The organism is Hephaestia caeni (assembly GCF_003550065.1).
Classification (GTDB): domain Bacteria; phylum Pseudomonadota; class Alphaproteobacteria; order Sphingomonadales; family Sphingomonadaceae; genus Sphingomonas; species Sphingomonas caeni_A.
This window is the reverse complement of the sequence record NZ_QXDC01000002.1, coordinates 1,387,421-1,502,763: the sequence shown is the minus strand read 5'-3', so window position 1 is coordinate 1,502,763 and position 115,343 is coordinate 1,387,421. Positions and strand designations below refer to the sequence as shown.

The 115,343-nt window shown below is 66.2% G+C and carries 98 protein-coding genes and 2 tRNA genes (2 of these 100 running past the window's edge); 53 read left to right on the top strand and 47 right to left on the bottom strand.

Translation table 11 applies throughout. The features are described from left to right. The 3 genes from DFR49_RS07020 to DFR49_RS07010 form a co-directional block, all read left to right on the top strand. Positions 1–26, top strand: partial view of a TonB-dependent receptor gene (locus DFR49_RS07020; protein WP_119034912.1) — the 3' end only. Its footprint begins 2,971 nt before the window's first position; only the last 26 of its 2,997 coding nucleotides appear in the window; its start codon lies beyond the left edge, outside the window; the stop codon is at positions 24–26. A gap of 125 nt (positions 27–151) precedes the next feature. Further along, positions 152–1,225: a glycoside hydrolase family 43 protein gene (locus tag DFR49_RS07015; RefSeq protein ID WP_119034911.1), complete on the top strand. Its 1,074-nt coding sequence runs from the start codon at positions 152–154 to the stop codon at positions 1,223–1,225. A gap of 41 nt (positions 1,226–1,266) precedes the next feature. Then, positions 1,267–3,564, top strand: a complete 2,298-nt coding sequence (locus tag DFR49_RS07010) for a GH92 family glycosyl hydrolase (protein WP_119035333.1) — start codon at positions 1,267–1,269, stop codon at positions 3,562–3,564. A gap of 117 nt (positions 3,565–3,681) precedes the next feature. On the opposite strand, the gene DFR49_RS07005 is transcribed toward DFR49_RS07010, so the two are convergent. Then, the gene (locus DFR49_RS07005) at positions 3,682–4,404 is read right to left on the bottom strand and encodes a copper homeostasis protein CutC (protein ID WP_119034910.1); all 723 of its coding nucleotides are present in this window, start codon (positions 4,402–4,404) and stop codon (positions 3,682–3,684) included. 223 nt (positions 4,405–4,627) lie between these two features. On the opposite strand from DFR49_RS07005, the gene DFR49_RS07000 reads away from it, so the two are divergent. From DFR49_RS07000 to DFR49_RS06990, 3 genes are all read left to right on the top strand, one after another. Further along, the gene (locus tag DFR49_RS07000; protein ID WP_119034909.1) at positions 4,628–6,061 is read left to right on the top strand and encodes a glycoside hydrolase family 125 protein; all 1,434 of its coding nucleotides are present in this window, start codon (positions 4,628–4,630) and stop codon (positions 6,059–6,061) included. A 124-nt stretch (positions 6,062–6,185) separates the two neighbouring features. Continuing rightward, positions 6,186–8,525, top strand: a complete 2,340-nt coding sequence (locus DFR49_RS06995; RefSeq protein ID WP_119035332.1) for a GH92 family glycosyl hydrolase — start codon at positions 6,186–6,188, stop codon at positions 8,523–8,525. A gap of 155 nt (positions 8,526–8,680) precedes the next feature. Further along, positions 8,681–9,601: an ROK family protein gene (locus DFR49_RS06990; RefSeq protein ID WP_119034908.1), complete on the top strand. Its 921-nt coding sequence runs from the start codon at positions 8,681–8,683 to the stop codon at positions 9,599–9,601. A 266-nt stretch (positions 9,602–9,867) separates the two neighbouring features. Here DFR49_RS06990 and DFR49_RS06985 read toward each other — a convergent pair whose 3' ends face one another. The 5 genes from DFR49_RS06985 to DFR49_RS06965 all read right to left on the bottom strand — a co-directional run bounded on the left by DFR49_RS06985 (position 9,868) and on the right by DFR49_RS06965 (position 14,735). Beyond that, a complete protein-coding gene (locus DFR49_RS06985; protein WP_119034907.1) occupies positions 9,868–10,449 on the bottom strand; it encodes a fasciclin domain-containing protein in 582 nt (193 codons plus the stop codon). Next, positions 10,446–11,375 carry a hydrogen peroxide-inducible genes activator gene (locus DFR49_RS06980; RefSeq protein ID WP_119034906.1) on the bottom strand — a complete coding sequence of 310 codons (930 nt, stop codon included), beginning with the start codon at positions 11,373–11,375 and terminating at the stop codon, positions 10,446–10,448. Before DFR49_RS06980 ends, DFR49_RS06985 begins: the two co-directional genes overlap by 4 nt. A gap of 121 nt (positions 11,376–11,496) precedes the next feature. Continuing rightward, the gene (ahpF, locus tag DFR49_RS06975) at positions 11,497–13,080 is read right to left on the bottom strand and encodes an alkyl hydroperoxide reductase subunit F (RefSeq protein WP_119035331.1); all 1,584 of its coding nucleotides are present in this window, start codon (positions 13,078–13,080) and stop codon (positions 11,497–11,499) included. Between the two features lie 176 nt (positions 13,081–13,256). Then, the gene (ahpC, locus tag DFR49_RS06970) at positions 13,257–13,820 is read right to left on the bottom strand and encodes an alkyl hydroperoxide reductase subunit C (protein ID WP_119034905.1); all 564 of its coding nucleotides are present in this window, start codon (positions 13,818–13,820) and stop codon (positions 13,257–13,259) included. A gap of 150 nt (positions 13,821–13,970) precedes the next feature. After that, on the bottom strand, positions 13,971–14,735 hold the full coding sequence (locus DFR49_RS06965) for a sulfite exporter TauE/SafE family protein (RefSeq protein ID WP_119034904.1): 765 nt from the start codon (positions 14,733–14,735) through the stop codon (positions 13,971–13,973). A 322-nt stretch (positions 14,736–15,057) separates the two neighbouring features. Here DFR49_RS06965 and epsC point away from each other — a divergent pair, with 322 nt between their 5' ends. Continuing rightward, the gene (gene epsC, locus DFR49_RS06960) at positions 15,058–15,738 is read left to right on the top strand and encodes a serine O-acetyltransferase EpsC (RefSeq protein WP_119034903.1); all 681 of its coding nucleotides are present in this window, start codon (positions 15,058–15,060) and stop codon (positions 15,736–15,738) included. After that, entirely contained in the window at positions 15,738–16,082 is a 345-nt protein-coding gene (locus DFR49_RS06955) for a DUF2794 domain-containing protein (protein WP_119034902.1), read from the top strand. Before epsC ends, DFR49_RS06955 begins: the two co-directional genes overlap by 1 nt. A 98-nt stretch (positions 16,083–16,180) precedes the next feature. Here the strand turns inward: DFR49_RS06955 and DFR49_RS06950 are convergent, their stop codons facing one another. The 10 genes from DFR49_RS06950 to DFR49_RS06905 all read right to left on the bottom strand — a co-directional run bounded on the left by DFR49_RS06950 (position 16,181) and on the right by DFR49_RS06905 (position 26,176). Next, a complete protein-coding gene (locus tag DFR49_RS06950) occupies positions 16,181–17,212 on the bottom strand; it encodes a hypothetical protein (RefSeq protein WP_119034901.1) in 1,032 nt (343 codons plus the stop codon). A 224-nt stretch (positions 17,213–17,436) separates the two neighbouring features. Continuing rightward, complete coding sequence (locus DFR49_RS06945) at positions 17,437–18,333, bottom strand: SDR family NAD(P)-dependent oxidoreductase (protein WP_119034900.1); 897 nt, start codon at positions 18,331–18,333, stop codon at positions 17,437–17,439. 125 nt (positions 18,334–18,458) lie between these two features. After that, the gene (locus DFR49_RS06940) at positions 18,459–18,818 is read right to left on the bottom strand and encodes a hypothetical protein (RefSeq protein WP_119034899.1); all 360 of its coding nucleotides are present in this window, start codon (positions 18,816–18,818) and stop codon (positions 18,459–18,461) included. 78 nt (positions 18,819–18,896) lie between these two features. Next, the gene (gene phoB, locus DFR49_RS06935) at positions 18,897–19,589 is read right to left on the bottom strand and encodes a phosphate regulon transcriptional regulator PhoB (RefSeq protein WP_119034898.1); all 693 of its coding nucleotides are present in this window, start codon (positions 19,587–19,589) and stop codon (positions 18,897–18,899) included. Between the two features lie 13 nt (positions 19,590–19,602). After that, positions 19,603–20,295: a phosphate signaling complex protein PhoU gene (phoU, locus tag DFR49_RS06930; RefSeq protein ID WP_119034897.1), complete on the bottom strand. Its 693-nt coding sequence runs from the start codon at positions 20,293–20,295 to the stop codon at positions 19,603–19,605. A 17-nt stretch (positions 20,296–20,312) separates the two neighbouring features. Beyond that, positions 20,313–21,089 carry a phosphate ABC transporter ATP-binding protein PstB gene (gene pstB / locus DFR49_RS06925; RefSeq protein ID WP_119034896.1) on the bottom strand — a complete coding sequence of 259 codons (777 nt, stop codon included), beginning with the start codon at positions 21,087–21,089 and terminating at the stop codon, positions 20,313–20,315. Then, positions 21,089–22,363 carry a phosphate ABC transporter permease PstA gene (gene pstA / locus DFR49_RS06920; protein ID WP_245968276.1) on the bottom strand — a complete coding sequence of 425 codons (1,275 nt, stop codon included), beginning with the start codon at positions 22,361–22,363 and terminating at the stop codon, positions 21,089–21,091. Before pstA ends, pstB begins: the two co-directional genes overlap by 1 nt. Beyond that, positions 22,356–23,732 (bottom strand): phosphate ABC transporter permease subunit PstC, encoded by a 1,377-nt coding sequence (pstC, locus tag DFR49_RS06915; RefSeq protein WP_119034895.1) that lies wholly within the window; start codon positions 23,730–23,732, stop codon positions 22,356–22,358. The genes pstA and pstC overlap by 8 nt, the downstream gene beginning before the upstream one ends. Before the next feature lie 109 nt (positions 23,733–23,841). Then, complete coding sequence (locus DFR49_RS06910) at positions 23,842–24,879, bottom strand: PstS family phosphate ABC transporter substrate-binding protein (protein ID WP_119034894.1); 1,038 nt, start codon at positions 24,877–24,879, stop codon at positions 23,842–23,844. Positions 24,880–24,967: 88 nt separating this feature from the next. Beyond that, the gene (locus DFR49_RS06905; protein ID WP_119034893.1) at positions 24,968–26,176 is read right to left on the bottom strand and encodes an ATP-binding protein; all 1,209 of its coding nucleotides are present in this window, start codon (positions 26,174–26,176) and stop codon (positions 24,968–24,970) included. A 113-nt stretch (positions 26,177–26,289) separates the two neighbouring features. Here DFR49_RS06905 and DFR49_RS06900 point away from each other — a divergent pair, with 113 nt between their 5' ends. From DFR49_RS06900 to DFR49_RS06880, 5 genes are all read left to right on the top strand, one after another. Next, positions 26,290–26,691: a hypothetical protein gene (locus DFR49_RS06900; protein WP_119034892.1), complete on the top strand. Its 402-nt coding sequence runs from the start codon at positions 26,290–26,292 to the stop codon at positions 26,689–26,691. 4 nt (positions 26,692–26,695) lie between these two features. Beyond that, positions 26,696–26,959 carry an HPr-rel-A system PqqD family peptide chaperone gene (locus DFR49_RS06895; RefSeq protein ID WP_245968275.1) on the top strand — a complete coding sequence of 88 codons (264 nt, stop codon included), beginning with the start codon at positions 26,696–26,698 and terminating at the stop codon, positions 26,957–26,959. Between the two features lie 105 nt (positions 26,960–27,064). After that, positions 27,065–27,946, top strand: coding sequence for an HprK-related kinase A (locus tag DFR49_RS06890; protein WP_425454928.1), 882 nt, complete (start codon positions 27,065–27,067; stop codon positions 27,944–27,946). Further along, positions 27,931–28,953: a nucleotidyltransferase domain-containing protein gene (locus tag DFR49_RS06885; protein ID WP_119034890.1), complete on the top strand. Its 1,023-nt coding sequence runs from the start codon at positions 27,931–27,933 to the stop codon at positions 28,951–28,953. Before DFR49_RS06890 ends, DFR49_RS06885 begins: the two co-directional genes overlap by 16 nt. 86 nt (positions 28,954–29,039) lie before the next feature. Next, positions 29,040–29,639, top strand: coding sequence for an acetate uptake transporter (locus DFR49_RS06880; RefSeq protein ID WP_119035328.1), 600 nt, complete (start codon positions 29,040–29,042; stop codon positions 29,637–29,639). Here the strand turns inward: DFR49_RS06880 and DFR49_RS06875 are convergent. After that, the gene (locus DFR49_RS06875) at positions 29,636–30,304 is read right to left on the bottom strand and encodes an HAD-IA family hydrolase (protein ID WP_119034889.1); all 669 of its coding nucleotides are present in this window, start codon (positions 30,302–30,304) and stop codon (positions 29,636–29,638) included. The two genes, DFR49_RS06880 and DFR49_RS06875, sit on opposite strands and share 4 nt — an antisense overlap. Positions 30,305–30,381: 77 nt before the next feature. Here DFR49_RS06875 and glmU point away from each other — a divergent pair, with 77 nt between their 5' ends. Beyond that, a complete protein-coding gene (glmU, locus tag DFR49_RS06870) occupies positions 30,382–31,734 on the top strand; it encodes a bifunctional UDP-N-acetylglucosamine diphosphorylase/glucosamine-1-phosphate N-acetyltransferase GlmU (protein WP_119034888.1) in 1,353 nt (450 codons plus the stop codon). A 1-nt stretch (position 31,735) separates the two neighbouring features. Next, positions 31,736–33,559, top strand: a complete 1,824-nt coding sequence (gene glmS / locus DFR49_RS06865; RefSeq protein WP_119034887.1) for a glutamine--fructose-6-phosphate transaminase (isomerizing) — start codon at positions 31,736–31,738, stop codon at positions 33,557–33,559. 18 nt (positions 33,560–33,577) lie between these two features. Here the strand turns inward: glmS and DFR49_RS06860 are convergent, their stop codons facing one another. After that, positions 33,578–34,699: a mandelate racemase/muconate lactonizing enzyme family protein gene (locus tag DFR49_RS06860; RefSeq protein ID WP_119034886.1), complete on the bottom strand. Its 1,122-nt coding sequence runs from the start codon at positions 34,697–34,699 to the stop codon at positions 33,578–33,580. A gap of 160 nt (positions 34,700–34,859) precedes the next feature. Here DFR49_RS06860 and DFR49_RS06855 point away from each other — a divergent pair, with 160 nt between their 5' ends. The 11 genes from DFR49_RS06855 to DFR49_RS06805 all read left to right on the top strand — a co-directional run bounded on the left by DFR49_RS06855 (position 34,860) and on the right by DFR49_RS06805 (position 49,053). After that, a complete protein-coding gene (locus DFR49_RS06855) occupies positions 34,860–37,598 on the top strand; it encodes a TonB-dependent receptor (RefSeq protein WP_119034885.1) in 2,739 nt (912 codons plus the stop codon). 21 nt (positions 37,599–37,619) lie between these two features. Then, on the top strand, positions 37,620–39,482 hold the full coding sequence (locus DFR49_RS06850) for an alpha-L-fucosidase (protein WP_211325814.1): 1,863 nt from the start codon (positions 37,620–37,622) through the stop codon (positions 39,480–39,482). Positions 39,483–39,489: 7 nt separating this feature from the next. After that, complete coding sequence (locus DFR49_RS06845; RefSeq protein ID WP_119034884.1) at positions 39,490–40,950, top strand: sugar porter family MFS transporter; 1,461 nt, start codon at positions 39,490–39,492, stop codon at positions 40,948–40,950. After that, positions 40,950–41,735 carry an SDR family NAD(P)-dependent oxidoreductase gene (locus DFR49_RS06840; RefSeq protein ID WP_147373660.1) on the top strand — a complete coding sequence of 262 codons (786 nt, stop codon included), beginning with the start codon at positions 40,950–40,952 and terminating at the stop codon, positions 41,733–41,735. Before DFR49_RS06845 ends, DFR49_RS06840 begins: the two co-directional genes overlap by 1 nt. Before the next feature lie 14 nt (positions 41,736–41,749). Further along, on the top strand, positions 41,750–43,324 hold the full coding sequence (locus DFR49_RS06835) for an alpha-L-fucosidase (RefSeq protein ID WP_170150949.1): 1,575 nt from the start codon (positions 41,750–41,752) through the stop codon (positions 43,322–43,324). Between the two features lie 58 nt (positions 43,325–43,382). Next, positions 43,383–44,981, top strand: a complete 1,599-nt coding sequence (locus tag DFR49_RS06830; protein WP_170150948.1) for an alpha-L-fucosidase — start codon at positions 43,383–43,385, stop codon at positions 44,979–44,981. Positions 44,982–44,986: 5 nt separating this feature from the next. After that, on the top strand, positions 44,987–45,349 hold the full coding sequence (locus tag DFR49_RS06825; RefSeq protein WP_119035326.1) for a UxaA family hydrolase: 363 nt from the start codon (positions 44,987–44,989) through the stop codon (positions 45,347–45,349). 2 nt (positions 45,350–45,351) lie between these two features. Continuing rightward, entirely contained in the window at positions 45,352–46,551 is a 1,200-nt protein-coding gene (locus DFR49_RS06820) for a UxaA family hydrolase (protein WP_119035325.1), read from the top strand. After that, on the top strand, positions 46,548–47,300 hold the full coding sequence (locus tag DFR49_RS06815; RefSeq protein ID WP_211325813.1) for an SDR family oxidoreductase: 753 nt from the start codon (positions 46,548–46,550) through the stop codon (positions 47,298–47,300). Before DFR49_RS06820 ends, DFR49_RS06815 begins: the two co-directional genes overlap by 4 nt. A gap of 25 nt (positions 47,301–47,325) precedes the next feature. Next, the gene (locus DFR49_RS06810) at positions 47,326–48,165 is read left to right on the top strand and encodes an amidohydrolase family protein (RefSeq protein ID WP_119034880.1); all 840 of its coding nucleotides are present in this window, start codon (positions 47,326–47,328) and stop codon (positions 48,163–48,165) included. Between the two features lie 120 nt (positions 48,166–48,285). Next, on the top strand, positions 48,286–49,053 hold the full coding sequence (locus tag DFR49_RS06805) for an IclR family transcriptional regulator (protein ID WP_119034879.1): 768 nt from the start codon (positions 48,286–48,288) through the stop codon (positions 49,051–49,053). Between the two features lie 248 nt (positions 49,054–49,301). Here the strand turns inward: DFR49_RS06805 and DFR49_RS06800 are convergent, their stop codons facing one another. From DFR49_RS06800 to DFR49_RS06755, 10 genes are all read right to left on the bottom strand, one after another. Further along, positions 49,302–50,144 (bottom strand): fumarylacetoacetate hydrolase family protein, encoded by an 843-nt coding sequence (locus DFR49_RS06800; protein WP_119034878.1) that lies wholly within the window; start codon positions 50,142–50,144, stop codon positions 49,302–49,304. Between the two features lie 38 nt (positions 50,145–50,182). After that, on the bottom strand, positions 50,183–51,862 hold the full coding sequence (gene dld / locus DFR49_RS06795; RefSeq protein WP_119035323.1) for a D-lactate dehydrogenase: 1,680 nt from the start codon (positions 51,860–51,862) through the stop codon (positions 50,183–50,185). A 133-nt stretch (positions 51,863–51,995) separates the two neighbouring features. Continuing rightward, the gene (eda, locus tag DFR49_RS06790; RefSeq protein ID WP_245968273.1) at positions 51,996–52,601 is read right to left on the bottom strand and encodes a bifunctional 4-hydroxy-2-oxoglutarate aldolase/2-dehydro-3-deoxy-phosphogluconate aldolase; all 606 of its coding nucleotides are present in this window, start codon (positions 52,599–52,601) and stop codon (positions 51,996–51,998) included. Beyond that, entirely contained in the window at positions 52,598–53,566 is a 969-nt protein-coding gene (gene glk, locus DFR49_RS06785; protein ID WP_119034877.1) for a glucokinase, read from the bottom strand. The genes eda and glk overlap by 4 nt, the downstream gene beginning before the upstream one ends. Positions 53,567–53,600: 34 nt before the next feature. After that, positions 53,601–55,424, bottom strand: a complete 1,824-nt coding sequence (gene edd / locus DFR49_RS06780) for a phosphogluconate dehydratase (RefSeq protein ID WP_119034876.1) — start codon at positions 55,422–55,424, stop codon at positions 53,601–53,603. Between the two features lie 87 nt (positions 55,425–55,511). After that, positions 55,512–56,219 carry a 6-phosphogluconolactonase gene (gene pgl, locus DFR49_RS06775; RefSeq protein WP_119034875.1) on the bottom strand — a complete coding sequence of 236 codons (708 nt, stop codon included), beginning with the start codon at positions 56,217–56,219 and terminating at the stop codon, positions 55,512–55,514. Between the two features lie 43 nt (positions 56,220–56,262). After that, complete coding sequence (zwf, locus tag DFR49_RS06770) at positions 56,263–57,723, bottom strand: glucose-6-phosphate dehydrogenase (protein WP_119034874.1); 1,461 nt, start codon at positions 57,721–57,723, stop codon at positions 56,263–56,265. A 32-nt stretch (positions 57,724–57,755) separates the two neighbouring features. Beyond that, the gene (gene argC / locus DFR49_RS06765; protein WP_119034873.1) at positions 57,756–58,682 is read right to left on the bottom strand and encodes an N-acetyl-gamma-glutamyl-phosphate reductase; all 927 of its coding nucleotides are present in this window, start codon (positions 58,680–58,682) and stop codon (positions 57,756–57,758) included. Beyond that, positions 58,679–58,978, bottom strand: coding sequence for an SH3 domain-containing protein (locus DFR49_RS06760; RefSeq protein WP_119034872.1), 300 nt, complete (start codon positions 58,976–58,978; stop codon positions 58,679–58,681). The genes argC and DFR49_RS06760 overlap by 4 nt, the downstream gene beginning before the upstream one ends. Before the next feature lie 25 nt (positions 58,979–59,003). Then, positions 59,004–59,324: a MarR family transcriptional regulator gene (locus tag DFR49_RS06755; RefSeq protein ID WP_119034871.1), complete on the bottom strand. Its 321-nt coding sequence runs from the start codon at positions 59,322–59,324 to the stop codon at positions 59,004–59,006. Positions 59,325–59,556: 232 nt separating this feature from the next. On the opposite strand from DFR49_RS06755, the gene secG reads away from it, so the two are divergent. From secG to DFR49_RS06725, 6 genes are all read left to right on the top strand, one after another. Beyond that, positions 59,557–59,955: a preprotein translocase subunit SecG gene (gene secG / locus DFR49_RS06750; protein WP_119034870.1), complete on the top strand. Its 399-nt coding sequence runs from the start codon at positions 59,557–59,559 to the stop codon at positions 59,953–59,955. Between the two features lie 93 nt (positions 59,956–60,048). Then, complete coding sequence (locus DFR49_RS06745) at positions 60,049–61,683, top strand: CTP synthase (RefSeq protein ID WP_119034869.1); 1,635 nt, start codon at positions 60,049–60,051, stop codon at positions 61,681–61,683. 536 nt (positions 61,684–62,219) lie between these two features. After that, positions 62,220–63,470: a lipoprotein-releasing ABC transporter permease subunit gene (locus tag DFR49_RS06740; protein ID WP_119034868.1), complete on the top strand. Its 1,251-nt coding sequence runs from the start codon at positions 62,220–62,222 to the stop codon at positions 63,468–63,470. Further along, entirely contained in the window at positions 63,463–64,146 is a 684-nt protein-coding gene (locus DFR49_RS06735; RefSeq protein WP_119034867.1) for an ABC transporter ATP-binding protein, read from the top strand. Before DFR49_RS06740 ends, DFR49_RS06735 begins: the two co-directional genes overlap by 8 nt. Beyond that, positions 64,143–64,739 (top strand): GNAT family N-acetyltransferase, encoded by a 597-nt coding sequence (locus DFR49_RS06730; protein WP_119034866.1) that lies wholly within the window; start codon positions 64,143–64,145, stop codon positions 64,737–64,739. Before DFR49_RS06735 ends, DFR49_RS06730 begins: the two co-directional genes overlap by 4 nt. Continuing rightward, positions 64,739–65,218 carry a glutathione peroxidase gene (locus DFR49_RS06725; RefSeq protein WP_119034865.1) on the top strand — a complete coding sequence of 160 codons (480 nt, stop codon included), beginning with the start codon at positions 64,739–64,741 and terminating at the stop codon, positions 65,216–65,218. Before DFR49_RS06730 ends, DFR49_RS06725 begins: the two co-directional genes overlap by 1 nt. On the opposite strand, the gene DFR49_RS06720 is transcribed toward DFR49_RS06725, so the two are convergent. The 5 genes from DFR49_RS06720 to DFR49_RS06700 form a co-directional block, all read right to left on the bottom strand. Further along, on the bottom strand, positions 65,215–68,073 hold the full coding sequence (locus DFR49_RS06720) for a TIM-barrel domain-containing protein (RefSeq protein WP_119034864.1): 2,859 nt from the start codon (positions 68,071–68,073) through the stop codon (positions 65,215–65,217). The genes DFR49_RS06725 and DFR49_RS06720 overlap by 4 nt on opposite strands. Continuing rightward, positions 68,070–69,683: a DUF5597 domain-containing protein gene (locus DFR49_RS06715; protein ID WP_119034863.1), complete on the bottom strand. Its 1,614-nt coding sequence runs from the start codon at positions 69,681–69,683 to the stop codon at positions 68,070–68,072. The genes DFR49_RS06720 and DFR49_RS06715 overlap by 4 nt, the downstream gene beginning before the upstream one ends. Positions 69,684–69,864: 181 nt before the next feature. Then, a complete protein-coding gene (locus tag DFR49_RS06710; protein WP_119034862.1) occupies positions 69,865–71,289 on the bottom strand; it encodes an efflux transporter outer membrane subunit in 1,425 nt (474 codons plus the stop codon). Next, positions 71,286–74,504 (bottom strand): efflux RND transporter permease subunit, encoded by a 3,219-nt coding sequence (locus tag DFR49_RS06705; RefSeq protein WP_119034861.1) that lies wholly within the window; start codon positions 74,502–74,504, stop codon positions 71,286–71,288. Before DFR49_RS06705 ends, DFR49_RS06710 begins: the two co-directional genes overlap by 4 nt. A gap of 6 nt (positions 74,505–74,510) precedes the next feature. Beyond that, positions 74,511–75,722 (bottom strand): efflux RND transporter periplasmic adaptor subunit, encoded by a 1,212-nt coding sequence (locus DFR49_RS06700; RefSeq protein WP_119034860.1) that lies wholly within the window; start codon positions 75,720–75,722, stop codon positions 74,511–74,513. 66 nt (positions 75,723–75,788) lie between these two features. Between DFR49_RS06700 and DFR49_RS06695 the strand changes: the two genes are divergently transcribed. The 3 genes from DFR49_RS06695 to mgrA all read left to right on the top strand — a co-directional run bounded on the left by DFR49_RS06695 (position 75,789) and on the right by mgrA (position 77,986). Next, on the top strand, positions 75,789–75,998 hold the full coding sequence (locus DFR49_RS06695; protein ID WP_119034859.1) for a hypothetical protein: 210 nt from the start codon (positions 75,789–75,791) through the stop codon (positions 75,996–75,998). Positions 75,999–76,146: 148 nt separating this feature from the next. Then, on the top strand, positions 76,147–76,743 hold the full coding sequence (locus DFR49_RS06690) for a hypothetical protein (RefSeq protein ID WP_147373659.1): 597 nt from the start codon (positions 76,147–76,149) through the stop codon (positions 76,741–76,743). A 175-nt stretch (positions 76,744–76,918) separates the two neighbouring features. Continuing rightward, positions 76,919–77,986 carry an L-glyceraldehyde 3-phosphate reductase gene (gene mgrA, locus DFR49_RS06685; RefSeq protein ID WP_119035321.1) on the top strand — a complete coding sequence of 356 codons (1,068 nt, stop codon included), beginning with the start codon at positions 76,919–76,921 and terminating at the stop codon, positions 77,984–77,986. Between the two features lie 3 nt (positions 77,987–77,989). Here the strand turns inward: mgrA and DFR49_RS06680 are convergent, their stop codons facing one another. The 10 genes from DFR49_RS06680 to DFR49_RS06635 form a co-directional block, all read right to left on the bottom strand. Continuing rightward, the gene (locus tag DFR49_RS06680) at positions 77,990–79,558 is read right to left on the bottom strand and encodes a sensor histidine kinase (RefSeq protein ID WP_119034857.1); all 1,569 of its coding nucleotides are present in this window, start codon (positions 79,556–79,558) and stop codon (positions 77,990–77,992) included. Beyond that, positions 79,555–80,268 carry a response regulator transcription factor gene (locus DFR49_RS06675; protein ID WP_119034856.1) on the bottom strand — a complete coding sequence of 238 codons (714 nt, stop codon included), beginning with the start codon at positions 80,266–80,268 and terminating at the stop codon, positions 79,555–79,557. Before DFR49_RS06675 ends, DFR49_RS06680 begins: the two co-directional genes overlap by 4 nt. Then, positions 80,265–81,815 (bottom strand): DUF4153 domain-containing protein, encoded by a 1,551-nt coding sequence (locus tag DFR49_RS06670; RefSeq protein WP_119034855.1) that lies wholly within the window; start codon positions 81,813–81,815, stop codon positions 80,265–80,267. The genes DFR49_RS06675 and DFR49_RS06670 overlap by 4 nt, the downstream gene beginning before the upstream one ends. A 110-nt stretch (positions 81,816–81,925) precedes the next feature. Beyond that, a complete protein-coding gene (gene ggt / locus DFR49_RS06665; RefSeq protein WP_245968272.1) occupies positions 81,926–83,722 on the bottom strand; it encodes a gamma-glutamyltransferase in 1,797 nt (598 codons plus the stop codon). After that, positions 83,719–86,310, bottom strand: coding sequence for a TonB-dependent receptor plug domain-containing protein (locus DFR49_RS06660; protein WP_119034854.1), 2,592 nt, complete (start codon positions 86,308–86,310; stop codon positions 83,719–83,721). Before DFR49_RS06660 ends, ggt begins: the two co-directional genes overlap by 4 nt. Before the next feature lie 283 nt (positions 86,311–86,593). Next, entirely contained in the window at positions 86,594–89,788 is a 3,195-nt protein-coding gene (locus DFR49_RS06655) for an autotransporter outer membrane beta-barrel domain-containing protein (protein ID WP_119034853.1), read from the bottom strand. 70 nt (positions 89,789–89,858) lie between these two features. After that, on the bottom strand, positions 89,859–92,270 hold the full coding sequence (locus DFR49_RS06650; protein WP_245968271.1) for a TonB-dependent receptor: 2,412 nt from the start codon (positions 92,268–92,270) through the stop codon (positions 89,859–89,861). Then, positions 92,257–93,213 (bottom strand): FecR family protein, encoded by a 957-nt coding sequence (locus DFR49_RS06645; protein WP_170150947.1) that lies wholly within the window; start codon positions 93,211–93,213, stop codon positions 92,257–92,259. The genes DFR49_RS06650 and DFR49_RS06645 overlap by 14 nt, the downstream gene beginning before the upstream one ends. A gap of 33 nt (positions 93,214–93,246) precedes the next feature. Then, positions 93,247–93,759, bottom strand: coding sequence for an RNA polymerase sigma factor (locus DFR49_RS06640; protein WP_119035318.1), 513 nt, complete (start codon positions 93,757–93,759; stop codon positions 93,247–93,249). A 28-nt stretch (positions 93,760–93,787) separates the two neighbouring features. Next, a tRNA-Cys gene (locus DFR49_RS06635) sits at positions 93,788–93,861 on the bottom strand. Positions 93,862–94,019: 158 nt separating this feature from the next. Between DFR49_RS06635 and DFR49_RS06630 the strand changes: the two genes are divergently transcribed. The 4 genes from DFR49_RS06630 to DFR49_RS06615 are packed head-to-tail and all read left to right on the top strand — an operon-like array spanning position 94,020 to position 99,524. After that, positions 94,020–94,685, top strand: coding sequence for a protein-L-isoaspartate O-methyltransferase family protein (locus DFR49_RS06630; protein WP_119034851.1), 666 nt, complete (start codon positions 94,020–94,022; stop codon positions 94,683–94,685). Between the two features lie 13 nt (positions 94,686–94,698). Continuing rightward, complete coding sequence (locus DFR49_RS06625) at positions 94,699–96,213, top strand: TolC family outer membrane protein (RefSeq protein WP_245968270.1); 1,515 nt, start codon at positions 94,699–94,701, stop codon at positions 96,211–96,213. Between the two features lie 28 nt (positions 96,214–96,241). Next, positions 96,242–96,706, top strand: coding sequence for a DUF2497 domain-containing protein (locus DFR49_RS06620; RefSeq protein ID WP_119034850.1), 465 nt, complete (start codon positions 96,242–96,244; stop codon positions 96,704–96,706). Positions 96,707–96,761: 55 nt separating this feature from the next. Continuing rightward, on the top strand, positions 96,762–99,524 hold the full coding sequence (locus DFR49_RS06615) for a valine--tRNA ligase (protein ID WP_119034849.1): 2,763 nt from the start codon (positions 96,762–96,764) through the stop codon (positions 99,522–99,524). A 133-nt stretch (positions 99,525–99,657) separates the two neighbouring features. On the opposite strand, the gene DFR49_RS06610 is transcribed toward DFR49_RS06615, so the two are convergent. Then, positions 99,658–100,533 carry a diacylglycerol/lipid kinase family protein gene (locus DFR49_RS06610; RefSeq protein ID WP_119034848.1) on the bottom strand — a complete coding sequence of 292 codons (876 nt, stop codon included), beginning with the start codon at positions 100,531–100,533 and terminating at the stop codon, positions 99,658–99,660. Between the two features lie 218 nt (positions 100,534–100,751). On the opposite strand from DFR49_RS06610, the gene hemB reads away from it, so the two are divergent. Then, positions 100,752–101,741: a porphobilinogen synthase gene (gene hemB / locus DFR49_RS06605; RefSeq protein ID WP_119035316.1), complete on the top strand. Its 990-nt coding sequence runs from the start codon at positions 100,752–100,754 to the stop codon at positions 101,739–101,741. After that, the gene (locus DFR49_RS06600) at positions 101,738–102,268 is read left to right on the top strand and encodes a GNAT family N-acetyltransferase (RefSeq protein WP_119034847.1); all 531 of its coding nucleotides are present in this window, start codon (positions 101,738–101,740) and stop codon (positions 102,266–102,268) included. Before hemB ends, DFR49_RS06600 begins: the two co-directional genes overlap by 4 nt. 133 nt (positions 102,269–102,401) lie before the next feature. Here the strand turns inward: DFR49_RS06600 and DFR49_RS06595 are convergent, their stop codons facing one another. Beyond that, positions 102,402–102,905, bottom strand: a complete 504-nt coding sequence (locus DFR49_RS06595; RefSeq protein ID WP_119034846.1) for a hypothetical protein — start codon at positions 102,903–102,905, stop codon at positions 102,402–102,404. Positions 102,906–102,988: 83 nt separating this feature from the next. On the opposite strand from DFR49_RS06595, the gene DFR49_RS06590 reads away from it, so the two are divergent. After that, positions 102,989–103,065, top strand: a tRNA-Arg gene (locus tag DFR49_RS06590). A gap of 123 nt (positions 103,066–103,188) precedes the next feature. Here DFR49_RS06590 and DFR49_RS22215 read toward each other — a convergent pair. Next, on the bottom strand, positions 103,189–103,614 hold the full coding sequence (locus DFR49_RS22215) for a LysR substrate-binding domain-containing protein (RefSeq protein ID WP_170150946.1): 426 nt from the start codon (positions 103,612–103,614) through the stop codon (positions 103,189–103,191). A 225-nt stretch (positions 103,615–103,839) separates the two neighbouring features. Here DFR49_RS22215 and DFR49_RS06580 point away from each other — a divergent pair, with 225 nt between their 5' ends. The 11 genes from DFR49_RS06580 (at position 103,840) to DFR49_RS06530 (ending at position 115,259) form a co-directional block, all read left to right on the top strand. Next, complete coding sequence (locus tag DFR49_RS06580; protein ID WP_119034845.1) at positions 103,840–104,208, top strand: RNA polymerase subunit sigma-70; 369 nt, start codon at positions 103,840–103,842, stop codon at positions 104,206–104,208. A gap of 29 nt (positions 104,209–104,237) precedes the next feature. Continuing rightward, positions 104,238–104,573, top strand: a complete 336-nt coding sequence (locus DFR49_RS06575) for a hypothetical protein (protein WP_119034844.1) — start codon at positions 104,238–104,240, stop codon at positions 104,571–104,573. Between the two features lie 43 nt (positions 104,574–104,616). After that, positions 104,617–105,117, top strand: a complete 501-nt coding sequence (locus DFR49_RS06570) for a hypothetical protein (RefSeq protein ID WP_245968269.1) — start codon at positions 104,617–104,619, stop codon at positions 105,115–105,117. 78 nt (positions 105,118–105,195) lie between these two features. After that, positions 105,196–105,948, top strand: coding sequence for a helix-turn-helix transcriptional regulator (locus tag DFR49_RS06565; RefSeq protein WP_119034842.1), 753 nt, complete (start codon positions 105,196–105,198; stop codon positions 105,946–105,948). Between the two features lie 106 nt (positions 105,949–106,054). Further along, positions 106,055–106,681: an acyl-homoserine-lactone synthase gene (locus DFR49_RS06560; RefSeq protein ID WP_119034841.1), complete on the top strand. Its 627-nt coding sequence runs from the start codon at positions 106,055–106,057 to the stop codon at positions 106,679–106,681. After that, positions 106,678–107,553, top strand: coding sequence for a phytanoyl-CoA dioxygenase family protein (locus tag DFR49_RS06555; RefSeq protein WP_211325811.1), 876 nt, complete (start codon positions 106,678–106,680; stop codon positions 107,551–107,553). Before DFR49_RS06560 ends, DFR49_RS06555 begins: the two co-directional genes overlap by 4 nt. Then, positions 107,550–108,155, top strand: a complete 606-nt coding sequence (locus DFR49_RS06550) for a GntR family transcriptional regulator (RefSeq protein WP_119034840.1) — start codon at positions 107,550–107,552, stop codon at positions 108,153–108,155. Before DFR49_RS06555 ends, DFR49_RS06550 begins: the two co-directional genes overlap by 4 nt. Positions 108,156–108,818: 663 nt before the next feature. Continuing rightward, positions 108,819–109,331 carry an RNA polymerase sigma factor gene (locus tag DFR49_RS06545; RefSeq protein WP_245968268.1) on the top strand — a complete coding sequence of 171 codons (513 nt, stop codon included), beginning with the start codon at positions 108,819–108,821 and terminating at the stop codon, positions 109,329–109,331. After that, positions 109,328–110,425: a FecR family protein gene (locus DFR49_RS06540; RefSeq protein ID WP_119034839.1), complete on the top strand. Its 1,098-nt coding sequence runs from the start codon at positions 109,328–109,330 to the stop codon at positions 110,423–110,425. The genes DFR49_RS06545 and DFR49_RS06540 overlap by 4 nt, the downstream gene beginning before the upstream one ends. Before the next feature lie 95 nt (positions 110,426–110,520). Further along, a complete protein-coding gene (locus DFR49_RS06535; protein WP_245968267.1) occupies positions 110,521–113,067 on the top strand; it encodes a TonB-dependent receptor plug domain-containing protein in 2,547 nt (848 codons plus the stop codon). Then, entirely contained in the window at positions 113,061–115,259 is a 2,199-nt protein-coding gene (locus DFR49_RS06530) for a prolyl oligopeptidase family serine peptidase (protein ID WP_119034838.1), read from the top strand. The genes DFR49_RS06535 and DFR49_RS06530 overlap by 7 nt, the downstream gene beginning before the upstream one ends. Here DFR49_RS06530 and DFR49_RS06525 read toward each other — a convergent pair. Then, on the bottom strand, positions 115,229–115,343 hold the final stretch of the coding sequence (locus DFR49_RS06525) for an asparagine synthase-related protein (RefSeq protein WP_119034837.1). It continues 1,619 nt past the right edge of the window; the window shows 115 of its 1,734 coding nt (coding positions 1,620–1,734); its start codon lies off the right edge, out of view — the gene reads right to left on this strand; it ends in the stop codon at positions 115,229–115,231. The genes DFR49_RS06530 and DFR49_RS06525 overlap by 31 nt on opposite strands.

The window sequence follows — 115,343 nt, the reverse complement described above, 5'->3', positions numbered from 1 at the left end:
ACGTCGGGATGTCGTTCAAGTTCTGACATGACCTGAGCATCGACGACGGCGGGGCGGCTTCTGCGTGGGAGCCGCCCCCTCGCGTCGGACTTGCAGCCGGCGCCGATGCGTGGCGGACTGCGCTGCGACGACAGACAGGAGCCGGAGCAGCATGAAGCGCAACTTCAAGACCTTGTTGATCGGCGGGCTGTGCGCGCTGGCGGCGGTGCCGGTGCTTGCCGTCAACCCGATCGTGAAGGGCTGGTACGCGGACCCGGAAATCCGCATCTTCGATCGCCAGTACTGGATCTACCCGACCTATTCGGATCATTACGGCACGCCCGATACGTCGCCCGATTTCACCGACGCGCAGCAGGATCTGCGCAAGAACAAGATGGTCCGGCCGTCCTACGGCATCCAGACCTTCTTCAACGCCTTCTCCTCGCCCGATCTGGTCCACTGGACCAAACACGAGCATGTGCTCGACGTCGCGAACGTTTCCTGGGCGGCCTATGCGGTGTGGGCGCCGTCGGCGATCGAGAAGGACGGCAAATATTATCTCTTCTTCGGCGCCAACGATATCCAGAAGGATGGCGAGACCGGGGGGATCGGGGTCGCGGTGTCGGACAGCCCGGCCGGGCCGTTCAAGGACGCGATCGGCAAGCCGCTGATCTCGAGCTTCCACAACGGCGCGCAGCCGATCGACCAGTTCGTCTTTCGCGACGATGACGGGCAATTCTATCTCTATTATGGCGGCTGGGGGCATTGCAACGTCGTGCGCCTCGGCGACGATCTGACCTCGATCGAGCCGTTCCCGGACGGCGAGATTTACAAGGAGATCACGCCGCCCGGCTATGTCGAGGGGTCGTTCCTCGTGAAGCGCAAGGGCGTGTATTACCTGATGTGGTCGGAGGGCGGCTGGACCGGCCCCGATTACAGCGTCGCCTATGCGATGGGGCCGAGCGCCACGGGGCCGTTCAAGCCGATGGGCAAGATCCTGAGCCAAGATTTCAAGATTGCGCGCGGGGCGGGGCACCATTCGGTGGTCAACGTTCCCGGCACCGACGACTGGTACATCGTCTATCACCGCCGGCCGCTTGGCGAGACCAAGGGCGAGCATCGCGAGATGGCGATCGACAAAATGATCTTCAACGCCGACGGCACGATCGCGCCGGTGAAGATGACCAACGAGGGCGTGCAGCCGCGCCCATTGCCGCGTTCGGCGGCGACAGGAGAAGCGAATTGAACACGATCCGGCGCATCGCGCTTGGCACCGCAGCGGCGGCGATGGTCCTTACCGGAGGTATCCCGGCGACGGCATTTGCGCAGAGCGCGCCCACCGCGCAGGAATCGCTTGTCGATCTCGCCAACCCCTTGATGGGCACCGATTCGAGCTATCGGCTGTCGTACGGCAACACCTATCCGGCGGTCGCGGTGCCGTTCGGGATGAATAGCTGGACGCCGGTAACGGGCGAGCCCGGCAGCGGCTGGGGCTACACTTACGACGGCGAGAAGATCAACGGCATCAAGCAGACGCACCAGCCCAGCCCGTGGATGAACGATTACGCGGCCTTCGCGCTGTTCGCCGAGACCGGGCCGCTCAAAATCCGCGAGGACGAGCGCGCGAGCTGGTTCAGCCACAAGGCCGAGGAAGCGCGGCCTTATTCGTACAAGGTCTATCTCGCCGATTACGATGTGACCGCCGAGGTGACGCCCACCGAGCGGGCCGCGCAGTTCCGCTTCACTTTCCCCAAGAGCGATGATGCGCACATCATCCTCGATGCGCTCGACGGCGGATCGATGGTCAAGGTGGACGCCAAGAACCGCCGTATCACCGGCTATGTCCGCAACAACCACGGCGGCGTGCCGGATAATTTCCACAATTATTTCGTCGCCGAGTTCGATCGCGACTTCACCGTCACGCGCACCTGGGACGAGAATTGGCAACTCAGCGCCGATACCACCCGCGAGGCCGGGCATGTCGGCGCGGTGGTGAGCTTCCGGACCGCACCCGGCGAGCAGGTCCACGTCAAGGTCGCGTCGTCGTTCATCAGCCCCGAACAGGCGTTGCTCAACCTCAAGAGAGAGATCGGCAGCGACAGTTTCGACACCACCAAGGCCAAGGCCAAGGCGGCCTGGGAGACGGAATTCGCGCGTATCCGCGTGAACGATCCCAATGAGGACAACCGCCGCACCTTCTATTCGGCGCTCTACCGGATGCTGCAATTCCCGCGCGAATTCTTCGAAAAGGACGCGAGCGGCACGATCGTCCACTACAGCCCGTATGACGGCAAGGTGCACGAGGGCTATCTCTACACCGACAACGGTTTCTGGGATACGTGGCGCGCGGTGTTCCCCTTCTTCGCGCTGATGTATCCCGAGCGCGACAGCCAGATCATGCAGGGGCTGGTCAACACCTACAAGGAGGGCGGCTGGCTGCCCGAATGGGCAAGCCCCGGCTATCGCGACGTGATGATCGGCTCCAACTCGGCGAACCTGATCGCCGACGCCTATGTGAACGGCGTGCGCGGTTTCGACGCCGAGGCGCTGTACGAGGCGATGATCAAGAACGCGACGACCAGCGAGGGCCGGCCGAAGGACAAGAAGGGTCGCGTCGTCGGCGCGGTCGGGCGCGAGGGCGTCGAATATTACAACCGGCTCGGCTATGTGCCCTACGATGTCGGCATCAACGAGAATGCCGCGCGCACGCTCGAATATGCCACTGCCGATTTCTCGATCTCGCAGATGGCGAAGGCGCTGGGCAAGACGGCGGATGCGGAGAAGTTCGCGAAGCAGGCGCAGAATTTCCGCAAGCTCTACGATCCCGAAAGCGGTTGGATTCGCGGCCGCAACCAGGACGGATCGTGGGAGACGCCGTTCAATCCGTACAAATGGGGCGATGCCTTCACCGAAGGGAACGCCGTCCATTATTCGTGGGCGATCATGCAGGACGTGCAAGGGCTGATCGACCTGATGGGCGGGCGGCAGAAGTTCGTCGACCGGCTCGATTCGGTGTTCACCACGCCGCCGGTGTTCGACGACAGCTATTACGGCCAGGTGATCCACGAGATCCGCGAGATGCAGATCGTCAACATGGGCCAATATGCCCACGGCAACCAGCCGATCCAGCACATGATCTATCTGTACGACTGGGCGGGCGCGCCGTGGAAGGCGCAATATCATGTGCGCGACGTGATGAAGAAGCTCTATTCGTCCGCGCCCGACGGCTATCCAGGCGACGAGGATAACGGCCAGACCTCGGCCTGGTATGTGTTTTCGGCGCTGGGCTTCTATCCGGTGACGCCGGCGGTGGGCGAATATGCGATCGGCAGCCCGCTGTTCCGGCAGGTCACGCTGGCGATGCCGAACGGCAAGACGCTGACGATCGAGGCCGAGAACAACGGGCCGGAGAATGTCTATATCCAGTCGGTGACGCTCGACGGCCAGCCCTATGGCAAGACGTACCTGACGCACGCGGCGCTGTCGCAGGGCGGGACGCTGAAGTTCGTGATGGGGCCGACGCCCAACAAGGCGTGGGGCAACGCGCCCGCGGACGCGCCGTTTTCGATGAGCGCGGCGAAGTAACCCCGATGTAGCAGTATGTCATTGTGATCGTCATGCCGGACTTGATCCGGCAGCCCGCTTCTTTCTTTGCTCGGTTCCAGAGAAAGCGGGACCCCGGATCAAGTCCGGGGTGACGATTCAAACTGCCCGAACGATCGCGGTACGGAGCGCGCGGACGCGGGCGGCTTGGGTGAGGAGGATCGGCGCGGCGAAGCCTAGTCGAACGAGCTGCACGTCCTCGGCAATACAAGACCGGTTGCACGAGGCGTGGATCTCGTCGATCCCGATCGCGAGCAATCGGCCGACGTTCGCCGCATCGATCCCGCTGCCGGCCATCACGGTGATCGCGTCGCCCGCGCGGGCGTGCATCGCCCGCAGCGTTTCGATGCCCTCGATCGCGGTGGACACGCCGCCGGAGGACAGCACGCGATCGAAGCCCAGCGCGATGGCAGTATCGATCGCGGCTACGGGATCGCGCGCGGTATCGATCGCGCGGTGGAGGGTGGCCGGCAAGCCGTGCGCTGCGGCGCGGTCGAGCAGGCGTCGCAGCACCGGTTCGTCGAGCGCGCCATGCCGTGTGGCGCCGAACACCACGCCGGCGAGGCCCGCGGCGGCGACGTGATCGATATCGCGCTCCATCTGCGCGATCTCGGTGGCGTCGTAGGTGAAGTCGCCGGGGCGCGGGCGGATCATCGCACGGCAGGGAAGCGGTTGCGCCGCCGCGAGCGCGATCAGGCCGGACGAGGGAGTCAGCCCACCCAGGCCCAGCGCGCTGCACAATTCGATGCGATCGGCGTCGCCGTCGCGCGCCGCCTCGAGGCTTGCCATGCTGTCCACGCAGATTTCAAGGATTCTCGCCATACTCTCCCTTCATCCTGCACGCGCGCAGCGGACACAAGCATCGGGTTCGATAATTAGATAAAGTAAATTGGCTATTGTTTTCGGAGGCCGCCGCTGCTTACAGTCGGGCATCGACAGCGGCGCCGCGATGAAGGCGCAGGTCATTGAGGGAGAGAGACATGATCGGCACGCCGTGCCCCGCGCCCCGAGAGCGCTCCGCCCCTACGATCACGGAGTTGCCGCGATGATCCTTCGCCGACGCGATGTCGTGGCGGGCGCCGGTGCGCTTGCCGTCGCCAGCCTGTTGCCCGCTGCCGCGCACGCCGCGAGTTTCGTCAGCAAACGGCCCGCGCCGGGCAAACGCAACTTCACCAGCCCCGCGATCGAGGCCGAGATCAAGCGTGTGAAGGCGGCGATCGCCGATCCCGAACTCGCGTGGCTGTTCGAGAATTGCTATCCCAACACGCTCGATACCACGGTCGAGACCGGCACGATCGACGGCAAGCCCGATACCTTCGTGCTGACCGGCGACATTCATGCGATGTGGCTGCGCGACAGCTCGGCGCAGGTGCAGCCCTATATTCACCTCGTCGACAAGGACGTGAAGCTCAAGACGCTGTTCCAGGGGCTGATCCAGCGCCAGGCGCGGTGCATCCTGATCGATCCCTATGCCAACGCCTTCGACAAGGATCCGAGCGCGCCGTCGAAGCTCGAATGGTCGCAATCGGACCAGACCGAGATGAAGCCCGGCGTCGCCGAGCGGAAATGGGAGATCGATTCGCTCTGCTATCCGATGCGGCTCTCCCACGAATATTGGCGGCGCACGCGCGACAAGGCGCCGTTCGACGATACGTGGAGCCGTGCGATGGCGCTCGCGGTCGAGACCTTTCGGGTGCAGCAGCGTAAGGATGGGCCGGGGCCGTATCATTTCCAACGCAAGGCGCTCAACCCGACCGATAGCCTGATGCTCGGTGGCTATGGCCGGCCGACGAAGAAGATCGGGCTGATCCATTCGATGTTCCGGCCGTCGGACGATGCGTGCCTCTATCCGTTCCTGATCCCGTCGAACCTGTTCGCGGTGTCGGTGCTGCGCAAGATCGCCGAGGTGCATCGTGAGGCACGGGGCGACACGAAGGCTGCCGCCAACGCCGAAGCGCTCGCCGCCGAGGTCGAAGCAGCGCTGAAGCAGCACGCGCTGATCCCGGATGGGAAGGGCGGGCAGGTCTGGGCGTTCGAGATCGACGGCTTCGGCAACTGGGTGTTCATGGACGATGCCAACGTGCCGAGCCTGTCGGGGCTCGCGCTGATCGACGTGGTGAGGCGCGACGATCCGCTGTTCCGCCGCACCGCCGATCTCGCCTGGTCCGATCGCAACCCCTATTTCTTCAAGGGCAGCGCCGCTGAGGGGATCGGCGGGCCGCATATCGGCATGGACATGATCTGGCCGATGTCGATCATCACCCGGGCGATCAACGCCGACGACGACGCGACGATCCTGCAATGCCTGCGCTGGCTCAAGGGCACGCACGGCGGCACCGGCTTCATGCACGAAAGCTTCAACAAGGACGATCCGACCAATTTCACGCGAAGCTGGTTCGCCTGGGCCAACGCGCTGTTCGGCCAGTTGATCGTCGAAATCGCCGACAAGCGCCCGGCGCTGCTCGCGCGCAACATCTGACAATGGGATCATCCTCACCCTTCCGGCGCTTCGCGCCTCCCTCCCTCTCCCGCTGGGAGAGGGAAAGAGCGCCGAAGGCGCGAAAGGGTGAGGGCGACCATCGCTCCCGGAGCACGAAGATATGATGATCACCACCAACCGCCGCCAGCTTCTCGTCACCACCGGCCTCGTCGCGATCGGGGGGGCGATTTCGGGCTGCTCCGGGACCATGTCGCGCGGGCCGTCGCCGACGCCCGGCAAGCCCGACTTGTTCGTCGGCACCGGTGGGCACGGCCATACCTTTCCCGGCGCGTCGCTGCCGTTCGGGATGGCGCAGCTCAGCCCCGATACCAATACGCACGGCTGGGACGCGTGCTCGGGCTATCACCAGAAGGATGGCTCGATCATGGGGTTCAGCCATACGCACCTCTCGGGCACGGGCATCGGCGACATGCTCGACGTGCTGGTGGTGCCGACGCGGCAGGAATTGAAGCTCTCTCCCGGATCGATCGAGAATCCTGACGAGGGATATCGCCAGCGTTATTCCGAGGAGCAAGCAGAGCCGGGCTATTACCGGGTCAAGCTCGAATCGGGCGTGCTCGCCGAGCTTACCGTCACCGAGCGCTGCGGGATGCATCGCTATCACTTCGCGAAAGGGCCGGGGCATATCCTGATCGATTTCGCCCACGCGATCGAGGACGATTGGGACAAGGGCAAGGGCAACGTCGTCGAGGATGCATCGCTGACGCTCGGCGACGACGGCATGCTGACGGGCAGCCGGCAGGTCAATCGCTGGGCGCGGGGGCGGCACATCCATTTCGCGATGCAGCTCTCGCGCAAGCCGGACCGCGTCCAGTTCTTCGGCGACGGCGACAAGGCGGCACACGACGGTGCGGCTGCGATCAAGGGGAACAGCACCAAGGTCGCCTTGTTCTTCGACGAGGCGGGCGGCGAGCCGATCCTGATCAAGACCGGACTGTCGGCGGTCGATCTCAAGGGCGCGCGCGACGCGCTTGCCGCCGAGGTGCCGGGCTGGGATTTCGATGGCGCTGCGAAGGCCGCGCGCGCCACCTGGGCCAAGGCGCTGGGCAGCGTGCGCGTCTCAGGCGGCACCGAGGCGCAGCGCACGATCATGGCGAGCGCGCTCTATCATGCGCAGCTTGCGCCGACGCTCTTCACCGATCGCGACGGGCGCTATGTCGGGCTCGACCGGGAGGTGCATCAGGCGCCCAGGGGCGAGGAGGCGTTCAGCACCTATTCGCTGTGGGACACGTATCGCGCGCTGCATCCGCTGCTGACGCTGATCGATCCCGAGCGCGCCGCGCTGTTGACGCGCGACCTGTGCCGCCAGACCGCGGAGAGCCCGGTGGGTCCGCCAGTGTGGCCGTTGCAAGGCGTCGAGACGGGGACGATGATCGGCTGGCACGCCGTCTCGGTGCTCGCCGAGGCGCACGCCAAGGGGATCGCGGCGGATTATGCGGCGGCGTGGCCCAATATCCGCCGCCGCGCTTTCGACCGCGATTTCAAGGATATCGACAGCACGCTGGGGCGCGGCCTCTATTACGATCTCGGCTATATCCCGTGCGACGAGGTGTGGGAATCGGTCAGCCGCACGCAGGAATATGCCTATGACGACTGGGCGATGGCGCATATCGCCGAGGCGGTGGGCGCGACGGCGGATGCAGCGGCGTTGCGCAAGCGATCGCAGAACTATCGCAACGTCATCGACCCGAGCATCGGCTTCGCGCGGCCGCGTTTCAAGGACGGGAGCTGGTGGAAGGAGTACGATCCGATCCAGATCGGCCACGACGTGCCCAAGTGGCGCGACTATACCGAGGCGAACGGCTGGCAGGCGACCTTCCTCAACCAGCACGACCTTTATGGCCTGATCGAGCATTTCGGCGGCGACGCGGCGTTCGAGAAGCAGCTCGACGCGCTGTTCAACGGCCCGTCGACATTGCCCGACAATGCGCCGCCCGACATTTCGGGGCTGGTCGGGCAATATGCGCACGGCAACGAGCCCGATCAGCACGTCGCCTATCTCTATACCTATTGCGGAGCGCCGCATAAGACGCAGGCGATGGTGCGGCGGCTGCTCACCGAAATGTACAAGGCGGATCCCGACGGCGTGATCGGCAACGACGATTGCGGGCAGATGAGCGCGTGGTTCATCCTCTCGGCGCTCGGCTTCTATCCCGTCGATCCGGTGAGCGCGGTCTATGTGTTCGGATCGCCGCTGTTCGATGTCGCCGAGATGGATGTCGGCGGCGGCAAGACGCTGACGGTGCGCGCCGAGGGCAATGCGCCGGGCAATCCGTACATCCAGTCGGTACGCTGGAACGGCGCGCCGTGGACCAGGAACTGGATCGCGCACGCCGATCTGGCGAAGGGCGGTGAGCTGGTGTTCGAGATGGGGCCGAAACCGTCGTCCTTCGGCAGCGCAAAGGCGGATCGGCCGCCGTCCTTCGGCCGCGATGTCGGCTGAGGCGGACGGCCATTTGAATTATGAAAATTGGTGTATTAAATCGATCGCGGCGCGAATTCTTGTGGGGGCGGACGGGCCGTGACGGGAGATAATATGGTTCCGAGTTTGTCTGTTGCGCCACGCGTCGCGCCGGTTGCGCACGCGGGAGCGCGTTCGTGAGCGCAGCGCCGCCGCCCGGCGGTGACCCGAAGGCGCGTCCCTTTGCCGGCGTTGAACTGGGCGGGACCAAGTGCATCTGTACGCTCGCCCACGGCCCGACCCGCGTGCTCGACCAGCGCACCATCCCGACGACCGTGCCGCAGGAGACGCTCCCCGCGATCGTCGCGACACTGACGGCGTGGCATCGCGACCCCGGATTCGCCGCGCTCGGGATCGCGTCGTTCGGGCCGCTCGATCTCGACCCCCGATCGCCGCGCTACGGGCATATCCTGGCGACCAACAAGCCCGGCTGGCCCAACGCCGACGTGCTCGGCGAGATCGCCGCGCCGTTCGCGGTGCCGGTGGGGTTCGATACCGACGTCAACGGCGCCGCGCTCGCCGAAATCCGCTGGGGCGCGGGGCAGGGGCTCGACGACTTCGCCTATGTCACGGTCGGCACCGGGGTCGGCGTCGGACTGATCGTCCACGGCAAGCCCACGCGCGGGATCGGGCATAGCGAATTCGGCCATATCCGCGTGCCGCGGCTGGCCGGCGACACGGTTGCCAGCGTCTGCCGCTATCATCCCGATTGCGTCGAAGGGCTGGCTTCGGGAAGCGCGCTCAAGGCGCGCGCCGGCGGACGGCCGGTGGCGGACATCGCCGCCGACGACCCGGTGTGGGAACCGATCGTCCACACACTGTCGGCGATGACGCATGCGCTGGTGTGCGCGACGGGGCCACTGCGCGTCGCGATCGGTGGCGGCGTGCCGGCACGCCAGCCGCATTTGATCGACCGGATCAACACCGGGCTGATCGAGAGCCTGGGCGGCTACATGCCGCTGCCCGACGACGGCCCCTATGTCGTCGCGCCGCAGCTTGGCGCGATGGCCGGGCCGCTCGGGGCGATCGCGCTGGCGATGGGGGCGGCCGGTGCGTGAAGAAGAATGGTTCACGCGGAGACGCGGAGACGCGGAGAGAGACCGCGTGCTTTGCCTCCGTCTCGCGTCAGCGAGACCTTGAAGTCCGAGGCTGCCGGAAAGTGATTGGCCGCTGGCGCGGGCGATGGCACCACGAACGATACACCTCCGCGTCTCCGCGTCTCCGCGTCTCCGCGTGAATCAATCTTCTTCGAGCAGGGTGATGTAGCCCTGGACTCCGGCTTTCGCGGGGGAACGCGGTTGCGAAACGGTTCGAGGCGCGCGGCCTATCCGATCGTCGGGATCATGATGCCGTTGACGACATGCATCATGCCGTTCGCCTCACGGATGTCTCCGGTTTCGACATAGCTCTTGTTGCCGCCGACATCGGTGAGCGCGATTCCCGTGCCGACGAGGCCGAGCGTCAACGGCTCGCCTTCGAGCGTGGTGAGCGTGGCGGTGCCGCCGCCCGCGGCGATCCGCGCCTTGAGGTCGGCGACCGTCAGCCGGCCCGGCACGACGTGATAGGTCACCAGCTTCGCGAGTGCGGGCTTGTTCTCGGGCAGCAGCAGCGCGTCGAGCGTGCCGGGGGCAAGACGGCCGAACGCCGTGTCGGTCGGCGCGAAGACGGTGAACGGCCCGGTAGCGGCAAGCGTGTCGGCAAGCCCTGCGGCATCGATCGCGCGCGCGAAGGTGGCGAGCGGCGGCGCGGCGCGGGCGTTGTCGACCGCAGTCCAGGTTGCGATCATCGCCACCCCGCCGACGGTCGGATTGGGGGGCGGGGCGGGGGCTTTGACCGGGGTGGGCGCCGAGGCGCAGCCGGCGACGGCGAGCGTGACCGCCACCGATAGAATTCGCCGCGCCCTCATCGTGCCTCCGCCAATACATCGGCGAGGAGGTGGAAATCCTTCTCGCGCGGCGAGGCGCGCCGCCAGACGAGCGCGATCGATCGCGACGGGTGTTCGGCGGCGAGCGGTTTCGCGGTGACGCGCGTGTGATCGAGGATGCCCGCGTCGATCGCCATCTGCGGCAGCATCGTCACGCCGAGGCCGTTATCGACCATCTGCACGATCGTGTGGAGCGAGGTGCCCATCATCGTCGCTTCGGCGCGCAATTCGGGCCGGTTGCACGCGGCGAGCGCATGATCCTTGAGGCAATGCCCGTCCTCGAGCAGCAGCAGCCGCCGCTCGTCGATCTGATCGGGGCTGATCGAGGCCGGGGGCGGTTCCTCGCCTTCGGGAAAGGCGACGAACAGCCGATCGTCGAACAGCGGCCGCGCCGCGACTTCGCCGCAGGCGTAAGGCAGCGCGAGCAGCACGCAATCGGTGCGGCCGTTGTTGAGCCCTTCGCAGGCCGGCCCGCTCGGCTCCTCACGCAGGAACAGCTTGAGATCGGGATAATCGCGCCGGAGACGGGGCAGGATGCGCGGGAGCATGAAGGGCGCGATCGTCGGGATCACGCTCATCCGCATCTCGCCCGACAGCGGCCGCCCGGCGGCGCGGGCGAGATCGCCCAGTTCCTCCGCCTCGCGGATCACGCGGCGCGCCTTGGCGGCGATGCGATCGCCGAGCGGGGTGAAGCGGACGACGCGGCGGGTGCGCTCGACCAGCGTGATGCCGATCAGCGTCTCAAGCTCGCGGATCCCCGCCGACAGCGTCGATTGGGTGACGAAACACGCCTCCGCCGCGCGGCCGAAATGGCCGTGATCGCGCAACGCCACCAGATATTGGAGCTGCTTGAGCGTCGGCAGGTAGGTGGTGCCCAGTGATCGTCTCCGTCGATGACGGGATGACATCTAGCCCATTTGCAGCGGCTCGCAACGCCAACGGGCGTTTTCCCGCGAAAGCGGGAATCCAGGGTCTCGCAGCTTGGGGCTCGTGACTCTGGATTCCTGCTTTCGCAGGAATACGGGGAAGTTACGCCGCCTCGCGTTCCTCGGCGGGGAGGCGGATGAGATAGTCGAACGCCGAGAGCGCCGCCGCCGAGCCCGCGCCTGCCGCGATCACGATCTGCTTGTAGGGCACCGTGGTCGCGTCGCCGGCGGCGAAGATGCCGGGTTGTGAGGTGGCGCCGCGCGCGTCGATCCCGATCTCGCCGTGCGGGGTGAGCGCAACCGCGCCCTTGAGCCACTCGGTATTGGGGACGAGCCCGATCTGGACGAAAATGCCTTCCAGCTCGATCTGATGCTCGGTGCCGCGGTCGCGATCCTTGTAGGTCAGCCCGGTCAGCTTGTTGCCGTCGCCGAACACTTCGGTGGTCAGCGCCGAGGTGATGACCTTGACGTTGGCGAGGCTGCCGAGTTTGCGCTGGAGCACCGCGTCGGCGCGCAACTGGCTGTCATATTCGATCAGCGTGACATGGCCGACGATCCCGGCGAGATCGATCGCCGCCTCGACGCCCGAATTGCCGCCGCCGATCACCGCGACGCGCTTGCCCTTGAACAGCGGGCCGTCGCAATGCGGGCAATAGGTGACGCCCTTGTTGCGATATTCGTTTTCGCCCGGCACGTTCATCTGCCGCCAGCGCGCGCCGGTCGACAGGATCAGCGTGCGCGCGCGCAGCGAGGCGCCGTTCTTGAGCACGATCTCGTGCAGCCCGCCTTCCTCGGCGGCGGGGACGAGCGCGGTCGCGGTCTGGAGGTTCATCACGTCGACGTCATAATCGCCGACATGGCTTTCGAGCTGGGTCGCGAACCTTGGGCCTTCGGTGTGCGAGACCGAGATGAAATTCTCGATCGAAACGGTATCGAGCACCTGCCCGCCGAAGCGCTCGGCCGCGATGCCGGTGCGGATGCCCTTGCGTGCGGCATAGATCGCTGCCGCCGCGCCCGCCGGGCCGCCGCCGACGACGAGGACGTCGAAGGGTTCCTTGCCGGCGAGCTTTTCGGCCGCCCTGGCCTCGGCGCCGGTATCGATCCGGGCGAGAATCTGTTCAAGTTCCTGGCGTCCTTGCGCGAACGGCGCGCCGTTCAGGAACACCTGGGGGACGGTCATGATCTCGCGGCGCTCGACCTCGTCCTTGAACAAGGCGCCGTCGATCGCGGTGTGGCGGATGCGCGGGTTGAGCACCGCCATCGTGTTGAGCGCCTGCACCACATCGGGGCAATTTGCGCACGACAGCGAGAAATAGGTTTCGAAGACGAAATCGCCCTCGAGCGCTTCGATCTGCCCGATCACTTCGTCGCTGATCCGCGGCGGATGCCCGCCGACCTGGAGCAGCGCGAGCACGAGCGAGGTGAATTCGTGGCCCAGCGGGATGCCGGCGAAGCGCACGGCCGTATCGGTGCCGGCGCGGCGGATCAGGAAGCTGGGCGTGCGGGCGTCGTCATCGCCATCGGCGGGGCGCACGGTGACCATGTCCGACAGCGCGGCGATTTCGTTCAGCAATTCATCGAGTTCGCGGCTCTTGGCATCGTCGCCAAGGCTGGCGACAAGCTCAATGGGCACGCGAATCCTGGTAAGATAGCCCTTGAGTTGCTGCGTCAGATTGGCGTCGAGCACGACCACGAAACTCCTGTAGGTGAAGAGAATGCGGCCCGGACGGGGAGGGGGAGGGCGCCCGGGCCGCTGCATGCCCCGTTTTCCCGCGAAAGCGGGAATCCAGGGCTTCGGGCGATGGCTGTTGAAACCCTGGGCTCCTGCTTTCGCAGGAGCACAAGGCCCAGCATCGCCGAGGATCAGATCTTGCCGACGAGTTCGAGCGACGGCGCGAGCGTCTGTTCGCCTTCTTCCCACTTGGCGGGGCAGACCTCGTCAGGGTGCGCCGCAACATATTGCGCGGCCTTGACCTTGCGCAGCAACTCCGCGGCATTGCGGCCGACGCCTTCGCTGGTGATCTCCATCAACTGGATCACACCCTGCGGATCGACGACGAAGGTCGCGCGATCGGCGAGGCCCTGGCCATCGCGCAGGACATCGAAATTGGTCGCGAGCGTGTGGTTCTGATCGCCGAGCATGAAGAAATCGATCTTGCCGATCGCGGGCGAGCTGTCATGCCACGCCTTATGGCTGAAATGCGTGTCGGTCGAGACACTGTACACCTCGACGCCCATCTTCTGGAGCGTCGGGTAAATCCCCGCCAGATCCTCGAGTTCGGTCGGGCAGACGAAGGTGAAGTCGGCCGGATAGAAGAAGAAGATCGCCCATTTGCCGCCCACGTCGGCGTCGGTGACGGGCACGAACTTGCCCTGCTTGTACGCCTGCGTGCTGAAGGGTTTCAGGGTATCGCCGATCTTCGCCATGAAAATATCTCCTCGTCTGGGTGCAATGATGCAATGTCTGGGTGCAATGATGCAATGCGACATATAGGTGACGCGGTGCAGCAAACAAACGGGAAGCGTCGTTCGTTGTGATCGATTGGGTCGATTATCATCGGCCTATAAAGTGTGAAATCAGATTAACGCCTTGCCGAGGTTGAACAGGCTCGTCAGCACCAGGATCGCGCCAACCAGCAGCAGCAGCGTCTTCGCCGGCACGCGCTTGGCGAGGATCGCGCCGAACGGTGCGGCGAGCACGCCGCCGATCAGCAGGCCGACGGTCGCAAGCGTCACCGCGGCGAGCCCGAGCTGGGTGATGAAGGTGATCGACACCGTCAGCGTCAGGAAGAATTCGACCGTGTTGACGGTGCCCACCGTCGTCCGCGGGCTCGCGCCCTGGACGAGCAGGTTGGAGGTGACGACCGGCCCCCAGCCGCCGCCGCCCGCGGCATCGAGGAAGCCGCCGACGAGGCCGAGCGGCTCGACCACCTTCGGCTTGCGCTCGTGCGGCGGATAGCGCCAGCCGCGATAGACGAGGTAGAGCCCGATCGCGATCAGATAGGCAAGGATGAAGGGCTTTGCGGCATCGGCATGGACGTTGGAGAGCACATAGGCGCCGAGCACGCCGCCGATCATCCCAGGAATCAGCAACCGGAAAAAGAGCCGCCAATCGATATTGCGATGGATCGCGTGGCTGATGCCCGAGACCGCGGTGGTGAAGGTCTCGACCGCGTGGACCCCCGCCGAGGCGGCGGCGGGCGGCACGCCTAGCGAGAGCAGGAGCGTGTTCGAGATCACCCCGAACGCCATCCCGAGCGCGCCGTCGACGATCTGCGCTGCAAAGCCGATGGCGGCGAAGGCGAGCAGCATCTCGAGATCGACCGCCGTCAGTACATCCATCGTGGGTATCCGTGCCGTTGCGGGGGCCTCGCGTATCGCTGAAATATAATTCCCTACAATGCCACTAGATATTTAGTGGAATGAAGAAGCGGTAAGAGTCGGCTTTGGGAATGCGGCACCGGCCCGCTCCCCCACCCGGCCACCCATAGAATATCCTGTTGGGTGGCCGGGTGGGGGAGCGGGCCGGTGCCGCTTCAAACAATCCGCTCTTTCGCGTTTCGCTGGGCAGATGTGCGTCGATGCTGGAATTCGACCGTGCGAGGTCCTAAATTGCCGCGATCCGAAGCAGGGGCCGAAGGAAGGGCCAAGAGAAGGGACCGCCATGTTCAACCGGCTGACCGGTTATCTCGATTCGATCCAGGCGCGCGATCCTGCGGCGCGATCGCGGTGGGAGGTCATGCTTTATCCGGGCGTCTGGGCGCTCGGCCTGCATCGGGTCGCGCACTGGCTGTTCGAGGCGCGGCTATTCCTGCTTGCGCGGGCGATCAATCACTTCGCGCGCTTTTTGACCGCGATCGATATTCACCCCGGCGCGAAAATCGGGCGCAATTTCTTCATCGATCACGGCTTCACGGTGATCGGCGAGACCGCAGAGATCGGCGACAACGTGACGATCTACCAATGCGTCACGCTCGGCGGCACCAGCCCCGACAACGGGGTGGCGGGCAAGCGCCACCCGACGATCCGCGACGGCGCGATCATCGGCTCGGGCGCGCAGGTGCTCGGCCCGGTGGTGATCGGCGCGCGTGCGCGGATCGGCGCCAATGCGGTCGTCACCAAAGACGTCGTCGACGGCGCGGTGATGGTCGGCATCCCGGCGCGCGCGACGATGGTCGAGGGTGGGCAGGTCCAAGGCGGCTTCGTGCCCTATGGCACGCCGTGCAGCGAGATTTTCGATCCCCAGACACAAAAAATCGAATTGATGCGCTGCGAGATCGAGGCGTTGCGCAAGCGGCTCGACGCGCTGCTTGCCGAGCATGAGGACCAGCGCGACCGCGCCTGATGGGAAATGTCACCCCTTTCCCCAGCGCCGCCGCGCGCCCGAGCCAGATCGGGTTCGACCGGATCGAACTGACGCGCATCCTCGATCTCTACGGGCGCATGGTCGCGGCTGGGCACTGGAAAGACTATGCGATCGAACTCGGCCACGAGGCCGCGGTGTTCGCCGCCTTTCGCCGCGCGTCGGAGCGCCCCGAATACCGGATCGAGAAACGGCCCGCGCTGCGCCAGCGGCAGGGCATGTGGGCGCTCGTCGCCGAGGCCGGGATGACGTTGAAGCGTGGACACGATCTCGCCGGCGTGCTCGCGCCGATCGAGCGGCGGCTGCTCAAGCTCGTTTCGGATTGATCGGCGCGGGATTCGGGCTTTTGCGGCCCCGGCCCGCTCCCCCACCCGGTCACCCATAGGATACTGGCGTTGAGTGACCGGGTAGGGGACGAAGCCCCTCAGGCGGCCAGCACGGTCTGCACCGGCGGCAGCCGGTCGCCGAAATGGCCGAGCGTGGCGACGACGCGGCGGCGCATCGGGTGCCAGAAGGCCGACAGCACGAGCAGCGCCGAGCCGATGATAAGCGCCGCGATCGCGACCCCCAGGTCGACCGCGCCCGCGCTGCGGATCACCGCGTAAAGCGCGACGAGCACGTAGGCGAGCGACGAGACGAGCAGCGCGCGCCGATCGACCGCCAGCGCCACGAAGGCGAAGACCAGATAGAGCGCCACCACGACGATCGCGGTGCCGATCCCGACATCGGCGTCGAGCACGCCGAGCATCTGGAACACCGGATGCGCGATCAACGGCGCGGCGGCGAGATGGAGCCAGAAGGCGATATCGGCGCGGCGCGTCTCGCGCGTGGGATCGCTCATGTCCCAGCGCATCGCCAGCGCGAACACGCCGATCCCGGCGACGAGCAGGATCGGATAGATCGCGTCCTTTGCCGCGGGCACCGCCGTCAGCGCGAGTGCGGCGATGACGGCGACCGCCGCCACGGCACCCGCCGCGACGGTGATCGGCACCGCGAAGCGCCGCCAATGGAGCCACGCAGCGCCCGCGCTCGCCAGCGCAATTGCGGCGGCGATCCCGGCACTGGCGCGATCGGACAGCGTGGGATCGATGCTCACCATCAAGCCGATCGGCGCCGCGGCGACGCCGCCGACGAAGGCGAGCAGCAGCGCGATGCTGGGCAGCGCCATCCGCCGCTGGCGGGTGAAATATTCGGCGAGCAGCCAGCTCGTGCCCGCGACCGCGACGCCGCCCAGCGCCTCGGTGACGCTGGCGCCGATCTGCGCGACCGCGACCAACAGCAGCGCGATCGCGATCGTCACGAAAATGTCGTTGAAGCCGTTGAGCAGCCGGAAATGCTCCTCGTCCACCGCCGGCGCGAGCCGAGCCCGGGCGACGTGGTTGCGCAACGCCAGCGCGGTATCGCGGCTGATCGCCCCCGCCGCCACCGCGTTGTCGATATCGCTCTCGCTATACATCGGGCCATCCTCCTGTTGGATGGCCGGCAGCTATACCATTAGTGTATTAGTGAAGCAATACGGCAGGACGGATGGGCGGCGTTGTGCGAAGCGGCTTCGGTATCGCTCGAGCGGTATCGCTTGTCGAAGCACCGTACTTTGCGCCGCAAGCGACCACCGGGCCTATCGCAGAATGGCCCTTCGACAAGCTCAGGGCGAACGGATCAATGTAAAGTCATCGTATTCTAGGCTTGCAATTGCTTCAGGATCAGCATCGCCTGTTCGGCGCCCGACTGGGGCACGATCTCGCCGGTGCGGTCGATGATTGTCGCCCAGTGCGCCGCGACGCCCTCCGCCGAACAATCGTCGCCGTGGAGCGCGACGCCGGGGGTGAGCGTGACGTACGACGCCTGGAACACGCCCGCGCCCGCGCCGACGATCGCGTTGGTCGGGGCATCTTCGGAGACGAGATAGACCGCGGCAGGCGCGACCTTTTCGGGGGCGAACGCCTTGAACGCCTCCTCGGGGAACAGATCCTCGGTCATCCTCGTGCCGGCGACCGGCGCGATCGTGTTGACCTTGATCCCGTATTTGGCGCCTTCGAGGTAGAGCGTCTTGGTCAGCCCCGCGAGCCCGAGCTTGGCGGCGCCGTAATTGGCCTGCCCGAAATTGCCGAACAGTCCGGTCGACGAGGCGGTCATCAGCACGCGGCCGTATTGCTGCTCGCGCATCGTCTCCCACACCGCTTTCGTGCAATTGGCCGAGCCGATCAGGTGGACATCGACGACGAAGCCGAAATCGGCGGGCTCCATCTTGGCGAAGCTCTTGTCGCGCAGCACGCCCGCGTTGTTGATCAGGATATGGACGCCGCCCCAGCGCTCCTTCGCGCGGGCGACCATATCGACCATGTGATCATATTCGGTGACGCTGCCGCCGTTCGACATCGCCTCGCCGCCGGCGGCCTCGATCTCCTCGACGACCTTGAGCGCGGCGTCCGAATGGCCGGTGCCGTCGCGCGTGCTGCCGAGATCGTTGACGACGACCTTCGCGCCGCGCCGCGCGAGTTCGAGCGCATAGGCGCGGCCCAGCCCGCCGCCGGCGCCAGTGACGATGGCGACGCGATTATCGAAACGGATGGACATGGAAAAGGGCGCTCCCCGCTTTCGGAAAGCGCCCCTCCTAAAGTGTATTCGTCTTGCGTGGAAGCGGCACCGGGGCCGCCTCTGTTTCAGGAAAACTGAAACAGATCAAAGACGCGTCACCAGCATCAGCCGCCGCGCTGGCGGCAATTGTCGGTCTGGTTCTTCTTGCAGATGGGATATTCGGCAAGCGGCGGGGGCGGGGGAAACGCCTGATCGGGCGAGGCCGACGGCTGGAAGACCACGTTCGCACCGGGTTCCGGCGTGCCGTTCATCGGCGGGGCCGAGGGTTCGTATCCGCCCGCCGGATCCTGCGCATCCGCCGACGGCGCCGCCGCTGTCGCCGTAGCAGGCGCCGGGGTCGTCTGATCCACCGCCGAATCGTCGGTCGGCATCGTCGCCTGATCCTGCGTCGCGGGATCGGGCGTGGTTTGGGCGGCCGCGGGGATCGCGATCGCCGCGGCTGCTGCCAGGAACAAGAGCTTCATGCGTACCTCCTGAATGCTGTGCGCCAAATGCTGTCGCGCAGACGGGGTAACGCACGGTTCGGCCAAACGGTCCTTCGCTTACTGCACCGAATCGAGGGCGTATCCCGCCGACCGGACGGTGCGGATCAGATCGGTGCGGCCGCCGGCGTTGATCGCCTTGCGCAACCGACGGATATGAACGTCGACGGTGCGCGATTCGATCTCGGCGTCGTGCCCCCACACCGCGTCGAGCAGGCGCTCGCGCGAGAACACCCAGCCGGGATGTTCGAGGAAATGGCGCAGCAGCCGGAATTCGGTCGGCCCGAGCGGAATGACCTGGCCGTCGCGGCGCACCTTGTGGCCGACGGTATCCATGACGAGATCATCGTAGCGCAACTCGGCGCCCGCCAGCGCGGGGCGCACCCGGCGCAGCACCGCGTTGACGCGCGCGACCAGTTCGCGCGGCGAGAACGGCTTGGTGACGTAATCATCGGCGCCGGTATCGAGCCCGCGGACGCGATCCTCCTCCTCGCCGCGCGCGGTGAGCATGATGATCGGCACGTTCGCGGTATCGGGCGCGCGGCGCAGCCGGCGACACACCTCGATCCCCGACAGCCCCTCGACCATCCAGTCGAGCAGGACGATATCGGGCGGCGTTTCGCGCGCGAACAGCAGCGCCTCCTCGCCGTCGGGGGTATGCTGGACGAGGAAATCCTCGCGCTCGAAATGAAAGGTCAGCAGTTCGGCGAGCGCGGCGTCGTCCTCGACCAGCAACATGCGGGCGGTGGTCATCGATCGGCTCCCTTTACAGCGTCACGGCGGGGCTGCCGCCGCGCTCGCGCTCGGCCATGCGTTCACCGGTGGCGGCGTAATGGACCATTTCGGCGACATTGGTGGCATGGTCGCCGATCCGCTCGAGGTTCTTGGCGACGAACAGCAGGTGCGCGACCTGTCCGATGCTCTTGGGGTTCTCCATCATGTAGGTGACGAGCACGCGGAAGATCGCATTGTAGAAATCGTCGACCTGACGGTCGCTGTCGGAGACGCGGATCGCCTTCTCGGCATCGCGCGCGGCGAAGGCATCAAGCACGTCGTGGACCATCTCGCCCGCCATCCGCGCCATCGCGGGCAGCAGCGACAGCGGCTCGATACGCCCGTGATCCTCGATCGCGGGAACGCGCTTGGCGATGTTCTTGGCGTAATCGCCGATCCGTTCGACGACGGTCGCGATCTTGAGCGCGGCGACGACCTCGCGCAGATCGTCGGCCATCGGCGCGCGCAGCGCAATCAGCCGGATCGCCAGCCGCTCGACCTCTTCCTCGATCCCGTCGATCCGCTTGTCGCCTTCGATAACGCGTCGCGCCGCGTCGAGATCGTGCTTCGCAAGCGCGTCGATCGCGCGCGCGATCGCCTGTTCGGCGAGCCCGCCCATCTCTGCGATCAGCCCCCGCAGTTCGCCGATATCCTCGTCGAATGCCTTGACTGTATGTTCCGTCATTGCTGCTGCCTCATCGATCAGCCGTAGCGGCCGGTGATATAGTCCTTGGTGCGATCCTCGCGCGGGTTGGTGAAGATATCCGACGTGGACCCGTATTCGACCAACGTGCCGAGGTGGAAGAAGGCGGTGCGCTGAGAGACGCGCGCGGCCTGCTGCATATTGTGGGTGACGATCACGATCGCGTAGCGGCCCTTCAGTTCGTGGATCAGCTCCTCGATCCGCGCGGTCGCGATCGGATCGAGCGCCGAGCACGGCTCGTCCATCAGGATCACCTCGGGATCGACCGCGATCGCGCGCGCGATGCACAGCCGCTGCTGCTGCCCGCCCGACAACGCGGTGCCGCTGTCGTGGAGGCGATCCTTGACCTCGTCCCACAGCCCCGCCTTGCGCAACGCCTGTTCGACCGTGGCGTCGAGTTGTGCCTTCGATCCCGCGAGCCCGTGGATGCGCGGGCCGTAGGCGACGTTCTCGAAGATCGATTTGGGAAACGGATTGGGCTTCTGGAACACCATGCCGACGCGCGCGCGCAATTGCACCACGTCCATCGACGAATCGTAGATGTCCTCGCCGTCGAGCGTGATCGTGCCCTCGACGCGCGCGCTGGGAATCGTGTCGTTCATGCGGTTGAGCGTGCGCAGGAAGGTCGATTTGCCGCAGCCCGACGGGCCGATGAACGCGGTGACATTGTCCATGTCGATATCGATCGACACCTGGTTGAGCGCCTGCTTGGCGCCGTAGAAGACGCTGACGTCGCGCGCCGCCATCTTGATCGGGGAAGGGGAAACGTCGGTCATCACCAGCGGGTCTCGAACTTGTTGCGAAGATAGATGGCGAGGCCGTTCATCGTAAGCAGCACGACGAGCAGCACGATGATCGCCGCCGACGTCTTCTCGACGAAACCGTGGCTGACCTCGTCGGACCACAGGAAAATCTGCACCGGCAGCACTGTCGCGGGGTCGGTGAGCCCGGACGGCGGCGTCGCGATGAAGGCGCGCATCCCGATCATCAGCAGCGGCGCCGTCTCGCCCAGCGCGCGCGCCATGCCGATGATCGTGCCGGTGAGGATGCCGGGCAGCGCCAGCGGCAGGACGTGGTGGAACACGACCTGGATCGGGCTCGCGCCGATGCCGAGCGCGGCGTCGCGGATCGAGGGCGGCACCGATTTGATCGCGTTGCGGCCCGCGATCACGATCACCGGCATCGTCATCAGCGCGAGCGTCAGCCCGCCGACGACGGGCGCCGAGCGCGGTAGATGGAAGGTGTTGAGGAACACCGCGAGGCCGAGCAGGCCGAAGATGATCGAGGGCACCGCCGCGAGATTGTTGATCGAGACCTCGATCAGATCGGTCCAGCGGTTCCGCGGCGCATATTCCTCGAGATAGAGCGCCGCGAACACGCCGACCGGGAACGCGAGCAGCAGCGTCACGAACATCGTCAGCAACGAGCCCTTGAGCGCGCCCCAGATGCCGACGACGGTGGGATCGGTGGCGTCGGCCTCGCTCAGGAATGCGGTGTTGAAGCCGGTATGGATGGCGTCCGCGCCGCGCAGTTTGGCGAGTGCGGTCGTGGCGGCGGGTGAGGGATCGCCCTTGGCGGCGCTGTCGATATCGGTCGAGGCGGGGACGTCGATCACTGCGCGCTTGTTCAGCAGCGCGGGGTCGGCCTTGATCGCGTCGCGCACGCTGAGCCAGGCGCCGTCGGACAACCAGCGCTCGGCGCCGGGGCCGAACGCCTGGTCGGCGGCGTCGCGCGTCACGCGGGGCAAGCCGGCATTGGCGAGCGCGCGATCGGCGACGTCACCGCCCCCGGCGATCACGTCGGGATCGACGATCATCGCCGCTTTCGTGAAATCGATCGGGAGCGCGATCTCGGTGCGGGTGAAGCCGCGCAGCCCGCCGCCGAGCATCGTCACCAGCAGGAAGGCGAGGAACCCGGCCGAGATCACGATCGCGGCAAGGCCCATCAGCCGGAAGCGCCGCTCGGCGGCGTAGCGCCGGCGGATGCGGCGCTGCATCGCCTGGGTCTTCCAGTCGGTCGGCTGCCGGGCGGGGACGGGCGCGTCACTCATAGGCTTCACGGTATCTTTTGACGATCGCCAGCGCGACGATGTTGAGCAGCAAGGTCACCACGAACAAGGTCAGCCCGAGCGCGAACGCCGCCAGCGTCTTGGGGCTGTCGAACGAGGCTTCGCCGGTCAGCAGGTCGACGATCTGCTTGGTGACGGTGGTGGTGCTGGCGAGCGGGTTGAGCGTCAGCGTCGCGACGCCGGAGGCGGCCATGACGACGATCATCGTTTCGCCGATCGCGCGGCTGACCGCGAGCAGGATGCCGCCGACCACGCCGGGCAGCGCGGCCGGGAGCAACACCCGCCGAATCGTCTCCGAACTGGTCGCGCCCATCGCGAGGCTGCCGTCGCGCATCGCCGAAGGGACGGCGGCGATCGAATCGTCGGCCATCGACGAGACGAAGGGGATGATCATCACCCCCATCACCATGCCGGCCGCGAGCGCGCTTTCGGACGAGGCCCATTGGATGCCGATCGCCACCGCAGCGTCGCGCACCGCGGGTGCGACGGTGAGCGCGGCGAAATAGCCGTAGACGACGGTGGGAACGCCCGCGAGCATCTCCAGGATCGGCTTCATCCAGCGCCGCACGCGGGGGTTGGCATATTGGGTGAGGTAGATCGCGCTCATCAGCCCGAAGGGAATCGCGACCGCCATCGCGATCACCGCGCCGATGAAGAAGGTGCCCCAGAACAGCGGCACCGCGCCCAGCGTCGCGCCGGGATCGCTGCTGTCGATCACCTGCGGGCTCCAGTGCGTGCCGAACAGGAAATCGGTGATCGGCACCATGCGGAAGAAGCGCACCGATTCGAACAGGAGCGAGACGACGATGCCGACGGTGGTCAGGATCGCGATCAGCGAGGCGGCGAGCAGCGCGACCATCACGATCCGCTCGACCCGCGTACGGGCGCGGAAATCGGGGCGGACGCGGACATAAGCGAAGGCGCCGCCGGCAAAGGCGAGGATCAGCGCGAGCACGGTGCCGATCCCGTCGAACCGCGATTGCGCCGCCGCATAAGCGGGCGCCAGCGTCGTCGACAGCGGGTTGAAGCCCGCCGCGATGTCGCCGCGCGCGATATGCCGCGCTTCGGACAGGATCGACGCGCGGGCGAAATCGAATTGCGGCAAGGCCTGCGCGGCGGGATCGTGGAGCACCTGATCGGTGACGAGCGCGGGCGATACCGACGCCCAGACGAGCAGGAAGACGAGCGCGGGGATCACTGCCCACAAGGCGACATACCAGCCGTAATGGCCGGGCAGCGCGCTGAACCGCCGCACCCCGCCGCGCCGGAACGCCATCGCCCGTGCCCGCGCGCTGAGCCAGCCGATCAGGCCCAGGCCGAGGATGACAAAAAAGAGGGCGAAGGTGGACAGGGTGGGCCTCTACACGATCAATACCGTCCGCCCTGAGCCTGCCGAAGGGCCGTTCTTTCTGACGGCGGAGAAGAACGGTGCTTCGACAAGCTCAGCAGGAACGGCTGGGTTACTTCAACGTGCTCGGGTCGAGCGGGGTGGCGTTGCTGAGCAGTTCGGCCGAATGCGCGAGCACGGCATCGGGCGCGGCGATCAGGCCGCGCTTCACCAGCGGACCGTCCTTGCCCCATGAGGCCGCATATTCGGCGAGGAACTGCCTCAGGCCGGGGATCGCATCGAGATGCGCCTTCTTGACGTAGATGAACAGCGGCCGCGCGCCGGGGTAGCTGCCGCCCGCGATCGTATCGTAGGTCGGCGCGACGCCGTTGATCGGCGCGCCTTCGAGCTTGTTCGCATTCTCCTCGAGATACGAATAGCCGAAGATGCCGAGCGCATTGGGATTGGCCTGGAGCTTCTGGACGATCAGATTGTCGTTCTCGCCCGCATCGACATAGGCGCCGTCCTCGCGCACCGCCTTGCAGCGCTTGTCGAACGCGTCCGAATCGAGCGCCTTGGCGCCGGCGTCGGTTTCCTCGCAGCCCTTGGCGAGAATCAGTTCGGCGAGCGCGTCGCGCGTGCCGCTGGTCGACGGCGGGCCGTAGACCTGGATCGGGATCGCCGGCAGCGCCGAGTTGACGTCCTTCCACGTCTTGGCGGCGTTGGGCTTGCCGCCCGGATTGGCGGCGAGCGCCTTGTATATGTCGGCGGTGGTCAGCGCGATCCGGGGGCCGTTCTTGGCCTCGGCGAAGGCGATGCCGTCGATGCCCACCTGCGCCTCGATCACGTCGGCGGCGCCGTTCGCCTTGCAGGTGGCGTATTCGGACGCCTTCATCGGGCGCGAGGCGTTGACGATATCGGGATGTTGCGCGCCCACGCCGGCGCAGAACAGCTTCATCCCGCCGCCGGTGCCGGTCGATTCGATCACCGGCGCCTTCATGCCGGGGTTCTTGTTGACGAACTGCTCGGCGACGAGCTGGGTGAAGGGGTAGACGGTCGACGAACCGACGACGCGAATCTGATCGCGGGCGCCGCCGCCGGTCGACGCCTGATCGTTGCAGGCGGCAAGCGCGAGCGCGGATACCGCGAGAAGCGCGAACGAACGAAGCATGTGCAAGGCCCTCCTGGGGAAGTTCGATCCCGGCGATGCCGTATCGGGTGGCCGGTGAGGCGCGCTATGTGACACAGACATGATAGTTTTATGACAGCGTGGGCGGATCGGCCTGTACGGCGGGGAAATGCACCGTCACGGTGGTGCCCTCGCCGGGCGCGCTGGTGATGACGAGGCGGCCGCGATGCCGCTCGGCGATGTGCTTGACGATCGCGAGGCCCAGCCCGGTGCCGCCGAGCGCGCGGCTGCGGCCCGAATCGACTCGGTAGAAGCGTTCGGTGAGCCGCGGCAGATGCTCGGGCGGGATGCCGTCGCCCCGATCGGCGACCGTCAGCGTGACGTCGCCGGCATCGCCGGGCTCGAGTCGCACGGTGACCGGGGTGCCGGCGCGCCCGTATTTCATCGCGTTGCCGACGAGGTTGTGGAGCAATTGCGACATCTGCGCGCGATCGCCCGTGATCGGCGGTATCGCGTGCGCGCAATCGATCTCCAGATCCGCGCCGCGATCGGGATCGCTCCGGCGAAGCTCGTCGACCACGGTGCGCGTGATCGCCGCGAGATCGATCGTCGCGGTGGGCAGCCGATCCTTGTCCGATTCGATCCGCGACAGCGACAGCAGATCGACGACGAGCCGCTGCATCCGTCGCGCCTCGCCCGCCATCACGCCCAGGAAGCGCGCCCTGAGCGCGGGGTCGGCGCCGGCGTCGTCCTCCAGCGTCTCGATGAAACCGAGCAGCGAGGCGAGCGGGGTGCGCAGTTCATGGCTCGCATTGGCGACGAAATCGACGCGCATCTTCTCAGCCGCCGCGCTGCGCGAGCGATCGACGAGATGGACCAGCCGCCGGTCGCTGCCCATCGCGGCGACCTGCATCTGCCAGTGCGAATCGCGCCGCCCGAGCCCGATCAGCGTCACCGGCTCGCCGCCGCCGGTGTCGTCGGCTTCACCCAGACGCCGTGCCGCATCGGGGTGGCGCACCGCCAGCCGTACGTCCTGGCCGAGCACATGCGCGCCCAGCAGCGCGCGCGCGGCCGTATTGGCGCGGACGACGTGGTTCCCGGCCAGCACCAGGATCGGATCGCCGAGCGCCTCGATCAGATCGTTGACGGCATCGCGCGCGTCCCCGTCGCCGTCGATCGTCGCCGGCGGGGGGGCTTCGGGATGGCGCAGCACGAGCACCGCGGCGACCCCGGCGACGAGCATGAACAGCGCCGATTGCGGGCTGTGCGCGAAGATCAACGCCGCCGCCGCGCCTGCCAGCACCAGCCCGATCGCCGCGAACGTCTTCTTTTGTGCCATAACGGTGCGTCTCTAGCGTGGGAGGGGGTGATCCGAACAGCCTTGGCCTTGCCGATGCATTACGCCCCATGCTTTACGATTATGAAAGACAGAAGGCGCGATAAGGGGCGACCATGAGCGAGCAGCATCCCGGAGATACGCCCGCCAAGGGCACGACGCGGCGCCGCGCCTTGAAGCTGGGCGCGGTGGGCGCGGCGGCGGTCGTCTCGATTCGGCCCGCGCTGGCACAGACCAACGCCTCGATCCTGACGTGCGAGATCCCGGTGCCCGACGAAGGCCGCGCGGGCAGCTATATCGCGCCCGATGGCTCGGTGGTGCCGGCCGGAACGCCCGGCGCGTTCGCGCCCGCCGGCGCCCGCTTCAAGGGCGAGGACGTCAAGCGCGCGATCAACGGCGGGCAATTGCCCGGCGTCGATTCCGAGCGCAGCAAGGCCTATGTTAATTACATCCGCCGGCTGCAGCGCGGCACCAGCGGTTTCACCTGCTTCGCATCGCTGCAAATGCCGCGCGGCTGAGGCCGTGACCGGCTATGCCCGCGTGCCCGCCGCGGAGATCGTGAGCGTAGCGCTCGATGATTTCACCGCGCTCTATCACCGCGCCTCGGGGATCACGCATCTGGTGACCTCGCCGGTGCCCGAATTGCTCGACGTGCTGGAAGAGGCACCGCTTGGCCTCGGCGAGATCGCGGCGCGGCTCGCGGCGGTGTTCGAGGTCGAGGACGAGGATGCGCTGGCGGTGCGGCTCGACGAACTGGTCGCGGCGGGGCTGGTGGTTCGGACGTGAAGGGCTTTCACACCTTTCGTCACTCCGGACCTGTTCCGGGGTCCAACATGCCGCAGACGTCGGCGTTCGGGGAGGGTTGGATGCCGGAACAAGTCCGGCATGACGATGATGGTCGCGGGCCCGGCCGTGAGGCATAGCTTTGCCGTCCGCATCGGCCCGGTGGGCTTCCGCGTCGGATCGGACTGGCGCACGCCGATCGCGGCGCTCGAAACGCTCTACGCCGATTATCCCGCGCCGGCCGACGATGTGCCCGATTTCAGCGTGCGGCTGTTCGCGCGGCGGCCGTGGCGGCGATTCGTGCGCCCGGCGGTGATGATCGGGGGCGATTACGTGCTGCCCGAGGCCGCGCCGCTGCCGCTCGCGCAGGGGCTGCTTGCCGCCGAAATGGGGATGAACCTGCAAATGGCGCTCGGCCAGCGGCGCTATCTGCTGCTCCATGCCTCGGCGGTCGAGCGCGACGGGCGCGCGCTGTTGATGACAGGGATGTCGGGGGCGGGAAAATCCACGCTTGCCGCGCTGCTCGGGCGCCGGGGCTGGCGGCTGATGGGCGATGAGTTCGCGCTGATCGATCCCGAGACCGGCCTGGTCCACGCCTTCCCCCGGCTGGTGAGCCTGAAGAATGCAGCGATCGGGGTGGTCGAGCGCGCGATTCCCGACGCGCGGTTCGGGCCGCTGATGCGCGCCACCCCCAAGGGCGACATCCGCCATCTCGTCCCCGCCGCCGAGGCGATAGCGCGCATGGAGGAGCCCGCGCGGCCGGCGCTGATCCTGTTCCCGCGCTACGGCTTCGAGCCCGCCGAGCGGCCGGTGGCGCCGAGCGAAGTGTTCGTGCGGCTGACGCAGGCGTCGACCAACTACACCGCGCTCGGCGAGCCGGGGTTCGCCGCGCTGACCCGCCTCGTCGAGACGCTGCCCGCGCGCGCGATCGACTATCCCGATGCCGAGAGCGCGATCGCGCAGGTCGAGCGTTTGTGGGCCGCGCTGTGAGATACGACGGTGACCTTCTCGCGCGGGCGCTGCGCGACCCCGCCTCGACCGGATCGCTCGATGCCGGGGGCTGGACGGCGCTGATCGGGATCGCGCGCGCCGAGCAGCTCGCCGGCACGCTCGCGCACCGGCTGGAGGGCGTGGCGATGCCCGGCGCCGTCGCGCGGATCATGGTGGATGCGCGCGCGTCGGCGGCGCAGGGCCGGATCGCGGCCTTGTGGGAAGCCGAGATGGCGCGGCGCGTGCTGGCGCCGCTCGATTGCCCCGTCGTGCTGCTCAAGGGCACCGCGTTCGCCGCTGCAGGGCTGAGCGCCGGCGTCGGCCGCTCGATCGGCGATCTCGACATTCTGGTGCCGCGCGATCGGATCGATGCGGTGGAGGCGGCGCTGCTGGGGGCGGGGTGGGAATGGGTGAAGCCCGATCCCTATGACGACGCTTATTATCGCCGCTGGATGCACGAGCTGCCGCCGCTGATCCACCGCGAGCGCGATCGGATGATCGACGTCCACCATACGATCCTGCCGCTGACCGCGCGGATCACCCCCGACGCCGCCGCGCTGATCGCGGACAGCGTGGCGCTGGGGAACGGCCTGCGGATGCTGTCGCCTGCCGACATGCTCGTCCACGCCGCCGCGCATCTGTTCGCCGATGGCGATCTGGCGGGGGGGATGCGCAATCTGTGGGATATCCACTGCCTGATCGAGCAATTCGGCACCGATGGACTTGCCGAGCGCGCGAGCCATCACGGCCTGGAAGCCGAGGTGCATCGCGCGGCACGGCTGGCGCACGCGCTTTATGATACCGCCATCCCCGAGGCATGGCGGACGCGGCACCGCGCCGACGCGCTCTACCGCCGCCGCCTCACCGCGCGCGACGGCTGGGGGCGGCCGACGCGGCCGCTGCTGCGGCAGGGCTTCTACCTGCGATCGCATTGGCTTCGGATGCCGCCTGCGATGCTCGCGCGGCACCTGTGGACCAAATGGCGCAAGGGCTATCGGCCCGTCTGACGATCGCTGCTTGACCGTTCGATAGCGCTACCATAGCCTCCTGTCCGCCGAGACCGAAACCGGCCGGCATCATGATGGAGGGGATGATGACGGACGTGGTGCAACAAGGCACGCCCGAGGCCAATCCGGCCGCGCTCGGGCTGGTGGGTTTCGGGCTGACGACGGTGCTATTGAGCCTGATCAACGCGGGGCTGCTCCCTGCGGGTGGCGAGCCGGTGGTGATCCCGCTGGCGCTCGCGTTCGGAGGATTGATCCAGATCATCGCGGGCATTTTCGAATTTCGCGTCCGCAACACCTTCGGGATGACAGCGTTCCTCAGCTATGGCGCGTTCTGGTGGTGGTTCGCGTTGCTGCTGCTGTTCGCGGGCAACGGCGTGATCGATCTGAGCGCCGCCGGGCCGACGGTGGGCGTGGCGCTGCTGCTGTGGGGTGTGTTCACGCTTTATATGTGGATCGGCACCTTCCGGTTGCCCAAGATCCTGTTCCTCATTTTCCTGACATTGTGGGTGACGTTCCTGCTGCTGGGGCTCGGCGCAGCGACGGGCGCGCAAGGGCTGACGCACGCGGGCGGGATGCTTGGCATCGTGTGCGGCGGGCTGGCGATGTACGGCAGCTTCGGGATCGTGACCAACGCCACTTTCGGTCGCACCGTGATCCCGCTCGGCGCGACACCGGTTTTGGGTTAACCCAGCCGTTCCAGCGTCGGCACGAGATCGGCGTAGGAGTCGATCACCGCGTCGGCGCCCAGATCGGCGACAGGCCGGTCGAGGAAGCCGAAGCTGACCGCGATCGTCGGCACCCCGGCGGCGCGGCCGGCGGTGATGTCGTAGATCGAATCGCCGACGAACGCGGCGCGCCCGCCGCCGCAACGCGCGATCATTTCGTGGATCGGGGCGGGCGAGGGCTTGGCATTGCCCGGCCCCAGCGTATCGCCGCCGATCACGCACGCGAACCGCGATGAGATGCCGAGCGTGTCCAGCAGCTTGCGGGCGAGATGTTCGGCCTTGTTGGTGACGATCGCGATTCGCGCGCCGCGCCGCGCCAGCGTGTCGAGCGCGGCGAGGCAACCGTCGAAGGCCCGCGTTTCCACCGCGATATTGTCGGCGTAGAACGCGAGCATCCGGTCGTAGAGCGCGTCTAGCCCCGCCTCGTCGTGCCCCGCTTCGGCGAAGCTCAGCGCGAGCATCCGCCTGGCGCCGCCGCCGATATGGGCCTTGACCCGATCGATCGCGAGGCGCGGGCACCCGGCGCCGTCGAGCGTGTGGTTGACCGCGGCGGCGAGGTCGGCACTGGTATCGAGCAGCGTGCCGTCGAGATCGAACCCGACGATGGCGAAAGGAAAGTCGGTCATCGCCCGCCCGCCTGCCAGCGTCGCTATGGAATTGGCAAGACATTCATGGCAGGGCGCGGGTTCGTGAGGGAGTGCGCATGACCGAACCCGTCGCCGCGATCATCCTTGCCGCGGGCAAGGGCACGCGGATGAAATCCGATCTGCACAAGGTGCTGCATCCGATCGCGGGGCGGCCGATGCTGCTCCACCTGATCGCTGCGGTCGACACGCTCGCGCCCGCGCGGACGGTGGTGGTGACGGGGGCGGCGAGCGCGCAGGTCGAGGCGGCGGTGGCGCCGCTCGGCGTCGCGACCGCGCTCCAGGCTGAGCAGCTCGGCACGGGCCATGCGGTGCAGCAGGCGCAAAACGCGCTTGCGGGCTTCGACGGCGATGTGCTGATCCTTTATGGTGACGTGCCGCTGGTCTCGCCCGAAACGATGCGCGCGATGCTCGATCGGCTGCAGAGCGACGACGCGCCCGCCACGGTGGTGCTCGGGTTCCGGCCGGCCGATCCGGGCGCTTATGGCCGCGTGATCGCGGATCGTGACGGCCGCATCGTCAAGATGGTCGAATTCAAGGACGCGTCGCCCGAGGAACGCGCCGAAACCCTGTGCAATTCGGGGCTGATGGCGGTGCGCGCGCGCGATCTGTTCGCGCTGCTGGCGCGCGTCGGCAACGAGAATGCGGCGGGCGAATATTATCTGCCCGATATCGTCATGCTCGCGGCCGCCGATGGCCGCGCCTCGGCGGTAATCGAGACCGACGCGCACGAGGTCGCCGGCGTCAACAGTCGCGCCGAACTCGCCGCCGTCGAACATGCGTGGCAGCAGCGGCGGCGCGCGGCGGCGATGGCTGATGGCGCGACGCTGATCGCGCCCGAGACGGTGTGGTTCGCGTACGATACCGCGATCGGCCGCGACGTGACGATCGAGCCCAATGTTGTCTTCGGCCGCGGCGTGTCGGTGGCGGGCAAGGCGGTGATTCACGCGTTCAGCCATCTGGAAGGTGCGACCGTGGGGGAGGGCGCGAGCGTGGGGCCTTATGCGCGGCTGCGCCCCGGCGCGGTGCTGGGCAAGGGTGCCAGGGCCGGCAATTTCGTCGAGATGAAACAGGCGGTGCTGGGGGCAGGCGCCAAGGCGAACCATCTGACCTATCTCGGCGATGCCGAGGTGGGGGCGGGCGCGAATATCGGCGCGGGCACGATTACCTGCAATTACGACGGTTTCTTCAAATATCGCACGAAGATCGGCGACGGGGCCTTCATCGGATCGAACAGCGCGCTGGTGGCGCCCGTCGCGATCGGCGCGGGGGCGATCGTGGGCGCGGGATCGGTGGTGACGCGCGATGTCGAGGCGGAGGCGCTGGCGGTGGCGCGCGGCGAGCAACAGCAAAAATCTGGTTGGGCAGGCCGATTCCGTGAGCGGATGAAGGCCCGGAAGGCAGCGAAATAGCATGTGCGGAATTGTCGGGATCGTCGGCAGGGACAATGTCGCCGAGCGGCTGTTCGACGGGCTGAAAAGGCTCGAATATCGCGGCTATGATTCGGCCGGCATCGCGACCGTGTTCGACGGCGCGATCGAACGGCGGCGGGCCTCGGGCAAGCTGGTCAATCTGGGCAAGGAACTGGTGGCCGAGCCGCTGCCGGGCGATGTCGGCATCGCGCACACGCGCTGGGCGACGCACGGCGGGCCGACGACAAACAACGCGCACCCGCACGCCACGCGCGAGGTGGCGCTGGTCCACAACGGCATCATCGAGAATTTCAAGCCGCTGCGCGACGAACTGATCGCGCGCGGCCGCCATTTCGACAGCGAGACCGATACCGAGGTCGTCGCGCATCTGGTGAGCGAGAAGATCGAAGCGGGAATGTCGCCCGAAGACGCGGTGCGCGAGGTGCTGCCGCGGCTCCACGGCGCGTTCGCGCTGGCGATCCTGTTCCGCCAGCATCCCGACGTGCTGATCGGTGCGCGGCTCGGGTCGCCGCTGGTCGTCGGCTATGGTGAGGGCGAAACCTATCTCGGCTCGGATGCGCTCGCGCTGGCGCCGTTGACGCAGCGGATCGCGTATCTCGAGGAAGGCGACTGGGTCGTCGTGACGCGCGAGGGCGCGCGGATTTTCGACCGCAACAACAATCCCGTCGAGCGCCCGATCACGATCTCCGGCGTGACCGGCGAGCTGGTGTCGAAGGGCAACCACCGCCATTTCATGCTCAAGGAGATTTACGAGCAGCCGATCGTCGTGGCGCAGACGCTACGCAGCTATCTCCAGCGGATGGACGATCGCGTGACGCTGCCGATCCCCGATTTCGATCTCGGCGCGATCCGCCGCGTCACGATCGTCGCGTGCGGGACAAGCTTCTACGCCGGGATGGTCGCCAAATACTGGTTCGAACAATTCGCGCGGGTGCCGGTCGATCTCGATGTCGCCTCCGAATTCCGGTATCGCGCGCCGGTGATGGAGGAGGGCGGGCTCGCGCTGTTCATCTCGCAATCGGGTGAGACGGCAGACACGCTCGCGGCGCTGCGCCATGCGCGCAGCGAGGGGCAGCGGATCGCCGTCGTCGTCAACGTGCCGACGAGCACGATGGCGCGCGAGGCCGATCTGTTGCTCCCCACCCATGCCGGCCCCGAGATCGGCGTCGCCTCGACCAAGGCATTCACCTGCCAGCTCGCGGTGCTGGCCGCGCTTGCCGTCAACCTTGCGCGCGCCAAGGCAACGCTTGCCGAAGGCGAGGAGAGCGAGATCGTCCGGCAGCTCGCCGAGGCGCCGGCCGCGCTCAACGCCGCGCTGGCGCAGGACGGGGCGATCGAGGCGATGGCGCATACGATCGCGGCCGCGCGCGACGTGCTCTATCTGGGGCGCGGCACCGATTATCCGCTGGCGCTCGAAGGAGCATTGAAGCTCAAGGAAATCAGCTACATCCACGCCGAAGGCTATGCCGCGGGCGAGATGAAGCACGGGCCGATCGCGCTGATCGACGACGCCGTGCCGGTGATCGTGATCGCGTCGTCGGGACCGCTGTTCGACAAGACCGTCAGCAACATGCAGGAAGTGCAGGCGCGCGGCGGCAAAGTGGTGCTGATCTCGGACGACGAGGGGATCGCGGCGGCGGGCGAGGGATGCCTCGCCACGATCGCGATGCCCAAGGTCCACCCGCTGATCGCGCCGTTGGTCTATGCGATCCCCGTGCAGTTGCTTGCTTATCACGTCGCCGTCGCCAAGGGCACCGATGTCGATCAGCCGCGCAATCTCGCCAAATCGGTCACGGTTGAATAGGCGTAGCCGCCGCCGCGCTTAATCGCGCAGCGGCTTGGCATAAGCCCCCATCGCCTCATCGGTGGGCGTGCAGCCCGCACCGGGAGCCTGCGGACGCACATAATGGCCGTCATCGATCGCGATCGGCTCGACGAAGCAGTCGCGGATCCACGGGATATATTCGAGGATCGTCGTCGCCGGGTGCCAGAACGACAGATGGACGTGGACCTGCCCCATGTCGCCGACATGCGCGACCACCGGCAGGCGCCGCGCGTGTGCCGCGTCCGCCACGCGGATATATTCGGTGATCCCGGCGAGGCGTGTCACGTCGGGCTGGGCGTAGTGGACGGCGTGCGCGCCCATGAAGCTTGCGAAGGCGTCGGCGCTATAGAGCTGCTCGCCGAGCGCGATCGGGATCGCGGTCGATGCCGCCAGTTCGGCGTGCGAGCCGACGTCGTCATACCACATCGGCTCCTCGAGCCAGAAGATGTCGAGCGCCTCCGCGCGCGCGCAGAAGCGCTTGCAGGTCGGCAGATCCCATTTGCCGTTGGCGTCGAGCGCGATCGTGACATGGGGGCCGACCGCCTTGCGCACCGCCTCGATCCGATCGACATCGACCATCGGATCGTCGTGCCCGACCTTGAGCTTGATCCGGCGGAAGCCGTCCTGCTCGATCGTGCGGACGCAACCTTCGACGAGCTTGTCCTTGGCGAAGGACAGCCAGCCGATATCGGTATTATAAGCCTCGAGCCGAGCGCTGGTCGCGCCGCCGAGCAGCTTCCACAGCGGCAGGCCCGCTTTCTTGGCGCGCAGATCCCACAAGGCGATGTCGATCGCGGCGAGGGCGAGATGGGCGATGCCCGCGCGCGCGACCCATTGCAGCGCGGGATAGCGCGCGAGCTTGAGCCACAGCCGGTCGCCATCGGCGGCATCCTCGCCCAGCAGCAGGGGCGCATAGCAATCGCCGATGCACGCCGCGATCAACCGATCGGATGCCAGATGCGCGTGGGTGCCGGTGAAACCATAGCCTTCGAGCCCGTCATCGGTCGCGATCCGCACCCCGGCGATGCCCCAATGCGTGATCGTGTTCGTCGAATCCGAAATGGCGCCGCGCGCGATCGGGGCGTGGAGAATGAACGGTTCGACCGATGTAATCCGCATGCATGTAATCCCCTGCCTGTGACTGTGGCATGGAAGAAGGGGGTTCCCGCTTCTCCCGATCCGTCAGCCCCGTTCGTGTTGTTTCATAATTGACACGGCGTATCATGGGTGACACAAAGGGGCAAGGCCAGGTAGAGTCGTTTTCAAGGAGGAGGGGATCATGAGGCATTTGGAGGTTAAGCGCGCGGTTCGCGCAGCGATCGTATTTTCCGCAGGATTTTCCGCCCTGGCGCTGGCGGCGCCGGCATGGGCGCAGGATTCGGGCGATCAGAGCGACGATTCGTCGGTGACATCGGACGATCAGGACGCCGCCGGCAAAGAGATCATCGTCACCGGTTTCGCGGCCAGCCTTCAGCGCGCGATCGAGAACAAGCGCAATCTCGACGTCATCAGCGACGGCATCGCGGCCGAGGATATCGGCAAATATCCCGAACAGAACATCGCCGAATCGCTCCAGCGCGTCACCGGCGTGCAGATCAGCCGCAATCTCGGTGAGGGCCAGTTCCTGAGCGTGCGCGGGCTCGATCCGAAATTCACCAACACGCTGTATAACGGGCGCCAGCTCCCGTCGGGATCGGGCACGCGCGCGTTCGATTTCCAGGTGCTCTCCGCGAATTTCGCGAGTCAGGTCGACGTCTATAAGTCGCCGACCGCGGACTTGATGGAAAGCGGGCTCGCCGCGACGGTGAACATGCAATCGATCCGGCCGCTGACGGTGGGCAAGCGCCGCGTCGCGATCACCGCCGAGGGCACGTATGACGAGCAGGCGCGCGGCAGCATCCGCCCGCACATCTCGGCGCTCTATACCGATACCTTCCTCGACAACCGGCTCGGCTGGTCGATCGCCGTCGATGTCAACAAGCGCAACATCGACGACCAGCAGTTCGTCACCGATGGCGTGATCCAGGATTCGACCTGGGCGGGGCCGGACCCGCGCTATCGCATCTTCGCGGTCCACCAGAACGATCTGGTCGGCGATGATGAGCGCATCAGCGCCACCAGCGCGCTGCAATTCAAGGCGACCGACAGCCTTGAGCTGTATATGGACACGATCGTGTCGCAGTTCGATCAGCGGTACAATTATTTCCAGGGCAACCAATGGTATGCCGGCGCCGGCGCGCTCGGCCCGTCGCCGACCGATACGGTGACGGTCGACGACAACGGGGTCGAGACCGCGTGGCGCGGCACCAACGTGTTCGCGTGGACGCAATCCAACCGGTTCGCGTTCAAGCAGAGCATGTGGTCGACCGCGTTCGGCGCCAAATACGATTTCGGCGGCTGGAAGGTCGATGCCGAGGGATCCTACGGCAAGGCGACCGAGCGGACGACGCAGACCTTCGTTTCCTGGGCGACGAAAGCGCCGGGTGCGAGCATGTGGTATGATACGACGGTCGACCCGGACGGCCCGATCAGCATCGGTTTCTACAATGACTTCGATCCGACCGACAAATCGCATTATTACTTCACCGGCGTGCAGGGCTCCTACAAGCAGCCGACCACCGACAAGATCTGGAACGGGCGGATCGATGTCTCGCGCGAGGTCGATCTCGGGCTGATCCGCGCGATCCGGTTCGGTGGGACGTATCAGGACCGCACGCTGGCGTCGACGCCCAACGCCATGCCGTCATCGGCCGCGGGCTTCCCGGCCGACATGGATTCGTATCTGAGCATTTACAGCAACCCGACCTACTTCAAGTCGTATGACGGCCCGGCGGAATTTCCGAGGAGTTTCCTGACCGTCGATCTCGATAAGTTCTTCCACGATTTCCCGATGTCGGAGATCACCAAGAACAACCCGCCGACGCAGGTGCTCAGCACGACGACCAAGGTGCAGGAGCGTTCGGGCGCGGGCTATGTCCGGCTCGATCTCGCCAGCGCCAACAGTCGTCTGCGCGGAAATGTCGGCGTGCGCTATGTCATCACCCAGGAGGCGTCGTCGGGCTTCGTGCCGACGCCCGACGCGAAGCTGGTCTACGGCTATTTCGGCTCCAATACGCTCGGCTATACCGATGCCGCGTTGCAGGCGCAGAAATTCACCTATCGGAACCTGCTGCCGTCGCTCAACCTCGCCTATCAGGTCGGCAACGACATCGTCGTCCGCTTCGCCGCCGCCAAGGTCATGCAGCGGCCGGACATGAACCTGCTCGCCGCCGCCAGCAGCCCGAGCGCGCCGACCGTGCCGCCCCCCGATCAGGAATGGCGCGGCAACCTGCGCCTCGGCAACCCGGCATTGAAGCCCTATCTGGCCAACCAGTTCGACCTCTCGTTCGAATGGTATATGGGCAAGCGCGGGCTGCTGGCGGCCGCCGTGTTCGTCAAGGACGTCAAGAATCTCGTCCTCACGAGCTATTACGACATGCCCGCGGTGGTGACGCAGAGCGACGGCAGCACGCGTCCGATCACGCTTGCCGTCGCGCAGCCGATGAATACGGAAAAGGCCACGCTCAAGGGCGTCGAAGCCGGATTCCAGCAGGCGCTCGATTTCCTGCCCGGGCCGCTCAGCCATCTGGGTGTGCAGGTCAATTACACGCACATCTGGTCGGATAAGGTAGTGCTCGATCAAGGGCAGCCCGCGCTGCCGCTTACCGGCATTTCGAAGAATACGTACAATATCACCGGCTATTACGACGACGGCCGCTTCTCGGTCCATGCCGGCTACAACTATCGCAGCCGCTGGGTGCAGGATCCGTTGAGCTTCTTCGGCGATGGCAGCTTCGTCAACGCTTACGGCCAGCTCGATATGTCATCCAGCTTCAAGATCAACGACAAGGTGAGCATCCTGGCGTCTGTCGCCAATGTCACCCAGACGGGGATGCATCTGGTCAACAAGTACGGCATCACCCGTTATTACGGACTCAGCGGCCGCCGTTTCAATTTCGGCGTGCGCGCCAGTTTCTGACGATCGGGGGGAGCGAAAACGATGATCACGCGTAGACGAATCCTCGGTCAGACGACCGCAGGCGCGGCGATCGCCGGAATGTGGCCGGGAGTCCCGGCCGCATTCGCGGGCGGCGGCCAGCAGCAGGCGTACAACAACCCGCCGCCCGATGTCGGACCGCTGATCCCCGCCGATCAGCAGGCGCTCACCCGCTTCATGGGGCTGCGCTACGGGGTGTTCATCCATTGGAATCCGGCCACGGTTGCGGGCAAGGAGATAAGCTGGTCCCGCGAGCGCGAGATCCCCTCGGCCGAATACGACCAGCTCTACAAGCGCTTCAACCCGGTTGAGTTCGATGCCGATGCGTGGGTGAAGATGCTCAAGGACGCGGGGTTTCGCTACCTGACGTTCGTGCCCAAGCATCACGACGGCTTCGCGATGTGGGATACCAAGACCTCCGACTATTCGATCATGAACACGCCGTTCGGCCGCGATGTCGTCAAGGAAGTGTCGGCGGCGTGCAAGAAGCACAAGATGGCGTTCTGCCTCTATTATTCGATCGCCGATTTCTACCATCCCGATTGCATCGGCGCGAACCATGCCAACGGCATGTATCTTGGCCCGAAGGGCTATGAATTGCCGGCGGGCGTGAAGCCCGATTTCGATCGCTACGTCACCTATATGAAGATGCAGCTCAAGGAACTGTCGCAGAATTACGGGCCGGTCGCGGCCTGGTGGTTCGACGGCGGCTGGATGCGCGACTGGACGCACGAGCGCGGCGTCGATCTGCTCAAATACATGCGGATGCTCCAGCGCGACACGATCGTCGATCACCGCGTCGGCTGCGCGTATAACGGGCGCGTCTATCTGCCGACTTGGTTCCCCACCGACAAGGATTATGTCGGCGATTTCGCGGTGCTCGAAGTCGATATGCCGCGCTTCAACCGTGACATTCCGTGGGAATATACCACGCCCGCCAACGGCCGCAGCTATTGCTGGACGGCGGGGGCGTATCTCGATCAGGACGTGTGGATCGACAATTTCGTCCGTTCGGCGTGCGGCGACGGCAATTACCTGCTCGGGATTTCCGCGCCCTCGACCGGCCGGTTCGACCCCGCATTGGTCGACAAGCTCGCGCGCGCCAATCTGTGGCTCGAACGCCACGGCCAAAGCCTGTTTGAGACGCGCGGCGGCCCGTTCAAGCGCACCAGCGGTTACGGCGCCACGTGCAAGGGCAAGCGCGTCTATCTCCACGTCTTCGATCAGAAGCTGACGACGGTGAAGCTGCCGCCGCTGCCGGCGAAGATCGTGGCGTGCTCGATGCTCCACGGCGGCAAAGTAAGCTTCACGCAAGGCCCCGACGGCATCACGGTGACGATCGATCCCAACGCGATGGAAGCGCCCTCGACGATCGTCGTGCTCGACCTCGATCGGCCGGCCGAGGCGCTGGCGCCGGTGGGCGACGTGCCGCTCAACCGCGGGGTGAAGGTGACATCATCCAACGCCGATCCGGCGACCGATCGCTTCGCCTGCGACGGTGACATGCGCACCGCCTGGCAAGCCGATACCGGCACCAAGCAACCGTGGATCCAGTTCGACCTCGGCGCCGAAAAGACGATCAGCCGCGCGATCCTGTTCGAAGGGGCGTATGAGGGCGAGCTTGCCGATATCCACCGCTATCAGGTTGACGTGCGCGCCAAGGATACCGACGACTGGAAGCGTGTCGAAGACGTCAAGACCTGGGGCTTCGACACCAGCGAGGAAGAAGATTTCTTCGAATGGCCGATCTCGGTGTTCAAGCCCGAGATACGCTTCACGCCGGTGAGCGCGCGCTATGTGCGGGTGAAGGTCCTCAAGATGGTCGCACCACCGGCGATCCACGCCTTCGAAATCTACGAAAGATAATCGCGATATGGCGCATGGCATCGATCCCGCCGCTTTCAGGTCCGACGCCGCACACGCGGCGTCGGGCGGGGGCAATCTCGTTTTCGTGACGCTCGTCAGCCTTGTCTCGGCGATGGGTGGGTTCCTGTTCGGGTACGAAACCGTGGTGATCGCGGGCACGCTTGCGCCGGTGAAGGCGCAATTCGGTTTCTCGGCGATCATGGAAGGCTGGTTCGTGAGTTCGGGCCTGCTCGGGTGCGTGTTCGGCGTGCTGGCGGCGGGCCGGCTGTGCGATCGGGCCGGGCGCAAGCAGGTCATGCTGCTCTCGGCCGCATTGCTCGCGATCGCGGCGGTGGCGTGCGCGGCGGCGCCCGCCGCGTCGTGGCTGATCGTCGGGCGTTTCATCGGCGGGGTCGGTGTCGGCCTGGCTTCGGTCGTTTCGCCGCTCTACATTTCCGAAGTCGCGCCGCCCAAATATCGCGGGCGGCTGGTGTCGCTGTTCCAGCTCACGATCACGATCGGCATCGTCGCGGCGATGCTCGTCAATGCCGGGCTGCTCGACCATTCGCTCGCCGCGACGCCTGCCGCCGCGCAGGGCCTGTGGGGCTGGCTGTTCGTCGGCGAGGTCTGGCGTGGCATGTTCCTGGGGCAGGTGGTGCCGGCGTTGCTGTTCCTCGGCTTCGCGTTGATCGTGCCCGAAAGCCCGCGCTGGCTGAGCCTCGTCGGGCGGCCCGAACAGGCGCGCAATGTGTTGGCGCGGCTGCGGGGCGACGATGCCGCCGCGGCGGGCGAGCTTGGGCAGATCGAGGAATCGCTGCGCGTCGAGACCCGCGCCGACGGCCGCGCGCATCTTGCAGGGATGCGCCGGCCGCTGTCGCTGGGGATCTTCCTCGCGGTCTTTTCCGAACTCAGCGGCATCACCGTGGTGATGTATTACGGCCCCGTCATCCTCGAACGCGCCGGCATTTCGGCGGGATCGTCGCTTGGCGGCCATGCGGTGATCGGCATCGTGCTCGCCTGTTTCACCGTGCTCGCGCTGTTCGTGGTCGATCGGTTCGGCCGCCGCCCGGTGCTGCTGACGGGGTGCGCGGGCGCGGCGGTCGCGCTCGCGCTGACGGGGCTCTGCTTCGCGGTCGGCGTCACCGACGGCGCGGTGATCATCGCCTTGCTGTGCATGTTCGTCGCCTTCTTCGCTTTCTCGCTGGGGCCGATCAAATGGATCGTGATCTCCGAGATTTTCCCGACCGCGGTCCGCGCGCGGGCGATGGGGATCGCGACCGTCGCGGTGTGGCTGACCGATATCGTCATCAACCAGGCCTTTCCGATCGTGCGTGACACATTCGGCGTCTCGGCGATGTTCCTCGGCTGCGCGGTGTTCCTCGCGATCCAGTTCGTCGTGGTCGCGCGCAAGCTTCCTGAAACCAAGGGGCTGCCCCTCGAAGATATCCTGTCGCTGTGGAGCGACCGGCCGGCAAAGGAGGCCCGCTGATGCGCATCGATTTTACCGGCAAGGTCGTCATCATCACCGGCGGCGCGGGCGGGCTCGGCAAAGCGTTCACGCTCGAATTCGCGACCGCTGGGGCGGAGGTCGTGTGCAACGATCTCGATCCGGCGGCGGGCGAGGCGGTGATCGCCGAAGCTGCGGACATGCCGGGCCGCATCCACTTCGTCGGCGGCAGCATGGGGCTGCCCGAGACATGCGACGCGCTCGCCGCCAAGGCGCGCGATCTCGGTGGGGTGGACATTCTCTGCAACAATGTCGGCATCCAGCCGCCGACCAGCTACGTGCCCGCGCACGACCTCGACGATGCGCTCTGGGATGCGATCCTCACCGTCAATCTCAAATCCTATTTCTGGATGGTGAAGCGCTGCGTGCCGATGATGCAGGCCAAGGGGAAGGGCGTCATCATCAACACCGCCAGCGTGCAGGGGCTGCAATCGCAAAAGGGCGCGGCGGCCTATGCCGCTTCCAAGGGCGGGATCATCTCGATGACGCGCCAGCTCGCGCTCGAATATGCCGAGGACAATATCCGTGTCGTCGCGATCGCGCCGGGCACGTTCGATACGCCGCTGCTGCGCGATGTCGCCGCCGGCATCCCCGACAAGGGATATATGGAGCGGCTGCGCCAGGCCTATCCGATGAAGCGCTTCGGCGATCCCGCCGAACTGGCCCGCGTGGTCGCCTTCCTCGCCAGCGACGGCGCGTCGTTCCTGACGGGCGAGTGCGTCACCGTCGACGGCGGCATTATGGCGCAGGGCGGCTGGGCACAATGAAGGGGGTTCCCAAAATGAACATGAGTCGCAAGGAGTTCCTGCGCACCGGTCTGTCGACGATGGCAGTCGCGGGGCTGCCGACGACGGGCGTTGCCGCCGCCGCAGTGGCAGGGGCCGGCCCTGCGGCTCAGAGCGGCCCGGTAACGATCACCACGCTCAATCCGACGATCCGGCTGTATCCGGTGAAGGCACTGGGCCGCATGGGCGACATCCGGTTCGGAACCGCGGAAATCGGCACGATGATGCCCTTTCTGGGCGAAGGCGAGATCACCTGGACCGTGTCCGTGCCCGAGGCCGGGCGCTACGCCCTCGCCTTGTGCTGCTCGACCACCAACGCCGGCCAGCCGGTCAATGTCACCGCCGGCAAGACCAGCATCGATTTCGCGGTGCCGGTGACCGACGGCTATTTCTATCCGCATCCCGATGGGCCCGATGAGAACCCCGGCGACCCCAGCGGCGAGAGCTTCTTCAGGCTCAAGGAATATTATAATTTCGATCGCGTACCGGTGGGCGAATTCGATCTGGTCCGCGGCGTCAACATGGTGCGGCTGCGCGTTGCGGGCACCAAGGGCAAGGAAATCCTGCGGCTGCGCTCGGTCGAGCTGACGCCGGTCGGCGCCCGCGCTGCAATCGCGGCCGACAAGCAGCGCGCCCGCATGCACCGCGCCAACACCGATTGGTTCGCGCGCGCCGGCTACGGCCTGTGGTTCCATTTCCTAGACCTGACCACGCCGCCGAGTGGCCCGCGCAAGCCCTATGAACAGGCGGTCAACGAACTCGATATCGAAAAACTGGTCGGGCAGGTGGCGGAAACCGGCGCCAAATACATGATGTGGGCGGTCAATCACGGCAATCCGACCTGTCCGGCGCCGATCAAGAGCTGGGAGAAACTGCATCCGGGCTGGACCACCAAGCGCGATCTGATCGCCGAAATGGCCGACGCGCTGGGCAAACGCGGGATGCGGCTGATGCTCTACATGAACCCGCCGGGCGTGGGCGGAATGGCGCTCAATCCGGGCACGGTGAACGGCATCCCGGGCTATAACGAAGACGAATATGCCAACCAGTTGATCGCCGTGTTCCGCGAATTCGGCGAACGCTATGGCCCGCGCGTCGCCGGTTATTGGTTCGATTCCACCTTCGAGGCCACCGAATGTTATCCGAACCTGCCGTTCGATAAGCTCAACGACGCGATCAAGACCAACTATCCCGATCGCCTCGTCGCCTGGAACAACTGGGTGTTCCCGCACGAGACCGAATGGCAGGATTATTTCGCCGGCGAGCTGACCGATCTGCCGGTCAAATCCTATGGCGGCCGTTATGTGAGCTATGGCACCGCCAAGGGGCTGCAAAGCCACGTCGCGCTGCGCTTCGATGCGGACTGGCTGCATATCAAGCAGGATACGCCGATGCCGCCGCCGCGCTTCAAGGCGCAGGAACTCGCCGATTTCATCAAGCAGTGCCAGGCCGAACAGGTGCCGGTGACGCTGGGTGTCGGGATTTTCCAGGATGGCTCGCTGGGGCCGCAGGCGCTGCCGGTGCTCCGCGAAGTGGGGCGGCTGGTGCGCGGCAAGCGCAAAAAGGCATGATCCGGCTTCACGCAATCTCACCACGCAAGAGCCGCGCCTGTGTCGCGGGCACAATATCATGACGGGGAACGCCATGTTGACGATGAATCGTAAGGAATTTCTGCGCACCGGCCTGTCGACGATGGCGGTCGCGGGGTTGCCCGCATCGGCCGCGGCGGCCGCGACCTTCGGCGCACCCGAGGGGCAGGGCGGGCCGCTCACGGTCGCCAGGCTCGATCCGGTAATCCGGCTGTATCCGGCGAAGGCGGCGTCGCGTTCGGGCGAGCTGCGTTTCGGCCCGGCGGAATTGAGCGTGATGCTGCCGTTCCTCGGCGCGGGCGAGGTGCTGTGGACGGTCGAAGTGGCCGAGCCGGGCGAGTACGATCTCGCCTTGTGCTATTCGACCACGCAGGCGGGCACGCCGGTGACGATCGAGGCGGGCGCATCGAAGGTGGAGTTCGCGGCACGGGTGACCGAGGGATATTTCTACCCCGATCCCAACGGGCCGTCGGCCAACCCCGGCGATCCCGACAGTGACAGCTTCTGGACGATGCGCGAATATTATCTGTTCGAGCGCGTGCCCGTGCCCGGCCGGATCAATCTGGTGCGCGGCGTCAACGTCGTGCGGCTGAAGGTGGCGGGCGAAAAGAGCAAGGAGATTTTCCGCCTGCGCTCGCTGGAATTGACCCCGGCATCGCAGCGCGCCGCGATCGAAGCCGACAAGCAGCGCGCGCGATCGCGCCGCGCCAACACCGATTGGTTCGCCGATGCGGGCTACGGCATGTGGTTCCATTTCCTCGATCTGACGACGCCGCGGCAGGGGCCGCCGGTGCCGTACGAACAGTCGATCAACGCGCTCGACGCCAAAAAGTTGGCGAAGATGGTGGCCGATTGTGGGGCGAGCTATCTGATCTGGGCGGTCAATCACGGCCACCCGACCTGCCCGGCGCCGATCAAGAGCTGGGAGAAATTGCACTCCGGCTGGACCACCAAGCGCGACTTCATCGGCGAACTGGCCGATGCGCTGGGCAAGCACGGCATCCGGTTGATGCTCTATATGAACTGTCCGGGCATCGGGAAGCTCGAGCAGCAGGCGGGCACCGCGCTCGATCTTCCGGCGTTCAGCGAGGCTGAATATTCGAACCAATTGGCCGATGTTTTCCGCGAATTCGGAAACCGATATGGCACGCGCGTTGCGGGCTACTGGTTCGATTCGTGGTTCCAGACCACCGAGAGCTATCCCAATCTGCCGCACGAGGCGCTGTTCGACGCGGTCAAGACGGGCAATCCCGATCGTATGGTCGCGCTCAATTACTGGGCGTTCCCGATCGAGGTCGAGTGGCAGGATTATTGGAGCGGCGAGATCACCGACCTGCCCGCCAAGCCGTTCAAGACCCGCTATATCGGGCGCGGCGCGGGGGCGGGATTGCAGGCGCATTCGGCGATCCGGTTCGACGCGCCGTGGTTTCACATCACGCAGGACAAACCGATGGAGCCGCCGCGCTACACCGCGGCCGAACTCGCCGACTATATCCGCACCTGTCAGGGCGACCGCGCACCGGTGACATTGGGGGTCGGCATCTATCAGGACGGCACGATCGGCGAGGAATCGTTCGCCGTGCTCAAGCAGCTTCGAACGCTGATCAGGGGCCGCGCCCGTCAGCGCCGGCCGGCGTGATCGCGATGCGTGGCTTCACCAAGGATCCCAGGGACGATGCCGCCGTGGCGCGGCCGGGGCTCGCCGCGGCGGCAGGATCGCCGGTGATCGTTCTCGACACGGCGGACAACGTCGCCGTCTGCCGCCGCAATGTCGCGACCGGCGAAGCGCTGGCGATGGACGGCGATGTCGTCGCCGCGCGCGCCGATATGCCGCTGGGGCACAAGGTGGCGCGGGCGTTCATCCCGGCGGGCGCGCTGGTCGTCAAATACGGAATGCCGATCGGGTCGGCGACTGCCGATATCGAACCCGGCGATTGGGTGCATCTTCACAATATGCGTAGCAACTATATTTCCAGCCACACGCGCGCCTCGGCGGTGCCGGCATGATCATCGCGAACGGCTATGCCCGTGGTGACGGGCGGATCGGAATCCGCAACGTCGTCGCGGTGATCTATCTCGTCGAATGCGCGCACCATGTCGCCCGCCGCGTGGTCGATCTCGCGGACGATGCCGAGGTGCACCTGCTGGGCTTTCCGGGCTGCTATCCCAACGATTACGCGCTCAGGATGATGAAGGCGCTGGCGACGCACGCCAATGTCGGCGGTGCGGTGCTCGTCTCGCTGGGGTGCGAGGGCTTCGACCGCGAGGGGCTGGCGGCGGCGATCGCGCAGAGCGGGCGGCCGGTGGAAACGGTCGTCATCCAGCAGGCCGGCGGCACGCGATCGTCGATCGAGGCGGCGGTCGCCGCGGTGCGCCGCGTCCAGCAGGAGATGCGGCAGGATGAGCGCCGGGTGCCGATGCGTCTTTCCGATCTGGTGGTCGGCACGATCTGCGGCGGATCGGACGGCACCAGCGGCATCGCCGCCAACCCCGCGGTGGGCCGCGCCTTCGATCGGCTGATCGATGCGGGCGCGATCTGCATCTTCGAGGAAACCGGCGAGATGATCGGTTGCGAAGGCCCGATGGCGACGCGCGCGGCCTCGCCCGAGATCGCGTCGGCGATCGACCAGGCGATCGGCAATGCCGAGACCTATTATCGCGCGATGGGCTATGGCAGCTTCGCGCCCGGCAATGCCGAAGGCGGCCTCTCGACGCTCGAGGAGAAGTCGGCGGGCGCCTATGTCAAATCGGGCAGCCGGCCGATCAACGGCGTGATCCGCCCGACCCAGATTCCCGGCGACCCCGGCCTTTATCTGCTCGATGTCGTTCCCGATACGCCGCCCAAATTCGGCTTTCCCAACATCTCGGACAATGCCGAGATCGTCGAGTTGATGTCGTGCGGTGCGCATCTGACGCTGTTCACCACCGGGCGCGGATCGGTGGTGGGATCGGCGGTCGCGCCCGTCATCAAGATCACCGGCAATCCGGAGACGTTCGCGCGGATGGGCGAAGATATGGATATCGACGCCGGCCGCATCATGCTGGGCGATGCGACGCTGGACACGGTGGGCGAGGACATTTTCGATCTCGTCCTCGCGGTCGCCGGCGGCGCGCCCTCCAAATCGGAAACGCTGGGGCACCGCGAGTTCATCCTCGGCTACAAGTCGATCGAGGCGGTGGGGCCGGCGTGTTTTCCGGGCGCGCGATGATGGGTGAGGCAGGATCGGGCACCGCGCGCCTCGCTGGGAAGCGCGCGCTCATCACCGGGGCGGGGCAGGGGATCGGCCGCGAGACGGCCGCGCTGTTCGCCGCGCACGGCGCGACCGTCTGGGCGAGTGATCTCAACGTCGCCGCGCTCGACGGATTGACGGGGTGCAGCCCGATCGCGCTCGACGTGACCGACGCCGAGGCGGTCCGCGCGCTTGTCGACGACATCGGCGAGATCGACGTGCTGTTCAATTGCGCCGGGATGGTCGTGAGCGGCACCGTGCTCGACTGTTCGGAAAGCGATTGGGCGCGCTCGCTCGACGTCAACGTCACCTCGATGTTCCGGCTCATCCGTGCGTTCCTGCCGGGGATGATCGCGCGGCAGAGCGGATCGATCATCAACATGGCCTCGATCGTGGGGGCACCCAAGGCGGCGCCCAACCGGTGCGCCTACGGCATGTCGAAGGCCGCGGTGGTGGGGCTCACCAAATCGGTCGCGGCCGATTATGTGACGCAAGGCATCCGCTGCAACGCGATCTGCCCCGGCACGATCGAAACCCCGTCACTGCACGATCGCCTGCGCGAGACCGGTGATTTCGAAGGCGCGCTGGCGGCGTTTCGCGCGCGCCAGCCGATGGGGCGGCTGGGCCAGCCGCAAGAGATCGCCGCGCTGGCGCTCTACCTGGCCTCGGACGACTCGGCGTTCATGACCGGACAGGCGGTGATGATCGACGGCGGCTGGTCTGCCTGATGCCGCTGATGGAGGGACACCGCCGATGAGCATCGTCGATACCCACGCCCATTTCTGGGATGTCGAGCGGCTCGATTACCCGTGGATCGAGCGTGGATCGCCGTTCGATCGCAGCTTCCACCTCGAGGATTATCAGCGCGCCTCGGCCGAGGTGCCGGTCGAACGGATGGTGTTCGTCGAATGCGATGCGCATCCGCGCTGCTCGATCGCGGAGGCCGAATGGGTCGCCGGGCTTGCGGACCTCGATCCCCGCATCCATGCGATCGTCGCGCGCGTGCCGCTGCTCGCCGACGATGCCGCCGCGCGGCTCGATGCGGTGGCGGCGATGCCGCTGGTGCGCGGCGTGCGCGACAATATCCAGGGCCATGAGCCGGGGTTCGCGCTGCACGAATCGTTCGTGCGCGGGGTGCAGGAGGTGGCGCGGCGCGGGCTCCATTTCGAACTCTGCCTCAAACACCATCAGCTCGACGAGACGATCGAACTCGTGCGTCGTTGCCCCGAGGTGCGCTTCGTGCTCGATCATTGCGCCAAGCCCGATATCGCGACCGGCCTGCGCGAACCCTGGCGCACACAGATCGACGAGATGGCGGCGCTGCCCAATGTCGTCTGCAAGATTTCCGGCCTCGTCACCGAGGCCGATTGGGCCGACTGGCAGGCGGAAGATGTGCTTTGGTACGCGCGCGCCGCCGCCGCGGTATTTGGTCCGGAACGGATCATGTTCGGCAGCGACTGGCCGGTCAACGAGGTCGCGGGCGGCTATGGGCGGTGGTTCCAACTCGCCGAAACCCTCGCGTCCGCCTGGGATCGGCGCGATCGCGACCGGTTCTTCCGCGAGAATGCCGAGCGCGTCTATCGGCTTGTGTAGGGTTTGATCCACTGGCGTGGAACCGCATTTCATTTCGTGTCATATGGCGTGTGGTGCGGGGGATTTGTCGGTGTTACCGTTATCGCTCGAAGGTTGAGGCAGACGAAAGAAGCACGAACGATGCCCAAGAAGGAGACCCCGGCGAAGGCCACGACCTATGCCGCCCCGGCGCTCGAAAAAGGGCTCGATATCCTGGAGTTGCTGTCGAGCGTGTCGCGGCCGATGGGGCTTTCCGACATTTCGCAGGCGGTGGGGCGCTCGAAGAACGAGATTTTCCGCATGCTTCATGTGCTTGAGAAGCGGCATTATATCGAGCGCGCGCAGGGTAACGATCTCTATACGCTGACCAACCGGCTGTTCCTGCTCGGCATGGAGCGCCCGCCGCTCAAGGGGCTGCTCGATATCGCGCTGCCGATGCTGCACGAATTGTCCGACGACACCCAGCAATCGAGCCATCTCGTCGTGCCGTCCGAACAGTTCATGGTGGTGATCGCGCGCATCGATCCGCCGGCCGATCTCGGGCTGGTGGTGCGGATCGGGCACCGCCGGCCGATCCTCGAAGGCACGTCGGGGATGGTGCTCACCGCATTCCAGCTCGAGCCCGTGCGGCGCCGCTGGGTGGAGGAATATGGCGCCGACATGACGGCCAAGAGCCGCGCCGAACTGGAAGACAGGCTCGTCGACATCGCGCGCAAAGGGTATGCCGCGATCAAGAGCACGGTCGTGCCGGGGATCACCGATATCTCGGTGCCGGTGATGAGCAACGGCGCGGCGGTCGCGTCGCTCGCGATTCCCTATATGAAGCGCAGCGGCGTGCCGGTGTCGCAGGCGGAGGCGACGAGGATGGCTTGCGGCGTCGCGGCCGCGATCTCCTCGCGGCTGCCTTAGAGCCTGATGACTTTACGTCGAGCCGCGTCCTAAAACCCGTTCGTCCCCGGACTTGATCCGGGGCTGCCGAAGCACCGTTCTGTTCTTTGGCCGGTCGAAAGAAGAACGGCCCTTCGACAAGCTCAGGGCGAACGGTTCGATGTAAAGTCATCAGCCTGGAGTTTATTACACTTGCGCGGGGGAGCGGGCCGGTACCGCCTCTGTTCCAGTATAACCGAAACAGACTGTACGGCCGAGCGATCGCCGCGCTACCCGCCGATCACGTCCTGGCGCTGATCGCCGAGCTTTTCGATCCCCAGCGTCACCACGTCGCCCGCCTTGAGATAGCGTGGCGGCTTCTGCCCCATGCCCACGCCCGGCGGGGTGCCGGTGGTGATGACATCGCCCGGCAGCAGCGTCATGAAATGCGAGACGTAGGAAACGAGGTGCGCGACGCCGAAGATCATCGTGCGTGTATTGCCGGTCTGGACGCGCTCGCCGTTGACGTCGAGCCACATCGACAGCGCCTGCGGGTCGCCGACCTCGTCGGCGGTCACCAGCCACGGGCCGATCGGGCCGAAGCTGGGGCAGCCCTTGCCCTTGTCCCACGTGCCCGAGCGTTCGAGCTGATAGGCGCGCTCCGACACGTCATCGACGACGCAATAGCCCGCGACATGGCCAAGCGCGTCGGCCTCGCTGACATAGGAGGCGGTGCTGCCGATCACGACGCCGAGTTCGACTTCCCAATCGGTCTTGGTCGAGCCTCGGGGAATGACGATCGGATCGTTCGGCCCCTGGATGCAGCTTACGCCCTTGGTGAACAGCACCGGCTCGGCCGGGATATCCATCCCCGATTCGCGCGCGTGATCCGAATAATTGAGCCCGATCGCGAGGAATTGGCGCGTGCCGGCGATCGGCGGCCCCAGCCGTTCGCTCGCCGCGACCAGCGGCAGCGTCGCGAGATCGATGGCGGCGAGCGCGCGCAGGCGCTCGGGTGCCAGTTCGGCGGGGCCGAGATCGGCGATCACGCCCGAGAGATCGCGAATCCGGCCATCGGCGTCGATCACGCCAGGTTTTTCGTCGCCGGCGTTTCCAAAACGGCAGAGTTTCATGGGTCGGTTCCTTCGATCATGGAGTAAATAAGAGTGTGCTAATCGTTGTAATCACGCTTTTTAGACATGCCGCCGATGCCGGCATTGAAGCGGTTTCCCGGATCGAGCGTGCGGTAGAAATCGGCGAGTGCGGGTTCGGCGGGGTAGAGATGGCCGACATTGTGTTCGGCCGGGTAACGCGCGCCGCGCTGGTCGAGCAGCGCCCACATCCGATGCTCGATGGCGAGGCAATCCTGCCCTGGCGCGACGATATAATCCTGGTGCAGGACGTGGCACAGGAAGTGGCCGTAATAGATTTTGTGGACCAGCGCGGCGTCGAGATCGGCGGGCAGCGCCTCGAACCAGTCCGCGTCGTTGCGGCGCAGCGCGATATCGAGCGCGACGATCCCGGCGGTCTGGCGCGGATGGATCGCGCGATAGCGCACCGCCGCGCCCGCGACGACGAAACGGTGGAGGAATGCCTTGCGCGCCTCGATGGCGGTGCAGTCGAAATAATCGTTCGCCGTGCCGCGCCAGCGATCCAGCAGCGCGCGCATTTCGCCCGCTTCATCCTCTGAGACGCGCAGCAGCAGATGGTGCGCGAACCGGTCGCGCCAACTCCGCAGCCGCGGCGGCAGATGATCGGGCCAGAGTTTGCCGAGCGCGAACAGCAACCGGTCGCTCAGGTTTTCGGGCAGCCAGCGCAGCCGCGCGAGCGCCGCGTCGACCCGGCCCTTGAGCGCGAAGAAGCGCGGCAGCCGCCCGGTGCCGAGCCGCTCGATCGTCACGAACTGGTCCTTGCCGTAGCGATCGGCAAGATCGAACGCGTCGCGGTGGATATATTCGCCCGCAATCGGCAGCGAGGCGCATTCGGTCAGGATCAGGCGGCGCAGCGTGCCCAGTTCGGCGGGGTCGTTGCAGCCGATATAGAAGGTCTGCGATTGCGGCTCGGCTTCGAACGTGTCGAGCCGGACCGCGAACACCATCATCTTGCCCGCCGATCCCGATGCTTCGAACAGGCAGCGCGGATCGGCGTTGAAGCGCGCCGGGGTGTCGGCATCGACGTCGCGGACGTGGCGGGGATAATCGTGCGCGCTGGCGGCCGCGTCATCGTGGCGCACATCGGCATCGTCGAACCGCCCGGCCTGCAAGCGGGTGAGGATCTGCTCGGGCGCGTCGCCAAGGTCGATCCCGAGATGGTTGACCAGCCGCAGCGTGCCGCCGGCATCGACCTGCGCGAACAACGCCATCTGGGTATAGGCCGGGCCGCGCCGCGTGAGCGCGCCGCCCGAATTGTTGCACACGCCGCCGATCACCGAGGCGCCGAAGCACGACGAGCCGATCACCGAATGCGGCTCGCGCCCCAACGGCTGCAACCGGCGTTCGAGCGCGTGGAGTGTCGCGCCCGGCAGGCACACGACCTGCTGCCCGCCGTCGAGCACGAAGATGCCCGCCAGCCGCGCGACGCTGACGATCACGACATCGCGATCGTAATCGTCGCCGTCGGGAGTCGAGCCGCCGGTGAGCCCGGTGTTTGACGCCTGCGAAATGACGATCACGCCCGCGCGGACGCAGCAATCGAGCACGCGCCATTGTTCGAGCAGCGTCCCGGGGCGCACCACCGCGAGCGTCTTGCCGCTGCCGAAGCGGAACCCGGTGCGATAGCGGCGGGTGGCGTCGGGCCGGGTCAGGACGTGGCGCTTGCCGGCGATCTGGCGCAGCGACCGCAAGAGTTCCATGCGGCGTTGGGCATCGGCGGGCACGCGGTGTCTCCGGTTCGCGGGGAGAGGGATCAGGCGCGGATCGCCTGCGCTTCGAGCGCTTCGTCTAATCTCATATGGAACAGTGTTTTGTCAATGGAACGATGGCCGGTCAGCGCCCGAGCAGCGATGCCGCGCGGGCCTTGTCCTCCACCTCGGCCATCGTGCCGCCGGTCACCCAGCTACCGCCGACGCACAGGACGGGGGCGAGCGCGAGCCAATCGGGCGCGGTCGCGGCGCTGATCCCGCCGGTCGGGCAGAATTGGCACTGGTAGAAGGGTGCCGCGAGGCTCTTGAGCGCCTTGATACCGCCCGAAGTTTCGGCCGGGAAGAATTTGAAATGCGTCAGCCCCAGATCGAGGCCGCGCATGATGTCGCCGGCATTGGCGATGCCGGGCAGGAAGGGAATGCCGGTCTCGTCCACGGCGCTGCCCAGCCGGTCGGTGAGCCCCGGCGAGACGATGAATTCGACCCCCGCATCGGCGACCTGGCGGAGTTGATCGGTATTGACCACCGTGCCCGCGCCGACGATCGCGCCGTCGACTTTCTTCATCTCGGCGATCGCCTCGAGCGCGGCGGGGGTGCGCATCGTCACTTCGAGCACCTTGAGCCCGCCTGCGACCAGCGCTTCGGCGAGCGGCCGGGCGGTGGCGGCGTCGTCGATTACCAGCACCGGGATCACCGGGCTGGTGCGCATGATGGTCTCGATGTTGTTCACAATGTATGCTCCTGCGCAAAAGCCGCCGCGGCGCCGAGCAGGCCGGGCTGCGAATGGGTGATCAATTTGACGGGGATCGAGTTCATAAGCCCCTGAAAGCGCCCCTTGGCGGCGAAGCGCTGGCCGAAGCCCGAGTTGAGCAGATGGTCCTTGAGCCGGAGCCCGAGCCCGCCCGCGATGACGACGCCCTTCGGCCCGTGCGCGAGCGCAAGGTCGCCCGCAACCGCGCCCAGCGCGAGGCAAAAGCGATCGAGCGCGGCGACCGCGAGATCGTCCTTGCCCTCCAGCGCCATGTTCCACAACGTCTTGTCGTCGTGCTTTTCCACGGCCTTGTGTTCGATTGCTGCCAGCGTCTCGTAGATCGGGACGATTCCCGGCCCGGCGCAGATCCGTTCCGCAGAGACGCGGGTGTAGGTCGCGCGTAGCCGCTTGACGATTGCATCCTCGATACCGTCGAGCGGGGCGAAATCCATGTGGCCGCCTTCGGTCTCGATGACGTGGTAGCGATCCTTCGCGCGGAACACCTGCGCGACGCCGAGCCCGGTGCCGGGGCCGCACACCGTGATCGAACCACGGCGTGGCAGCGGCTCATCCGGCCCGCACAGATGGACGAACTCGTCGTCGGGAAGCTGCGCCACCGCGTGGCCGACCGCGCCGAAATCGTTGATCAGCACCCAATCGTCGACCTCGAGCCGATCATTGATCAGCGCCGGGCGGATGATCCACGGATTGTTGGTGAGTTTGATCAGATCGTCGTTGATCGGCGAGGCGACCGCGATCCCCGCAGCGCGGGGAAACGGCCGGCCAAGCTCGCGCTGCGCGGCGCGCCACGCGAGTTGCAGGCTGCCGTGCTCGGCGGTCTTGAGCGTGATCGGTTCGCCCAGCGAAGCGACGCGGCCCTTCTCCACCTCGGCGATGGCGAAGCGCGCATGGGTGCCGCCGATATCGACCGCAACGACTTGCATTCGGCAATCTCCTCAGGTGCTTGACGGCCCTGGTTTACAAATCTTCCGAGGCGAGCAGGGCGGACGCACCCTTTTCCGCCTCGGTCGCGTGGTGGCGCATCAACCCGAATAGTTCGCGGCCGGTGCCGATCGCGGGCGGCGGAGCGACGGCGTGGTCGCGCGCCGCCCATTCTGCCGTGTCGACCAGTGCCTCGATCGTGCCGGTCTGCGCGCACACGCGGACGATATCGCCGTCGCGGATCTTGCCGATCGGGCCGCCGCCCAGCGCCTCGGGGCTGATGTGGATCGCGCAAGGGACTTTGCCCGACGCGCCCGACATCCGGCCATCGGTGACAAGCGCGACGCGAAACCCGCGATTCTGGAGCACGCCGAGCGGCGGGGTGAGCTTGTGCAATTCGGGCATGCCGTTGGCGCGCGGCCCCTGGAAGCGGACGACGACGATCACGTCGCGATCGAGTTCGCCCGCCTTGAAGGCGTTCTGCACCTGCTGCTGGTCGGTGAAGACGCGCGCGGGCGCCTCGATCGTCCAGCGATCCTCCTCGACCGCGCTGATCTTGATGCACGCGCGGCCGATATTGCCGGTGAGGATGCGCATCCCGCCCTCGGCTTGGAAAGGGGCGGCAACGGTGCGCACGATGCCGTCGTCGATCGGGGTGGCGGGCAGATCGCGCCACACCAAAGTATCGCCGTCCATCTCGGGCATCCGGGCATAGGCGCCGAGATCGTCGCCCGCGACGGTGAGGATGTCGCGGTGGAGCAGCCCGGCGTCGAGCAATTCGCGGATCACGAACGGCGGCCCGCCCGCGACCTGGAACGCGTTCACGTCCGCCGAACCGTTGGGATAGACGCGCGTGAGCAGCGGCACGACCTTCGAGAGTCGGTCGAAATCCTCCCAGTCGATCACGATCCCCGCCGAGGCGGCGATCGCGGGCAAATGGATCAGATGGTTGGTCGACCCACCGGTCGCGAGCAACGCCACCATCGCGTTGACGATCGCCTTTTCGTCGACGCACTCGCCGAGCGGGCGGTAATCGTCGCCGTTCCAGCCGATCTCGGCGAGCCGGTGGACCGCAGCGCGGGTCAGTTGTTGGCGCAGCTTGGTGCCGGGATTGACGAAGGCGGCGCCGGGGATGTGCAGCCCCATCGCCTCCATCATCATCTGGTTGGTGTTGGCGGTGCCGTAGAAGGTGCAGGTGCCCTTGGTATGATAGGCGCCGATTTCGGAATCGAGCAGTTCCCCGCGGCTCGCCTTGCCTTCGGCGTAAAGCTCGCGCGTATGCGCCTTTTCCTTGTTCGAAATGCCGGAGGGCATCGGCCCGCCGGGGATCAAGATCATCGGCAGATGGCCGAAACGCAGCGCGCCCATCAGCAGGCCGGGCACGATCTTGTCGCAGATGCCGAGCAGCGTCGCGCCCTCGAACATGCCGTGGCTGAGCGCGATCGCGGTGGCCAAAGCGATCGTGTCGCGGCTGAACAGCGACAATTCCATGCCGGGATAGCCCTGCGTCACGCCGTCGCACATCGCCGGCACGCCGCCCGCCACCTGTGCGGTGATTCCGACCTCGCGTGCCCACACTTTCATCTGTTCGGGGTAGCGATAATAGGTCGCATGCGCCGACAGCATATCATTGTAAGCACTTACAATACCGATGTTCATCGCCCGCCCGGTCTTGAGCGTGTCGCGATCCTCCTCGGTGCCTGCGAAGCCGTGCGCCAGATTGGCGCAGCCGAGGATCGGGCGGTCGACACCCGATTCGCGCTCGCGGCGGATCAGGTCGAGATAGGCGCGACGGGTGGCGATCGATGCCTGGATGACGCGATCGGTGACGGCGGCGATGTCGGGGTGGAGATCAGGCACGGGCCTTTCCTTCGTTCGGGCTGAACCTGCCGCAGCCCGGAAAATCAAGAACGCCCTTCGACAGGCTCAGGGCGAACGATGGTGCGATCACGCGGGGCTCCAGTGGATGTCGACGGGCAGTTCGACATCGGCGAGCACGCGCCCGATCGGATAGGGCGACGACGGGCCTTGCGCGATCGCCTGTTCGATCACGTCGCGCTTGGCCTGTCCGGTGACGGCAAGCGTCAGCGCGCGCGCGGTGACCATCGCCGCGCGGGTCAGCGTCACGCGCGCCACCGGCGCCTCGGCGGGTAGATCGCCCGGCATCACCCCGATCGCGCGGCGTTCGCGCGGGCCGGCGACGGCTTCCTCGAAGTCCTCGCCCGGAAAGATCGAGGCGGTATGGCCATCGGCGCCGACGCCGAGCAGGCACAGATCGAGCGGCCAGTGGACATCCTGGAGCCGCGCGTCTGCGGCGCGGCCGGCGGCGCGGTAATCGGTCGCTGCCTCGCTGGTGATCGGCATCACGCGCGCTTTCACCGGCAGGAACACCTTGGCCATCGCGGTGACGTTCGACAGCGGATCGCCCATCGGCACCAGCCGGTCGTCGGTGGGGATGATCGTCACCCGCTTCCAGTCGAGCTGCTTGTCGGCGAGCTTCTGGTAGATCGGCAGCGGCGTCTTGCCGCCGGGCAGTGCGATCACCGCCTGGCCGCGCGCATCGAGCGCGCTTTCGATCACGAACGCCGCGTCGCCCGCGACGGCCTCGGCCATCTCGTCGGCGTCGTCATAATCCCACCATTCGATCTCGGTCATGCCATCCTCAATTTGTTTCAATCATGACGGGTAACGGCCGACGTCAATCGTCGTGCCACGTCACCCCGTCGCGCTCGGTGAGCGCGATCGCCGCCGATGGACCCCAGCTTCCCGCGGGATAGGGCTTGGGCTTGACGGCATTCTCGGCCCAGCCGCGGCGGATCGCGTCGATCCATTGCCACTGCGCTTCCACCTCGTCGCGGCGCACGAACAGCGCCGGATCGCCCTCGATCAGGTCGAGCAGCAGCCGCTCATACGCGATCCGCCGCCGCGTGCCCGCGAACTGCACGTCCAAGCTGAGGTCGAGGGGCACTTCGCGCAAGTGGATACCTTCGCGATCGAGCCCCGGCTCCTTCGCCATCACGAGCAGGCGGACATATTCGTCGGGCTGGAGGCGGATCACCAGCTTGTTGGCCTGCAACGTGCCGCCGCGCTGCGCGAACATCGAATGCGGCACCGGCTTGAACTGGATGAAGATCTCCGATTGCCGCGTCGGCAGCCGTTTGCCGGTGCGCAGATAGAAGGGCACGCCCTGCCAGCGCCAATTGTCGATATGCGCCTTCACCGCCACGAAGGTCTCGGCGCCCGAGGCATGACCGAGTTCGTCGGCATAGCCGCGGACGATCTCGCCGTTGACGGCACCGGCGTTATATTGGCCGGTCACCGTCAGGTGCGGCACTTCCCCTGGGGTCATCGTGCGCAGCGATCGCAGCACCTTGACCTTTTCGTCGCGGATCGCGGTGCCGTCGTATAGCGACGGCGGCTCCATCGCGATCAGCGCGAGCAACTGGAGCATATGGTTCTGCACCATGTCGCGCAGCGCGCCGGTATCGTCGTAAAAGCCCGCGCGGCCTTCGAGCCCGACCGTCTCCGAAACGGTGATCTGGACATGCTCGATCCCGCGCGCGTTCCAGATCGGCTCGAACAGCGCGTTGCCGAAACGCAGCGCGAGGATGTTCTGCACCGTCTCCTTGCCGAGATAATGGTCGATGCGGAAGGTGCGGTCCTCGGGGAAAACCTCGGCGACGGCATCGTTGATCTCGCAGCTCGATTGCAGATCGTTGCCGAGCGGCTTTTCGAGCCCGATCCGCACGTTGGTGCCCGCGAGCCCCGCCGATTCGAGCCCCTTGATCGTCGGCCGGAACAGCGTCGGCGCGGTCGACAGGAAGATCGCGAGCCCGCCCGAGGTATCGCCGATCTTGGTCGCGAGATCGGCGAACCCTTCGATCTTGGTGGCGTCGAGCGGCTGGTAGCCGAGCCGGTCGAGGAAGCTCGCGATCGCCGCCTTGTCCTTGCGGTCGTCGGGCAGGAATTCGTCGAGCGCTTCCGCCGCGAAGCTGCGATAGCTCGCATCGTCATGCTCGGAGCGCGCGGTGCCCGTGATGGTGAGGCCGTCGGGCAGCAGGCCGTCCGCATGGAGGCCGTAAAGCGAGGGCAGCAACATGCGCTGGGCGAGATCGCCGGTGGCGCCGAACAACAGTAGTTTCGCCACGGGATGGCGCATAGCGTCTCCTTTTCTTGCCGTGGGTCGCGCGCTCACAACCGGAGACCCGCATAGGGGTCGAGCCCCGCCATGATGTTGAGATTCTGCACTGCGGCGCCCGCCGCCCCCTTGCCGAGATTGTCGAGCGTCGCGATCAGCAGCGCCTGGCCCGCGGCATCGTTGCCGCGGACCCGCAAGGTGAGCCGGTCGCTGCCGGCATCGTCCTCGATCCGCACCACCGGGGGCATATCGTCGGCGACGCGCACCACCTGGCTGCCCTCGTAAGCGGCCAGCAACACCTCGCGCACCGCCTCGACGACGGGCCGGCGCGGCAGGACATGAAGCGGCAACGGCACCTCGACCACCATCCCGCGATAGGTATTCGCGACTGCGGGCGCGAAGATCGGGGGATGCGCGAGCCGGGCGTGGCGCTGCATTTCGGAGACATGCTTGTGCGCGAGGTCGAGCGCATAGGGGCGGAACGCAGAGCCCCCGCCGCTTTCGAATTCGGCGATCATCGCCTTGCCCCCGCCCGAATAGCCCGAAGTAGCGCTAACACTGAGCGGCCAGTCGTGTGGGACGAGGCCGGCGCGCACCAGCGGGCGGACGAGCGCGAGGAAGCCGGTCGGATAGCAGCCGGGGTTGGAGACGCGCGGCGCGGCGGCGATCGCCGCTTGCTGGCCGGGTTCGAGTTCGGGAAAGCCGAACAGCCAGCCGTCGGCGGTGCGATGCGCGGTCGAGGCGTCGATCACCCGCGTCTGCGGATTGGTGATCAGCCGCACGGCCTCACGCGCGGCATCGTCGGGCAGGCACAGGATCACGAAATCGGCCGCGTTGAGCGCCTCGGCGCGCGCGGCGGGGTCCTTGCGCCGCGTCGCGTCGATCTCGATCAGCGACAAGTCGTCGCGTCCGGTGAGGCGCTCGCGGATTTCGAGCCCGGTCGTTCCCGCCGCGCCGTCGATGAAAACCGGAATGCTCACGCTTGTGCCTCCTGCGGGCCGGCGCCGATCGCCTCGGCCTTGATATAGCCGACCAAGCCCTGTTGCGTCGCGATTCCCCACATTGTCTCGCCCACCGTATCGAGCAGGTCGAACGCCTCGCCCGCCTTCACATGCGTGACGATCGCGGCGTCGGCGGCGGGGGATTCGCGCAGCACGCCGTCGCGTAGCACGATGCGCGCCAGCGGCTCGACATAATGCGGCGCGAATACGTATTCGGCGAGGCGGATATCGGCGAGATCGCGGCGCGCGGCATGCGTGCGCGGGTCGAGCGCCACGCGCGGGCCGACCAGCGCGAAGGTCTTACGCGGAAGCCGGGCGGACGTCGGGCAGGGGCCTTTCGTCGATAAAATGGCCGAACTCTTCAAGAAAATCTGCCCCTTCAGACGTGCGGGCGACGAAGATGTTACGTTTGTCGCTGTCGTCGCGTTGGCGGCGCAGATAGCCCAGCGCGCCAAGTCTATTCAAGGCGCGGGTCACAACTGGCTTCGAAACGTTGAGACAGCGTGCCAAACCGCGCACCGTATGGGGGCCGGGGCGAAGGTAGACGACCAGCAAGAGGGCCATCTGGCGATTGGTCAGGTCAGGCTCGCCCGACCGGACGTAATCGACCAGTGCCTGCATCCATGTGGTGAGCGAATTCTGCGCTAGCGTTGCCACCGTCGAAACATTCCGCTTCTTGTCCGTCCCGTATCGGGCGTTTCACCTGGGCCATTAACGCCTTTGGGCCGTGCGGGTTTCAGTGCGCTGCCGAAATATTACCGGAAACGGGCGCGACTCGTGATCACGGTTGATCGGAATGGTCCTCGCGCCTATGTGCCTCGCGGTTCCCGCATCCGTTTTATTCAGGCTTTCGATGTTCACTTTCCTCCTCGTCCTGCAAGCTATCGTCGGCGCCGCGCTGGTGACCGTCATCCTCATGCAGCGTTCGGAGGGCGGTGGCCTCGGCATGGGCGGGAGCCCGTCGGGCCTGATGTCGGCGCGCGGGGCGGCGGATTTCCTGAGCCGGGCGACGGCGATCCTCGCGGGCGTGTTCGTGCTGCTCAGCATCGCTCTTGCGACGCTGGCGGCGACGCGGCACTCGACGACGATCGATACCTCGCTCGCGACCAGTGCCCCCGCACCGGCGCCCACCGCCGCAGCGCCGCAGACCGACGCGGCCCCGTTTGCGGGCGCCGCGCAAAATGCGGCGGCCCCGGCGCCCGCGAACGACGCGGCGCCGGCCGATAACGGCCCGGTTCCGCTCCAGCAATAACCGCCGCCGGTTCGCCGGCAGCATAAATATTCGCGTGTCCGTGGATTCGGGCGCTTGTCCTTCCATGTGTTCTGACGCTAGGCAGTAAACCCCATGACGCGGTTTATTTTCATTACCGGCGGCGTGGTCTCCTCGCTCGGCAAGGGTTTGATGGCGGCGAGCCTTGCGGCACTGTTGCAGGCGCGCGGCTATCGCGTGCGGATCCGCAAGTTCGATCCGTATCTCAACGTCGATCCCGGCACGATGTCGCCCTATCAGCACGGCGAGGTCTACGTCACCGACGACGGGGCGGAGACCGACCTCGATCTCGGCCATTACGAACGCTTCACCGGCGTCGCCGCGCACCAGAGCGATAATGTCACCTCGGGGCGGATCTACAGCCAGATCATCCAGCGCGAGCGCCGCGGCGATTATCTGGGCGCGACCGTCCAGGTGATCCCGCACGTCACCGACGCGATCAAGGCGTTCGCGCTCGACGATACCGACGACCTTGATTTCGTGCTGTGCGAGATCGGCGGGACGGTGGGCGATATCGAGTCGCTGCCCTTCATCGAGGCGATTCGCCAGCTCAGGAACGAGCTTGGCCGCGGCCAGTCGATCAGCATCCACGTCACGCTGGTGCCGTACATCTCGGCGGCGGGCGAATTGAAGACCAAGCCCACGCAGCATTCGGTGCGTGAACTGGCGGCGCTCGGCGTCCAGCCCGATCTGCTCGTCTGCCGTTGCGAACATCCGCTACCCGATGGTGAGCGCGCCAAGATCGCGCTGTTCTGCAACGTACCCAAGGAAGCGGTGATCCCCGCGCTCGACGCGGCGAGCATCTATGCCGTGCCGCTGCAATATCACGCCGAAGGGATCGACCGCGAGGTATTGAAGGCGTTCGGGATCGCGCCCGGCAGCGCCCCCGACCTGTCGCGCTGGACCGAGATCGTCGAGCGACTGGAGAATCCCGAGGGCGAGGTCACGGTCGGCGTCGTCGGCAAATATGTCGGGCTTCAGGATGCCTATAAATCGCTCAACGAAGCGCTCGTCCACGGCGGCATCGCCAATCGGGTGAAGGTCAATATCCGCTGGATCGATGCCGAATTGTTCGAGACCGGCGACAGCGACATCGCCTCCAGGCTCGAACCGTGCCACGCGATCCTCGTGCCCGGCGCGTTCGGATCGCGCGGCGCGGAAGGCAAGATCGCCAGTGTCCGCTTCGCGCGCGAGCGCGGGGTGCCCTATTTCGGCATCTGCTTCGGGATGCAGATGGCGTGCATCGAGGGCGTGCGGAACCTGGCGGGGATCGAGAAGGCGTCGTCGACCGAATTCGGCCCGACCGACGAACCCGTCGTCGGCCTGATCACCGAGTGGATGAGCGAATCGGGGCTCGAAAAGCGCGAGGCCGGCGGCGATCTCGGCGGCACGATGCGGCTCGGCGCCTATCCGGCCCAGCTTGCTGGCAACAGCGTGGTGGCGTCGATCTACGGCACCACCGGGATCAGCGAGCGCCATCGCCACCGGTATGAGGTCAACACCGCCTACAAGGAACGGCTGGAGGACGGCGGGCTGGTCTTTTCGGGCATGTCGCCCGACGGCACCTTGCCCGAGATCGTCGAGCGGCCCGATCATCCGTGGTTCGTCGGCGTCCAGTTCCACCCCGAGCTGAAATCGAAACCGTTCGATCCGCACCCCTTGTTCGCGAGCTTCATCGCCGCCGCGGTCAAGCAGAGCCGCATGGTGTAGAGCCGATCGGCTCAAACCCGCCGTCATGCCGGGATCGTTCCGATCTTCCAAAGAGACAGTCGTCACCCCGGACTTGTTCCGGGGTCCAACGTGCATCGAGCGCCGGCGCTCGGGGATGGTTGGATGCCGAAACGAGTCCGGCATGACGCAGAAGCTTTGGTCGATCGGTATCCAGTCCGGGGCAATGCATACCGTCGATCGCTCCTGAAACGGCAAACGCCCGGGCTGTTTCCAGCCCGGGCGCCTGCGTGACGATTGCTCGTCAGCCCCCTTGATTGCCTCTGCCCGCGCGCCTGTTTGCCAGACGGGGCTATTGAAGCTCCCCAAACCACGGCCATTGCCTATGATCAGCACGGGCGTGCTACCAAGCAGGGGGGCGGGGTGCCACCGTAAATGCTGCGTTCAGGGTACGATTGCGCCGCTCCTGTGGTGAATTCGCAACAGCCCGGCGGCGGCGAGCGCGCGGTTGCCAGCCCGGCCCATGCCCCGTAGAGCAGCGGTTCATCGCCGTTTTTCCGGGCCGGAACCGCAATCGCATGATCCTTTCGCGCTACGAACGAATGATCGCGCGGCGCTACCTGCTTCCGGGGAAGGGCGAGGGTTTCATCTTCCTCGTCGCTTCGATCAGCCTCGTCGCGGTGATGCTTGGCGTTGCCGCGCTCATCGTCGTGATGAGCGTGATGAACGGCTTCCGCGTCGAATTGTTCGACAAGATCGTCGGGCTCAACGGCCATGCGGTGGTGCAAGGTTATAACGGCCAGCTTCGCGACTGGCGCAAAATCGCCGCCGAAGCGCGCGCGCTGCCCGGCGTCACCAGCGCGGTGCCGCTGATCGAACAGCCGCTGATGGCGACCTATCAGGGCCGGGTCGAAGGCGTGCTGGTGCGCGGGATGCATGCCGACGACATCCGCACCAACGCGACGATCGGGCAAAAGGTAATCGCGGGTTCGCTCGACAGGCTGACGCCGGGCAGCCGGACCATTGCCATCGGCGCGCGGCTCGCCGAGACGCTCGGGGTGAAGCTGGGCAGCGAGATTTCGCTGGTCAGCCCGCAAGGGCAGGCGACGCCGTTCGGAACGGTGCCGAGGATCGTCAAATACACGGTCGGCGCGGTGTTCGAGATCGGCATCTACGATTACGACAAGACCTATGTCGTGATGCCGATGGAGGATGCGCAGACACTGCTGCTGATGGGCGACAGCGTCGGCATGATCGAGGTCAATACCGTCGATGCCAACCGGATCGGGCAGATCCTGCTGCCGCTCGCGGGCAAGATCGGCGGCGAGGCGGTGATCGCCGACTGGCGCTCGCTCAACGCGCAATTGTTCGAGGCGTTGACGGTCGAGCGGGTGGCGATGTTCACCGTGCTGTCGATCATCATCCTCGTCGCGGTGTTCAACATCCTGTCGTCGCTGATCATGCTGGTGCGCGCCAAGACGCGCGACATCGCGATCCTGCGGACGATGGGGGCGACGCGCGGCGGGCTGATCCGCGTGTTTGTGACGGTGGGGACGACGATCGGCGCGCTCGGCACCGCCGCCGGGCTCGTGCTGGGGTTCGTGTTCCTCTATTTCCGGCAGGACGTGGTCGATCTGATCCAGTTCGTGACGGGGCAGAACCTTTGGGACCCTTCGATCCGCTACCTCACCGAGCTGCCCGCGAAGACCAACCCGGTCGAGGTGGTCGGCATCGCGCTGATGGCGCTTCTTTTCTCGTTCCTCGCCACGCTCTACCCGGCGTTCAAGGCGGCGAGCACCGATCCCGTCCAGGTATTGCGCTATGACTGAAACGTTCGATCCCGTTCTCCAGACCACCGGCCTGACCCGCAGCTTCGAACAGGGCGGGCAGACGATCCAGGTCCTGCGCGGCGTCGATCTCGCGATCGCGCGGGGCGAGATCGTCGCGCTGCTTGGCCCCTCGGGCTCGGGCAAATCGACGCTGCTCCAGGCGGTGGGGCTGCTCGAAGGCGGATTCGGTGGCTCGATCCGCATCGCCGGCGCCGAGGCGGCGCAACTCGACAGCCACGCGCGCACGATCGTGCGGCGCGATACATTGGGTTTCGTCTACCAGTTCCACCATCTGCTGCCCGATTTCACCGCGCTCGAAAATGTCGTGCTGCCGCAACTGGTGGCGGGCGCGGAAAGGCCGGCGGCCGACGATCGCGCGGCCTCGCTGCTTACCGCGCTCGGGCTCGGCCATCGGCTGACGCACCGGCCGAGCCAATTGTCGGGCGGCGAGCAGCAGCGCGTCGCGGTCGCCCGCGCGCTCGCCAATCAGCCTGCGCTCGTCCTCGCCGACGAGCCGACCGGCAACCTCGACGAGGCGACCGCCGACGTGGTGCTCGGCGAATTCCTCCGCCTCGTCCGCCACGAAGGCACCGCCGCGCTGATCGCGACGCACAACGAGCGGCTGGCGGAGAAGATGGACCGCGTGGTGCGGCTGCACGAGGGGCATCTGGAGTGAGCGCCTGGCAGCAACCCGTGACGCTCGCCGGGCGGTACGTCACGCTGCGCCCGATCGATCGCGCTGACCGCGCCGAGTTGCTGGAAGCGTTCGCCGATGGGCTCGACAACAGTTTCGCCACCATCGTTCCCGCCGAAGCGACGATCGACGGCTGGTTCGACCAGATCGAGCACGATAGTGCGGCGGGCAGGGCGATGGTGTTCACCGTGCTCGATTCGACCGGGCAAGTCTCGGGGACAACGCGGTTCCTGCGCATGGCCGAGGCGCATCGACGGTTGGAGATCGGGGGCACCGTCTATGCGCGCCGCGTCCAGCGTACCGGGCTCAATACCGACGCCAAGCGGCTGTTGCTGACCTACGCCTTCGAGGCGCTCGACTGCCAGTGCGTCCAGTTGCGCACCGATACGCTCAACCGTCAGTCGCGGCGGGCGATCGAGCGGCTGGGTGCGCGGCAGGACGGCGTATTGCGCGGCCACAAGGTGATGCCGGGGCATGTACGTGATACGGTGGTCTATTCGATTCTCGCGCACGAATGGCCCGGCGTGCGCCGCAATCTCGATGCGCTGCTCGCCGGCCATGAGGAGGCTTTGTGATGACAAGGATCACCGATCTGCACGTTTCGGCGGCCGATGGGTCGGACGTCGATCTCGCCGCTTATGCGGGGTCGGTGCTGCTGATCGTCAACACCGCCTCGAAATGCGGTTTTACTCCGCAATATGAGGGGCTGGAGGCGCTTCATCGAACGTATGAGGCGCGCGGCTTCGAGGTGCTGGTGTTCCCGTGCAACCAGTTCGGCGCGCAGGAGCCGGGCGACGCCGCGGAAATCGCCAGTTTTTGCTCGCTGACCTACGACGTCACCTTCCCGGTCTTCGCCAAGATCGAGGTCAATGGCGATGGCGCCGATCCGCTGTTCCGCGCGCTCAAGGATCAGGCGCCCGGGCTGCTCGGCTCGAAGGCGATCAAGTGGAATTTCACCAAATTCCTCGTCGATCGCGCGGGCAAGGTCGTCGCGCGCTATGCCCCCACGACCAAGCCCGAGGATATCGCCGCCGATATCGAACGGCTGCTCTAACGCCGCTTCACGACTAGCGGTTTGCCATCGTAGACAAGGCTGATCGCCGGATTTTCCGCGAAATCGGGCGCCGTCGCCCGATCCTTCCCGTAGAACCGCACCGAGATCGCGCGCTTCGCGGGCATCCCCTCGTAATCGCCGGTGCGCGCGCCGATCGTCAGCGTGCCAGTGGCTTCGTTCCACGCCATCGGGATGCGTGCGAACTTGCCCTGCTGGTACGCCTGGCTGGTGCCGTCATCCTCGTAGAGCGAGAACGCTCCGTCGGCGCCGGTGAAGACGTGGAGGACGATCGGCCCGTCGGCATCCTGATCGACATATTGCTGCTCCGGGCCGGTCGGGATGATCGATCCGGCGCGGACGAACAGCGGCATCCGCTCGCGCGGGGCGGCGGCGGTGATCGTGGTGCCGCCGGCATGGATCGCGCCCGAATTGAAATCGTACCAATCGGCCCCGGCGGGCAGATAGACCTCCCGCCTGCGCGCCTCGAACGTGGTGACCGGCGCGACGAGGAACGCGTGGCCGAACAGATATTCGTCGTCGATGCCCCAGGTTTTCGGGTCGGCGACGAAATCGCTGATGAGCCCGCGCATGATGCTGCCGTCGTTGAACCAGGTGTCGGCGGCATTGGTGTAGAGATAGGGCATCAGCCGGTAGCGCAGGTGATCGTACCACAGCATCGAATCGTACATCGCGTCGTCGCCGGCCGCGATTTCGTAGATCTCGCGATGCGGGAATTCGCCGTGGCTGCGGAACAGGGGGGAGAAGGCGCCGAACTGGAACCAGCGCAGGTTGAGTTCGCGCCATTCGGCCTGCGCCTCCGGGCGCTGATCGGTGTAGCGCTGCTCGACCGCGAAGCCGCCGATATCGTGCGTCCAATTGGGGATGCCCGACATCGAGATGTTGACCCCCGCCGAAATCTGATCGCGCAGATCGGCCCAGCGCGCGGCGACGTCGCCCGACCAGAGCGCGGCGCTGGCGCGCTGCAACCCGCCGAACCCCGATCGCGTCAGGATGAAGGGGCGCTTGTCGGGCTGCGTTTCGCGTAAGCCCTCGGCGACGCCCTCGGCATGGACGAGCGGGTACGAGTTGAACAGCGCCGCCGCCGGGCCGAACGCGGTCGGCCCCATCGTCTCGATCCGCTCGTCGATCGACAGGTTGGAATGGATGTCGGGTTCGGTCGCGTCCATCCACCACGCATCGAACCCCTTGGCGACGAGCTTGTCGCGGATCTGCTCGAAATACATCTTGCGCGCGCCCGGCGCATAGGCATCGTAATCGGTGTTGAGGTAGCCGGGGCCGACCCAATCCTTGTTCCCCATCTTGAGGTTGCCCTGGTAGAGCCAGCCGTGTGCGGCGAGCGCCTTGGCATTGTCGGTGGTGGGATAGAATTTGGGCCAGACCGAGATCATGACGTGCCCATTCAGCGCGTGGACCTCGTCGACCATCGCCTTGGCATCGGGAAAGCGGGTCTTGTCGAAATCGTGGCTGCCCCAGGCATCCTCTGGCCAGTAGAACCAGTCCTGGACGATATTGTCGATCGGGATGCGGCGCTTGCGATACTCGCGAAGCACGCCGAGCAACTGCTCCTGCGTCTCGTAACGCTGGCGGCTCTGCCAGAAGCCATAGGCCCATTTGGGCATCAGCGTCGCCTTGCCGGTGAGCGCGCGATACCCCGCGATCGCGCCGTCGACGCTCCCCGCGAGCGTGACGTAATAATCCACGCCCTTGGCGACGTCGGAGGTCATCCACAGCGAATGGCGATCGGGCGCGGGCAGGGGGGTGTTGTGGAAGAACGCCATATAGCCCGCATTGGGCTCCCATTCGATGCGGATCGCGACCGGCTTGCCCGCGGTCATGCTTAGCTCGAAATTGTGGAACCACGGGTTCCAGTTCTGCCGCCAGCGATCGAGCACCAGTTTGCCGTCGGCGTAGAGCTTGAAATAGCTCGATGCGTAGAGTTGGAATTTGTGGACACCGCTGGTCTTGGCGGTGACGTCGCCGCTCCAGACGACCTTCTGCTGCTGCGTCGCGACCCCGGCGGTGTTCTGCCCCGTATCGGCCGAAGCTTTGGTCGTTGCTTTCGCGGCTTCGGGCCAATTCTTCTGATCGCGAATGAACTGATAATCGATCGTCGCTTCCTGCCGGCTGACCGCGAGGCGGCCGTCGAGATAATAGTCGGCCTTCCACCCCGCCTTGCCGCCGCTGGTGACGGCCAGATCCTCGCCGACGGGGTGATAGGGGCGGGGGTTGCCGAAACGGCTGATCCCGTCATTATCCCACAGCAACCCGTAGCCCCTGGTCGAGACGACGAAGGGGATCGCGATGTCCATATTGTGCTGTGCGAGTTCGACGTCCTCGCCATTGTAGTTCATCTGGCCGTTCTGGTGTTGGCCGAGGCCGTAGAACCCCTCGCCGGTGCCGCGATTGAATTGCTGGCTGACGGTAAAATAGCGCTGGCCCTCGATCGTCTCGGGCGCGAAGGCGCCCCGCGCGGATTCCGTGAGGACCGGCGCGCCCGCAGCGTCGAGGAAGCTCACCTGGCCATCGGACAGCCGCACCCGCGCGCTCGCCTTGGGGAGCTTGAGCGTCACATAGCCCTGCGCTTCGCTGATTGCCGGATCGCCCGCGGGCTCGGCGACCACCATCAGGCTCTTGGGTAGCACGCCGAGATCGGTGCCCGGCACCGCGCTCATCCGGAAACGATCGTCGCCATAAGCGAGCACGCGCACGCGCTTGGCCGGGCCGTCGTCGGGCGTCACCACCACGCCGTGCGGCACGCGCGCGACCTCGCTTGCCTGCGCACTGCCCGCCAGCCCGATCGCGGCGACCCCTGCCAGCATCCATGCACGCATCATTTGAATCTCCCCATCGTGACCCGCAGCATCACCGGCGTGGTCGTGAAATTGAGCCCGTAATCGGTCTGGTCGCCGTTCCAGACGCGCTCGAACACCCAGCGCCCTTGCGCGTCGTAATGCCCTTGCTCGGCGCGGATTATCATCGCGCGATCGTCGGGGGTGGCGGGGCCGAAGCGCAGCCGGACGTCGCTGCCCGCGACGATGAATGTATCCGGGGAAAGTTGCGCCACCACCGCGCCGCCGACGGGCTTTCCCGTGGTCGGCGTGGGGTCTTTCTCGATCCACGTCCAGTCGCGCTCGCCCATCTGCCATTGGTCGAACTGCGCGGTGATTTTCCAGCCGCCCATCACGGTCGACTGGTCGGCGCCGTCCTTGCCCTTGGCGACGCCCCAGGTCGGGTGGTCGTACGCGATTTTTGCCCAAACGCGCGCGATCGGCGCGAACAGCGCATAAGCGCGCCCGAATGCCGCGATCGTGTCGTCGTCGAGCGTCTTGGTGCCAAGCGGATAATTATTATAGCCGGTCGCATCCATCCCGAACGGCGCGAAACCGATCGCGCCCTTGCCGAGCGCGGGCCAGAAGAAGCGCGCATAATCGGCCGAATTGCCGAGTTCGGGCACCATCAGCGCGTTGTCGGGCCGCGCGTAATGATCGAGATACTTCACGAACGCTCGCGCGTCGCGATTGTAGATATCGGGCGCGACCAGATCGAGATGCGGCGCGCCGGCTTTCCAGATCGGGATCACGTTCCAGTTCGGCCCGCCGCTTTGCACGCCGGTCGGCTTGGGCTCGACGAACGGATCGCTCAGCGACGCGTTGGTATACATCGGCAACGGCTTCACCGCCTTGCCCGCCGCCGCGATCGCGTCGACGTAGCGCGCGGTATACCAACTGTTGAATGCCTGCTCTGCGATGTCCCCGAACACCGCGCGCCATGTGCCGGGTTGCTTGCCGAGCGCCTTCACCAGTTCAGCGGGCACGGGCCCCGCGAACAACCGATTGCCCTCGGGCGAATAATCGCGCGGCGTACCATAGCTGCCGGTCTCGTTCTCGACCTGCACCATGATCACCGTGTCGTCGGGATCGGCCGCCTTGAGGTGCTCGATCAGCTTGACGAACGCGCGTTTGTCGGCGGCCAGCGTGTTCTGCCCCAGCGGCGACAGCGCGTAATGCGGTTTGCCTTCCTTGGTGCGCATCCGCGGAAAGCGCGTGTCATTGGTCTTGACCCATGCGGGGGCGTAGCTCGGGCTGCCGTTCTTCCAGGTCGCGAACCACAGCAGCACCAGCCGCTTGTCGTGCGCGCGGGCCTGTTCGAGCAAGGTATCGACGAAGCTGAAATCGAACCGGCCTTCTTGCGGCTCGATCTGTTCCCACGCGATCGGCATTTCGAGCGTATTGGCGTGCATCGCGTCGAGCACCGGCCACACCTTGGGCAGCGCGGCGGCGTAATTGCTCGAATTGTTGGCCTGCGCGCCGAGCATCAGGAACGGGGCACCGTCGACGATCAGCGCGTGGCGCCCGTCGCGGTTGGCGATCGAGGGTGTCTGGGCGGCAACCGGTAGCGCTAACAAAAGCGCGAGCACGGCAGCAAGAAGGGCGCTCTTGTGCATATATGAAATTCCCCGTCGCCAGCGAATCGCGAAGCGGGAGTCATGCTGGCGGCAAAAGGCCGTCGAAGCAAGCGCTCAAAATGGCCCGACAAGCCAGCGCTCCTGCGAAAGCAGGAGCCCAGAGTCGCGAGGGACAGCGCCTTGTAACCCTGGACTCCTGCTTTCGCAGGAGGCGGCTTGTCTATTCGGCAACCGCTGTTTGCTGCGGCCCGTCGTTCGTCGCCTCGAGCGAGGAATCGCCGCCGAGGACGCGGTAAAGCGTCACCAGGTTTGTCGCCTTGGTCAGCTCGGTCGCGATCAGCGAACGCCGCGCGTTGTAGAGCGATCGCTGCGCGTCGAGGCTTTGCAGGAAACTGTCGATCCCGCCGCGATAGCGCGCGTCGGAGAGCTGGTAATTGTCGGTCGCGGAGGCGACGAGCTGCTCCTGCGCGTGTTCCTGGTCGGCGATTGTGCCGCGCCGCGCGAGTGCGTCGGAGACTTCCTGGAACGCGGTCTGGATCGCCTTTTCGTATGTCGCCAGCGCGGCATCGCGATCGGCCTCGCTCTGCGCGACCCCGGCCCGGCCGGCGCCGCCGCGGAAGATCGGATAGGTGATGCCGGGCGATCCCGAATAACTGAACGCGCCGTTGTCGAACAACGAGCCGAGCGCGTTGCTCGCGAAGCCGAGCAGCCCGGTGAGCGAGATGCGCGGGAACATTGCCGCGCGCGCCGCGCCGATCTCGGCATTGGCGGCGCGCAACTGATATTCGGCCTGCACCACGTCGGGGCGGCGCAGCAGGATGCTCGAATCGAGCCCGGCGGGAAGCGCGGCCAGCGTCGGCGCGGCCTCGTCGATCGAGGCGGGCAGCAGCGCCGTATCGATCGGCGCGCCGACCAGCAATTGCAGCGCGTTGACGTCCTGCGCCAGCGCGGTCGTCTGTTCGGCGAGGTCCGATTGTGCCTGCGCGAGCACCAATTCGGCCTGGCGCAAATCGGTGCGCGGCGCGATCCCGCCGTCGAGCCGCGCGCGCGTCAGCTCGACGCTGCGGCCGGCATTCGCCACCGTGTCCTGCGCGATCCGGAGCAGGCTCTGGTCCGCGGCATAGAACAGCCATGCGTTGGCGATGTCGCCGACCAGCGCCAGCCGCGTCGCGCGCGCCGCTGCTTCGGTGGCGAAATACTGGTTGAGCGCGGCGTCGCTCAGCGAGCGCAGCCGCCCGAATAGATCGAGTTCGAACCCGGTGGCGCCGATATCGGCGCTGTACGATTCGTCCGGCCCCGTCGCGCCGTCGCCGCCGCGGAAGGTGGCGCCTGCGCTGGCATCGATCTGGGGCAGGATGCCGGCGCGCTGGATGCGATATTGCGCGCGCGCCGAGGCGATGTTGGCGGCGGCGACACGCAGGTCGCGATTGTTGACCAGCGCCTGCTCGATAAGCTGTTGCAACCGGGCGTCGCGGAACACCTGATCGTAGGTCACGCTCGGCAGCGCGGCTTCCTGCGCGGCGAGATAGGCGTCGCCCACCGGCCAGCTCGGCGGCACCGGCGTTGCCGGCCGCTCGTAATGCGGCGCCATCGAGCACGCGCCGAGCGCGGTGCAGGTGAGGAAAAGGGCGGCGCGGCGCATCATGCGGCGGGCTCCGGTTCGGGGGCGCTCGGCGGCGGGGCGGCGCCGTCGTCGTCATGATGGTGCAGCTTCTTCAGCGTATCGCGCGTGGTCCGGCGCACGAGGACGAAGAACAGCGGGATGTAGAAGATCGCGAGGATCGTCGCGGTCAGCATCCCGCCGATCACCGCGGTGCCGATCGCGACGCGGCTGTTCGCGCCCGCGCCGGTCGAGATCGCAAGCGGCAGCACGCCGAAGATGAACGCGAAGCTCGTCATCAGGATCGGGCGAAGCCGGATGCGCGCGGCCTCCAGCGCGGCGTCGATCACGCGCTTGCCCTGCTTTTCGGCCTGTTCGGCGAATTCGATCATCAGGATCGCGTTCTTGGACGCGAGCCCCATCGTCGTCAGCAGGCCGATCTGCATATAGACGTCGTTCTCCAGCCCGCGCAGCGTCACCGCGAACACCGCGCCGACCAGCCCGAGCGGGATCACGAGCAGCACCGCGACCGGGATCGACCAGCTTTCGTAAAGCGCGGCGAGGCACAGGAACACCACCAGCAGCGACAGGCCATAGAGCAACGGCGCCTGGCCCGACGAAATCCGTTCCTGATACGACAGGCCGCTCCACGCCACCGTCGTGCCGGGAAGCTTGGCGGCGAGCGCCGCGATCCGGTCCATCGCCTCGCCCGAACTCACCCCCGGCGCGGCCTGGCCCTGGATCTCATAGGCCGACAGGCCGGAAAAGCGCGAGAGCGAGGTCGGCGCGGTCTCCCACGAAACCTGCGCGAACGACGAGAACGGGGCCATGCTGCCGTCGTTGGCGCGCACATACCATTGCGCAAGGTCGCTCGGCTGCGTGCGATAGGGCGCGTCGCCCTGCACATAGACGCGCTTGACGCGGCCGCGATCGATGAAATCGTTGACGTAGCGCCCGCCCCACGCCGCCGACAGCGTCGTGTTGACGTCGCTCTGGTTCAGCCCGAGCACCGCGAGCTTCTGCTGATCGATGTCGACATGGACGGTCGGCACATCAGGAAGATCGCTCGGCCGTACCCCGACGAAGCTCTTGTCCTGCGCCGCCGCGGCAAGCAATTTGTCACGCGCCGCCTGGAATTCCTCGCGGCTCAGCCCGCCTGAATTCTGGAGTTCGAGCGTGAAGCCGCTCGACTGGCCGAGGCCGCGCACCGCGGGCGGCACCAGCGCGAACACCTGGGCGTCGCGCAGGCCGGCCAGCGCCGCCTGCATCCGCCCGGTGATCGCATCAGCGCTGTTTTCCTTGCCGGGGCGCTGATCCCAGCTCTTGAGCGAGACGAAGCCGAGCCCCGTATTCTGGCCGCCCGGCGAGCCGCCGCCGCCGATCCCCGAGACGGTGAAGACGTGCGAGGTGTTCGCGGCTTCGTCTTGCAGCAGATATTGCTCGATCGTCTTCTGCACCTCCAGGCTGCGCGGCTGGGTGGCGCCCGGGGGCAGACGGAACTGCACGATCGCGCCGCCCTGGTCCTCGGTCGGCAGAAAGCTGGTCGGCAGGCGGAAGAACATCAGCGCGAGCAAGGCGACGACGAGCGCGTAGATGACGAGGAAGATGATCTTCTTGTCGACGGTGTAGCGGACCGCGCCCTGATAGCGATCGACCATCCGTTCGAAGCCGTGGTTGAACTTGTCCGCCGCGGCCGTGCCCCATTCGGCGACCCGGGGGAAACGCCGTGCAAGGAAACCCTCATGGTGATCCTGCGGGTGCTTGAGCATCGTCGCGCACAGTGCCGGCGACAGGATCAAGGCGACGAACACCGACAATACCATCGCCGAGACGATGGTGAGCGAGAATTGCTTGTAGATGACCCCGGTCGAGCCGCCGAAGAACGCCATCGGCAGGAACACCGCCGACAGCACGAGCGCGATCGCGATCAGCGCGACCTGGATCTCGCCCATCGACTGGATGGTCGCGTCGCGCGGGCTCATGCCTGGATTCTCTTCCATCACGCGCTCGACATTTTCGACCACGACGATCGCATCGTCGACGAGCAGGCCGATCGCGAGCACGAGCCCGAACAAGGTCAGCGTGTTGATCGAGAAGCCCGCGACGGAAAAGACCGCGAACGTGCCGAGCAGCACGACGGGCACCGCGATCGCGGGGATCAGCGTCGCGCGCCAGCTTTGCAGGAAAACGAAGATGACGAGCACGACGAGGATGATCGCTTCGAACAGCGTCTTCACCACTTCCTCGATGGAAAGCTTGATGAAGTCGGTCTGATCGAACGGAAACGCGATCTCGAAACCCGGCGGGAAGGATTTCGCACGTTCGGTGATCGCCTGTTTGACGATCTCCGCGGTCGTCAGCGCGTCGGCGCCGGGGGCGAGCGATACCGCGAGGCCTGCGCCGGGATGCCCGTCGATGCGGCTCAGCACGTTGTAGCTCTGCGCGCCCAGTTCGACCGTCGCGACGTCGGCGAGCCGCACCGTCGCGCCGCTCGCCTGCGTCTTGAGGATGATGTCGCGGAACTGCTGGGGCGTCTGGAGCCGCGACTGCGCGGTCACCGTCGCGCTCAGCATCTGCCCCGGGGGCATCGGCTGCTGGCCCAACTGGCCCGCCGCAACTTCGGTATTCTGCGCCTGGATCGCCGAAATCACGTCGCCGGGCATCAGCGAGTACGACCGCAGCCGGTTGGGGTCGAGCCAGATGCGCATCGCATATTCGGACCCGAACACGTTGGTTTCGCCGACGCCGGGCAGGCGGCCGATCGGATCTTGCAGATTCGCGGACAGATAATCCGAAACGTCGACGTTGGAACGCTGATCGGTGACATCGTAGACCGCCGCGATCAGCAGGAAATCCGGGTTGGATTTGGTGACGGTCAGGCCCTGCTGCTGCACCTGCTGCGGCAGCCGGGGCAACGCCTGCTGCACCTTGTTCTGTACCTGTACCTGCGCGATGTCGGGATCGGTGCCCTTCTCGAACGTCGCCGAGATCGACGCGCGGCCCGACGAACTCGACGACGAGCTGAAATAGAGCAGCCCGTCGATCCCGGTAAGCTGCTGTTCGATCACCTGCGTCACCGAATTTTCGAGCGTCTCGGCCGAGGCGCCGGGATAGTTGGCGCGGATGTTCACCTGCGGCGGGGCGACATCGGGATATTGCGCGATGGGCAGCGACATGATCGCGCCCACGCCGAGCAGCATCGTGATGATCGCGATGACCCAGGCGAAGATCGGCCGATCGATGAAAATCCGTGACAGCATAGGGGATCAGTTCCCCTTCGCCGGGGCCGCACCCTGCTGCTGCGCGGGCGGCGCCCCGATCTGCTGCCGGCTCGATGCGGGCACTGGCTTCACCGTTTGGCCCGGCATCGCCTTGGCGGTTCCCTGGGTGATGATCTTGTCACCGGGCTTGAGCCCGTCGGTGATCACCCAGTTCGGCCCGTCAATGCGCACGGCCTTCACCGTGCGCTGGACGACCTTGTTCTCCGGCCCCACGATCAGCACGGTCGCATTGCCCTTGGGGTCGCGCGTCACGCCCTGTTCGGGGACGAGGAAGGCGCGCGTATCGATCGCCTGGGTGAAGCGCGCGCGGACGAACATGCCGGGCAGCAGCAGCCCTTTCGGGTTGGGGAAGCGCGCGCGCATCGTGACCGTGCCGGTGTTGGGATCGACCACGACCTCGGAGAATTCGACCGTCCCGCGCGGGCCGTATTCGCTGCCGTCCTCGAGCATCAGTTGCACCGAGGCGGAGGCCGGCACCGCGCCGCCTTCCGCGAGCGACCGGCGCAGCGCGAGCAGGTCGCCGCTCGATCGCTGGATGTCGACATAGATCGGGTCGAGCTGCTGGATCGTCGCCAGGGGATCGGCCTGGCTCGAGGTGACGAGCGCGCCGACGGTGACCAGCGATCGGCCGATCCGCCCGGTGATCGGGGCGGGGACGGTAGTGAATTTGAGATTGACCTGCGCGCTTTCGAGCGCGGCCTGCTGCTGCTTGACCGCGGCTTCGGCTCCGCGCGCCTGCGCGAGCGCGTCGGTATAATCCTGCTGGCTCACCGCCTGCTGCTCGGCGAGCGGCTTATAGCGATTGGCGCGTGCGCGGGCCGCCTCGGCGGTCGCCCGCGCGCTCGCCAGATTGGCTTCGGCCTGATTGGTGCTCGCGCGATAGAGCCGTGGGTCGATCTGATAGAGCGGCTGCCCTTGCCGCACGATCGCCCCCTCGGTGAAATAGCGTTTGGTGATCAGCCCGGTCACCTGCGGCCGGACTTCGGACGATTTGTACGCCGACGTCCGGCCCGCAAGCTCGGTCGTCACCGGCGCCTGGGTCGGCTGCACGACGACATAACCGACCTCGGGCGTTTGCCCTGCCATCCCGTCTTGCGCGGCATTCCGGTCCCCGCCGCCGCAGGCCACGAGCACCAGCAAGGGGGCGGCGGCGATCAGAGGACGAATCGATCGGGCGAAGGGGGCGACCGAAGGCATGGAGGCGATCCTCGAAACGCTGAGACGACAAAATGCCAATCCACGCCCGCGATAGGGACGCCATCGATGGGCGACGCGAACAATCCGGGCTCACTGCCGCTCGTCAAGGAATGGCCAAGGGTGATTGGCCCGCTGAACGAGATGCGTCAAGCACTTATGATGCAATGCAGCGAGTGCCTCGCCGTTATGAATGTTGTTGATAATGAAGATTATCCCGGTTGGTTTTCGTCAAGCCGAACCTGTATCGATGGCAACGTGTCGTTCGGCCGCGATTAAGTTGGCGATGCTATCATCGCCGCATGTGATGTGGTGTGTGGATGATGCACGCTTTGTCGCGCGCGAGACTTGATTCGATGGCCGAGAAATGTCAGCCATGCCGACGAGTTCCCACGCGCAACGAGCAAATACCTGAGGAGTCGATTGGATGAAGTTTTCTGCTGCCCTGATTATTGGTGCGTCGTTGCTCGCTGTATCGCCGGCAGCGGCGCAAAACGCTCCGGGCCGAACGGCGATCGCAGCGCAGGTGGCCGAGCCGGTCGCCGGTGCGACCATTTTCGATCCGCAAGGCGCCGCGATCGGTACGATCGAGACGGTGACGGCAGACGCCGTGGTCGTGAACACCGGCACCAACAAGGTCGCGCTGCCGCCGGCGGCCATCGGATCGAATGAGAAGGGGCTGGTCGCATCGACGACCAAGGCCGATCTCGATGCCGCCGCGGCGAACGCGCAGGCCGAGGCGCAGGCGCAGCTCCAGGCGCTGCTGACGGCCGGCACGGCGGTGAACAGCTCCGACGGCCAGCCGGTCGGCACCATCAAGGCGGCCGATCCGCAATATGTGACGGTGACGACCTCGCAGGGCGTCGACGTCAAGCTGCCGGCCAACGCCTTCTCGATGGGCCAGAGCGGCGGGCTGATGATCGCGATGACCGCGGCGAACTTCAACGCGGCCGTCGCAGGTTCGAGCGCCCCGGCCGCCGACGCGCCCGACGCTAGTGCTGCCACGGGCGGCGCCACCGAATAAGGCGGCGTCGATCGCCAAGACCGAACGGGCCGCCGGGCAATGCTCGGCGGCCCTTTTCGTCGGGCGTCGCAATCGTTTCATGGGCGTGATCGGGCGCTGATTGGGGGGTGAGGGGATTTTGACACGAAAGCGTGCATAGGCTTACCGCGGCATCACAATGTCGAAGGGATTCGCCATGCCGTATTCACCGCCTTTTGCCGCCGATGCCGATCGTTACGACGGCCGCATGCCCTATCGCCGCTGCGGGCTGAGCGGGCTCGATCTGCCCGCGATCAGCCTTGGCTTGTGGCAGAATTTCGGCGGCGCCGACGTGTTCGAAACCGGCCGCGCGATGCTGCGCCGCGCCTTCGATCGCGGCGTCACGCATTTCGATCTCGCGAACAATTACGGCCCGCCCTACGGCTCGGCGGAGGAGAATTTCGGTCGCGTCCTCGCGACCGATCTGGCCGCGCATCGCGACGAACTGGTGATCTCGACCAAGGCGGGGTGGGATATGTGGCCCGGCCCGTACGGCGATGTCGGCGGTAGCCGAAAATATCTGATCGCGAGCTGCGACCAGAGCCTCAAGCGGATGGGGCTCGATTATGTCGACATCTTCTATTCGCACCGCGTCGACCCCAAGACCCCGCTCGAGGAGACGATGGGCGCGCTCGCGCACCTCCACGCCCAGGGCAAGGCGCTCTATGTCGGCATTTCGAGCTATTCGCCCGAATTGACGCGCAAGGCCGCCGCTATCCTCGCCGACTACAAGGTGCCGCTGCTGATCCATCAGCCGAGCTATTCGATGCTCAACCGCTGGGTCGAAGACGGTTTGCTGGATACGCTCGCCGATCTCGGCACCGGCTGCATCGCCTTTTCGCCGCTCGCGCAAGGGATGCTGACGAGCAAATATCTGAACGGCATCCCCGCCGACGCGCGCGCCGCCAAAACGGGTGGGCGGTCGCTCGGCCAGCACATGCTGAGCGACGACAATATCGAGCGCATCCGCGCGCTCAACGCGATCGCCGAACGGCGCGGGCAAAGCCTGGCACAAATGGCGATCGCGTGGGTGCTGCGCGATCCCCGCGTCACCTCGGCGTTGATCGGCGCGCGCACCGTGGCGCAACTCGACGAATCGCTCGACGCGGTGAAACGGCTCGATTTCACCGTCGACGAACTGGCCGAAATCGATCGCTACGCCACCGATGGCGACATCAATATCTGGGGCGTGTCGTCGCGGCTGGGCGAGGCGGAGACCGCCTGAAGCTCAGCCGTCGGCGACCGGAAGGCCGATGACGAACGCGGCGCCCCGATCGCTCGCGGCGAGGGCGATCGTGCCGCCGACCGCATCGAGCAGCGAGCGTGCGATCGCCAGCCCCAGCCCGGTGCCGCCCTCGGCGCGACGCGAGGTGAAGAAGGGCGTGAACAGCCGCTCGGCATCGGCGGGCGGGATGCCGGGGCCGTTGTCCTCGACGCGAAGCAGCACGAGGCTATCGGCGGTGGTCGCGGCGATCGTCGCCTGCGTTGCGCCTGCCTGACGGCTGTTGTCGAGCAAGGTCACCAGCACCGCTTCGATCGTCGCGGGTGCGGCGGCGATGCCCGGCAGTGCCGGCGCCGTGTCGAGCGTCACCGCGAAGCCCGGCCGCGTCGCGCCATCGGCGATGCGCGCGAGCAGCGCGGCGGGAGCGTCGAGCCGCCCGCCGTCGCCGCGCATCATATCGGCGCGCGCAAGATCGAGCAGCCGCGAGACGAGGTTCGCCAGCCGCCGCGCGTCGGCATCGGCATTGGCGAGGAAACGCCGCCGTTCGTCGGGTGACATGGCGGCGTCGTGATCCTCGAGCAGTTCGATCGCGCCGCGGATTCCCGATAGCGGGGTCTTGAACTCGTGGCTCATCGCGTGCGCGAAATCGCGCAGATAGCGCGATCGGCGCTCGATCGCCTCGGCCATCGCAGCGAAGTCGCGATACAGCCCCTGGATCTCGATCGCGGCGGTCGGCGGCGGCTCGGGGACGCGCCCACGCCCCGCCGCCACCGATCGCGTCGCCGCGCCCAGCGCCTCGATCGGCCGTGCGATCCCACGCGAGAGCACGCCGCTCAAGACGATCAGCACGATCAGGATCGCCCCGATCCCGATCGCGATCTTACCGCGATCCTCGTACAGTCCCTTGAACAGCGCCCGCGCCGATCGCGACAGCAGCAGCACGCCCACCACCTTGCCGTCGACCACGATCGGCCGCGCATGGTGCACCCGGATCGCCGCCGCGCGCGACAGCCATTCGAACCGATAGACCGCGCGATAGCCGGCGTTGCGCCGTAGCACCGTCTCGGGCTGCCCGGCCAGCGCCGTGTGTACCTCGGGTAGCGCCGCGAGGCTCCCGCCGTCCCCATCGACGACGACTCCGTTGCGATCGAGCAGCACGATCGCCGCGAGCGTCGTCTGCCGCGTATGGCCGACGATCGGCGCGAGCAGCCGCCCGGCCGCGATCGCATCGGCCTCGGGCGGCGGTGCAGGCGAGGGGGTAGGGCGCTCGGGCAGGATCGGCGTCGCGTTGAGGTCGATCCGCGGCGGCTCGGGCGTCAGGGCATCGCGTGGCGGCACGTCGAGCGGCGGCGCCCCCGGCCAGATCGCCTCGGCGGTGGCCGCCAGCGCCGCCCCTTGCGCGACCAGCTCGGCCTCGGTCTGGCGTACCAAGGTGTTCTCATAGACGCGCAGGAACACAGCGCCGACGCCGGGCAGCGCGGCGACGAAGAACAGGCTCGCGAACAGGATCGTGCGCAGGCGCAGGCGCAGGCGCGGCCAGCGGCGCTTGACCCATTCCTTCGCGGTGCGGATCATCCCCCGGCACACGCGCCGAGGCTGTAACCGATCCCGGCGCGCGTCTCGATCACGTCGCTGCCGCCCGCCGCGACGAACTTGGCGCGCAGGTTGCGGATATGGCTGTCGATCGTGCGATCGGTGATCGCGAAACCGGGGCCGTGGAGCCGATCGATGATCGCGTCGCGGCTGAACACCTTGGCGGGCATCGACGCGAGCGTGCGCAGGATCGAGAATTCGGTGACCGTCAGCGGCACTTCGGCGCCCGCCCAATGCGCGCGCCAGCCTTCGAGATCGAGGCTGAGCCGGCCCTGCCGGATCGTCCCCGCATGGTCGGCGGCGGGCGGGCGCGCGGCGGTGCGGCGCAGGATCGCCATCACCCGCGCCACCACCTCGCGCGGGCTGAACGGCTTGACGACATAATCGTCCGCGCCCAGCTCGATCCCGAGCACGCGATCGATCTCGTCGTCGCGTGAGGACAGGAACAGGATCGGCATTTCGCCATCGGCGCGTAGCCGGCGGCAAACCTCGAGCCCGTCCATGCGCGGCATGTTGATGTCGAGGATCACCAGATCGGGTGCGTGCGTCGCTGCCATCGCCAGCGCTGCTTCGCCGTCGCCGGCCTCGATCGCGGTCAACCCCGCCTTGTCGAGCGCGAAGACGAGCAGTTGGCGGATGTGCGGATCGTCATCGGCGATCAGGATGGTGCGCGGCATGGGGCACAGGATCATCGTTTCACGTCCCCGGTCAATGGTGAAGCTGGGGGCGAAACAGGGGGCGGGGCAGGGAGCGGCGGCGGGATAACGGTCCCGTCACACTCCCGACCATAGCGCGCGCGCGCCGGTGTCGGCGCGGCCGGCCCCAACGCCGCCTTCGCTGCCGCCAGCCGTCGCGCGTTGCGCCATGTCCAGCCGTGCCAGTCGGCCTGGCGTCGCTCGACGCTTTCCAGCACCTGCGCGCGCAGGAAGGTGACGCGGTCCTGCAATGCCGCCCCTTTCACGCGCCGTTCGAGGTCGATCAGCGGTAGCAGCGCCGGGGCGCCGCGCGTGCGGAGATAACAAAGGTCCAGCGATCCGGCGGCATCGCCCACGGTGCGCGCATGGCGCACGTTCCAGGTCGCGGCGACCGCGCTCAGATCGACCACGCTCGCCGCAACCAGCACCGCCAGCGCGGCGATCGCATTGGCGTTGATCAACCAGCGCGGCGAGCGGGCACGGATCAGCCGCCAGCAGATCAGCACCAGCCCGATCGCGACCAGCGCCATCCACGCAAGCGCCGCGATCCGAAGCTCGGTCAACCCGTACGCCGCGACGTAATCGCCGGTGCGCAGGATGCTCGACGCCACCAGCAACACATTCTGCGCGACCCACAGGATCACCAGCCCGCGTACCGTCGGGCTCCGCGTGGCCGCATCGCCCGGCCGTAGCGCGACGAGCACGAACAGCCCTGCCAGCAACGCCGTGGCGATCAGGGTATAGGCGCCGCGATGCGCGTATTCGGCGAGCGTGAGATGCCCCGGCAGTGGCGCCCCGCTCCACAGGAAGGCGATGTCGAGCGCGTTCTGAAGGGCGAACACCGCGTTGAACGTGGCGAGCGACAGCACGAGCGTGCCGGTCGGTACGCGCGGTAGGCCAGACGGCCCCGCGACCGCGATCGGCGCGCGCGTGACAGTCCGTGCCGGCCGCAGGCTCGGCCAGATCGTCACCAGAACGATGCTCCAGAAGAAGAAGTGCGGCAGAGCACTCGCAAGCGAGGGCAGCCTGATCGCCGCGAACGCGTCCGCGAGGATGGGGTTGGCCGAGGCGAACAAGGCGAGGAACAGCCCGCCGCCGATCAGCGGCATGGCGAGCATTCGGGCGACCGACGCGGCCTGCGAAGGCACGCGCCGCCGGGTCAGCCGCACCAGATCGCCGAACGGTTGCGCCAGCCCGAACGTGCCATGCGCGAGCAGCCGGACGATCCAGATCGCCGCGTTGTCGATTCCGCGACGCGGCACCAGTGCCGCGGTGGCGACCGCGCTCCAGAACAGCACCCAGGCAAGCAGCGACGGATCGTCGACCAGCACCGCCGCCATCGCCACTGCGCCGCCCAGCGCCAGCAGCGCGGGGCCGCTCCGCCGCACGTCGCGCCGCACGACGACGAGCGCGACGATCCACGCCAGCGCGAACCCGCCCAGCGTCGCCCCCCACCATTGATCGTAAAACAGTGCCTGCGCCAGCGCGATCAGCGCGATGGCCGCGATCGGCTTGGCAAGGAAGGTGTGGCGGGCAGCGGACATGCGTTTCCTCCGGATCGTGTCCGAAGGTATGTCGCATGGCGGGGTCGAGCCGCGCCCGCGCCCGGCGGGCAGCGGCGCGGGAATTCAGGTGCAGATTCGGTGCAGGCCGCTCAATATCCCTTGGCCAGCCCCGCCGGCCGGCTGCGGTCGTTGGCGCCCTGGCGCTCGCCGGTCACGGGATCGACGAGGATCGCCTCGTCCGCGCCCCACGGCCCGGATTCGCGGAAGCTGTGCCCCATCGCCTCCAGCGCCGCGCGCTTCTCCGGCGTCAGATATTGCGGATCGATCATCACCACGTCGGGCAGCCATTGGTGATGGAAACGCGGCGCATCGACCGCCTGCTGCATGTTCATCCCGAAATCGACGACGTTGATGATGCTCTGGAGCACGGTGGTGATGATCGTCGAGCCGCCGGGGCTGCCCGTCACCATGAACACCTTGCCGTTCTTGAGCAGGATCGTCGGCGTCATCGAACTCAGCGGCCGCTTGCCCGGCGCGACCGCGTTGGCCGCCCCCTGGACGAGCCCGAAGCTGTTCGGCACCCCCGGTTTCGAGGTGAAATCGTCCATCTCGTTGTTGAGGAAGAAGCCGGTGTCGCCGGCGATCTTGCCGACCCCGAACAGGTAATTGATCGTGTAGGTGACGGCGACCGCGTTGCCGTCCTTGTCGACCACCGAATAATGCGTCGTGTTGGTGCCTTCGTCGGCGCTGACGCCGCCCTTGATCTCGCTCGATGGCGTGGCGCGGTTCGGAAGGATGCTCGCGCGCAGCTTCTCGGCGTGCTCTTCGGAGATCAGCTTCGCGACCGGGTTCCTGACGAACGCCGGATCGCCGAGATCGGTGTTGCGATCGGCATAGGCGCGGCGCTCGGCTTCGACGATATGGTGCGTCCCCTCGACCGAGGCATAGCCCCATTTGGACAGCGGATAGCCCTCGATCGTCTGCAATATCTCGCACAGCGTCGTGCCGCCCGAACTCGATGGCGGGGCCGAGACGACGGTATAGCCGCGATAATCGCACAGCACCGGCTTGTCCCAGCGGACGGTGTATTTCGCGAAATCGTCGGTGGTCAGCAGCCCGCCGCCGGCCGCGCTTGCCGCCGCCACCGCCGCAGCCGGTTCGCCGCGGTAGAAGGCGTCGGTGCCGCCCTCGGCGATGGTGCGCAAGGTCGCGCCGAGTTGGCGTTGCACCAGCCGCTCGCCGGCCACGAACGGGCGGCCGTCGTTGAGGAAGATCGCCGCGACATTGGGTTCGGTCGCGAAATCCTTGGTGCGGTTGTCGAGGATCTTCACGTCGCCCGGCAGCAGCACATAGCCCTTTTCGGCCAGTTCGATCGCGGGCGCGATCACCTCGGCGAGCGGCATCGTGCCGTATCGCTTCAGCGCCTCGTTGAGCCCCATCACCGTGCCGGGCGTGCCGATGCCGAGCCAGGTGCCGGTGCTGCGGCCCTTCACGACGTTGCCGCTTTCGTCCTGGAAGATCGTCGCGGTCGCCTTGAGCGGCGCTTTCTCGCGGAAATCGAGGAACAGATTCTCGCCCGAGGCGAGGTGGATCGTCATGAATCCGCCGCCGCCGATATTGCCGCAGCACGGATGCACCACCGCCTCGGCATAGCCGACCGCGACGGCGGCATCGATCGCATTGCCCCCGCGTTTCAGGATCTCGACGCCCACCTCGGTCGCGAGATGCTGCGCGGAGACGACCATCGCGTGCGGCGCCGTCACCGGCTTGCTTTGGCGCCAGTCGACCGCCGCGGCGCTCGACGTATCGAGCGCGCGCTCGGAAATCGCGTGCTCGGGCGGGGGCGCGACTCTCTGGGTCGCGCACCCCGCCACCAGCAGCGCCAGCGGCGCCAACACCAGCGGCGTCAGGAAGGTGCCGGCGTGCCGCATATCGTCCTCGCTCAATAGTTGATCGAGAGCCGTCCGTAGAGGAAGCGCCCGTTGAAGCCAAACGGCGAGAAGCTCGAATAGGGCAGGTAATAGCCCGCGGTGCCGAACGCCCCGCCCACCGGCACATGATCGGGATAGACGTCGAATACGTTATCCGCGCCGACCGCGACCTGGAGCCCGTCGACCAGCGTGACGCGGCCTTCGATGTCGGTGATCCACTTCGCGCCCAGCGTGTAATCGGCGGGGCCGTCGCCGGGGCCGACCGCGAGATCGTTCGAGCCGCCCGGGCTCAGGACCTTGCCATACCGGTTGGTGCGCGCGGTAATGCCGAAGCGGTCGAGGCTCCAATCCGCCGACAGATTGATCTTGTCGCGCGGCTGGCCGTGGGTGAGGCGCAGCGATTCGGTGCGCCCGAACAGGATCAGCCCGGGCAGCGAGGGCAGCGACGCGCGATCGGTGATCTTGGTCTTGTTGTAATTATAGCCCGCGGTCAGCGTCACGCTGCCGAAGCCGGTGTCGGGCAGGTGATAGGTGCCGACGATGTCGATACCCTGCGTGCGCGTGTCGACGCCGTTGACGAAGAAGCGCGCCGAGGTGACGTTGTTGATCCCGGCATTTTGCAGGATCGTCACCACGTCGGCGCCCTGGAGGTTCTCGGTCAGCGTCACGCGGTCGCGGACCTTGATGTTGTAGTAATCGGCCGTCAGGCTGAGCCCTGCGATTGGGTTGAGCGCGATACCGCCGCCCAGATTGGTCGATTTCTCGGCCTTGAGCGGCTTCGATCCGAGTGCAACCGACACCGGATTGGAAACCGGGAAGGTGCCGACCTCGATCAGCGTGCCCGCGACGTTGTTGGTCGAGGTGGTCGCGAAGAATTGCTGCGCGAGGCTCGGCGCGCGGAAGCCCGTCGAGGCCGATCCGCGCAGCGCCACGCCCGGTACGATCTCGAAGCGCGCGGCGACCTTGCCGTTCAGCGTGTCGCCGAAATCGGAATAATGTTCGTACCGCCCGGCAAGCTGGAACGACAGCGCGTCGCTGACGTCGCCGTCCACCTCGACATAGCCCGCGAAGCTGTCACGCGAGGCGTCGACCGCGTTGTTGGGGCGGAAACCGGGGAACACCTGCGATCCGCCCGGCGCGCCATAGGCGCTGTACGGGCCATTGATGTAGCTCGCTTCCTGGCCGGGGCGGATCTTGAAGTTCTCGTTGCGATATTCGCCGCCCACAGCGACACCCAGGCTCTTCATGAAATCGACGTTGAGCGGATGGGTGAGGTCCAGATTGGCCACCGTCTGGCCCGTCGCCATGCCGCCGGCGTCGAACCGCTCGGGGCTGTCGGGGCTGCCGATCGAGGTGTTGAAGCTGTTGACCACGCCGTAATCGAGCTGGTTCGATCCGTAGACGACCGACAGGTCGGCGTTCCAGCCGCCGCCGATCTCGCCCTTCAGGCCGACGGCGCCCGAGACGTCCTCGATCTCGCTGGTGATCGCGGGCAGGAAACCGTTGGGATAATAAGGCACGAAATCGGTGAGCGAGGCGCCGTAATCGCGGTTACGACTGTCGTTGCTGCGGCGATAGAAGCCCGCCGCATTGGCGTCGCGGATGCCGTAGCTGCCGAAGGCGTACAGCTCGAGCGTCCCGATATCGTGCCCGGCATTGACGAAAAAGTTGTAATCGGTCGATTTGCCGTCGCCGAAGCGGTGGTTGTAGCGATCGAACGTCAGTTCGCGCGGGTCACCCACGTTGTTGAACTGGCGGCGCGGATCGGCGCCTGAGCGGTTGGTGGGGTCACGATCGCTGAACTGGCCCGAAAAGACGAAATAGCCGTTTTCCACCGGCAGGCCGATGCTGGTCGCCAGCGTCACCGTCTCGCCGTCGTGGCGGACGCGATCCTTGCCCGTGGTCTGAAGCTCGAGGAAGTCACCCGACGGCGACGATCCGGCGCTGGTCACGACGGGCAGGCCGCCGGGGCCGGTGACGACGCCGGTCACCGCGTCGACGCCGTCCATCCGCGTGCGATACTGCCCGTAGGTCACCGTGCCGCGCACACCGACGCGCTTCGACAATTCGATGTTGATCACGCCCGCGATCGCATCGGAGCCATAAAGCGACGACGCGCCGTCGCGCAGCACTTCGATCCGGTCGATCGCGATCGGCGGGATCTCGTTGAGATCGACCGACGACGAACCGCGGCCCACCGAGCCGTTGAGGTTGAGCAGCGCGGAGGTGTGGCGGCGCTTGCCGTTGATCAGCACCAGAGTCTGGTCGGGCGCGAGGCCGCGCAGCGTGGCGGGGCGCATCGAATCGGTGCCGTCGGTCAGCGACGGCTGCGGGAAGTTGAACGAGGGGACGAGCTGGTTGAGAACCTTGTTGGTCTCGGAATAGCCGCTGTTCTGAAGCTGCTCGCCGCCGATCACGTCGACGGGCACCGGGCTGTCGGCAACGGTGCGGTCGCTGACGCGGCTGCCGGTGACGATGATCGTCTGCGAAGGATCGAACGCGCCGCTACCGGTCGTCGCCTGATCGTCGGTCGTCTGGCCAAGCGCCGGCGTGGCGATGGCGGCGGTGCCGCAGGCAAGGGCGACAAGCAAGGTCGAGCGCATGACATTCTCCCTGTTCGATCCGGGTCGATGCCGGGTCGTTCGGGGGGAATGTCATACCGCTGTCACTATATTGCAACGCAGTGTGGCTTTATCCGCCGATAGTTGTTGCAGCATTGCAACGGTGTTGCGGTGGCCTGTTTGAGAAACCGTGGAAGGGCGATTTCTGGAGCCGCACCAGCCCGCTCCCCCGCCCGACCACCCATCCAGTATGATCCTGTGGGTGGCCGGGTGGGGGAGTGGGCCGGTGCCGCCATGCGCCGAAAGGCGCATTCTCAAACGCGTCTCACCAGCCGAAGTTGAGCGAGACCCGTGCCGATACCGCGGCGTGGCCGAGCTGTTGCTCGGCGCCCGCCTCGCCGGTGATGCTGAACCGGTCCGATCCGCCGCCGGCGCGAATTCGACCCACCCAGCCGCTTTCACGCTTGTCGGCCTGGAGCGTGAACGGATCGCCGTCCTCGAAATGAGCGATCGTATCGCCCATCGAACCGCCGACGATCTCGCGCCGCCCGCCTTCGAGCTCGATCCGGAACCAGCCGTCGGCCGCGTCGGTATTGCCCAGATTGTAGCCGAGCGCGAGCAGGCCTGATGCCGTTGCCTCATCGCTGGTGCGCTTGGCGACGATCAGGTTGAACGCCGGGCCGCCGCCCTTGTCGGTATGGCCGTCCTCGCTCAGTTTGTAATAATCGAACTGCGCGGTCGGGCGGACGTAAAGGCGCTTGCCGAGCGCAAGCTCGTACGAGGCGCGGGCGATCCCCGACACCAGCGTACCGCCCCAGTCGGCCGAAGCGACGCGGCTGAACTCTGCGGCGTCGAACCGGCGCTGGCCGTCGAAATCGACCTTGGCGATGCCGCCGCGCGCGGCGAGCGCGAAGCCGCCCCAGCGGCCGCGCCAATGCGCGGCGATCTCATATTGCTCGCTCGACACCTCATTGTCGGTCGAGCCGTCATCGTCATGGCCCAGCGCGGCGCCGATCGTGATGCCGGCGAAGCCCGCACCGCCCAGCGCGCGTTCGACGCCCGCGGTCGCGCCCCAGCCGCCGATGTCGTAGGCGGCGGTGTCGCCGAGATCCTTCGAGGTGCCCCAGGCGATCTGCTGGAGCCAGAAGTTCCAGCCACCGCGCTCGACCATCGGCTGATAGTCGCCGAGGAAGCGCGCGGCGGCGCGCGATGCCTGCGTCACCGATTCGAACAACCCGCCGGCATGGTCGGGCAGGAAGCTGCGATAGCGCGTGCGGAACGTGTCGCCGTCGCCGATCGCAAGGAAGGTGCCGGCGATGTCCGAATCCTTGTCGAGTGCCGCGAACACCGCGTCATAGGCGCCCGCGTCCGATCGGTTGAAGCCGAGTTCGGTGGCGTTCTTGCGGTCGATGCTGAGCGTCACGGTGCCTGCGGCGGCATCGCTGGAAAGCTCGCTCTTGAACAGGAACGGCAGGTCGGTGTTCGTGCTCGTCACCTTGTCGCCGCCGGTCAGCGTGCCCGCCTGGACGATGACGTGATCGCCCAGCGAGCCCGCGATGCTGGTCAGGTGGACGCGCACCGTCGATCCTTCGGCGAAATTGGCGGCGCCCACGACCTGATAGAGCGTATTGGTGTCGTTCTCGCTGTCGATCGTGACGCCGAGCGCGCCCTTCGCGCCGACATCGAGCGACGCCAGTGCGACATTGCCGGTGTTGGTCGGATCGAACGTGCCGCCGATGGTCGCGGCGACGCCCGCGCTGTTGCTCAGCTTGCCGCTGAACGCGGTGCCTTCCGCCATCGTCAGGATATCGGCGCCACCGCCGAAATCGACATCGGCGGCAAGCTGCGAGGTGCCCGCGAGGCTCAGCGTGTCGGCGCCCGCGCCGAACGCGACGCTGCCCGTTTGCCTGGCGTCGCCCGACAGCGCGAGCCGGTTGGCGCCCGCGCCGAAATCGACCGCGCCCGCGACGGTGCCGTCGGCGACGTCGAATACGTCGTTGCCCGAACCGAAGCGGACATCGCCCTCGATCGCGGGCGCGGCGCCTTCCTCGACCAGGAGTTGCTTGATCGTCGCGCCATTATTGTTCGCCGACAGGTCGATCGCGATCGCCTCGGCGGTGGTGTCGGAGGCCGAGGCGCCGATCGCGCCCGAATTCTCGATCAGCGCGAGGTTGCCCGCGCCGTCGTGGATCGCGGTCGCGACGCCCTTACCGCTGGTCGATGCGGTGATCGCGCCGCTGTTGGTGAGGTGCGTCACCGTCGTGCCTTCGGCGATGTCGATCGCGCGCGCGGCATAGCCTTCGCCGCTGCCGCCTTTGGCGCCGATCGCGCCGGTCACGGTCAGGTCGGGCGCCGAGGTGCCGGCGCCGATCCGAAGCGCGGTGGCGCTCGCCTGGCCCTGCGCGGCGATGGTGCCGCCGACGGCGATGCCGCCCGCAAGATCGACCGCATGACCCTTGCCGCCGATCGACACCGCGACCGCGTCGACGCCCTCGTAGACGCCGTTGGCCGCGATCCCGCCATCGACGACGAGGCCGTGCCCGCCGGTGTCGCCCGCGACCGCGCCGAGCGCGATATCGCGCGTGGCGGAGCCGATCTCGACCGCCGGCGCGCTGCCGTAGGACGTGATCGAGGCGGTGCCTTCCTTGTCGTCGTCGATCCCGTCCTTGTCTTCGTCCTTGTCGTCCTTGTCGGTGTCCGCCGGGGGCCGGGCGAAGATCAGTCCGCCGTCGATATTGCCCGCGATGCGCACCGCGGGGCCGCCCTGGAGCAGATCGTCGGCGTCGAGCTTGGAGGCGTCCGACGGTGCCGTCGTGCTGCGATAGCCCGTCGTCGCGACCGCGCCCTGGAACACCGCGGCGCCCCCGATATCACCGTCGAGCGCGACGCCGACCGCGTTCTTGCCCTGCACCTGGACGGTGCCGTTGATGGTGACGTCGCCGCTGACGTCACCGAGCCCGATGCCGATCGAATTATCGCCGGTGACGGTCACCTTGCCGTCGTTCTTGAGCGATCCGGTGAGCGGTCCGTTGGCGACGATGCCGCCCGAATTGTTGCCCTCGATGGTGATTTCGCCCGAATTGGCGATCGATCCGGTGAAGGCCCCGTCTGTCACGATGCCGAAGCGGCTGCTGCCCTTGGCGAACGGCCCGTCGAGATCGCCGTCGTCGTCATCGTCCTTGGGGGTGTAATCCTCGTCGAGGATGATCTTGCCGCTGTTGGTGATCGTCCCGCTGCCGGTCGTGGCCGCGCGGATGCCGCCGGCGTTGTTCGCGCCGGTGATCTGGATCGTGCCCGCATTCTTGACGTCGTTGCCGCTGTCGAGCGTCACCGCGGTGCCGCCGGTCGGCACCACCGAACCCTTGTCGGTGATCTCGATATCGTCGGGTGCGCCGTCGTTGGCGGTCGAGGTCGCGACCGGCGTCGTGATCTTAGTCTCGATCTTGGTCTGCGCGATGGCCGGAAACGCGGCCAGCAGCGCCGCGGACGTCAGGCCGGTGGTGCACAAAAGAATACGCATGTCGCTCCTCTGAACCTTGTGGTTTCGAGGAGGTTGACGAACCCGCGCCGCCGATCCCGTAAAAGACTTTCTAAAATCCGAATTCGAACCCGAGGCGCACCGTGCGCGGCCTCAGCGGGGTGATGTGGTCGCTCTGGCCGACGAGGAACGGGCTGCCGAGTGCGAAGCGATTGCCGCGCGTGTCGAACAGGTTGGTGATCCCCAGCGAGACGGCGCGATTGGCGGCGCCCACGCGCAGTTCGAGCCCGGTGTCGAGCAGGTCGCCTTGCGGCTGATCGAGTCGCGGGCCGATGCCGAGCCGCGACTTGCCGATATAGCGGCCGTAGCCGCTCAGCCGCAGCAGCATGCCGCCCCCGATCTCGGCGCCGTAATCGAAGCCCAGGCGCGCGCTCACCCCGGCGATGTTGGGCAGCGAATCGGCGATTTTGCGCGCGGCCGCCGCCGAATCGAGCGCGACGCCGTTCAGTGGGCGCATCAGCGCCGCGATCAGCACCGGCGCGGGCGCGGTGACCTTGCTGTCGTTGAGATAGACCGACGCGTCGAGTTTGAGCGCGGGCACCACGCGCCACGTCGCGTTGATCCCCGCCGAATGGATGCGGCCGTCGCCGATATTGGCGGTGGTCGGGAAACCGACGCCGTCGATCAGATCGGCCTGGATGTCGTTCCAGCGCGTCGCCGCGAGCGAGGCGCCGATCTCGACATTGCCGTCGGTCGCGCCGCCCCAGCGCAGGCCGATTTCGGCGGTGCCGATGCGGTCGCCCTCGAAACGCTGGATGAAATCGCTGTCGATCGAAAGTCCACCGGGCCGGTATCCCTCCTCATAGCGCGCGTACACCATCAGATCGTCGAGCGGATTGTAGCGCAGCGACACCGAGGGCAGCGCCCGCCATTCGCCGCGGCTCGCGCGCGCCGCCGCGTCGAAGCGGAAGGCATAGGTCGCGGGCACGTCCTCGGCGGTGCCCGACAGCCACGAATAGGTGACGCGCCCGCCCGCGCTGATCGCGAGCCGGGGCAAAGGCGCGATCGTCGCCTCGCCGAACAAGGTCGCCTCGTCGATCCGGTTGCGCACCCCCGCGGCGGGCGCGAGCATCGTCACCGCGCCGATCTCCCGGTTCAATTTCGCGCTGTTGTGGAGCAGGCTGACCCCGATCAGCCAGCCGCTGCCGTCCTCGGCGCGCTGCGAGGCCCGCGTCTCGGAGGTGATCATGCGGATCTTGCTGGTCTGCGAAAAGGCGCGCGGGGTATCGCCGGTGGTCGCGTCGAACGTCTCGGCGACATATTGGTCCGACACGCCGGTCGCCGAGACGATCCGCACGTCGCCGATCATCCCGCGCACGGTGAATTCACCGAGCAGATAATCGTTGCGAAACGGCTGCGCGACCGCGCTCGCGCGGCTCAGCCCGCCGTCGGCGCGGTCGGCATATTGGGCATCGTCGCCCTTGATGCTCTGGAACGTGCCCGTCAGATCGACCGTCCAGTCGGGCGCCACCGAAACGCGGATCGCCCCGCGCGCGCCCAGCGTTCGCACCCGGTTGACGTCGTTTTCGCCGCGCCGCCGGTCGTCGATATAGCCGCCGTCGATGCCGCCATAGATGAGCCCGCGGAACGCGGCGCTGCCCTCGGCGATCGGCACGTTGAGCACCGCGCCCGCGTCGCCGCCCGGATCGCCGTGTTCGGTGAGTTGTCCCGCCGCCCACGCGCCGCCGCCGCCCGCGTAGAGATCGGGCGGCATCGGCTCGACGCGGATGATGCCCCCCAGCGAGCCCGCGCCGTAGAGCGTCCCCTGCGGCCCTTCGAGCACCTCGACCGAGGCGACGTCGTAGAGCTTCAGATCGGGGTCGGGCGCGCTGTAGGTCAGCCGCGCATTGCCCCAATATTGCCCGACGGTCGATTGCGTCGGCCCGGTGAAGCTCGAATCGGCCACCCCGCGGATGAACAGCTTGTTGCGGCCGGGGCCGAGGTGCGTCGAGGTCAGGCTGGCGACGCGATTGGCAATGCCGTCGGTGCCCAGCCCGGCCTCGCCGGTCGAGAAGGCGGCGCCGTCGATCACGCTCGCGCTGCCCGCGAATTGCGAGAGCAATGTCTCGCGCTTGCTCGCGGTGACGACGATCTCCTCGGGCGGCGGCGGTTCGAGCGGCGCCGTGCGCGGCAGCGGCACCGGCGCGCGCCGGGGGGCGGCCGCGCGCTCGATCAGGAAAGTGTCGTCGGCGATCCGCCGCGCCCGCGCGCCGGTATCGGCGAGCAGCCTGGCGAGCGCCTCGGCGGCGCTCAGATCGCCCTTGACGGGGTGGACGCGGAGCGGGGCGAGACTCGGGTCGCGCAGCCCGATGCTGGTGCCGGTTTGCTTGCCGATCGCGATGATCGCGCGATCGAGCCGGGTCTCGCTTACCGAAATGGACGCGCGTTGCCCGGCTTCGGCCGGGGCGGCGAGGGTGATCCCGGCGAGCGTAAGCGGGATGAGATAGCGACTAAGGCTGGGCACGGTTCGGGCTGGTCAGGATCCAGCCTTCGCCTTTAGGCGCCGGCACGACCCCGAGCAACGGCGCGATCCGGGCCAGCGTCGCGCTCGGCTCGCCGTCGCCGAGCGTGAGCGTGCCGGTGAAGCGCTGCGCCGCGATCGCCGGCGCCACGTCGATCGGCCGCCCCAGGCTGCGCGCGAGATCGGCTGAGACGGTTGCCAGCGAGGCGCCAGCGTAGACGAGCGTGCCGGTGCGCCAGCCGCCGATATCGCCGGGCGTCATCCGGCCGAGCGTGACGCCGTCGGGTTCGATCAGCAGCGTCGCGCCCGCATCGAGCGCGAGCTTGTCGAGATCGGGGTTGTAGATCACCTTGCCCTCGGCGACCTGGACACGCGTCGTGCGCGCGCTGCGCATCACGTCGAACGCGGTGCCCGCGTCGACCAGCTTGTCGTCGCCGACCATCACGACGAACGGGTCCGAATCGTCGTGACGCACATGGAACATCGCCTCGCCGCGATCGAGGCTCGCGAACCGGGGGGCGGCCTTGTCGAGCGTGATCCGCGTGTCGCCGTTGAGTTCGATCCGTGATCCGTCGGCAAGCTCGATCGTGCGGCGCGCACCGGGTTCGGTCGCGATCGTATAGGGCGCGCTCGGGTCGGGCGCGGTCATGTCGAGCCCCAGCGTCACCGCCAGCGCCGCCGCGATCGCGCCGCCCGCGCCCAGCCACAGGAACCGGCGGCGGCTCGGCCTCGGTGCGGCGGCGGGCTCGGCGAGGGGCGTCGGTGGCGCATCGAACAGCGCGTCGGCGGCGGCGTGCGCGTCGGCCGCGCGATCATAAGCGGCGGCGTGCGCCGGATCGGCGGCGAGCCAGTCGGTGAAGCCGTCCCAATCACTGAAATCGACGTCGGCGACGCGAATCGCCCACAAGCGTGCGGTCTCGCGAAGCTGGTCCGAAGGTGCGGTCATGGCCATATCCAGGACACGACGGAGCGGGGTGGGTCATTCCGCATCGAACTGCTCCCGAAGTTCGTCGAGTGCGCGATAGGCCTTTTGCAGATCCTTCTCCACCGTGCTCAGGCTGACCCCCAGGTCGCGCGCGATCTCGGCCTGGCCCATGCCGTCGATGCGATAGCGGCGGAACACGGCGTCGGCGCGCTCGCCGAGCCCGGTCAGCACCGCCTCGGCCTGGCGCAGCCGCTCGCGCGCCAGCAGCACGCGCTCGCCGCTCGGCGGCGGGGCAGGGGCGCCGTCGCTCTCTTGCCAGTCCTGTTCGCGGCGCGCGCGCGCCTGATCGGCGCGATGGCGATCGCGCATCAAATTCTCGGCGGCGCGGAACAGGTACGACATCGGTTGCGCGACCGGCCGTTCGGGCTGGCCCGCGATCTTCTGCCAGAGTTCGTGGAACACGTCCTCGGCATGGTCGCCCGCGCCGCGCGCCGCCAGAAACCGGACCAGCCGGGCGCGGTTGTCGAGGAGGATGGCTTCGAGGCCGGTGGTCGGCGCAGCGGTCATCGCGTCAGCCGCCTTCGTGCAAAACATCTGGAGGCCCGACCGGGAATCGAACCCGGGTGCAAGGATTTGCAGTCCTCTGCGTCACCACTCCGCCATCGGGCCGGAGCGGGGGCAGATGCGCAAGCCCGCGCCGCATGTCAACCGTCATGCCCATGAAAGTGGCGTGACGTTCTTGGCGCGCAGCGGCGCGCACGATACAAGCCGCTCGAACCAATAAGTGTATTGCATGACTAAAACAGTTGTGCGACAGGGATGCGATCATGATTCAGCAAGCGACCGACACGACCGATTTCACCGCCATGCGCGAGGCGATGGTGGCGAGCCAGTTGCGCACCAACGCGGTGGACGATCCCCGGATCGTGGCCGCGATGCTGCGGGTGCCGCGCGAAGCCTATCTGCCCGAAAGCGTGGCGCGGCTCGCCTACCGCGACACCGCGGTGCCGCTCGGGCGCAATCGTGCCGCCAACGTGCCGGTCGCCACCGGGCGGCTGCTCACTGCTGCCGATATCGCGCCGACCGATTCGGTGCTGCTGATCGGTGCTGCGGGCGGTTATACCGCGGCCGTGCTGGCGGAGCTTGCCGCGACGGTGACGGCGGTCGAATCCGATCCCGATCTCGCCGGGGCGGCGCGTGTCGCGCTCGGCGATGCGCGCGTCACGCTGGTCGAAGGTCCGCTCGAGGCGGGGGCGCCCGCCGGGGCGCCGTATGACGTGCTCGTCGTCGATGGCGCGGTCGAGCATCTGCCCGATACGCTGGTCGCGCAGGTCCGGCCGGGCGGCACCGTCGTCGCCGGGCTGATCGATCGCGGCGTGACCCGGCTCGCGGCCGGGGTGCGGACCGAGGGCGGCTTCGGGCTGCGCGCGTTCGCGGACATGGATTGCGTTGCGCTGCCGGGTTTCGCGAAACCGAAAAGCTTCCGGTTCTGATTGGGGGATGCCCTTGACGCTTCGACCTGTCCTGCTTGCCGGCGCCGCGCTGGCGCTGATCGCCGGCCCGGCCTCGGCGGAGACGCTGCGCGAGGCGCTGCTCAAGGCCTATCAGACCAACCCCACGCTCAACGCCGCGCGCGCCAACCAGCGCGCGAATGACGAGAATGTGCCGATCGCGCGCTCTTATGGGCTGCCGCAGGCGTCGCTCAACGGCGGCTATACCGAAACGCTGCGCTCGGCGAGCAACATCTTCGCCTCGACGCCGCGCTCGATCGACGCGCAGGCGAACGTGTCGCTGCCGGTGTTCAATGGCGGCGCGGTGCGCAATGGAGTCGCGGCGGCAAAGACGCGCGTTGAGGCCGGCCGCGCCAATTTGCGCGGCACCGAGGCCGATCTCTTCGCCGCCGTCGTCGCGGCCTATATGGACGTGATCCGCGACGAGGCGATCGTCTCGCTGAACCAGCAGAACGTCCACGTTCTCGACGTCAACCTCCAGGCGACGAACGACCGCTTCCAGGTCGGCGATCTCACACGCACCGACGTCGCCCAGTCGGAGGCCCGGCTGGCGCTCGCGCGCAGCGATCTCCAGACGGCCGAGGCGAATCTGATCAGCAGCCGCGAGAACTACGTCCGCCTGGTCGGCGGCCCTCCCGGCGAGCTGGAGCCGCCGCCGGCGCTTTCCAGCCTTCCGGCCAGCCCCGATTCGGCGGTGGATGTGGCGATCGAGAACAACCCCATGCTGCTCGCCGCGGTCAAGCAAAGCAGGGCGGCGGGGTTTGACGTAGGCGTCGCGAAGGGCCAGCGGCTGCCGACGGTCAGCGTTGTCGCGGGCAGCAACTACTTCAACTATCTCGGCTCGTCGCCGGGGACGAGCGCGGGGACGGCGCAGAATTCCGGTCTCGGGGTGACGGGGGGCGTGACGCTCTCGATCCCGCTCTTTCAGGGCGGCCGCCCCGCCGCGCAGGTGCGCCAGGCGCAGGCGCAGCACAGCGAGGCGATCGAGCACGCGATCGACATCGAGCGCACCGTCATCGCCAACACGCGCTCGTCCTATGCCGTGTGGCAATCGGCGCAGCAGGTGATCGCCTCGTCCGAAAAGGCGGTGAGCGCCAACCGGCTGTCGCTCGAAGGCGTGCGCGCCGAAAACAGCGTCGGCAACCGCACCATCCTCGATATCCTCAATGCCGAGCAGGAATTGCTCAATTCGCAGGTCACGCTCGTCACCGCGCGGCGCGACGCCTATGTCGCGGGCTTCTCGCTGCTCGCGGCGATGGGCAAGGCCGAGGCGCGCGATCTCGGGCTCGACGGCGGCGTGCTCTACGATCCGGTCGCCAATTACGATCGCGTCCACCATCGCATCTGGGATTGGGATAGCGATCCCCGGCCGCAAGCGGTCAGCACCGGCACCGCCGAAACGCCCGCGCAGGGCGCCGAAGTGCACGACACGCTCGATCCGATCCTCGATACGCCGGTTGACAGGAGCCTTGCGAATCCCGCAGGTGACACGCTTTCCGATCGTCCATGAGGGCGGTCCCATGCGCGTGGGGTTGAGGATGGGGGACGTGAGCGCCGAGCCGTCGATGGAGGACATCCTGTCCTCGATCAAACGCATCATCGCCGAGGAAGGCGATGTGTCCGCCTCCGCCAAGGCGCGCCGTGCCGCGCGCGGGGCGCCCGCGCCCAAGCCCGCGGCCGCCGAGGACGAGGCGCATGAGGATAGCGAGGAAGTGCTCGAACTGAGCGATCCGGTGCCGACTCCGAAACCCGACGCCAAACTCGCCTCGCAGGGGCGGCGCGAACAGATCCTCTCCGAACAGGCCGCGCAGGCCAGCCGCGGCGCGCTCGCGTCGCTCTCGAAGCTGATCGTCAAGCCCGAGACCGAGGGCAGCGACACGCTGCAAGGGCTGGTCGAGGATATGCTTCGCCCGATGTTGCGCGACTGGCTCGACGCGCATCTGCCCGAACTGGTCGAGAAGATGGTGGCGCGCGAGATCACGCGGATCACCGGGCAGGAGTAATTCTCGCGGCCACAGGCTTGGCGAACCGCGCCTCGCCCCGCTAAGGGCTCGTCGCATGACTGAGCTTGCCAAGACCTTCGACCCCGCGTCAATCGAACAGCGCTGGTACGCGCATTGGGAGGAACGCGGCCTGTTCCATCCCGCGCGGCCGGGCGCCGAGCCGTGGACGATCGTCAACCCGCCGCCCAATGTGACGGGCAGCCTCCATATCGGTCATGCGCTCGACAACACCTTGCAGGACATCCTCGTCCGCCACGCGCGGCTCAAGGGCAAGGACGCATTGTGGGTGGTCGGCACCGATCACGCGGGCATCGCGACGCAGATGGTGGTCGAACGCCAGATGGCGCTCAAGCAGGACAAGCGCACCAATTACACGCGCGAGCAATTCATCGACAAGGTGTGGGAATGGAAGGCCGAATCGGGCGGCCAGATCACGCAGCAATTGCGGCGGTTGGGCTGCTCGATGGATTGGGCCAACGAACGCTTCACGATGGACGAGGGCTTCTCGAAGGCCGTGCTCAAGGTCTTCGTCGATCTTCACAAGGAAGGGCTGCTCTACCGCGACAAGCGCCTCGTAAACTGGGATCCGGGCCTCGGCACCGCGATCAGCGACCTCGAAGTCGAGACACGCGAGTTGCAGGGCAGCTTCTGGCACCTCAAATATCCGCTCGCCGACGGCACCGGGTTCATCCACGTCGCCACCACGCGGCCGGAGACGATGCTCGCCGACATGGCGGTCGCGGTGCATCCCACCGATGAACGCTACGCGACCCTGATCGGCAAGATGGTGCGGCTCCCGATCACCGGTCGTGAAATTCCGATCGTCGCCGACGAGCACGCCGATCCCGAACTCGGCTCGGGCGCGGTCAAGATCACGCCGGGCCATGATTTCAACGACTTTGAGGTCGGCAAGCGCGCCGGGTTCAAGGCGTCAGACATGCTGAACATGCTCGACGCCACGGCCAAGGTCGCACAGACCGCGGATGGGCTGATCCCCGCCGACCTGATCGGCCTCGACCGGTTCGACGCCCGCACGCGCGTCGTCGCGCTGCTCGACGAGGCTGGCCTGCTCGAGCGCGTCGAGGATCGCGTCATCCAGACCCCCTACGGCGATCGTTCGGGCGTGGTGATCGAGCCGTGGCTGACCGACCAATGGTATGTCGACGCCGCCACGCTGGCCAAACCGGCGATCGAGGCGGTGCGCTCGGGCAAGATCAAGATCGTCCCCAAGACGTGGGAAAAGACCTTCTTCAACTGGATGGAGAACATCCAGCCGTGGTGCGTGTCGCGGCAACTCTGGTGGGGCCACCGGATTCCGGCCTGGTATGCCGACGACGGCCGCATCATCGTCGCCGAGAGCGAGGAAGAAGCGCAGCGCGAAGCAGGCGAGGGCGTACCGCTCCGCCGCGACGAGGACGTCCTCGACACCTGGTTCTCCTCCGCGCTCTGGCCGTTCGCGACGATGGGCTGGCCCGACGTCACGGCTCACCCTCACCCTTCCGCGGCTTCGCCGCTCCCTCCCTCTCCCGATGGGAGAGGGAAGGGGCCCGCCGCCGAAGGCGGTGGGAAGGGTGAGGGCGATGATCCCATCCAACTCGCCGGCCGCTACCCCAACGATATCCTCATTTCCGGCTTCGACATCCTGTTCTTCTGGGATGCGCGGATGATGATGCAGGGCTTGCACTTCATGGGCGATGTTCCCTTCAAGACGCTGTATCTCCACGGCCTTGTGCGCGCGTCGGATGGGCAGAAAATGTCCAAGTCGAAGGGCAATACGGTCGATCCGCTCGGGCTGATCGATCAGTACGGCGCCGACGCGCTGCGCTTCTTCATGGCGGCGATGGAAAGCCAGGGCCGCGACATCAAGATGGATGAGAGCCGCGTCGCGGGCTATCGCAACTTCGCGACCAAGCTGTGGAATGCGACGCGTTTCTGCCAGGCGAACGGCATCGCCGCGAGCACGACGCGCGATGCGCCGCCGGCCACCCTCGCGGTCAACAAATGGATCATCGCCGAGACCGTCGAGACGGTGCAGGCGGTCGATCTCGCGCTGGCCGACCTGCGCTTCGATGGGGCTGCGAACGCGCTCTACCACTTCGTCTGGAACCGCTTCTGCGACTGGTATCTGGAACTGATCAAGCCGCTGCTCGGCACCGCCGATGGCCCTGCAATCGGCGCTGAGGCGGACGAAACCCGCGCCGTCGCCGGCTGGGTGCTCGATCAGATCCTGGTGCTGCTCCACCCGTTCATGCCCTTCATCACCGAGGAATTGTGGCACGCGGGCGGCGCGCGCGACCACGAATTGATCGTCGCGCACTGGCCCGGCGCCGACGCGCGGAGCCTCGATGCCGAGGCGGTGAAGGAAATCGACTGGCTGATCCGCCTGGTCTCGGATCTGCGCACCGCGCGCACCGAACTCAACGTGCCGCCGGGCGCGCGGATGCCGCTCCACGTCCGCGATGCCTCGGCACAGACGGCTGAGCGCCTCGCCCGCCAGGCGGCCGCGCTCGCCCGGCTGGCGCGTGTCGATGTCGCCGAAGGGGACGTGGGCGCCGGTGGTGCCGCGCAGGTGGTGGTCGACGAAGCCACCTTCGTCCTCCCGCTGGCCGGCGTGATCGATCTCGACGCCGAACGCGCGCGGCTCGCCAAGGGCGTTGCGGCGGCGGAAAAGGAACGCGATGCGCTCGCCGCCCGGCTCGGCAACCCGAGCTTCGTCGAACGCGCCAAGCCCGAAGCGGTCGAAAAGGCCCGCGCCGACCACGCCGACAAGGCGGCCGAAGCCGAACGCCTGCACGCCGCCCTCGCGCGGCTGGGCTAACCCGCCCCCACCGTCACCCCAGCGAAGGCTGGGGTCCATCGCTGTCTCGATGGCGACTGGCGGATGGACAAATCGCAACGGACATGAACCCCAGCATGCGTTGGGGTGACGGATTCGCGGCGCCACCTCGGAGCTACGCCGGCACGATCACCTCGATCACCCCCGCCGCGATCCGCGCGGTCACCGGCGTCGTTGCCAGCACCTCGCCGTCGATCGAGATCGGCAGCGGCGGCCGCGTGGAAACGCGCAAGGCCTTGCCGGTGAAGCTCACCGTATCGTCGTGCCGCGCCGCCAGCCGCAGCGCGCTCGCCGCCCAGTTCTTGAGCAGGCGGCGCTTGAACGATCCGGTTACCGCCTGGACGATGATCTCGCCCGAATCGACCCGCGCCTCGTCGACGATCTCGGTGCCGCCGTGGAAGCCGCCGTTGGAGATCCGCACCTCGACCACATCGACGTTGCGCCGCACGCCCGCGTCCTCGATCGTCAGTTCGAAAGGCCTGAATTTGGCATATTGCAGCGCCGCCCAGCTCAGATAGCCGACGCGGCCGAGATATTTCTTCACGCCGTGCGGCACCGACTGCGCGATCTGCGGGGCAATCCCGATCGCGGCGCAATTGGCGAAATAATCCTTGTCGATCATGCCGAGGTCGATCCGCTTGCGCTTGCCGGTGCGCAACACCTCGACCGCGCCCGCGATATCGAGCGGAATGCCGAGCGTGCGCGCAAAGCTGTTCGCGGTGCCCAGCGGCAGCACGCCCAGCGCGGTCCCGGTGCCGACCAGATGATTGACCAGCCCCGAAATCGTGCCGTCGCCGCCGCCGAGGATCAGCAGATCGGGCTTTTTCGCGAGCGCTGCCTTGATGATATCGTCGAGCGTGCCGGGATCGTGGACGGCATGGGCATCGACCGGGAAGGGCAGGGCCTCCAGCGCCGCGCACGCCTCGTCGAACTGCGCTTGCCCCTTGCGTGACTGGGCGTTGACGATCATCGCGGCCGATCGGATGGTCATGGATTCACTCGCGCTGTCCTACACGAGCCCGATTTGATACAGCGGTCCCGATGCGACCGCACGCTTGTTTCGACACCTCGGCCCGTTTCAATGTTTCGAATTTTGGGTATGGGAAAACCCAAGGGGCGCTACCGTAGCCTTTGTAACCTTTGATGGGTGCGGTCGGCAGCCGCCGCGCCGCTTGCACCTTTCTGCGCATGGACGCACAGGATCATCCCATGAGTCATTATCCCGCCCTTCGCCTTCGTCGCACCCGCGCCTCCGGGTGGAGCCGCCGCCTCCACGCCGAAACCGTGCTGACCCCGGCCGATCTCGTCTGGCCGCTGTTCGTGGTCGAAGGCAAGGGCGTCGAACAGCCGATCGCGAGCCTGCCGGGCGTCTCGCGCTGGTCGGTCGATGGCATCGTCGCGCGCGCGAAAGAGGCGCGCGATCTCGGCATCCCGTGCGTCGCGTTGTTCCCCTATACCCAGCCTGATCGCCGCAGCGATGACGGGCGTGAGGCGCTTAATCCCGACAATCTGATGTGCCAGGCGATCCGTGCGCTGAAGGATGCGGTGCCCGAGGTGGGTGTGCTCACCGATGTCGCGCTCGATCCCTACACCAGCCACGGCCACGACGGGCTGCTCGATGCGGCCGGCTATGTCATCAACGATATGACCGCCGAGGTGCTTGTCGCGCAGGCACTCAACCAGGCCGCCGCCGGCGCCGACATCATCGCGCCGAGCGATATGATGGACGGCCGCATCGGCCTGATCCGCGACGCGCTGGAGCGCGACAGCCATATCAACGTCCAGATCATGTCCTATGCCGCCAAATATGCGAGCGGCTTCTACGGCCCGTTCCGCGACGCGGTCGGCAGCCGCGGGCTGCTCAAGGGCGACAAGAAGACCTATCAGATGGATCCCGCCAACTGGCAGGAGGCGCTGCGCGAGGTCGAACTCGATCTCGACGAGGGCGCCGATAGCGTGATGGTCAAGCCGGGCTTACCCTATCTCGATATCATCACGCGTGTAAAAGACGCCTTCGAAGCTCCTGTATTCGCCTATCAAGTTTCCGGCGAATACGCGATGATCGAGGCCGCCGTCGCCGCTGGTGCGGCCGATCGCGATGCGGTGGTGCTCGAAACGTTGCTTGCCTTCAAACGCGCCGGTTGTTCGGGGGTGCTCACCTATCACGCGCTCCACGCCGCGCGGCTGCTTGCCGGGTGATCGAGTCCGAGCGCCTGATTCTGCGGCGCTGGCGCGCGGCCGATCGGCCGGTCTTTCACGCGCATTGCAGCGATCCTGCGGTGATGGAATTCCTCGGCCCGCGCCTGACCCGCGCCGAAACCGACGCCGCGCTCGATCGGCAGAACGGTTATCTCGAAAGCCACGGCTATTGCTTCTGGGCGGTCGAGCGCCGCGCGGATGGGGCATTGCTCGGCTCTTGCGGGCTCAAGCCGGGCGCCCCCGACACTCCGATCGCCGACGATGTCGAAATCGGCTGGCGCTTCGGCCGCGCCTATTGGGGGCAGGGCTATGCCCGCGAGTCCGCCGAGGCGAGCCTCGCCTGGGGCTGGGCCAACACGCCTGCCCCGCGCATCGCCGCGATCACCGTTGCCGCCAACACGCGCAGTTGGGGGCTGATGGAGCGGCTCGGCATGGCGCGCGTCGCCGATGGCGATTTCGATCATCCCGCGGTGCCCGACGGCAGTCCGCTCAAACGCCACATCCTCTATCGGATCGCGCGACCCTAGAGTTTGATCCACTTGCGTGGAAGCGGCACCGGCCCACTCCCCCACCCGGCCACCCAATGTAATTATCCTATGGGTGGCCGGGTGGGGGAGTGGGCCGGTGCCGTACCCCGATTCAGCGTAGCTGAATCCAACTTTAACCGGTAGGCAGCCGCGCTGACAGCGCCGCGATTCGCGCGGTTTGCGCCGCGACCTGCGCCTGTGCCCGCGCGCGCAAGCGTTCGAGCGCGGGATAGGCCGGCGCCCCGGTGATGCCGTGATCGGCGGCGCGTTGGTCGAGGTCGCTCAGGATCGCGAGGCTGGTCGCGCGATCGTCGTCGAGCCCGGCCAGCGCGACTTGCGCGTCGAGCCACGAATCGCTGCCGGGCGCCGCGCCGCGCGCCGCGTCGATCAGCGCTTCGGCGCGGGTCGCGTCGCCGGCGAATCGGTCGGCGGCCGCCGTCAGCGCCTTGGCCGCCCCGCCGATCGCGGCGTCGAGCGCCGGATCGGGCACGACCGCTGCGAGCGGCGGTGCGTCGGGCTCGTCGAAGCTCAGCTTCTCATTGGCGCGCGGCAGCAGCGACGGCGCGTCGACGGTGGTCGGGGTGCAAGCTGCGATCAGGATCGTCGCGGCGAGCAGGGCAGAGGGGAACCTTGTCATCGCAAATGGTCTATGGTGCCCGAAAGCCCCTCGCAACGGGGTTGCGCAATCCGCCGACCCCTTCTATGTCGCCACCACCCTGCGCGCCCGTAGCTCAGCTGGATAGAGCATCAGACTACGAATCTGAGGGTCGGACGTTCGAATCGTTCCGGGCGCGCCATTTTTTCCAAAGTTATTTCAATGGCCTGGGTGACATGGCGAAATCTGTGTCGTCATAATTTGGCGTTTTATGACGTTGTTATGACGTTGAAAATCGCTCGACCGGCGAATCGCGTTAATTTTGTCACTTGCTGACAGGCTTATCCGCTTGAGACTCCCGGTAGCGGAGTGCATCGACCAGAAGCGTGAATGCAGCGGTGGGTTGGCGACGGCTCGGGTAATAGAGGTGGTAGCCTGGAAATGGTGGACACCGATCTTCGAGGACGCGGATCAGCCGACCTGACTGTAGGTGGGGCTGCACCTGTCGCTCTGTGAGATAGATCAGGCCAAGGCCGGCGAGGCCGGCTTCCAGAATCATCATGCTGGTGTTGAACACAAACTGTCCGTCGACGCGCACGTTCACTTCGCGCCGGTTCTTCTCGAATTCCCACACATACACCCCACCGTGCGTCGGTGTACGCAGGTTGATACAATTGTGGTTCGTGAGATCTTTCGGCGTGCGCGGCTTCGCGTAGTGGGCAAAGTAGGCCGGGAATCCCGCGACCGCCATGCGCAAGTCCGGGCCGATCCGGGATCGAAGGCGACCCGTCCTGTTCGAGCGCCTTCCCCAGCGTGATGTAGCGCTGCGACTCCAGGAAAATGATGACGTTGCAGAGGACTGGCGCTTGCGGGATATTGATTCGCTCTGAGCACAAATCTCAACTGTGGGAGGGATTCCGCGACGACCCCGCCATTCGACAAGCTGTCCGAACGACAACGCATCTATCTTCGCCATGTGTTCCAGCATCGGACGTCGGACGAGATCGCGCATCTCGAAGGGGTCAGCGCGCGTGCGGTCGACAAGCAGCTTCTCCTCGCCAAGGACTTGTTGGGTGCGACAAGCCGGTTCGAGGCTGCAAGGATGTTCGCCGAGTTCGAGGCAGGGGTAGAAAGATTCTACCCTGCAAGTATTGCACCTACCCGGCCGGAATTCTGGCCGCTTCCATTGCCCCTGCCGACCAAGCGGGCGGCGTTGAACACCTTGTCGTGGCGGCAGGTGCTGGCGTGGGGCGCCATCATTGGCATCGTTACGCCGATCGCCCTGACTGTCGCGGCTATGGTGCTCATCGTCCTTTCGTTGTTGTTCGGCATTAACCCGAGATGAGTGGCGTCCAGGCGCCATCGGAGAGGCATATGGAAAAGCTCAAAAACACAAGCAGGGTCATCGCAACCGAGCTGCGGCAGGCAGAGCGGTCGATCAATCTGGCGCAGCGCGACGTGGCGCAATTCCTGCTGACGACGCTGGACGCAACCGAAGCCCACAAGCTTTCCCCTGCGATATCGCTTCCTACCGTGCGTGCGACGCTGGGTGCGTTGACCGCGCTTGCCGACGGGCAGAGCCAAATGTCCGTCCGCGCCCATATCAGCGCCGAGCGCGCGGGACAGGGTCTCGGCCTCGACGAAATCGCCTGGGGGTCGGGCTCACCGAAGCCTGCCCTCGCGGCGATGGAAGAGGCAGTGGCGGCTTGATCGCGCTTCGGTCTGCCGAATGAATTCGGGATGGCCCCTCGCGGTGACATACAATGTCGTGCTCCTCGGGGTATGTGGCTTTGCGTTGCTCCGCGGGGGCCGTCCCGAACGCATCGGCGCGTGCATCAACTTGCTCGGCTCCTATCTGACGACCGGACTGAGGCTGGCGGATTCGCACTTCAATACACCGGCGGAGATCGTCATCGTGGTGATCGACTCCAGCGTAACCGTTGGCTTCTTCTGGTTGGCGATCGCCACTGTGCGGTTTTGGCCGATCTGGGCATTTGGATTCGCGTTGGCCAACATCTCAACGAACGTCGCCGGCGCGTGGGTGCCGCGAATGCCGCTCTTTGCCTATCTCACGGGGCTAGGGCTCTATGCGTACCTTGCTCTCGGCGCTCTGCTTCTAGGCACGCTCTATCTGCCGCGCTCGGCCAGTCCCTGGCTGCGTCACGGTGGCCGCGGCGTTCAATTTGTCGTGGAAAGCGGACCCACACCCGATCCTCCAGATAGAGGACGACCCGACGCTCAACGTGACAATTGATGTCGCGGGTCCAAAGCATGAAAGGCGTGCCACGGAGCTTGCGGGTTGGATACGCGCCCAAGGCCGTAGCAGCGAACTATGCGTATCAAATTGGCGGAAGACCTCGGCGGAGGCATCCTGTCCGCGACATCAGCTGACGATCTCCATGAGGCGCTGTTGCGATCGGCGCGAGAAATGGGCTTCGGCCATTTCGCACTCTCGCTGGAGATCGGTTCCGGCGGTGATGCAGGGACGTCGGTGCTGATCCACAATTATCCGTCCTCGTGGGCCGACGTTTATGTCGGCTTCAATCTCGGAGCCAGCGACCCGATCCGACGCGCGGCCGAACGCAGTCTGTTGGGGTTCCGATGGGATGACGTACCGACACTGATTCCGGTTAGCGATCTGGAACAGGCGATGTTCGATACCAGCCGCCGTCACGGCATCGCGGACGGTTATACCGTCCCAAGACATTTGCCTGGCGAGGTGACGGCATCGTGCAGTTTTGTAACTGGACCGCTCACTGAGCTGCCCGTGTCCATGCTGTTGATAGCAGAGTTGATTGGCGCATTTGCGATAGCCGGTGCTCGCCGGATCGCAGGCTGGGCGCCGTCGTCAGATCGACCCAAGCTGACCGACCGCCAGCGGGATTGCGTATTGTGGGCGGCGCGCGGCAAGTCAGACTGGGAAATATCGCGCATCCTCGGAATCAGCCACGACACGGTGACGACGCACGTGAAGGAAGCGCGGGATCGCTATGATGCGCATAAGCGTTCGTCGCTCATCCTGTGGGCGCTGTTCGACGGCTTGATCAGCTTTGCAGACATCTTCCGATGGCGGGAGAATGCGTGACCGAAAGACCATCGTTCTCCCGGTCGCCTCCCCATTTCTGGGTATGGGCGAACTGCCCGGACCGATGCTCTCCTGCGCGTGCGGATAGCCCGCGTGGGAGAGCAGGATGTTACGAGCGACCGAGGAGAGGCCGGCGATCGATGAGGACGTGGCGTTGCGGGCGATGTTCCGTGCCCGCAAGGAAGTCTTCATCGACCTGCTGCAATGGGATTTGCCGACGCTGGCAGGCGAGTTCGAGATCGATCAGTTCGACGATCGGGATGCCGCATATCTGATCTTGATGGGCCGCGACGGGAGGCATCGCGCGTCGGCCCGGCTGCTGCGGACCGATCGTCCGCATCTGCTCGGCGATCTGTATCCGCACCTTTGCGCCGGGCCGGTTCCGTCCGGACCGACGATCAGGGAGATCACGCGCTTTTGCCTTGATCGGCATCAGCGCGCGGCTGAGCGGCGCGCCGCCCGGAACCAGCTCGTCACCACGCTCGCCGAATATGCGCAGGAGAACGGCCTTTCCGGCTATACCGGGGTCGCTGATCTGGACTGGTTCGAACAGATTCGGCGGTTCGGCTGGACCTGCGAACCGCTCGGCCAACCGGTCGGCCACGATGGTCGTTGGCTGACGGGGCTCCACATTGTCATCGAGCCTGATACGATCGAACGCCTGCGCCGTGGCGGTGTCTATGCGGAGCTGACCCATTTGCTCGCCATGCCGGCGGCGGGGGGTGTGCGGTGAAGCTGGTCCCCTCCTTCGCGCGGAGCGCCGCCGATTGGTCGGCGCAGCTATTGCGCGATGGCTATTGCATCATCCCGGATGCGCTGCCGCGGTCGGTGCTTGGTGCCTTGCAGCGCGATCTCGACGAGGACTTCCGCGCTACCCCGCTATCGCAGGGACGGTTCTACGGCGAGCGGACGAAGCGGTTCGGCAGCCTGTTGCGCCGTTCAGGGCGGACATCGGCGCTTGTAATGAATCCCACGATCCTGATGATGGTCGAGGCGGTTCTCGGTTCGGCCTGCGATCGTATCCAACTCAATGTCGCGCAGGCGATCGAGATCCACCCCGGCGAGGTTCGCCAGTTCCCGCATCGCGACCATGACATGTGGCAGGGTGAAAAGGGCACACACGAATATCTGGTCAACGTAATCTGGCCGCTATCGCCGTTTCGGCATGAGAATGGGGCGACGCTGATCTATCCCGGGAGCCACGGCTGCGACGGGATGGCGCGCGAGCATCTCGGCGATCCGATCGCGGCGGAATGCGATCCCGGTGCGGCGATCTGTTTCCTCGGCTCGACCGCGCACGGTGCCGGAGCGAACCTGACCGACCTTCCACGTCGCGCCATAGTCGTGGGCTATTGCCTGGGCTGGCTCAAACCTTACGAAAATCAGTGGCTCGCTTATCCCCCTCCGATCGCGCGGACTTTCCCGCGCGAGCTGGCCGAGCTGGTCGGCTATGTCCAGCATCGCCCCAATCTCGGCAATTATGAAGGCCAGTGTCCGTCGATCCTGCTGGGAGACGAGATCCCTGACCGCATCGGAGCAATCGACGCCTTGCGGCTGGATCAAGAGGCGATGCTGGAAAATTTCTCGGACGAGAATGAGCCATGAGCCCGGCGCATGTACTCGAACCGACTTATGACGCGTTGCGGCGCCGGTTGGTCGCTGGCGACTGGCCGCCACGTTGCCGGCTCGAGGCAGCGCGGCTGGCGGAGGAACTCGGTGTAAGCATCACCCCTGTGCGCGACGCCCTCAATCGCCTGACGGGCGAGCGTCTGGTCGAGTCCGAGCCGGGCGAGGGGTTCCGCGTTCCACGCCTCGACGGCGCTGATCTCAGGACGACATTCGCGTGGCACCACCGCCTGATGGCAATGGCGATCCGGTGGCGGGGAGGACCGTTTCCCGCGATCGAGATTCCGCGAGGCCATGACGGGATTGGAGAGCGCACCGCATTGCTGTTCGGCTCGATCGCCGCGACGGCGCGCAATGGCGAGCTGAACCGCGCGGTCAGCCAGGCTGCAGCGCGCCTCAACCCCTATCGGCAACTGGAGCTGAAGGCGCTCGATGACCCCGAAAAGGAGCTTGCCGCGCTCGAAGCGCTGACCGGCGGCCGGTCCCGCGCTGCGTTGCTGGCGGCGATCGGCGACTATCATGCGCGCCGGAAGGCGGCCGCCGACCGGTTGGCTGAGCTCGTGCGCGGCGAGGATTTGTGATTCCGCTCAGCCTGAAGGGCGGAAATGACCGGGTGGTGACAACGCGCGTTGGATGCACGCACCGACGCCTTTAGCTCCAGCCTGGACATGCGCGCCGGCTACCCGGTCATGCCTTCCGCGGGAGGCCCGGGAGGCATTGGAGATATTGGGGTTGGGGGCGATGACAGGCAAGCCGAAACGGTGCCGGACCGGGGCAGATTTCGGCGCGACAGACTGCGCCAAGGCTCGGTTTCCAACGTGCATTGGTGTCGATATGCCGGCAATCTGTGCGGCGGCTTCGACTACCGCGCTGTCGGTAAGCTCCGCGAACAGAACGCTGCTGCATGGGAGTCGGCCGCGCTGCCCCCCTATATTGCATTTTCGTTCAGCCTGACTCATGCTCGCACCGTGCCGCGACATTCTGGCAGCCGCGGTGCTTTGACCATAGCCAGGCATTATGAACGACAGACCAGAACGGTCCGTCGGCCGCATCGAAATCACGGCGCCGATTGTCGCCTGGTCGCGGCATGGCCCTGGGAGTGCGGCAGACCGACACCGTTCGGGCTGGACGATGCCGCGTAGGGCCGTCTTGTGTCTTCCTCGCCTTGCTCGCCTTTGTCTCCGAACCGTCCGCCGCTGTCGGCTTCGTCTGGCTGCCATAATAGCCGATCCGAGTTTGCGGCGGTGGAGGTCGACGCGCCGAAGGTGCCGACACTCGAAGAGATGTTTCGGGCAGAGCGGGCTCGCATGCTTCGCTACATTGCGCGCCGCGTTGGCTGGGATCAGGCGCCCGACGTGGTGCAGGAGATTTTCGCGCGCGCTGCCGGCAGCCAGCAGGCGCCGCAGCTCGCCAATCCGATCGGGTTCATCAGAAGGATCACCCGCAACTTGCTGATCGATATGGCGCGCCACCGCGAGAGGAACAAATTCGTGACGTTTCCCCTGGATGATCAACGCGACCTTGGCGTTGCACCCGAGCAGGGATTGGATATCGAGGCACGGGATCTTCTGCGTGTTTACAACGAGGCAGTCGCGCGCTTGCCTGAAAAGACGCGTCAGGTATTGCTGATGCGCAGGGACGATCGGCTGAGCTATCAGCAGATTAGCGAGGAACTTGGCATCGCGGTGGATACGGTGAGATATCACGTCAAGCGAGCGAATGCCTATATCGCCTCGGCAGTGGAGGCGCATCGATGAGCGATGAAAATTGGCCGGACGATATCCAGCCGACGCCGCTCATGGAGCAAGCGACGTCGTTGATCTCTGATCTCGATGAAAACCCGTCACCGGAAAATTTCACGGCGTTGAAGGCCTGGTACGAGGCTTCGGTGGACCATCGGCGGACTTTCGCCTCGGCGATGTTTTCGTCGGTGATGGAAGAGTCCACTCGCCGTCGGATCGAGGAAACCCTCGGACGAGAGTTTGAGGTGATGCCAAATCTTCCCGGCGCCGGTGCCGATGAGACGCGGGCGACAGCGACGAGCCCACGCGCTCAGCCGTGGGGTCCACGGAGATCGCCGATGGGAGCAAGACCATCGGTCGGAGGCCGCAGACGTCGCCTCGTTTTGATTGGCGTAGTCGCCGCGGCATCGGCGGCTGTGCTTGTGCTTGCGGTCGGACTCACCTCGGTTTCCTTGTTCAGCCCGATCGCCACGCCGGCAAACGCTCAAACCTTCGAAACCGGACACGCCCAGATTCGCTCATTCTCGCTGTCGGACGGTTCGGCCATGACGCTCGACGCTGATACGCGCGTGGAGGTGACGATCGATCGCAAACACCGTCAGGCGCTGCTTCGCCAAGGTCGGGCGCGATTCATCGTCAAACCCGATTCGCGGCCATTCACGATCGAGGCGGCGAACGGGAAGGTGCTATCCGGCCAGGGGACGGTCGATGTGCAAGTCGATAAGGCGCGCCAGGCTGATGTTCGGCTTCGAGCGGGTTCCGCGAGCCTGCAAGTCGAGGGACGCGATGCCAAGCCGTTGGTGGTCGACCAGCCGATCGTGTTCTCGGCAGCGAGCGCGAGGCCGACACCTGTCGTGGCGCCACCGGATGATACGCGCGATTGGCCGTCGGGCTGGGTTGAATACCGGACGATCGCGTTGGGCGCGTTGGTGACGCAAGCCAACCGTTACGCTAAGACGCCGATTATCCTCGATGATCCAAGCCTTGCGAGCTTGCAGGCCTCGGGTCGGTTCAAGCTCACCGATACCGAGAACTTCGCCAAGCGTATCGCGGAGCCGTTCGGCCTGCGCGTGTCTCGACGCGGTGATGGAATACATCTGAGCCGATAAGATTTTCGGGAGAGCTCTGACCCTCCGAAAATTATCGTCGTCACCTTCCTTCCGAGAAGCGAGCCGAGTGCGCTCGCCTGGGAAGGACGGGGATAATGGCGGGCAAACGGTTTCATGTGATCGCGGTGCTGATGGCGAGTGTCGCGTGCGGTTTCGTACCTCAATGCGCTACAGCAAGCGACCGGCAGGTCTATCAGTTCGATCTCCCGGCCCAGGATCTCGGCGATGCGTTGCGCGCCGTGGCAGCCAAAGCTGGCTGGGAACTCTATGCGTCCGCCGACGATCTGAATGGCGTTCCGGCGCCGCGGTTGCACGGCACGTTCACTGCGCGCGAAGCGGTCGAAAGACTTGTACGGGGCACCAATCTTTCGGTTCGTTTCGACAAGGGGGCAGTGATTGTCCGGGGGCGATCGGAGGTAGCCGCTGGTAACGGCGCGTCCGGCAAGGACATCGTGGTCACGGGCAGCCGAATTCAGGGCGCGCCGCCTGCCGCTCCTGTGGCAGTCGTAACATCAGAAGACATGCGAAATGCGGGTCAAGCCGATCTTGGAGAGATGGCTCGCAGCCTTCCGCAGAATTTCGGTGGCGGTCAAAACCCCGGGTTGAATTTCTCTGGAGGCGGTGCCGCAGGAAACCTGAACGTCAATGGTGCTTCGACGTTCAACCTACGTGGTATCGGCCAGAACGCCACACTCACGCTATTGAACGGAAACCGCTACAGCAACAGCGGCATCTCCGCGGCATTGGACTTAAGCAGCATCCCCGTAGCGGCGGTCGATCGTGTCGAGGTGGTCGCTGACGGGGCATCCGCCATTTACGGCGCGGATGCTGTCGGCGGCGTCGTGAACGTCATCCTGAAGCGCGACTATTCTGGCGGCTATGTCAGCGGTCGGCTGGGCACTTCCACTGACGGGGGCGATTTCGAGCAACAGTTCTCGGGGGTCGTGGGCCGCCACTGGTCGAGCGGAGGCGTACTCGCCACTTATGATCTCTTCCGCAATACGGCGATCCTCGCCGGGCATCGCTCTTATGAACGGCCGTCCAATCCCGACTCCACAACCTACCCCGATCTGATCCGGCAAAGCTTTCTTCTCAGCGGCCATCAAGCTGTGGCAAGCTTCATGCGCTTGTCGGCCGACCTCCTGTTCAAGGCTGGGGAGATGAACAGCGCGAACGGTACGCTTGTCGACAAGCCCATCGCGTTCCAGGGCGTGCTCACGAAACGGACCTTCGAAACATTTGGGATTGCGCCGTCGGTTGATGTCGATCTGCCTGGTGGATGGTCGGCGAAGCTTACCGGCATCTACAGCACCGATAACACCGGCGGGTTGAGTCGCTTCTACTCGGCCGGCGCGTTTAGCCGCGCGACGCCGGCGCGATACGACAATGCCGCGAAGTCTCTTGAACTGAGCGCTCAAGGTCCGCTGTTCCAGTTGCCTGCGGGCGACGTTCGCCTAGCCGTTGGCGCTGGTATCCGAACTAATTCTTTTATTGGTGTTCTGCCCACACTGACGATCGATCGCGATCGCACGAACAGATACATTTATGGAGAATTGTTCGCTCCTCTTGTTGAGCCGGCTCAGAACATTCCGCTGATCCGACGCGCGTCGATTTCAGGCGCGGTCCGATTCGAGGATTATTCAGACTCGATCGGCATCGCGACGCCGAAGGTCGGGCTAATCTATCAGCCGGTCGAGCCGCTCACATTAAAGGCGTCGTGGGGGCGCTCGTTTAAAGTTCCCACACTTTATCAGCAATATTCAGGATACTCAGCGGTTCTGCTACCGGCGAGCGGTTACGGAAGCGCCTTTCCCACCAACTCGACGCTGATTTATATCGTCGGTGCGAATGACCGACTCAAGCCTGAGCGATCGGAAAACTACACGTTCAGCGCGGAACTGAAGCCGATCAAAGACTTAAGTATCGCGGTGAGCTATTTCCATATTAACTATACGGATCGGGTTTCTGCTCCGCTGACATCGTATGTTGGCGCGTTGACCAACCCGCTGTACGCGCAGCTCGTCACGATCAATCCGTCGCTTGCGCAGATGAACGCCGCGATCGCCGGCGCTACCCAGGTTCCTGGGCTGCAGAACGGGACTGCCAGTCCGTATGATCCCGCTCGCGTGGTGGCGATCCTTGATGGTCGAGACCGCAACATCTCGCAGCAAGAATTTCGCGGCATCGACCTCGCGCTGCGCTACGCGCGCCAGCTCGGCATCGGGGGCACGCTGATCATTTCCGCGGCGGGAACCTGGATCGAAAGCGCGCAGGTGCTGTTGCCGGGACAGCCCTCGACACCTCTTGCCGGACGAATCTTCAATCCGCCGCACTTCAAGGCGCGGGGCGGGGTTACTTTCAGCAAGGCGCGCTTTTCACTGTCGGCATACGCTAATTTCACCGGCGACGTGCTCGATGCCCGACAAACCACACCTGTCGACGTCGAGGGAATGACGACATTCGATCTCACCGCAAGGTTGAGAATTGCGCCGCGAACGGAATTGAGTTTGAACGCGCTCAATCTGCTGAATGCCAAGCCCGAAACCATTTACACGAGTTCGGCGTCCGATACGCCTTTCGACAACACGAATTACTCCGCGATCGGCCGTTTCCTCAGCATCACAGTGAGCCAGTCGTGGTGATCGGCAGAATCTCGATTGCAGCCGCCGCTCTGGCTTATGGGTCCGCGGCGGTTGGCAGTTCTACGTCTGTGCCGCCGGTGAAGCATTGGTCGATTGATGACATCGCCACGACGCCCGTCGTCACCGACATTCTGTTGACCAATGGGCGGCAATCGATCGCTTATGTCGTCCGTGCAGCTGATGTGGCGCAGAACGCAATGGTTTCCACGCTCTGGATAGCCGATATCAATGGTCGCAAACGCCGATTGCTGCGAAGCTCCAGCATCGAGCAGCTTCGAAAAATTCCGGGTTCTTCTGACTGGAGCGTTCTGGCCGATTTAGGCGCGGGCATTCAGCTCTATCGCGTGACGACCAAAGGGCGTGCGACGCCGATTGCCGCACACGATCCGGCCGTTGGTTTCGGCAACAGCGATCATTCCGTTCACTCGATAATTTACGATGCGCCCAAGAAGATCGGAATTTCCTCTTACGGCTGGTCGCCCGATGGGAGGTGGCTCTGGTATGCCGTCTTAAAGGAGATGCCCGACAAGCGTGAGGTGCGCTTCGATGAAGCTATTACGCCCGAGTTCAATGTGCGGCGTCCCCCCATCGATGCGGAGGTGGAATACCACCTTCGAGATCAGGAGGGACAGGACCGTATAATCGCGAGACGGCCCGTCAGCGACAGGATCGCGCTCTATTTCGGCGGAAATATCAGCTGGGGGCCATCTGCGCTCCGATACGAAATGGAAAATGTCGCTAAAGATGGACAAAGCCGATTTGTGTCGGCGTCAGTCGATCTCGCTTCAGGCGTAACCAAGGATCTACCGGATCCGCCATCCTCACCGTTCTTGCCACCGCCGGTCGGACCAAGGGGCGGCAGGTTAATAACAGTGGGCTTCGGGCAATCCCGCCAACTGTTCGAAGAATTGGAAAGCGGCAGGCGGATCGCTTACGGTCGGGCCGGCTTTCTGTTAGACGACCTGCGCGCCGCCGGGAGCTGGCGATCGGTGGATGGCCGAATGTCTTTAATCGGTGTCCGCACGATCAACCGCCCGCGGTACGCGCTGCTGCGCGTCGACGAGCATAGCGCCCGGTTGATTGACGATCCCAACAGCTTCACCAAATGCGACTTTGCGGCGGATTTATCGGTGGGCGCCTGCGTTCGAGAAGGCTTGGCAAAGGCGCCGGAGCTTGTCCTTGTCCGCCCGAAGGAGCGCAGGATCACCGTGATTGCGCCGGTTTCGGAGCGGCATAGCGCGATCACGCCGTTACGGATCACGGCGAAAGAGTGGACGAACAAGCTCGGATATTTCGCCAGCGGCTTCGTCGTCTGGCCCCGAGACTATGTTGCAGGACGTCGCTATCCTGCGATCGTGATCACGCACGGCAGTGACGCCGACGAGCGTTTTGCCCGGCAGGATATTCAGTGGAACTACCCCGCTCAGATATTCGCAGAGGAAGGGTACGTCGTTCTGCTGATCAACGACCCGGCCCCGAGCCAGAGCTCTCTTTTGAGCAAAGCTTACGAGCAGTGGAGTACCGGAACAGGAAACCTGGTCCCGGACGAAATGCAGAAGCTGATCTGGTTCAACAGTATCTATTCCTATGAGGTAGCTATTCAGAATCTGGTCGCCGTGGGCATAGTTGATCCCAAGAGGGTCGGAATAGCCGGGTTCAGTCGAGGCGCCCAGCTGGCTGACGTCGCGATCACGCGTTCCTGTGTCTTTAGCGCAGCGTCGAGCGGGGATGGCAGCTATCTTGAGCCCTACGCCTATTCATGGATGCAGCAGTCATACAACGCGATATTCGGAGGTTCGCCGTTCGGGCCAGCTCTGAGCAAATACAAGGAGATTTCTCTTTCGCTTCGCGCGAACGATGCGTCGGGTCCGGTTCTGCGCCAGCTCGCTACGCCGCTTGCAGGAGCGATCGATATTTATAGGGCACTTCGAGCGGCCGATGTACCCTCCCAAGTATCCTTTTACCCTGGCGAATCGCCAATCTCGGATGAAACACATCTATTTCATGTGCCTACAAATCGTATTGAGGCGATGGGCGAAAATTTGGCTTGGTTCGATTTCTGGTTAAGAGGTCGCCGATCTGCCGAGATGCCTTTTCCCGCGCGCTACGCAACGTGGGACGCGATGGCGCGTTCATGGCCAGGGCAGGCGCTGAAACCAAATCATTGTTCTTCCCCGACCCGAAGCCAATAACGTGCCCAGCCTTCGGCGGCTCCAAAGGCCAACAGTCGTCGCGCGCTGGTTTTCCCTTTCCAGCTGGGATCGAATGGACGGTCG

Coding starts and splice junctions, on each gene's coding strand:
- DFR49_RS06670 (WP_119034855.1), bottom strand. CDS start 81,815: ATGTCCGCTGCCCGCCACACCTTCCTTGCCAAGCCGATCGCGGCCATC.
- DFR49_RS06855 (WP_119034885.1), top strand. CDS start 34,860: ATGAGGCATTTGGAGGTTAAGCGCGCGGTTCGCGCAGCGATCGTATTT.
- pgl (WP_119034875.1), bottom strand. CDS start 56,219: ATGACCGAGATCGAATGGTGGGATTATGACGACGCCGACGAGATGGCC.
- mgrA (WP_119035321.1), top strand. CDS start 76,919: ATGCCGTATTCACCGCCTTTTGCCGCCGATGCCGATCGTTACGACGGC.
- DFR49_RS06740 (WP_119034868.1), top strand. CDS start 62,220: ATGATCCTTTCGCGCTACGAACGAATGATCGCGCGGCGCTACCTGCTT.
- phoU (WP_119034897.1), bottom strand. CDS start 20,295: ATGACGGAACATACAGTCAAGGCATTCGACGAGGATATCGGCGAACTG.
- DFR49_RS06995 (WP_119035332.1), top strand. CDS start 6,186: ATGATCACCACCAACCGCCGCCAGCTTCTCGTCACCACCGGCCTCGTC.
- DFR49_RS06755 (WP_119034871.1), bottom strand. CDS start 59,324: ATGCAGGCACTGGTCGATTACGTCCGGTCGGGCGAGCCTGACCTGACC.
- pstB (WP_119034896.1), bottom strand. CDS start 21,089: ATGACCGACGTTTCCCCTTCCCCGATCAAGATGGCGGCGCGCGACGTC.
- DFR49_RS06680 (WP_119034857.1), bottom strand. CDS start 79,558: ATGATCCGCACCGCGAAGGAATGGGTCAAGCGCCGCTGGCCGCGCCTG.
- phoB (WP_119034898.1), bottom strand. CDS start 19,589: ATGACCACCGCCCGCATGTTGCTGGTCGAGGACGACGCCGCGCTCGCC.
- ahpC (WP_119034905.1), bottom strand. CDS start 13,820: ATGGCGAAGATCGGCGATACCCTGAAACCCTTCAGCACGCAGGCGTAC.
- DFR49_RS06955 (WP_119034902.1), top strand. CDS start 15,738: ATGGGAAATGTCACCCCTTTCCCCAGCGCCGCCGCGCGCCCGAGCCAG.
- DFR49_RS06745 (WP_119034869.1), top strand. CDS start 60,049: ATGACGCGGTTTATTTTCATTACCGGCGGCGTGGTCTCCTCGCTCGGC.
- DFR49_RS22215 (WP_170150946.1), bottom strand. CDS start 103,614: ATGGCGGTCGCGGGATTCCCGGCCTACTTTGCCCACTACGCGAAGCCG.
- hemB (WP_119035316.1), top strand. CDS start 100,752: ATGAGTCATTATCCCGCCCTTCGCCTTCGTCGCACCCGCGCCTCCGGG.
- DFR49_RS06965 (WP_119034904.1), bottom strand. CDS start 14,735: ATGGATGTACTGACGGCGGTCGATCTCGAGATGCTGCTCGCCTTCGCC.
- DFR49_RS06710 (WP_119034862.1), bottom strand. CDS start 71,289: ATGATGCGCCGCGCCGCCCTTTTCCTCACCTGCACCGCGCTCGGCGCG.
- DFR49_RS06810 (WP_119034880.1), top strand. CDS start 47,326: ATGAGCATCGTCGATACCCACGCCCATTTCTGGGATGTCGAGCGGCTC.
- DFR49_RS06940 (WP_119034899.1), bottom strand. CDS start 18,818: ATGAAGCTCTTGTTCCTGGCAGCAGCCGCGGCGATCGCGATCCCCGCG.
- dld (WP_119035323.1), bottom strand. CDS start 51,862: ATGGAACTCTTGCGGTCGCTGCGCCAGATCGCCGGCAAGCGCCACGTC.
- DFR49_RS06830 (WP_170150948.1), top strand. CDS start 43,383: ATGACGGGGAACGCCATGTTGACGATGAATCGTAAGGAATTTCTGCGC.
- pstA (WP_245968276.1), bottom strand. CDS start 22,363: ATGAGTGACGCGCCCGTCCCCGCCCGGCAGCCGACCGACTGGAAGACC.
- DFR49_RS06860 (WP_119034886.1), bottom strand. CDS start 34,699: ATGCGGATTACATCGGTCGAACCGTTCATTCTCCACGCCCCGATCGCG.
- DFR49_RS06825 (WP_119035326.1), top strand. CDS start 44,987: ATGCGTGGCTTCACCAAGGATCCCAGGGACGATGCCGCCGTGGCGCGG.
- epsC (WP_119034903.1), top strand. CDS start 15,058: ATGTTCAACCGGCTGACCGGTTATCTCGATTCGATCCAGGCGCGCGAT.
- DFR49_RS06660 (WP_119034854.1), bottom strand. CDS start 86,310: ATGCGCTCGACCTTGCTTGTCGCCCTTGCCTGCGGCACCGCCGCCATC.
- DFR49_RS07015 (WP_119034911.1), top strand. CDS start 152: ATGAAGCGCAACTTCAAGACCTTGTTGATCGGCGGGCTGTGCGCGCTG.
- DFR49_RS06850 (WP_211325814.1), top strand. CDS start 37,620: ATGATCACGCGTAGACGAATCCTCGGTCAGACGACCGCAGGCGCGGCG.
- DFR49_RS06980 (WP_119034906.1), bottom strand. CDS start 11,375: ATGTCATCCCGTCATCGACGGAGACGATCACTGGGCACCACCTACCTG.
- DFR49_RS07000 (WP_119034909.1), top strand. CDS start 4,628: ATGATCCTTCGCCGACGCGATGTCGTGGCGGGCGCCGGTGCGCTTGCC.
- DFR49_RS06735 (WP_119034867.1), top strand. CDS start 63,463: ATGACTGAAACGTTCGATCCCGTTCTCCAGACCACCGGCCTGACCCGC.
- DFR49_RS06880 (WP_119035328.1), top strand. CDS start 29,040: ATGACGGACGTGGTGCAACAAGGCACGCCCGAGGCCAATCCGGCCGCG.
- DFR49_RS06655 (WP_119034853.1), bottom strand. CDS start 89,788: ATGCGTATTCTTTTGTGCACCACCGGCCTGACGTCCGCGGCGCTGCTG.
- DFR49_RS06550 (WP_119034840.1), top strand. CDS start 107,550: ATGAGCCCGGCGCATGTACTCGAACCGACTTATGACGCGTTGCGGCGC.
- DFR49_RS06715 (WP_119034863.1), bottom strand. CDS start 69,683: ATGCACAAGAGCGCCCTTCTTGCTGCCGTGCTCGCGCTTTTGTTAGCG.
- glmU (WP_119034888.1), top strand. CDS start 30,382: ATGACCGAACCCGTCGCCGCGATCATCCTTGCCGCGGGCAAGGGCACG.
- DFR49_RS06840 (WP_147373660.1), top strand. CDS start 40,950: ATGCGCATCGATTTTACCGGCAAGGTCGTCATCATCACCGGCGGCGCG.
- DFR49_RS06620 (WP_119034850.1), top strand. CDS start 96,242: ATGGGGGACGTGAGCGCCGAGCCGTCGATGGAGGACATCCTGTCCTCG.
- DFR49_RS06535 (WP_245968267.1), top strand. CDS start 110,521: ATGGCGGGCAAACGGTTTCATGTGATCGCGGTGCTGATGGCGAGTGTC.
- DFR49_RS06700 (WP_119034860.1), bottom strand. CDS start 75,722: ATGCCTTCGGTCGCCCCCTTCGCCCGATCGATTCGTCCTCTGATCGCC.
- DFR49_RS06985 (WP_119034907.1), bottom strand. CDS start 10,449: ATGAGGGCGCGGCGAATTCTATCGGTGGCGGTCACGCTCGCCGTCGCC.
- DFR49_RS06565 (WP_119034842.1), top strand. CDS start 105,196: ATGCGTATCAAATTGGCGGAAGACCTCGGCGGAGGCATCCTGTCCGCG.
- DFR49_RS06560 (WP_119034841.1), top strand. CDS start 106,055: ATGTTACGAGCGACCGAGGAGAGGCCGGCGATCGATGAGGACGTGGCG.
- DFR49_RS06675 (WP_119034856.1), bottom strand. CDS start 80,268: ATGATCCTGTGCCCCATGCCGCGCACCATCCTGATCGCCGATGACGAT.
- DFR49_RS06875 (WP_119034889.1), bottom strand. CDS start 30,304: ATGACCGACTTTCCTTTCGCCATCGTCGGGTTCGATCTCGACGGCACG.
- DFR49_RS06615 (WP_119034849.1), top strand. CDS start 96,762: ATGACTGAGCTTGCCAAGACCTTCGACCCCGCGTCAATCGAACAGCGC.
- DFR49_RS06630 (WP_119034851.1), top strand. CDS start 94,020: ATGATTCAGCAAGCGACCGACACGACCGATTTCACCGCCATGCGCGAG.
- DFR49_RS06835 (WP_170150949.1), top strand. CDS start 41,750: ATGAACATGAGTCGCAAGGAGTTCCTGCGCACCGGTCTGTCGACGATG.
- DFR49_RS06640 (WP_119035318.1), bottom strand. CDS start 93,759: ATGACCGCTGCGCCGACCACCGGCCTCGAAGCCATCCTCCTCGACAAC.
- DFR49_RS06900 (WP_119034892.1), top strand. CDS start 26,290: ATGAGCGAGCAGCATCCCGGAGATACGCCCGCCAAGGGCACGACGCGG.
- DFR49_RS06950 (WP_119034901.1), bottom strand. CDS start 17,212: ATGTATAGCGAGAGCGATATCGACAACGCGGTGGCGGCGGGGGCGATC.
- DFR49_RS06905 (WP_119034893.1), bottom strand. CDS start 26,176: ATGGCACAAAAGAAGACGTTCGCGGCGATCGGGCTGGTGCTGGCAGGC.
- DFR49_RS06800 (WP_119034878.1), bottom strand. CDS start 50,144: ATGAAACTCTGCCGTTTTGGAAACGCCGGCGACGAAAAACCTGGCGTG.
- secG (WP_119034870.1), top strand. CDS start 59,557: ATGTTCACTTTCCTCCTCGTCCTGCAAGCTATCGTCGGCGCCGCGCTG.
- DFR49_RS07010 (WP_119035333.1), top strand. CDS start 1,267: ATGGTCCTTACCGGAGGTATCCCGGCGACGGCATTTGCGCAGAGCGCG.
- DFR49_RS06695 (WP_119034859.1), top strand. CDS start 75,789: ATGGGCGACGCGAACAATCCGGGCTCACTGCCGCTCGTCAAGGAATGG.
- DFR49_RS06645 (WP_170150947.1), bottom strand. CDS start 93,213: ATGACCGCACCTTCGGACCAGCTTCGCGAGACCGCACGCTTGTGGGCG.
- DFR49_RS06595 (WP_119034846.1), bottom strand. CDS start 102,905: ATGACAAGGTTCCCCTCTGCCCTGCTCGCCGCGACGATCCTGATCGCA.
- DFR49_RS06815 (WP_211325813.1), top strand. CDS start 46,548: ATGATGGGTGAGGCAGGATCGGGCACCGCGCGCCTCGCTGGGAAGCGC.
- DFR49_RS06690 (WP_147373659.1), top strand. CDS start 76,147: ATGAAGTTTTCTGCTGCCCTGATTATTGGTGCGTCGTTGCTCGCTGTA.
- DFR49_RS06890 (WP_425454928.1), top strand. CDS start 27,065: ATGATGGTCGCGGGCCCGGCCGTGAGGCATAGCTTTGCCGTCCGCATC.
- DFR49_RS06610 (WP_119034848.1), bottom strand. CDS start 100,533: ATGACCATCCGATCGGCCGCGATGATCGTCAACGCCCAGTCACGCAAG.
- DFR49_RS06575 (WP_119034844.1), top strand. CDS start 104,238: ATGGAAAAGCTCAAAAACACAAGCAGGGTCATCGCAACCGAGCTGCGG.
- glk (WP_119034877.1), bottom strand. CDS start 53,566: ATGCAAGTCGTTGCGGTCGATATCGGCGGCACCCATGCGCGCTTCGCC.
- DFR49_RS06845 (WP_119034884.1), top strand. CDS start 39,490: ATGGCGCATGGCATCGATCCCGCCGCTTTCAGGTCCGACGCCGCACAC.
- DFR49_RS06945 (WP_119034900.1), bottom strand. CDS start 18,333: ATGTCCATCCGTTTCGATAATCGCGTCGCCATCGTCACTGGCGCCGGC.
- DFR49_RS07005 (WP_119034910.1), bottom strand. CDS start 4,404: ATGGCGAGAATCCTTGAAATCTGCGTGGACAGCATGGCAAGCCTCGAG.
- DFR49_RS06805 (WP_119034879.1), top strand. CDS start 48,286: ATGCCCAAGAAGGAGACCCCGGCGAAGGCCACGACCTATGCCGCCCCG.
- zwf (WP_119034874.1), bottom strand. CDS start 57,723: ATGCGCCATCCCGTGGCGAAACTACTGTTGTTCGGCGCCACCGGCGAT.
- glmS (WP_119034887.1), top strand. CDS start 31,736: ATGTGCGGAATTGTCGGGATCGTCGGCAGGGACAATGTCGCCGAGCGG.
- DFR49_RS06720 (WP_119034864.1), bottom strand. CDS start 68,073: ATGATGCGTGCATGGATGCTGGCAGGGGTCGCCGCGATCGGGCTGGCG.
- DFR49_RS06540 (WP_119034839.1), top strand. CDS start 109,328: ATGAGCGATGAAAATTGGCCGGACGATATCCAGCCGACGCCGCTCATG.
- DFR49_RS06725 (WP_119034865.1), top strand. CDS start 64,739: ATGACAAGGATCACCGATCTGCACGTTTCGGCGGCCGATGGGTCGGAC.
- DFR49_RS06910 (WP_119034894.1), bottom strand. CDS start 24,879: ATGCTTCGTTCGTTCGCGCTTCTCGCGGTATCCGCGCTCGCGCTTGCC.
- DFR49_RS06705 (WP_119034861.1), bottom strand. CDS start 74,504: ATGCTGTCACGGATTTTCATCGATCGGCCGATCTTCGCCTGGGTCATC.